This window comes from Bacillus basilensis, from assembly GCF_050630465.1.
Lineage (GTDB): Bacteria > Bacillota > Bacilli > Bacillales > Bacillaceae_G > Bacillus_A > Bacillus_A basilensis.
Window position 1 is genome coordinate 1 of sequence record NZ_JBNTQO010000011.1, and the last position, 115,343, is coordinate 115,343.

103 protein-coding genes and 3 pseudogenes (1 of these 106 running past the window's edge) are annotated in these 115,343 nt (G+C 36.3%); 95 read left to right on the plus strand and 11 right to left on the minus strand.

Features of this window, described 5'->3' with window-relative positions; all coding sequences use genetic code 11:
• Together ACQVV1_RS19335 and map are read right to left on the minus strand one after the other, a co-directional pair.
• On the minus strand, positions 1–8,990 hold an 8,990-nt coding region (locus ACQVV1_RS19335), incomplete at its 3' end, for a SpaA isopeptide-forming pilin-related protein (RefSeq protein WP_431169391.1).
• A gap of 726 nt (positions 8,991–9,716) precedes the next feature.
• A complete protein-coding gene (gene map, locus ACQVV1_RS19340) occupies positions 9,717–10,511 on the minus strand; it encodes a type I methionyl aminopeptidase (protein WP_309259557.1) in 795 nt (264 codons plus the stop codon).
• Between the two features lie 157 nt (positions 10,512–10,668).
• On the opposite strand from map, the gene ACQVV1_RS19345 reads away from it, so the two are divergent.
• Genes ACQVV1_RS19345 through ACQVV1_RS19360 form a run of 4 tightly spaced genes read left to right on the plus strand, consistent with a single transcriptional unit; the run spans position 10,669 to position 14,032 of the window.
• Positions 10,669–11,571 carry an ABC transporter ATP-binding protein gene (locus tag ACQVV1_RS19345; RefSeq protein WP_242254184.1) on the plus strand — a complete coding sequence of 301 codons (903 nt, stop codon included), beginning with the start codon at positions 10,669–10,671 and terminating at the stop codon, positions 11,569–11,571.
• Complete coding sequence (locus tag ACQVV1_RS19350) at positions 11,568–12,302, plus strand: ABC transporter permease (RefSeq protein ID WP_242254186.1); 735 nt, start codon at positions 11,568–11,570, stop codon at positions 12,300–12,302. Before ACQVV1_RS19345 ends, ACQVV1_RS19350 begins: the two co-directional genes overlap by 4 nt.
• Positions 12,303–13,433, plus strand: coding sequence for a sensor histidine kinase (locus ACQVV1_RS19355; protein WP_431169392.1), 1,131 nt, complete (start codon positions 12,303–12,305; stop codon positions 13,431–13,433).
• Positions 13,430–14,032 carry a response regulator transcription factor gene (locus ACQVV1_RS19360; protein WP_000619254.1) on the plus strand — a complete coding sequence of 201 codons (603 nt, stop codon included), beginning with the start codon at positions 13,430–13,432 and terminating at the stop codon, positions 14,030–14,032. The genes ACQVV1_RS19355 and ACQVV1_RS19360 overlap by 4 nt, the downstream gene beginning before the upstream one ends.
• 12 nt (positions 14,033–14,044) lie before the next feature.
• Here the strand turns inward: ACQVV1_RS19360 and ACQVV1_RS19365 are convergent, their stop codons facing one another.
• Positions 14,045–14,416: a bacillolysin gene (locus tag ACQVV1_RS19365; protein ID WP_313897241.1), complete on the minus strand. Its 372-nt coding sequence runs from the start codon at positions 14,414–14,416 to the stop codon at positions 14,045–14,047.
• 342 nt (positions 14,417–14,758) lie between these two features.
• Here ACQVV1_RS19365 and ACQVV1_RS19370 point away from each other — a divergent pair, with 342 nt between their 5' ends.
• Together ACQVV1_RS19370 and ACQVV1_RS19375 are read left to right on the plus strand one after the other, a co-directional pair.
• Complete coding sequence (locus tag ACQVV1_RS19370; RefSeq protein ID WP_063222538.1) at positions 14,759–15,622, plus strand: helix-turn-helix domain-containing protein; 864 nt, start codon at positions 14,759–14,761, stop codon at positions 15,620–15,622.
• An 83-nt stretch (positions 15,623–15,705) separates the two neighbouring features.
• Positions 15,706–15,843 carry a quorum-sensing peptide PapR gene (locus ACQVV1_RS19375; protein WP_063222537.1) on the plus strand — a complete coding sequence of 46 codons (138 nt, stop codon included), beginning with the start codon at positions 15,706–15,708 and terminating at the stop codon, positions 15,841–15,843.
• Between the two features lie 16 nt (positions 15,844–15,859).
• Here ACQVV1_RS19375 and ACQVV1_RS19380 read toward each other — a convergent pair whose 3' ends face one another.
• The 3 genes from ACQVV1_RS19380 to cls all read right to left on the minus strand — a co-directional run bounded on the left by ACQVV1_RS19380 (position 15,860) and on the right by cls (position 20,830).
• Positions 15,860–18,538: a DUF4084 domain-containing protein gene (locus ACQVV1_RS19380; protein ID WP_242254190.1), complete on the minus strand. Its 2,679-nt coding sequence runs from the start codon at positions 18,536–18,538 to the stop codon at positions 15,860–15,862.
• A 124-nt stretch (positions 18,539–18,662) separates the two neighbouring features.
• Entirely contained in the window at positions 18,663–19,616 is a 954-nt protein-coding gene (gene uvsE, locus ACQVV1_RS19385) for a UV DNA damage repair endonuclease UvsE (protein WP_242254192.1), read from the minus strand.
• A gap of 20 nt (positions 19,617–19,636) precedes the next feature.
• Positions 19,637–20,830, minus strand: coding sequence for a cardiolipin synthase (gene cls, locus ACQVV1_RS19390; RefSeq protein ID WP_063222534.1), 1,194 nt, complete (start codon positions 20,828–20,830; stop codon positions 19,637–19,639).
• Between the two features lie 307 nt (positions 20,831–21,137).
• On the opposite strand from cls, the gene ACQVV1_RS19395 reads away from it, so the two are divergent.
• The 8 genes and pseudogenes from ACQVV1_RS19395 (at position 21,138) to pyrG (ending at position 31,051) form a co-directional block, all read left to right on the plus strand.
• Positions 21,138–23,249: a (Fe-S)-binding protein gene (locus ACQVV1_RS19395; RefSeq protein ID WP_431169393.1), complete on the plus strand. Its 2,112-nt coding sequence runs from the start codon at positions 21,138–21,140 to the stop codon at positions 23,247–23,249.
• 9 nt (positions 23,250–23,258) lie between these two features.
• Positions 23,259–24,541, plus strand: a pseudogene (locus tag ACQVV1_RS19400) (acetyl-CoA C-acetyltransferase).
• Positions 24,542–24,590: 49 nt separating this feature from the next.
• Positions 24,591–25,442 carry a 3-hydroxybutyryl-CoA dehydrogenase gene (locus ACQVV1_RS19405; protein ID WP_275719173.1) on the plus strand — a complete coding sequence of 284 codons (852 nt, stop codon included), beginning with the start codon at positions 24,591–24,593 and terminating at the stop codon, positions 25,440–25,442.
• Positions 25,443–25,514: 72 nt separating this feature from the next.
• Positions 25,515–26,645, plus strand: a complete 1,131-nt coding sequence (locus ACQVV1_RS19410) for an acyl-CoA dehydrogenase (protein WP_242254199.1) — start codon at positions 25,515–25,517, stop codon at positions 26,643–26,645.
• Positions 26,646–26,666: 21 nt separating this feature from the next.
• The gene (acdA, locus tag ACQVV1_RS19415; RefSeq protein ID WP_199678081.1) at positions 26,667–27,806 is read left to right on the plus strand and encodes an acyl-CoA dehydrogenase AcdA; all 1,140 of its coding nucleotides are present in this window, start codon (positions 26,667–26,669) and stop codon (positions 27,804–27,806) included.
• A 66-nt stretch (positions 27,807–27,872) separates the two neighbouring features.
• On the plus strand, positions 27,873–28,502 hold the full coding sequence (locus ACQVV1_RS19420; protein WP_063222528.1) for a TetR/AcrR family transcriptional regulator: 630 nt from the start codon (positions 27,873–27,875) through the stop codon (positions 28,500–28,502).
• A 153-nt stretch (positions 28,503–28,655) separates the two neighbouring features.
• Positions 28,656–29,186, plus strand: coding sequence for a DNA-directed RNA polymerase subunit delta (rpoE, locus tag ACQVV1_RS19425; RefSeq protein ID WP_242254201.1), 531 nt, complete (start codon positions 28,656–28,658; stop codon positions 29,184–29,186).
• A 257-nt stretch (positions 29,187–29,443) separates the two neighbouring features.
• Positions 29,444–31,051 carry a CTP synthase gene (gene pyrG / locus ACQVV1_RS19430; RefSeq protein WP_060632967.1) on the plus strand — a complete coding sequence of 536 codons (1,608 nt, stop codon included), beginning with the start codon at positions 29,444–29,446 and terminating at the stop codon, positions 31,049–31,051.
• Positions 31,052–31,082: 31 nt separating this feature from the next.
• Here pyrG and ACQVV1_RS19435 read toward each other — a convergent pair whose 3' ends face one another.
• Entirely contained in the window at positions 31,083–31,607 is a 525-nt protein-coding gene (locus ACQVV1_RS19435) for a DUF2529 domain-containing protein (protein WP_063222526.1), read from the minus strand.
• A gap of 201 nt (positions 31,608–31,808) precedes the next feature.
• Between ACQVV1_RS19435 and spo0F the strand changes: the two genes are divergently transcribed.
• The 15 genes from spo0F (at position 31,809) to ACQVV1_RS19510 (ending at position 44,670) form a co-directional block, all read left to right on the plus strand.
• A complete protein-coding gene (gene spo0F / locus ACQVV1_RS19440) occupies positions 31,809–32,177 on the plus strand; it encodes a sporulation initiation phosphotransferase Spo0F (protein ID WP_000398594.1) in 369 nt (122 codons plus the stop codon).
• A gap of 210 nt (positions 32,178–32,387) precedes the next feature.
• Complete coding sequence (locus ACQVV1_RS19445; protein WP_001131847.1) at positions 32,388–33,245, plus strand: class II fructose-bisphosphate aldolase; 858 nt, start codon at positions 32,388–32,390, stop codon at positions 33,243–33,245.
• 329 nt (positions 33,246–33,574) lie between these two features.
• Positions 33,575–34,864 carry a UDP-N-acetylglucosamine 1-carboxyvinyltransferase gene (gene murA / locus ACQVV1_RS19450; RefSeq protein WP_000413263.1) on the plus strand — a complete coding sequence of 430 codons (1,290 nt, stop codon included), beginning with the start codon at positions 33,575–33,577 and terminating at the stop codon, positions 34,862–34,864.
• A 116-nt stretch (positions 34,865–34,980) separates the two neighbouring features.
• Positions 34,981–35,946 carry a class II fructose-bisphosphatase gene (glpX, locus tag ACQVV1_RS19455; protein ID WP_063222525.1) on the plus strand — a complete coding sequence of 322 codons (966 nt, stop codon included), beginning with the start codon at positions 34,981–34,983 and terminating at the stop codon, positions 35,944–35,946.
• Between the two features lie 281 nt (positions 35,947–36,227).
• Positions 36,228–37,499, plus strand: a complete 1,272-nt coding sequence (gene rho, locus ACQVV1_RS19460; RefSeq protein WP_001053903.1) for a transcription termination factor Rho — start codon at positions 36,228–36,230, stop codon at positions 37,497–37,499.
• A 398-nt stretch (positions 37,500–37,897) separates the two neighbouring features.
• Positions 37,898–38,143 carry a type B 50S ribosomal protein L31 gene (locus ACQVV1_RS19465; RefSeq protein ID WP_060632964.1) on the plus strand — a complete coding sequence of 82 codons (246 nt, stop codon included), beginning with the start codon at positions 37,898–37,900 and terminating at the stop codon, positions 38,141–38,143.
• A gap of 108 nt (positions 38,144–38,251) precedes the next feature.
• Positions 38,252–38,839, plus strand: a complete 588-nt coding sequence (locus ACQVV1_RS19470; protein ID WP_063222524.1) for a thymidine kinase — start codon at positions 38,252–38,254, stop codon at positions 38,837–38,839.
• A gap of 142 nt (positions 38,840–38,981) precedes the next feature.
• Positions 38,982–40,049 carry a peptide chain release factor 1 gene (prfA, locus tag ACQVV1_RS19475; protein ID WP_063222548.1) on the plus strand — a complete coding sequence of 356 codons (1,068 nt, stop codon included), beginning with the start codon at positions 38,982–38,984 and terminating at the stop codon, positions 40,047–40,049.
• On the plus strand, positions 40,049–40,900 hold the full coding sequence (gene prmC / locus ACQVV1_RS19480) for a peptide chain release factor N(5)-glutamine methyltransferase (protein WP_242254202.1): 852 nt from the start codon (positions 40,049–40,051) through the stop codon (positions 40,898–40,900). The genes prfA and prmC overlap by 1 nt, the downstream gene beginning before the upstream one ends.
• Before the next feature lie 112 nt (positions 40,901–41,012).
• Positions 41,013–41,876 carry a stage II sporulation protein R gene (gene spoIIR / locus ACQVV1_RS19485; protein WP_309259554.1) on the plus strand — a complete coding sequence of 288 codons (864 nt, stop codon included), beginning with the start codon at positions 41,013–41,015 and terminating at the stop codon, positions 41,874–41,876.
• Positions 41,877–41,925: 49 nt separating this feature from the next.
• The gene (locus ACQVV1_RS19490) at positions 41,926–42,384 is read left to right on the plus strand and encodes a GNAT family N-acetyltransferase (RefSeq protein ID WP_000758435.1); all 459 of its coding nucleotides are present in this window, start codon (positions 41,926–41,928) and stop codon (positions 42,382–42,384) included.
• Between the two features lie 108 nt (positions 42,385–42,492).
• Positions 42,493–43,536, plus strand: coding sequence for an L-threonylcarbamoyladenylate synthase (locus ACQVV1_RS19495; protein WP_242254204.1), 1,044 nt, complete (start codon positions 42,493–42,495; stop codon positions 43,534–43,536).
• A gap of 74 nt (positions 43,537–43,610) precedes the next feature.
• Positions 43,611–44,159 (plus strand): manganese efflux pump MntP, encoded by a 549-nt coding sequence (locus ACQVV1_RS19500; RefSeq protein ID WP_242254205.1) that lies wholly within the window; start codon positions 43,611–43,613, stop codon positions 44,157–44,159.
• Between the two features lie 19 nt (positions 44,160–44,178).
• Positions 44,179–44,307: a hypothetical protein gene (locus ACQVV1_RS19505; RefSeq protein WP_257148962.1), complete on the plus strand. Its 129-nt coding sequence runs from the start codon at positions 44,179–44,181 to the stop codon at positions 44,305–44,307.
• Between the two features lie 84 nt (positions 44,308–44,391).
• On the plus strand, positions 44,392–44,670 hold the full coding sequence (locus tag ACQVV1_RS19510; protein WP_063222519.1) for a DUF3935 domain-containing protein: 279 nt from the start codon (positions 44,392–44,394) through the stop codon (positions 44,668–44,670).
• A gap of 195 nt (positions 44,671–44,865) precedes the next feature.
• Here ACQVV1_RS19510 and ACQVV1_RS19515 read toward each other — a convergent pair whose 3' ends face one another.
• Both ACQVV1_RS19515 and ACQVV1_RS19520 read right to left on the minus strand, forming a co-directional pair.
• Positions 44,866–45,477 carry a flavin reductase family protein gene (locus tag ACQVV1_RS19515; protein ID WP_000949041.1) on the minus strand — a complete coding sequence of 204 codons (612 nt, stop codon included), beginning with the start codon at positions 45,475–45,477 and terminating at the stop codon, positions 44,866–44,868.
• A 159-nt stretch (positions 45,478–45,636) separates the two neighbouring features.
• Positions 45,637–46,023 carry a DoxX family protein gene (locus ACQVV1_RS19520; protein ID WP_000968618.1) on the minus strand — a complete coding sequence of 129 codons (387 nt, stop codon included), beginning with the start codon at positions 46,021–46,023 and terminating at the stop codon, positions 45,637–45,639.
• Between the two features lie 388 nt (positions 46,024–46,411).
• Here ACQVV1_RS19520 and ACQVV1_RS19525 point away from each other — a divergent pair, with 388 nt between their 5' ends.
• The 19 genes from ACQVV1_RS19525 to ACQVV1_RS19615 all read left to right on the plus strand — a co-directional run bounded on the left by ACQVV1_RS19525 (position 46,412) and on the right by ACQVV1_RS19615 (position 60,687).
• The gene (locus ACQVV1_RS19525) at positions 46,412–46,909 is read left to right on the plus strand and encodes a PTS sugar transporter subunit IIA (RefSeq protein ID WP_063222518.1); all 498 of its coding nucleotides are present in this window, start codon (positions 46,412–46,414) and stop codon (positions 46,907–46,909) included.
• A gap of 246 nt (positions 46,910–47,155) precedes the next feature.
• Positions 47,156–47,596 (plus strand): low molecular weight protein arginine phosphatase, encoded by a 441-nt coding sequence (locus ACQVV1_RS19530; RefSeq protein ID WP_242254206.1) that lies wholly within the window; start codon positions 47,156–47,158, stop codon positions 47,594–47,596.
• A 96-nt stretch (positions 47,597–47,692) separates the two neighbouring features.
• Entirely contained in the window at positions 47,693–48,136 is a 444-nt protein-coding gene (gene rpiB / locus ACQVV1_RS19535; RefSeq protein ID WP_242254214.1) for a ribose 5-phosphate isomerase B, read from the plus strand.
• A 21-nt stretch (positions 48,137–48,157) separates the two neighbouring features.
• Positions 48,158–48,775, plus strand: coding sequence for a TIGR01440 family protein (locus ACQVV1_RS19540; RefSeq protein ID WP_242254224.1), 618 nt, complete (start codon positions 48,158–48,160; stop codon positions 48,773–48,775).
• Between the two features lie 228 nt (positions 48,776–49,003).
• Complete coding sequence (gene glyA / locus ACQVV1_RS19545; protein ID WP_242254226.1) at positions 49,004–50,245, plus strand: serine hydroxymethyltransferase; 1,242 nt, start codon at positions 49,004–49,006, stop codon at positions 50,243–50,245.
• Between the two features lie 273 nt (positions 50,246–50,518).
• Positions 50,519–51,148: a uracil phosphoribosyltransferase gene (upp, locus tag ACQVV1_RS19550; RefSeq protein ID WP_000517539.1), complete on the plus strand. Its 630-nt coding sequence runs from the start codon at positions 50,519–50,521 to the stop codon at positions 51,146–51,148.
• A 372-nt stretch (positions 51,149–51,520) separates the two neighbouring features.
• Positions 51,521–51,634: a DUF4024 domain-containing protein gene (locus ACQVV1_RS19555; RefSeq protein WP_242254228.1), complete on the plus strand. Its 114-nt coding sequence runs from the start codon at positions 51,521–51,523 to the stop codon at positions 51,632–51,634.
• 26 nt (positions 51,635–51,660) lie between these two features.
• Entirely contained in the window at positions 51,661–51,885 is a 225-nt protein-coding gene (locus ACQVV1_RS19560; protein ID WP_001171223.1) for an AtpZ/AtpI family protein, read from the plus strand.
• Positions 51,885–52,277 (plus strand): ATP synthase subunit I, encoded by a 393-nt coding sequence (locus ACQVV1_RS19565; RefSeq protein ID WP_000567600.1) that lies wholly within the window; start codon positions 51,885–51,887, stop codon positions 52,275–52,277. Before ACQVV1_RS19560 ends, ACQVV1_RS19565 begins: the two co-directional genes overlap by 1 nt.
• Before the next feature lie 7 nt (positions 52,278–52,284).
• Complete coding sequence (atpB, locus tag ACQVV1_RS19570; RefSeq protein WP_060632954.1) at positions 52,285–53,004, plus strand: F0F1 ATP synthase subunit A; 720 nt, start codon at positions 52,285–52,287, stop codon at positions 53,002–53,004.
• A gap of 56 nt (positions 53,005–53,060) precedes the next feature.
• Positions 53,061–53,279, plus strand: a complete 219-nt coding sequence (gene atpE, locus ACQVV1_RS19575) for a F0F1 ATP synthase subunit C (RefSeq protein ID WP_000052064.1) — start codon at positions 53,061–53,063, stop codon at positions 53,277–53,279.
• 127 nt (positions 53,280–53,406) lie between these two features.
• Positions 53,407–53,913, plus strand: coding sequence for a F0F1 ATP synthase subunit B (atpF, locus tag ACQVV1_RS19580; RefSeq protein ID WP_001142618.1), 507 nt, complete (start codon positions 53,407–53,409; stop codon positions 53,911–53,913).
• Positions 53,910–54,452, plus strand: a complete 543-nt coding sequence (atpH, locus tag ACQVV1_RS19585) for a F0F1 ATP synthase subunit delta (RefSeq protein WP_000064683.1) — start codon at positions 53,910–53,912, stop codon at positions 54,450–54,452. Before atpF ends, atpH begins: the two co-directional genes overlap by 4 nt.
• An 11-nt stretch (positions 54,453–54,463) precedes the next feature.
• Positions 54,464–55,972: a F0F1 ATP synthase subunit alpha gene (atpA, locus tag ACQVV1_RS19590; protein ID WP_063222514.1), complete on the plus strand. Its 1,509-nt coding sequence runs from the start codon at positions 54,464–54,466 to the stop codon at positions 55,970–55,972.
• A 211-nt stretch (positions 55,973–56,183) separates the two neighbouring features.
• A complete protein-coding gene (gene atpG / locus ACQVV1_RS19595; RefSeq protein ID WP_063222513.1) occupies positions 56,184–57,044 on the plus strand; it encodes a F0F1 ATP synthase subunit gamma in 861 nt (286 codons plus the stop codon).
• A 187-nt stretch (positions 57,045–57,231) separates the two neighbouring features.
• Complete coding sequence (atpD, locus tag ACQVV1_RS19600; RefSeq protein ID WP_242254230.1) at positions 57,232–58,641, plus strand: F0F1 ATP synthase subunit beta; 1,410 nt, start codon at positions 57,232–57,234, stop codon at positions 58,639–58,641.
• A gap of 20 nt (positions 58,642–58,661) precedes the next feature.
• A complete protein-coding gene (gene atpC, locus ACQVV1_RS19605) occupies positions 58,662–59,063 on the plus strand; it encodes a F0F1 ATP synthase subunit epsilon (protein WP_060487972.1) in 402 nt (133 codons plus the stop codon).
• Between the two features lie 131 nt (positions 59,064–59,194).
• Positions 59,195–59,986 carry a DUF975 family protein gene (locus tag ACQVV1_RS19610; protein ID WP_242254232.1) on the plus strand — a complete coding sequence of 264 codons (792 nt, stop codon included), beginning with the start codon at positions 59,195–59,197 and terminating at the stop codon, positions 59,984–59,986.
• Between the two features lie 47 nt (positions 59,987–60,033).
• Positions 60,034–60,687, plus strand: a complete 654-nt coding sequence (locus ACQVV1_RS19615) for a DUF975 family protein (RefSeq protein ID WP_242254234.1) — start codon at positions 60,034–60,036, stop codon at positions 60,685–60,687.
• Positions 60,688–60,757: 70 nt separating this feature from the next.
• Here ACQVV1_RS19615 and ACQVV1_RS19620 read toward each other — a convergent pair whose 3' ends face one another.
• Positions 60,758–63,487 carry a putative bifunctional diguanylate cyclase/phosphodiesterase gene (locus tag ACQVV1_RS19620; protein ID WP_242254237.1) on the minus strand — a complete coding sequence of 910 codons (2,730 nt, stop codon included), beginning with the start codon at positions 63,485–63,487 and terminating at the stop codon, positions 60,758–60,760.
• A gap of 289 nt (positions 63,488–63,776) precedes the next feature.
• Here ACQVV1_RS19620 and nuoA point away from each other — a divergent pair, with 289 nt between their 5' ends.
• The 33 genes and pseudogenes from nuoA to ACQVV1_RS19785 form a co-directional block, all read left to right on the plus strand.
• Entirely contained in the window at positions 63,777–64,145 is a 369-nt protein-coding gene (nuoA, locus tag ACQVV1_RS19625; protein WP_000179273.1) for an NADH-quinone oxidoreductase subunit NuoA, read from the plus strand.
• Positions 64,136–64,654, plus strand: coding sequence for an NADH-quinone oxidoreductase subunit NuoB (gene nuoB / locus ACQVV1_RS19630; protein ID WP_431169396.1), 519 nt, complete (start codon positions 64,136–64,138; stop codon positions 64,652–64,654). The genes nuoA and nuoB overlap by 10 nt, the downstream gene beginning before the upstream one ends.
• Positions 64,651–65,808, plus strand: coding sequence for an NADH-quinone oxidoreductase subunit C (locus tag ACQVV1_RS19635; protein ID WP_431169397.1), 1,158 nt, complete (start codon positions 64,651–64,653; stop codon positions 65,806–65,808). The genes nuoB and ACQVV1_RS19635 overlap by 4 nt, the downstream gene beginning before the upstream one ends.
• Positions 65,809–65,812: 4 nt before the next feature.
• Complete coding sequence (nuoD, locus tag ACQVV1_RS19640) at positions 65,813–66,913, plus strand: NADH-quinone oxidoreductase subunit NuoD (RefSeq protein ID WP_431169399.1); 1,101 nt, start codon at positions 65,813–65,815, stop codon at positions 66,911–66,913.
• A complete protein-coding gene (gene nuoH / locus ACQVV1_RS19645) occupies positions 66,913–67,914 on the plus strand; it encodes an NADH-quinone oxidoreductase subunit NuoH (RefSeq protein WP_000573430.1) in 1,002 nt (333 codons plus the stop codon). The genes nuoD and nuoH overlap by 1 nt, the downstream gene beginning before the upstream one ends.
• Before the next feature lie 25 nt (positions 67,915–67,939).
• Positions 67,940–68,359 carry an NADH-quinone oxidoreductase subunit NuoI gene (gene nuoI / locus ACQVV1_RS19650; protein WP_000677191.1) on the plus strand — a complete coding sequence of 140 codons (420 nt, stop codon included), beginning with the start codon at positions 67,940–67,942 and terminating at the stop codon, positions 68,357–68,359.
• A complete protein-coding gene (locus ACQVV1_RS19655; RefSeq protein ID WP_063222506.1) occupies positions 68,356–68,880 on the plus strand; it encodes an NADH-quinone oxidoreductase subunit J in 525 nt (174 codons plus the stop codon). The genes nuoI and ACQVV1_RS19655 overlap by 4 nt, the downstream gene beginning before the upstream one ends.
• Positions 68,873–69,187, plus strand: a complete 315-nt coding sequence (gene nuoK / locus ACQVV1_RS19660; protein WP_000100078.1) for an NADH-quinone oxidoreductase subunit NuoK — start codon at positions 68,873–68,875, stop codon at positions 69,185–69,187. Before ACQVV1_RS19655 ends, nuoK begins: the two co-directional genes overlap by 8 nt.
• Positions 69,188–69,216: 29 nt before the next feature.
• Complete coding sequence (gene nuoL, locus ACQVV1_RS19665; protein ID WP_242254243.1) at positions 69,217–71,079, plus strand: NADH-quinone oxidoreductase subunit L; 1,863 nt, start codon at positions 69,217–69,219, stop codon at positions 71,077–71,079.
• Entirely contained in the window at positions 71,076–72,578 is a 1,503-nt protein-coding gene (locus ACQVV1_RS19670) for an NADH-quinone oxidoreductase subunit M (RefSeq protein ID WP_242254245.1), read from the plus strand. The genes nuoL and ACQVV1_RS19670 overlap by 4 nt, the downstream gene beginning before the upstream one ends.
• Before the next feature lie 7 nt (positions 72,579–72,585).
• Positions 72,586–74,100 (plus strand): NADH-quinone oxidoreductase subunit NuoN, encoded by a 1,515-nt coding sequence (nuoN, locus tag ACQVV1_RS19675; RefSeq protein ID WP_431169427.1) that lies wholly within the window; start codon positions 72,586–72,588, stop codon positions 74,098–74,100.
• 212 nt (positions 74,101–74,312) lie between these two features.
• The gene (locus ACQVV1_RS19680) at positions 74,313–74,549 is read left to right on the plus strand and encodes a DUF1146 family protein (protein WP_000940742.1); all 237 of its coding nucleotides are present in this window, start codon (positions 74,313–74,315) and stop codon (positions 74,547–74,549) included.
• A gap of 51 nt (positions 74,550–74,600) precedes the next feature.
• The gene (locus tag ACQVV1_RS19685) at positions 74,601–75,305 is read left to right on the plus strand and encodes a YwmB family TATA-box binding protein (RefSeq protein ID WP_375296224.1); all 705 of its coding nucleotides are present in this window, start codon (positions 74,601–74,603) and stop codon (positions 75,303–75,305) included.
• A 39-nt stretch (positions 75,306–75,344) separates the two neighbouring features.
• Entirely contained in the window at positions 75,345–76,649 is a 1,305-nt protein-coding gene (gene murA / locus ACQVV1_RS19690; protein WP_060632944.1) for a UDP-N-acetylglucosamine 1-carboxyvinyltransferase, read from the plus strand.
• Positions 76,650–76,856: 207 nt separating this feature from the next.
• Entirely contained in the window at positions 76,857–77,876 is a 1,020-nt protein-coding gene (spoIID, locus tag ACQVV1_RS19695) for a stage II sporulation protein D (protein WP_431169400.1), read from the plus strand.
• Between the two features lie 53 nt (positions 77,877–77,929).
• Positions 77,930–78,383 (plus strand): annotated as a pseudogene (locus tag ACQVV1_RS19700) (AMP-binding enzyme); the annotation flags it as partial.
• A 146-nt stretch (positions 78,384–78,529) separates the two neighbouring features.
• Positions 78,530–79,537, plus strand: coding sequence for a LytTR family transcriptional regulator DNA-binding domain-containing protein (locus ACQVV1_RS19705; protein WP_242254253.1), 1,008 nt, complete (start codon positions 78,530–78,532; stop codon positions 79,535–79,537).
• 180 nt (positions 79,538–79,717) lie between these two features.
• Positions 79,718–80,560 (plus strand): ABC transporter ATP-binding protein, encoded by an 843-nt coding sequence (locus tag ACQVV1_RS19710; RefSeq protein WP_431169401.1) that lies wholly within the window; start codon positions 79,718–79,720, stop codon positions 80,558–80,560.
• Complete coding sequence (locus ACQVV1_RS19715) at positions 80,560–81,264, plus strand: ABC transporter permease (protein ID WP_431169403.1); 705 nt, start codon at positions 80,560–80,562, stop codon at positions 81,262–81,264. The genes ACQVV1_RS19710 and ACQVV1_RS19715 overlap by 1 nt, the downstream gene beginning before the upstream one ends.
• Before the next feature lie 161 nt (positions 81,265–81,425).
• The gene (gene spoIIQ / locus ACQVV1_RS19720; RefSeq protein ID WP_088047747.1) at positions 81,426–82,331 is read left to right on the plus strand and encodes a stage II sporulation protein SpoIIQ; all 906 of its coding nucleotides are present in this window, start codon (positions 81,426–81,428) and stop codon (positions 82,329–82,331) included.
• A 141-nt stretch (positions 82,332–82,472) separates the two neighbouring features.
• Positions 82,473–82,607 carry a hypothetical protein gene (locus ACQVV1_RS19725; RefSeq protein ID WP_000008900.1) on the plus strand — a complete coding sequence of 45 codons (135 nt, stop codon included), beginning with the start codon at positions 82,473–82,475 and terminating at the stop codon, positions 82,605–82,607.
• Positions 82,608–82,773: 166 nt separating this feature from the next.
• Positions 82,774–83,622: a polysaccharide deacetylase family protein gene (locus ACQVV1_RS19730; RefSeq protein ID WP_431169406.1), complete on the plus strand. Its 849-nt coding sequence runs from the start codon at positions 82,774–82,776 to the stop codon at positions 83,620–83,622.
• A 311-nt stretch (positions 83,623–83,933) separates the two neighbouring features.
• Positions 83,934–84,206, plus strand: a complete 273-nt coding sequence (gene spoIIID / locus ACQVV1_RS19735) for a sporulation transcriptional regulator SpoIIID (protein ID WP_000544012.1) — start codon at positions 83,934–83,936, stop codon at positions 84,204–84,206.
• A gap of 161 nt (positions 84,207–84,367) precedes the next feature.
• The gene (locus ACQVV1_RS19740; protein ID WP_016085501.1) at positions 84,368–85,369 is read left to right on the plus strand and encodes a rod shape-determining protein; all 1,002 of its coding nucleotides are present in this window, start codon (positions 84,368–84,370) and stop codon (positions 85,367–85,369) included.
• A gap of 348 nt (positions 85,370–85,717) precedes the next feature.
• On the plus strand, positions 85,718–86,977 hold the full coding sequence (locus ACQVV1_RS19745) for a glycosyltransferase family 4 protein (protein WP_431169407.1): 1,260 nt from the start codon (positions 85,718–85,720) through the stop codon (positions 86,975–86,977).
• Positions 86,928–88,226, plus strand: coding sequence for a glycosyltransferase (locus ACQVV1_RS19750; protein ID WP_431169408.1), 1,299 nt, complete (start codon positions 86,928–86,930; stop codon positions 88,224–88,226). The genes ACQVV1_RS19745 and ACQVV1_RS19750 overlap by 50 nt, the downstream gene beginning before the upstream one ends.
• Before the next feature lie 65 nt (positions 88,227–88,291).
• Complete coding sequence (locus ACQVV1_RS19755; RefSeq protein WP_431169409.1) at positions 88,292–91,036, plus strand: bifunctional glycosyltransferase/CDP-glycerol:glycerophosphate glycerophosphotransferase; 2,745 nt, start codon at positions 88,292–88,294, stop codon at positions 91,034–91,036.
• A complete protein-coding gene (locus ACQVV1_RS19760; RefSeq protein ID WP_431169410.1) occupies positions 91,033–92,508 on the plus strand; it encodes a DUF6270 domain-containing protein in 1,476 nt (491 codons plus the stop codon). The genes ACQVV1_RS19755 and ACQVV1_RS19760 overlap by 4 nt, the downstream gene beginning before the upstream one ends.
• A 22-nt stretch (positions 92,509–92,530) precedes the next feature.
• Positions 92,531–96,061: a bifunctional glycosyltransferase/CDP-glycerol:glycerophosphate glycerophosphotransferase gene (locus ACQVV1_RS19765; protein ID WP_431169411.1), complete on the plus strand. Its 3,531-nt coding sequence runs from the start codon at positions 92,531–92,533 to the stop codon at positions 96,059–96,061.
• A 3-nt stretch (positions 96,062–96,064) separates the two neighbouring features.
• Positions 96,065–97,348 carry a nucleotide sugar dehydrogenase gene (locus ACQVV1_RS19770; protein WP_431169412.1) on the plus strand — a complete coding sequence of 428 codons (1,284 nt, stop codon included), beginning with the start codon at positions 96,065–96,067 and terminating at the stop codon, positions 97,346–97,348.
• A complete protein-coding gene (locus ACQVV1_RS19775) occupies positions 97,345–98,151 on the plus strand; it encodes an ABC transporter permease (RefSeq protein ID WP_000644297.1) in 807 nt (268 codons plus the stop codon). The genes ACQVV1_RS19770 and ACQVV1_RS19775 overlap by 4 nt, the downstream gene beginning before the upstream one ends.
• Before the next feature lie 15 nt (positions 98,152–98,166).
• The gene (tagH, locus tag ACQVV1_RS19780) at positions 98,167–99,804 is read left to right on the plus strand and encodes a teichoic acids export ABC transporter ATP-binding subunit TagH (protein ID WP_431169413.1); all 1,638 of its coding nucleotides are present in this window, start codon (positions 98,167–98,169) and stop codon (positions 99,802–99,804) included.
• A gap of 253 nt (positions 99,805–100,057) precedes the next feature.
• A pseudogene (locus ACQVV1_RS19785) lies at positions 100,058–100,825 on the plus strand (UTP--glucose-1-phosphate uridylyltransferase); the annotation flags it as partial.
• Between the two features lie 58 nt (positions 100,826–100,883).
• On the opposite strand, the gene ACQVV1_RS19790 reads toward ACQVV1_RS19785, so the two are convergent.
• The gene (locus ACQVV1_RS19790; protein WP_103102278.1) at positions 100,884–101,327 is read right to left on the minus strand and encodes an SRPBCC family protein; all 444 of its coding nucleotides are present in this window, start codon (positions 101,325–101,327) and stop codon (positions 100,884–100,886) included.
• 503 nt (positions 101,328–101,830) lie between these two features.
• Here ACQVV1_RS19790 and fabZ point away from each other — a divergent pair.
• The 14 genes from fabZ to ACQVV1_RS19860 form a co-directional block, all read left to right on the plus strand.
• The gene (gene fabZ / locus ACQVV1_RS19795; RefSeq protein WP_000884318.1) at positions 101,831–102,265 is read left to right on the plus strand and encodes a 3-hydroxyacyl-ACP dehydratase FabZ; all 435 of its coding nucleotides are present in this window, start codon (positions 101,831–101,833) and stop codon (positions 102,263–102,265) included.
• A 388-nt stretch (positions 102,266–102,653) separates the two neighbouring features.
• The gene (locus tag ACQVV1_RS19800; RefSeq protein WP_048566696.1) at positions 102,654–102,851 is read left to right on the plus strand and encodes a hypothetical protein; all 198 of its coding nucleotides are present in this window, start codon (positions 102,654–102,656) and stop codon (positions 102,849–102,851) included.
• A 379-nt stretch (positions 102,852–103,230) separates the two neighbouring features.
• Positions 103,231–104,142, plus strand: coding sequence for a polyisoprenyl-teichoic acid--peptidoglycan teichoic acid transferase TagU (tagU, locus tag ACQVV1_RS19805; protein ID WP_309259537.1), 912 nt, complete (start codon positions 103,231–103,233; stop codon positions 104,140–104,142).
• A 170-nt stretch (positions 104,143–104,312) separates the two neighbouring features.
• On the plus strand, positions 104,313–105,305 hold the full coding sequence (gene galE, locus ACQVV1_RS19810) for a UDP-glucose 4-epimerase GalE (protein ID WP_001084646.1): 993 nt from the start codon (positions 104,313–104,315) through the stop codon (positions 105,303–105,305).
• Between the two features lie 121 nt (positions 105,306–105,426).
• On the plus strand, positions 105,427–106,098 hold the full coding sequence (locus ACQVV1_RS19815; RefSeq protein ID WP_063221859.1) for a response regulator transcription factor: 672 nt from the start codon (positions 105,427–105,429) through the stop codon (positions 106,096–106,098).
• A gap of 11 nt (positions 106,099–106,109) precedes the next feature.
• On the plus strand, positions 106,110–107,540 hold the full coding sequence (locus tag ACQVV1_RS19820; RefSeq protein ID WP_242254278.1) for a HAMP domain-containing sensor histidine kinase: 1,431 nt from the start codon (positions 106,110–106,112) through the stop codon (positions 107,538–107,540).
• A gap of 66 nt (positions 107,541–107,606) precedes the next feature.
• Positions 107,607–108,389 (plus strand): DUF3919 family protein, encoded by a 783-nt coding sequence (locus ACQVV1_RS19825; RefSeq protein ID WP_242254279.1) that lies wholly within the window; start codon positions 107,607–107,609, stop codon positions 108,387–108,389.
• Positions 108,386–109,420, plus strand: coding sequence for an ABC transporter substrate-binding protein (locus tag ACQVV1_RS19830; protein ID WP_098557143.1), 1,035 nt, complete (start codon positions 108,386–108,388; stop codon positions 109,418–109,420). The genes ACQVV1_RS19825 and ACQVV1_RS19830 overlap by 4 nt, the downstream gene beginning before the upstream one ends.
• 19 nt (positions 109,421–109,439) lie before the next feature.
• On the plus strand, positions 109,440–110,774 hold the full coding sequence (locus tag ACQVV1_RS19835) for an MFS transporter (RefSeq protein ID WP_098557141.1): 1,335 nt from the start codon (positions 109,440–109,442) through the stop codon (positions 110,772–110,774).
• 239 nt (positions 110,775–111,013) lie between these two features.
• Entirely contained in the window at positions 111,014–112,207 is a 1,194-nt protein-coding gene (locus ACQVV1_RS19840) for an efflux RND transporter periplasmic adaptor subunit (protein ID WP_242254281.1), read from the plus strand.
• Positions 112,204–112,884, plus strand: coding sequence for an ABC transporter ATP-binding protein (locus ACQVV1_RS19845; RefSeq protein WP_063221853.1), 681 nt, complete (start codon positions 112,204–112,206; stop codon positions 112,882–112,884). The genes ACQVV1_RS19840 and ACQVV1_RS19845 overlap by 4 nt, the downstream gene beginning before the upstream one ends.
• Positions 112,881–114,080 (plus strand): ABC transporter permease, encoded by a 1,200-nt coding sequence (locus tag ACQVV1_RS19850; protein WP_242254283.1) that lies wholly within the window; start codon positions 112,881–112,883, stop codon positions 114,078–114,080. The genes ACQVV1_RS19845 and ACQVV1_RS19850 overlap by 4 nt, the downstream gene beginning before the upstream one ends.
• A 127-nt stretch (positions 114,081–114,207) precedes the next feature.
• Positions 114,208–114,909 carry a YknW family membrane protein gene (gene yknW / locus ACQVV1_RS19855; RefSeq protein WP_242254285.1) on the plus strand — a complete coding sequence of 234 codons (702 nt, stop codon included), beginning with the start codon at positions 114,208–114,210 and terminating at the stop codon, positions 114,907–114,909.
• 217 nt (positions 114,910–115,126) lie between these two features.
• Positions 115,127–115,343, plus strand: partial view of a sigma-70 family RNA polymerase sigma factor gene (locus ACQVV1_RS19860; RefSeq protein WP_431169416.1) — the 5' end (the start) only. It continues 254 nt past the right edge of the window; only the first 217 of its 471 coding nucleotides appear in the window; its start codon is at positions 115,127–115,129; its stop codon lies beyond the right edge, outside the window.

A 115,343-nucleotide genomic window follows, 5' to 3' on the forward strand; every position in this document is an offset into this window, starting at 1 on the left:
GAAACAGAAATTTTGCCATCTTTATCAGTAGTTAAATCAGAACGAACGTCGTTGCCGTTCATATCAACGATTTTAAAGATAGCCCCTTCAAGAGTAGAGCCGTCGATGTCGTCGACTTTAGTTAATTCAACAGCGCCTTTAGTCAAGCTATTCATAGCAGTAACAGAAGCTGTAGCCGTTTGACTCTTTTCAACGGTAAACTTGATAGGGTTTTGATTTAGATCGTAATGTTTCGGAGCCTTCGTTTCAATAAACTGATAGTCTCCCGGACGTAAATCAGAAACAGAAATTTTGCCATCTTTATCAGTAGTTAAATCAGAACGAACGTCGTTGCCGTTCATATCAACGATTTTAAATACAGCGTCTTTAAGAACAGAACCGTCGACATCGTCCACTTTAGAAAGTTCAACAGCGCCCGTTATTAAGCTATTTGTAGCAGTAACGGAAGCGATTTTTTCTTGTCCTTTTTTAACAGTGAATTTAATAGGTGTTTCGTTTAAGTCATAGTGATTAGGAGCTTTTGTTTCGATAAACTCATAGTCTCCTGGCGGTAATTCATCCACAACTAAACGGCCGTTTTTATCAGTAGTTAAATCAGTACGGACGTCGTGTCCATTCTTATTAACAATTTTAAATACCGCACCCTCAAGTGTTGTGTTTTCTTCAACATCATCAACTTTAATTAACTCCACACTACCTTTCGTTAAGCTGTTGGTAGCTGTAACGAAGACGTGTTTTGTTTGACTTCTTTCAATTGTGAACTTAATAGGATTTTCATTTAAGTCATAATGTTTCGGAGCTTTCGTTTCAATAAATTGATAGTCTCCAGGTTGTAAGTCTTTAGCGATGATTTTTCCGTCTTTATTGGTAACTAAATTTGTACGAATATCATTACCGTTCATATCAGTAATTTTAAATACAGCATCTTCTAGCGTTTCTTTCAAATCTAAAGAGTCAACTTTCGTTAATTCAACGCCACCCTTAGTTAAGCCATTTTTAGCAGTAACAGAAACGTGAGTTGGTTGGCTTTTCTCGATAGTGAAAGGAATCGGTGTTTTATTTAAATCATAATGTTTCGGAGCTTTCGTTTCAACGAATTGATAATCTCCTGGTCGTAAATTAGAAGCAGAAACTTTCCCGTCTTTATCAGTAGTTAAGTTCGTGCGAACAACTTTCCCTGTCGCATCAATGATGTTAAATACTGCATCAGAAAGTTTTGTATCTAGATTTATATCATCAACTTTAATTAATTCTACAGCACCTTCAATTAAGCTGTTCTTAGCAGTGACTTGTAACTTCTCTGCTTGGCTTTTCTCAATTGTAAATTTAATCGGTGTAGCATCTAGTTTATAGTGCTTAGGAGGTGTTGTTTCAATAAATTGATAGTCTCCAGGATGTAAATCAGGAATAGAAACTTTCCCTTTCGCATCTGTCGTAATGCCAATGCGAACGTCATTCCCGTTCATATCAACAATTTTAAATACAGCACCTTCAAGAGCTGTACCGTCGATATCATCCACTTTAGAAAGCTCTACAGCACCTTTTGTTAAACTATTTTTAGCAGTAACAGAAATCGGTTCAGCTTGTCCTTTTTCGATAGTGAAAGGAATTGGTTCTTTATTTAAATCGTAATGTTTTGGAGCCTTTGTCTCGATGAATTGATAATCACCCGGACGTAGGTCGTTAATTTCGATTTTTCCTTTACCATTTGTAACAAGGTCTTTATGAATTACAGTACCCTTCATATCAACAATGTTAAATACTGCGCCTTCAAGAGTAGTACCGTCGACGTCATCCACTTTAGAAAGTTCAACGCCACCTTTTGTTAAACTATTTTTCATAGTAACAGTAGCAATATCTTTTTGGCTTTTTTCAACTGTAACTATAATGGGCTTTTTGTCTAAATCATAATGTTTCGGAGCCGTTGTTTCGACAAATTGATACGTGCCAGGACGTAAATTTTCAACAACGATTTTTCCTTCATTATTTGTTTTTAAATCTGTTTTAAGCACTTTCCCGTTTTGGTCTAGTAAATTAAATACTGCATCAGAAAGTTTCATTTGATCGTTTAGATCATCTACTTTAATTAGTTCAATACTACCTTGTTGTAAGCTATTTTTAGCAGTTAAAGAAATAGCTTTCTTCTGTCCTTTTTCAATAGTGAAATCGATTGGTGTTTCATCTAAAACGTAATGCTTAGGAGCTTCTGTTTCGATGAATTGGTAATCACCAGGACGTAGGTCGTTAACTTCAATTTTCCCTTTACTATTTGTAACAAGGCCTTTATGAATTACAGTACCCTTCATATCAACGACGTTAAATACTGCGCCTTCAAGTTTAGTGCCATCGATGTCATCTACTTTAGAAAGTTCCACTGCACCTTTTGTTAGAGCGTTTTTAGCCGTAATATGAAGAGTTTCAGTTTGGCTTTTCTTAATTGTAAATTCAATCGGTTTTTTATTTAAATCGTAATGTTCAGGAGCAATTGTCTCAACGAATTGATACGTACCCGGACGTAGGTTTTCAACAACAATTTTTCCGTCATCATTTGTTTTTAAGCCTTCTTTAACTACCTCTCCGTCTGCATCTAATAAATCAAATACAGCATTAGCCAGCTTTGTATCAGTATCAATATCGTCAATTTTTGTTAATTCAACGCTACCTTTTTTCAAAGTATTTTTTCCTGTAACAGGAATCTTTTTCGTTTGGTTTCGTTCAATCTTAAATGGAATCGGATTCTCATCTAACACATAATGTTCAGGAGCAGCTGTTTCAATAAACTGATAGTCTCCTGGACGTAAATTAGAAACAGAAATTTCACCATTGTCATCTGTAATAAGGTTTGTGCGAACTTCTTTACCATCCATATCCACAATTTTAAATACTGCATTTTTCAGCATTGTACGATCGATGTCATCAATTTTTGTTAAAATGACGCCACCTTTCGTTAAGCTGTTAGTAGCGGTAACGTTAATATTTTCTTTTTGACTTTTTCCGATAGTGAACGGAATAGGATCTTTCCTTAAGTCATAGTATTTTGGGGCTTTTACTTCAATAAATTGATAGTCACCTGGACGTAAATCAGAAGCAGAAACTTTACCATGTTCATCGGTAGTTAATCCTTTACGAACTACCTTTGTCGTATCATGAGCATCAACAATTATAAATACTGCGCCTTCAAGAGTAACGTCATCAATGTCATCAACTTTTGTTAAAGTAACGCCACCTGTAAGTAAACTATTTGTTACAGTGACAGGGACTGGAAGATCATCCTTGCTACCTTTTTTAATTGTGAACTTAATAGGTGTTTGATCTAATTTATAATGTTCAGGAGCAGCTGTTTCAATAAATTGATAATCTCCTGGTGCTAAATCAGGAATAACTATTACTCCGTAATCATCTGTTTTTAAATCTTTCGCAATTTCTTTACCAGTTGCGTCTTGTAATGTGAACACTGCGCCGGCAAGAGCGATACTACTTTCCACATCATCTTCTTTAATAAGTTTAACTTTTCCTTTCGTTAAACTATTTTTAAATGTAAGTGGAAGAAGTTTTTGTTGTCCTTTTTCGATTGTAAATTCAATAGGTTCTACATTTACATCGTAATAAGTTGGAGCCTTTGTTTCGATAAGTTTATAGTTACCGGGACGTAAGTCGTCAACAACTAGCATTCCGTTACTATTCGTAACAAGTTCCGTACGAGCATCTTCATTCGTATCTCTATTAACGATTTTAAATACTGCACCTTCAAGTGTTTCCTTTTCATCTGCAGCATTCACTTTTGTTAATTCAATACCGCCTTTTGTTAAGCTATTTTTAGCCGTAACAGTAATTGGTGAAGTTCCTTGACTTTCTTTAATCGTGAACTCGATAGGCTGTGTATTTTTATCGTAATACTTCGGTGCTGTTACTTCGATAAATTTATAATTGCCAGGGCGTAAACCAGTAGCGATAGCCTTACCATCTGCACCAGTTTTTACATTTTCGCGAATGACTTTCTTTTCATCATTAGCATCAACAATTTTAAATACAGCACCTTCAAGAGCTGTACCATCGATATCATCAACTTTCGTTAATTCAACATCTCCTGGTTTTAAAGCATTTTCAGCTTTCACAAGTAGAGTTTCTTTTTGACTTCTATCGATTGTAAATTCAATAGGTTCTGCTCGTAAAACGTAATGTTCAGGAGCAGCTGTTTCAATAAATTTATACGTACCAGGACGTAAATTACTAACTTTAAATTTCCCTTTTTTATCGGTAGTTAAGTTAGTGTGAGGGGGAACTTCATTATTATTAGCATCGACAAGTTTGAATACAGCACCTTCTAGCGGCTTTTTCTCACCAAACTCATCAACTTTTAATAATTCCACTTCTCCGGTTTTTAAACTGTTTGTTGCTGTAACAGTAGCAAAAGACTGTTGGCTTTTATCGATTGTAAACTCGATAGGATTTGCATTTAACACATAATCCTTAGGAGATTCTGTTTCAATAAATTTATACGTGCCAGGCTCTAAGTCTTTAACAGTTACTTTACCATCCGCACCAGTTTTTACATTTTCGCGAATGACTTTCTTTTCATCATTAGCATCAACAATTTTAAATACAGCACCTTCAAGAGCTGTACCGTCGATATCATCAGTTTTTGTTAAAGTGACGCCACCTTTAATGAGGTGATTCGTCGCAGTAACAGTAACTGCTTTCTTTTGACTTTTTACAATTGTAAACTCAATTGGTTTTTTATCTATGTCGTAATCTTTAGGTGCTTTTTCTTCAACAAATCGATAGTCCCCAGGACGTAAATCTTTTGCTTCAATTTGTCCTTGATCATTTGTCGTTAATTTTTCATATCCACGAATTACATTGTTATATTGATCTCGTACACTGAACTCCGCACCTGCTAAAGTTTTTCCGTCTTTATCGACTTTTGTTAAAATGGCCGATCCTGGAATCAAGCTGTTTGTTGCAGTTCGGTTTATTACAGTCGTTTGATCTTCTTTGATTGTAAATTTAATAAGTGTACTGTCTAATTTATAATGCTCAGGAGCAGTTGTTTCTTGTAAATAGTAAGTTCCTGGCTTTAAATTATCTATAGTAATTTGTCCTTTGTTATTTGTTGTTAATTTTTCGTGTTCTGAAATTATTTTTTTGTCTTTATCAAGTAGTGTGAAAACGGCACCTTGCAGTGTTACGTTTTTATTCAGGTCATCAGACTTTGTTAAAACTACTTTACCGACAAATTTCTTATTTACAAGTTTATATGTTGTAGTCTCTTGTGAACCAAGTTCAACAATTTTTCCCTGTTTTAAATCCCAGCTAATTACATAGCCCTCAGGAGCTTTTGTTTCTTTTAATAAATATTTATCACGCTTTAAGTTATTAAACTTAGCAATACCATCTTTGTCTGTTGTTATTTCACGGATAACGGTTTTTCCTGTACGATCGTATAAAGTAAATTCTGCCCCGGACAATGGTACTTTCTTATTGTCGTTATCTACCTTTATAATTTCAAGGTTTCCGCGCCCTTTAGTAGCAGATCCTCCACCCGAACCGGAAGACATTCTCACCTCAATCGTTTCAACAGTTTCTGTATTTTTAACTGTTAACTGATTGCCAGCGATTTTTGCTTTATTACTCACTTTTTCTTTATCGTCTGCATTAATAAGTGAGCGATATTCTAAAATATAAGCTCGATCAATTTTCTTCAAGAAAGCAATTTCAAAATGTTGCTTTCCAGTATTATTGTCTGTTGTGATCGTTAACTTATAGTCTGTTCCTTGTTTTAATTCATTTGCTGTATCTTTTGTTAAATTTCCATATGGATCAACAGTTGTAGGGTATAAGTGGAATGAATCTGCCACAAGTACCTGATTGTCTGTTGGATCGTCTGTTACAACTGCGTCTGCAATGGTGGATTGGCTTTCGTTAATTGCAATACTCCAATTAATATAGTTGTCGTCTTGCACAGCTTTTTTAGTAACGAAGCTGCCACCTTTATTTACTTGAGCGTCACCTTTAAGAGTATTTACAATTTTAGAGCCATCTTTTAACTCTGCCTCGTTTTTGTAGGTGCCTTGGATAAGTTCACCATCGAGGCTTGTTTTAAAGATAATATAGTAAGGTGAATTAATTGATTGTTTGAAATGAACCTGTAGGGTGTTTTTATTTTTATCTGTAGGTTCTTCAAGCTCATACTGCTCAATTGGTACTGCATCACCAGGTCTTGCATTATCCGGGCTTCCATTTAAAATCATATGGCGCACTTCAATGGATCCTGGTACTAACTTTTGTTTATCTTGTATTACGTCTATAACATATGGATCTTTAATCTCAACATTATTATAATTAAAACCTATTATCCAAGTGATTTCTTTCGTTTGGGCGTTATAAGAACCATATTTATATCCATTCGCCTTTGTGAAAGTATCAGGATCAAAGTCCGCTTCAACTTTATTTGATTGTGGATTGGACCCTGCGTCTATCCAAGATAGATTACCTGTATTTTTAAATGAAGTTTCACCACTTTCTAATTTTGTATAGTCAAAGTCTGTCGTATATTTTACGACTAATGTCTTTGTCATATTAGACTGATATGTATCTATAAGGGTAATTGTGAAACCTTTATCTGTTACATCTAAAACATAATCAGTCCCAGCTTGAAGGGTATAATCTCCATCTTTAATTTCTAGTTTTTTATCTTTTAATTGTAATCCACCATGGTCAAAGGTATCCGTAATGATCGCGTTGTTTAATGGATAGTTGTTATTATTTACCGTAATTGTCCAGGTTGTTGTTTTGTCTTTATAATTTGTTTCAGCTTTATTATTAGATTTAATAATATTTTGCTGCTGGAAGCCAGCCTCATTTTCTTTACTTGAGCCATTATCAGCTGTAACTGTATTCTTTATTTTTCCATCTTTTATGACATTATTAGTTGGCTTTGTTTTATAGGTAATTACATAAGCACTATTAATATCTTCATTAAACTGTAAATCGAATCCATTCTTCTTGTTACTTACAGTGTAATTATTAACAGCATCTCCTGTTACAAGCCTTCCTTTATCATCGTATGAAGCGTTTTTCACAATGATAGAATTTACATCTAGTTCATGTGTATCGTCAAAAATATCTTTTAAAAGTGCATCTGTTTTTTTGATATTTCTTTGATCACCGTTGTAAGTAATTGTCCATTCAATTATTTGGGTCTTTGGATCATATTTACTTGTTTTGTTTAAATGTGTACCACGAGAGACTGTTACAGTAGAGCTTGCTTTTTGTTGCTCTTGATTATCACTCGTTATCGTAACGTTATTATGGAAGCTTTTTACGTTTTCATCAGTGATTTTTGTGACATATTCGATTTGATATGCTTCTTTAATAGAATCTTTAAAAGCAATCTCCAATTTTGAACCATCTGATGAAATAATTTTGTAATCTGCTGGATCAGCTTCTTTACCACGTGTTGCGTTCCCGTTAACATCAACTTCTAAATAATAAACTTTAATAGAATCCTTATTTAAACTTGTACCTTGTGGGATGTTATCTTTAAAAACAGCGTTTTTAAGAGTGTCTTTCGTTTTGTTCATCTCTACTGTCCAATTAATTTCATTTGTATTAATTGGTCTATCAGGTAACCCTTTTTTATTCGTAGTTGTTTGTACATTAGGCTTAAAGTCAACTGTAATAGAAACATCTTTATCTTTAATTGGGAAAGGAATTTCTTGTGTTGTTGTACCTTTAATTTCAGCTTTATTAAATTCTGTTTTTAATTGTAGGTTACCAACAACATCTGGATGTTCCTCAACATAATCGTTGAATGTCATCGTGACTTTTCCATCTTTTGTAACGGTGAAATTACCAATTGGATTGTTTTCACTATCGTATAAAGGACTGTTAATCGTATTGTAAATCTTAAAGTGTTTAGGAAGATCAAAAATATAGTAATCTCCGCTTTTCACATTCATTGATTTTAAAAGTTCCCATGTAAACTCAATATTGGCAGGGGAATCTGTACTTGGACGGTTATCCTTTGTAAATGGTTTTCCGTCTTTGTCCGTCAACTTTACACCCGTTAAAATGTTTGTTGTTATTTGCTTTGGACCTGAATTTGTATTCTCAGCAGGATCGCTTGCTAGCTTTTGTTCTGGATTGTCAGTAGCAGATTTAGTTGCTGGGTTTTGTTCTGGATCATCAGTAGCAGGTTTGGTTACTGAATCTTGCTTAGGATTATCAGTAACAGGTTTAGTTACTGGATTTTGTTCCGGATCGTCAGTAGCAAGTTTAGTTGCTGAATCTTGCTCAGAATTATCAGTAACAGGTTTAGTTACTGGATTTTGTTCCGGATCGTCAGTAGCAGGTTTAGTTGCTGAATCTTGCTCAGGATTATCGGTAACAGGTTTAGCTACTCGATCTTGCACTTGTTTATTAGAATCCTGTTTGGTGCCATCTTCTTTAGAATCTTCTACTTGAATAGGAACTGTTATAGGCTGAACCAGTGTTCCTAAAGGAAAAGCGATTTGAACTGATTTTTCTTCAGTTTTTAAAGTTGGGTTAAACACAGTATCAATTTTAATTTTTCCTTTAGTATCTTTAGAATTTTCTACTTGATCATTAAATATTAGTTTTAATTTATTATCTTTAGCTGTTATAAAATATTGACCAATATTTTTTTGATCTGTTACTAAATCTCCTTGCACATCTTTAGATACTTTTAATGCAAGTGGTATTTGAATTACTGCTGTATCGTTTGCATGTACAACTTGTTGATCCTTTATTGACCAAGCATATTCTACTTGAATAGTTGATCCTATCTTTATTAAGTTGTTAGGATTTTTTGCTTCGTCAATAATATGATCCGTTGCATCTTTCATTTCAACAGTGTCAAATAATGAATTCCCCGTTAAGGTTTCCGCTTTTACTTGATTGTATGGGAAACTAGCAAGCTGCGAAAATAGTACAAATACAATTAAACATATATTGAAAAGTTTTTTCATTGTGCCTCCTTTATGAATCCTTTTATTGCATAAAAATGCTTTGTGAAGGGATTGTTTGTCATGGATCAATGTGCTTTACGTAATGCCTCCTTTACTACGTATACTCTCTAGGAAAGGTGTTCATATTCGATGCTTTGTAACGTAAAATAAATGCATATTCTAATAATATAGGGAGTGAATATACAAATTTCGACAAAAAATGTCGAATGGAATACTGATAAGGAATGATATCAGACCTTTATAGGATGTGACTTGTTATGTGGTTCTTTATAAAATAGGTACATACAAAAAATATGCAGTAAATACTTAAACTATTTTATAATGATTTGTATTCTTGCAATGTGCAAAGAATCGTTATAAAGGATCGTTTTACGATACATGCTAACCAAAATAATGTATCCTGTTGTAAAAAATTCTTTCATATTGAGGTAGTAATAAAATGTAGCTTGAATTTGGTCAGGATGAAGAAAATATGTACTGCCTAAAAGAGTATACAATTCGTAGATTAAAGCGAAGATAGCGTTTTATGATAAATAGAACGCATTACTTTAATCGATGCTGTTAAATAAAAAAAGAAGGTACTCCCTTGATCATCTTTTATAAGAGATAATCATCAATAACCTTCGTTAAAAATTATATATGTAAATGTAAAAGAGTTCAACCGTATTGCTTCTTTTCGAAAAAGTATGTAAAAAGAACCGCTTCTTACTAAGAAGCGGTTCTTTTTTATATTTCTGTTAAAATAATCGGTTCGCCGCGAGTTACGACAACTGTATGTTCACATTGTGCAACAAGGCTTTTATCAGGTGTAACGAATGTCCAACCATCATCGCCACGTTCGATAATATGATCAGCTTTCATAGAAATGAATGGTTCTACAGCGATCACAAGACCGTCTTTTAGAAGCGCATTATCCATTGGATCAAAGTAGCTTAAAATGTGATTTGGTGCTTCATGTAAGCTCAGACCAATACCGTGACCAGTCAAGTTTTGAATCACATTGTATCCATTTTTATGTGCAAAGTTTGAAACAGCACGCCCAATTTGGTTTTGTTTTGAACCAGCTTTAACTTTTTTCATTGCTGCCCAAAATGCATCAACAGCTGCTTGGCAAAGCTTTTCTTTTGCTTCATCTTCTCCAAGTACAAATGAAATACCTGTATCTGCATAATAACCATCAAGTGCAGCAGATACGTCGACATTTACAAGGTCGCCTTCTTTTAATGCACGATCTCCGGGAATACCGTGAGCAACTTCTTCGTTTACACTGATGCAAGTTACGCCAGGGAAATCATATTCTTTTTCAGGTGCAGAAATAGCACCATGCTCATCTAATATTTTTTTACCAATCAAATCTAGCTCTTTCGTTGTCATGCCTGGCTTTGCTTGTTTTTTCATTTCTTCACGTGCAAGCGCAACGATGCGGCCGATTTTTCGTAAGCCTTCTAAATCTTGTTCATTACGAATAATCATGAAAACCACTGTCCTTCCTCGAATATATATCTTACCCGATTGTATCATGTTTATTTTCGTCCTGCTACTCGCTTGCAGTATGCGGGGGGATTCGTCTCATAAGGAATACATGACAATTGTCATATCGATGTTATGACGCATCATACTGTTTCCTAAGTTTTCCAAATAATACAATGTAAATATAAGAAACAGCGGGGGTGGAGAGATGGAAAAGATTATTGAAGTAAATAGTGTTTCTAAAACATTTAAACATAAAAACGCAGTAAATAACGTTTCATTTCATGTGAATAAAGGAGAGATCGTAGCACTGCTTGGACCGAATGGTGCAGGGAAAACGACGACGATGTCGATGATGCTTGGATTAAAGGATCCGACGGAAGGAACTGTTTCTATATTTGGAAAGAGTCCAAAACATAGAGATGTTCGTAATAGCCTCGGCGCGATGCTACAAGAAGTAAGTGTCATTGATAGCATTACAGTCGAAGAGGCAATTGAGTTATTCCGTAGCTATTATACGAATCCGGTAGCGAAAGAAACGTTACTACAGTTATCAAATTTAAAATCGGAGCGAAAGCAAAGATGTGAGAAATTATCAGGTGGGCAAAAAAGAAGATTGAACTTTGCGCTCGCACTTGCGGGAAATCCGGATTTACTATTTTTAGACGAACCGACAGTTGGAATGGATATTACGTCTCGAAGAACATTTTGGGAAACAATTCGAAAGTTAGCAAGTGAAGGGAAAACGATTATTTTAACGACGCACTATTTAGAAGAAGCGGATGCGTTGGCGAATCGTATTTTATTGTTTGCGAACGGAAAGATTATCGCAGATGGTACACCGGATGAGATGAAGGCGACGATTTCGCGAAAAACAATTACGTTTTATTCGAAGGAAAGTATTCCTACAAGATTGCTAAAGGAATTACCATATGTAACAGAAGTACAGTCAAACGAAGGGCACTTCACTTTAACAACTGAAGATACAGATGCAACTTTAAAGGCGATTTATCAAAAGAATTTACCTGTAACAGATGTTTCAGTTGAACGTGGAAGTCTTGATGAAGCATTTGAACAATTTGTCTCAAATCAGAAGGGGGAAATCGCATGAGAGCGTTTTTGATGCAATGTAAGATGGAGATATTACGTACGTTTCGCAATAAATTATTTATCTTTTTTTCATTATTAATGCCAGTTATGTTTTACTATATTTTCACAAATGTTGTTCAAGTGCCACAGAACGGGAATGAATGGAAAGCTCACTATTTAATTTCTATGACTTCATTCAGTATTATTGGAACGGCACTTTTTAGCTTCGGTGTTCGTCTTTCTGAGGAAAGACAAAAAGGGTGGGCACAACTGTTGAGAATCACACCTTTGCCAGAAGGGGCATATATTTCTGCAAAAATTGTTTCACAAACAGTAGTAAATGTATTTTCAATCGTAGTTATTTTTATAGCAGGTATTTTAATTAATGATGTTCAGTTAACGTTTGGTCAATGGATAGGCGCTGGTTTATGGCTATTACTAGGTGTAACACCATTTTTAGCGCTTGGATCGATAGTCGGTTCTATTAAAAAGGTTGATGCAGCAGCAGGATTAGCAAACATTTTAAATATGTGTTTAGCAATTCTTGGTGGTCTATGGATGCCGATTGAAGTATTCCCGAAAATATTAAGATCTATCGGTGAATGGACACCAACATACCACTTTGGAAGCGGTGCATGGGATATTGTAGCTGGAAAATCAGTTGGTTGGGAAAATATCGCGGTATTAGGAGGTTATTTCCTTATATTTGTTGTAATATCAATATATATAAGAAAAGGACAGGAAGCGGTATAAATGATAGAGAAGAAGAGGATTGAAATTTTTCCGAAACATATGGGTTTCTTCCCGTATATGTGGTTTGTTTATCTATTATTTCCAATTTACCATTTAGCGCAGGCATCAGGGTGGAAGCTTGTAATGGGAAGCGGTATGTTGATAGTTTTTATCATCACATACCGTCAGCTTTATTTTGTGCAGAGGACGTTTGTTTTTTGGGCATGTATCCAAATGATACTCATCTTTTTATTTGCTTTATTTTACAATCCTTTCATGATATTCTTTGGTTTTTTCACGGCAAGTGCGATGGGATTTACGCCAAATAAGAAAGTATTTCGAGTACTATTATGTTTGTTAGTTATAATGCTTGGGGCATTTTTATTTGTAAATATGAATCAACTAACGACTACAAGTTTAGTAAATATTGTTCCAATGTTTATTTTAATGCTTCTTACACCATTTGGTATGCGCAACTTTAATCAGAAAAGGATGTTAAGAAATCAATTAAATGAAGCGAATGAACAAATTAAAGACTTAGTAAAACGTGAAGAACGGCAGCGGATTGCAAGGGATCTTCATGATACGTTAGGGCACACGTTATCACTCATTACTTTAAAAAGTCAGCTTGTGGAGAAGTTAATTGTAAAAAATCCGGAGCGTGCAAGTGCGGAAGCGAAGGAAATTACACAAACATCTCGTACCGCTTTAAAGCAGCTAAGGGAATTAATTTCTGATATGCGCATGATTACAGTAGAAGAAGAGCTTGAGCAAATAAAAGCAATCTTACAAGCTGCTAATATTGGATTAGAGATCAAACAAGAAACGAGTGCGAGTTCGTTATCACCTATTGAACAAAATATTTTAGGAATGTGTTTACGTGAGGCTGTGACAAATGTTGTAAAGCATAGTAAGGCAACGCGTTGCACAGTTTCTGTACTAGAATTACAAGGCGAATTAATTTTGATAGTAGAAGATAACGGAATTGGCTTAGCAGATCAAAACCATGATGGAAATGGCATTCGTGGCATAAAAGAGCGAATCGCTCTTATTGATGGATTTGTTGAAATGGGTACGATTAATCCAGGGACACTATTAACAGTAAAAGTTCCAGTTGTTATTCGAACAGGAAAAGATGAGGTGAGGGTATGATTCGAATTATTATTGCAGAAGATCAACGGATGCTTCGTGGTGCATTAGGGGCCCTGCTTGATCTAGAAGATGATATTGAAGTAATTGGGCAAGCTGCGAACGGGGAAGAGGCGCTAAAACTAATTGAATCGTTAAAGCCTGATGTAAGCATTATGGATATTGAAATGCCAATTCAAAGTGGATTAGATGTTGCGGAAACATTAAAGAAAGAAAAATCAGCATGCAAAGTAATGATTTTAACAACATTTGCGCGCCCTGGATATTTTGAACGAGCAATGAAAGCTGGGGTGCACGGATATTTATTAAAAGATAGCCCAAGTGAAGATTTAGCCGCATCAATTCGCAATGTAATGAAAGGAAAACGGGAGATCTCTCAAGATTTAATGTTCGGCTTATGGCAGGAGCAAAATCCTTTATCGGATCGCGAAAAAGAAGTATTGTTACTTGCGAAAGAAGGAAAGACGGCAAATGAAATTGCGAAGGCACTTTATCTTTCACCTGGTACAGTACGTAATTATATTTCTGAAGTATTAACGAAGCTTGATGCGAAAAATAGAATTGAGGCAATTACAATTGCGGAAGAAAAGGGATGGATATGAAAAGAAGTTTACCTATGAGTGGTAAACTTCTTTTTCTTGTAATTCCGTCTCGGTTGCATCACCTAGAATTTGAACTATATCGCGTAATTTAGATTTCACTTCATTTTTCGACAAAAAATTTGTTATAGTAAGATTAGGTTGTTGATCTAAATTTTGAACAACTTTACCACTAACAGTTGTGATTACTCCATTTTTATCTACTTTTACAATGAGATTTTGGCCATATACTTTATAGTTTTTGTAAGTTTGTGCAGGGCGAACTTCGGTTTGATTTTCTTTTGTTTCTTTATTTGTAGGTTGGAAATCTACATTTTTTTCAGTAGTGACTTGTTCTTGTTGAGCTTTAGCCCCGTTTACCTCACCTTTTAAATACTTTTTCGCAATATTTTCTTTCGTATCATTTTGAGGTTCTGTTAATTTCCCAATTGTTAAACCAGGCTGAGCAATTTCAACTTTCACTTCATTTTTATTTAATTCTTGGGCATGAATAGCTTCTGCTGATAAAGGATAAAGAAGACCGAATGTAACGAAAGCACGGGCAAATTTTCTATAATTTATCTATAAAATTACTAGTCTATTATATTATGTGAGATGGATTGTATGAAAAATTTGCCGAATTTTATATATATTATGCATTATTTCATATCAAAAATTGTCGAATTCACATTATTGTAGTGGTATGACAACTCAAAAAATTAGATTGTTATAATGGGATGGTGAGTAAGTATGAACGCAGAAAAATTAGGAAATGAAATAAAGAAAATTAGGGTGATGAGAGGATTAACACAAAAACAGTTGTCTGATAACATATGTCATCAATCGGAAGTGAGCAGAATTGAAGCAGGCGCAGTATACCCAAGTATGGATATATTGCAAGGTATTGCAGCAAAATTACAAGTTCCCATTACTCATTTTTATGAGGTACTCATTTATTCTGATATTGAGAGGAAAAAGCAGTTTAAAGATCGAATTCAAGTATTGAGCAAGAAAAAAAAATATGATGAAATTTATAAAATTGTTTCAAATGAACTTAAGAAAGAAAAATCCCATCCAGAATTTAATCAGTTTCTTCTTTGGTACTATTACTTATCTGCATATGTTTTGAAGAAACTCGATTTTGAATATTGTATTTTAGAGTTAAAAAAAATTGTACATCAATCATATGGAGGGGTAGATGTATTTCAAGATTTATATATTGAAAATTCTATTGCAATCATTTATGCAGAAAACGATCAATTGGACAAAGCAATGACACTATTCCGAGAAATTTTAAAACAGTTAGAATCATTTAACAATAATCAAGTATTTATAGTTAAAGTTCGATATAACTATGCAAAAGCTTTATGTTTGAGTAATCATTTTGAAGATGCACTATATCAATTGAATGAAGCAATTGAGACTTCCTGTCATATAGGAAGTATGGAGTTAATTGGGCATTTATATTACCAAAAGGGTGAGTGTCTGGAGAAATTAGATTATGCATCAAATGAAATTAAAGAAGTTTATGAAAAAGCTTCTTTATTCTTTGATTTATTAGATTTGCATTCATATAAAGCGGCTGTATTAAAGAAAAAGAAATATTTAAATTAAGGTTGGTTCCGATATGCATATTTGCATATTTTACAAGTATATTTTTGTGATATATTTACAAGAAAAAACATAGGGTGATAAATATGAAGAAATTTCTTGTTTGTAGTTTAGTAGCCGTTGCAATGTTGTCTGGTATTGCCTTTGGAGTAAGTCAAGAGCAAGTGCTAATAAATCAGCAAGATCAAGTACAATTAGCTCGTGATATACCGTTTGAACATTAAAAAACAACCGTCTTACTTAGACGGTTGTTTTTTTGTGGAGTAACCTCCAAACATCTTTACTAGAAACAGGCTTGCTAATAAAGAACCCTTGAATGTTGTCACAGTTTTGCTCATATAAAAACTTCCATTGTTCCTCGGTCTCTACACCTTCCGCAATAACTTCTAAATGTAGTTCTTTTGATAGTGTAATAATAGAAGAAATAATCGCTTCCTCTAAAGGGCTAGTTGTAATGCCGCAAATAAATTCTCGAGCAATTTTTAATGTGTTAATTGGATATTTTGTTAAATAAGCTAAAGAACTATAACCAGTTCCAAAGTCGTCGATTGAAATTTGAATACCGAGATTTTGAAGCTGTTCTAACTTTGCAACTACAGATTGATTTTGATTAATTGCGATACTTTCCGTAATTTCAATATCTAATGCTTCTGGTTTTAGCTCTGTTTCTTCTAATACTTTTGAAATGGTTGGGATTAAATCTGCATGGTTAAATTGAACAACAGATAAATTCACACCAACTTTCAAGTGAGAAAAACCTTGATTATGCCACCTTTTTGCCTCTAAGCAGGCGGTACGTAAAATCCAATTTCCAAGCTCAATAATAAATCCGGTTTCCTCCGCTAGCGGAATGAACTGGGCAGGGGATACGATACCGAGTTTTGGATGTTTCCAACGAATTAATGCTTCAAAGCCGATAATTTGTTTTGTTTTTGTGCTTACTTGTGGCTGGTATTCAAGGAAAAATTCATTTTGTTGTAATGCTTTTGAAAGTTCCCCTTCTAAGAAGTTACTCTCATTTTGAGCAATACTCATTTCTTTTGAGAAGAAAACGAATCTGTTTTTTCCATTTGCTTTCGCGCGATACATAGCCATATCAGCATTTTTCATTAATTCTGTTACATCTGTTCCATAATCAGGGTACATTGCAATTCCGATACTTGGTGTAATAGACAATTCTTCATCTTTAATGAAGAATGGTTTGTTTAAAATGGTTAAAATCTGTTCAGCTATAAATATTGCACTCTTTTCTGAGTACATATCTGGTAATAAAATTGTAAACTCATCTCCGCCTTGGCGAGCAACGACATCCTTTGAACGCAAGCAACTGCGTAACCTTTTTGCTACTTCAATTAATAATAAATCTCCGACGTCGTGACCAAGTCTATCGTTAATTTTTTTGAATCGATCTAAATCAAGGAACATGATGGCAACATCATTTGCACTAGTTTGAGCTGTGTTTAAAATGTCTTTTAAATCCTTTTCAAACTTTCGACGATTTGGTAATCCAGTAAGTGCATCATGAAAGGCTAAATGTTCTACTTGTTTTTGTTTTTCATATAAAGTTGTAATATCACGTGCTATGCCGAACATCCCAACAACTTCTTTGTTTATGAAAATAGGGATGAGTGTAATGTGAAGATAATAGTAATAGCCTTCTTTTTCTTTTGTGCGAACTTCTAAGGTTTGTGGTCTACCTTCTTTTGTTATTTGTAAAGCTTTCTGTAGTAAATCATGGTCTTTTGGATCAATAAAGTGTAAAAGGGAGTAGCTTTCTACTTCACAATAGTAGGCAGTAAATAAGCTTTCACAAGCTGTATTAGATTGTTGGAAAATACCATTCATATTTAAAGAGAAAACAGCATCGGGATGATCTTCAAATAAAGATTTATAGCGTTGTTCACTTTTGGATAATGCAAATGCACCTTCTTCAACTTCATCTTCTAGTTGTGTAGTCAGCTGTTCATATGTATCGATTAATACTTTATTATCTTTCCACATGTAAAGTTGTCGTAGGAATAATAAGATGAGTGATAATACTAGACCGATTAACATGAACTTATCATCCCAAGGTTGAAAGAGAATAAAAGAAAAAGTAATGATTATACTAAAATAAGGTAATATAAAGCGCACATAATCAAATCGATAATATTTTGTTTTCGTTTCATGCTGTATTGGTTTATCTAAAATATATAGTATGGACGACAAACCAATTAATAAAATTGAAGCGGTATGTATTAAATAAGAGACTTCAGCAGAAGTTTGCATTCCTATGTTTAACTGGAACAACTGTATATATCCGTAAACGAGAATGATAGTAAAACCAATAATTAATGAAATTCTACTAGAAGAATATTGTTCTCTTCTATATAGGCTAATAACGGCGTAAATTACTAATGATTGTGCGATAAAGTATCCGATTAAAACCCACGTACCCTTTGTTAGCATATTGAAGCTTGAAAGGTCCAAAATAAAAGTTAAGGTAAAATAAATATTCATAATAACGATAAAGATACTATCGAATGAAAATTGGGCAAGGCCTCTAATAGAGTAATGTTTTATGAACTTTATAGCAAAGCCAGAAAAGAGTAAAATATATTGTATGATGAAAAAAGGTAGTGCCTCATATGAGAATATGACTTGATTACATATAGAAAGTGAATGAAGAAATAAAGTTATCTCCATAGCCAATCCACATAGGCAAGTGCATAATAATAACACCCAAAATAATTTATCACCGCGTTTCATCTTCTTAATTGCTTTATATGAGCAATAACAAGAAAAGATTGCAGCAAAACAAAATAAGAAAAGGATTCCAATTTCTTTTATATTCCACTCATTTGGAATAAAGAATATCCAAAGAGAAAATATACAAATATAAATTATGACAAATTGTACATATTTTTTTTGATTAATCATATTATGACTCCGTTTCAATAAAGTTGAATCTCAGGGGGAAAATGCTAATTTAAATAATAGCATATAAAATAGGAACATTTTTACTATAAGAATTACTTTTTAAAAAAAAGCACAACATTACAATTTACCATTGTAGCGTTGCGCTTTTTATTCTTTTTATCCCTCTTATAGAGGATAATTCATGTATGAATTGCAACATTGCTAAATCTTTCTGTTTACTTTCAATCATAATATCGAAATTATGATTGTTTTTTTTAGCAATGTGTAAGAAAGGCTTAATAAACTCTAAATCAATATATTCAGCGTGAGCCCTAAATTCTTTTTTGGATTTAGGGGAGGAAATGTGAACTTTAGGAGGGATATTTGTATGTGACCAAGTTTCAAAAATTGCAGGAAGTAACACTTCTAGCGGTTCCTCGCAAAGGTTTGCCATGTGATGATGATAATCAAATACGAAAGGGATCTTTTCTTTTTGGCAAATAGATAAAGTTTCAGCAGTTGTATATGTTTTATCATCGTTTTCAAGTGTCATTTGCTTTTTTATATGTGCAGGAAGTTTTTTTATGTTTTCATGGAAACGTCCAATTGCTTTTTCTTTATTTCCATAGGCACCACCTACATGGATGTTAATATAAGAAGTATCTGCAATTCCTATTGCATCTAATACCTTATAATGATAGGTCATATCTGTAATAGCGTTAGTTGTAATATGTGGCTTGTCGCTTGTGAATAGGGTAAATTGATTTGGATGAAAACTTACTCGTAAATTGTGTTCTTTAATTAATGCCCCGATTTTACGCCAAAGCGGTGTAAATGTCCCGATATAATCAAACTCGACTTCGGGATGTGTTGCAAGCGGGACAATGGAAGATGACATGCGATATAATGGGATTTCATGCGCTATATTGTAATGAAGAATACGTATTGTATGCTCAAGATTCTGCCTTGTAACATCGTATAATTTATCTTCTCGCTCTTGTTTACTGAGCTTTTGAAAGCTTGTAAATGTCATCGTTTTAGCCGGAGAACAGTTCCAGAGTGCCATTGCATGTGAGACATATCCGAACCGCATAATCATAATGAATACACCTCTTTTATTTATAGGAAGAAAGCAAGTATCGTTCCTATCCATTCTTTTCCTCTATCAATAAGAGAAAGTGGGCTAACATCTTCAAAGGAAAGTAATGACGCGTTTTCTAGATCTTCATGGAATTTGCTTTTTACTGCTTGTATAAAATGTTTATCATATAAAATGCAGTTGATTTCATGGTTAATATATAAACTTCTCATATCAAAGTTTGCAGTTCCGATATCACAAATATAATCATCCACTATAATAACTTTAGCGTGAAAAAAACCTTGTTGAAATGCGTAAATATTACACCCGGCTCGTATTAACTTTCGGCAATATGGGAACTTCGCTTCTCGAACAAGGGCGTGATCAGCTTTTTCTGGAACGAGAATCGTAATTTGAACCCCACGTTTGCGTGCTTTTAATAATGCATTCATAATTTTTTTTCCCGGAATGAAATAGGGTGTACCGATAAAGAGTTCCTTTTTTGCCCCTTCAATTAAATGTAAAAAAGTATGTTGTAAATACGCACCATCAGTCGGAATAAATTGATGTTGGATAGTGCCGGGTTGCTGTTTCGGAAAATAAAGAGAAGCATTCAATAAATTTTGGTTTGTATCATCAAACCAGTCATGTAAAAATTGTTTTTGTAAATCTTGTACTCCTTCGCCTGTAAGACGTAAATGATAGTCTCTCCATAATCCTAATCGTTCATTATGTCCCAAATACTCTTCACCAATATTAAATCCTCCGATATAACCAATTTTTCCGTCAATGACTGTAATTTTTCTATGGTTTCTTTGATTTGCAGAGAAGAAAGGGAAAGGAAACTTTACTTTGTGACAAAATGAAAAAGAGATACCATGTTTTTGCAGGGAGCGAATTGCCTCGTTTGATAAATAGTGGCTTCCCAATCGATCGAGTAAAAGTCTTACTTCAATTCCTTCCTTTGCCTTATCGATCAGTAACTTTAAAAATTCACGACTGATTTTATCGTTTTTTACAATGAAGAACAAAACGTGCACATGGCGTTTCGCCTGTTTTATATCAGTAAATAGGGCGTCATACAAATCTTTTCCGTATGTATAAAGGTGAAAATCACTTTGACGTAAAGGGAAAGAACGAGAATGTACACGCTTTAAATGAACAATTCTCCCATAAGAAAGGTCGATTACAATCCACAGAGCACTGCCTATTAACAAGAGAGATAAGAAGAACATGAGTAAATTCCCTCCTTCACGGTCTTTTCACCATCAGTTGTGTATAAATCATACTTACACTTTATCCCGTTATTTGCGGGCTAATAATGAGTAGGGAATGAATAGCTTCTTACTCATTAAAGTTTCACTTTATAGTTTCACCGAAATAAACAGCTTTATGAAAAAATATGTTGTTGTATAACAAAAAACTGTTGACTGAATGCTCACTCATTATATAATAAAGGTAGGGGAAAAATTCAGAAAATTATATGTTTTCGAAGATTCTAAAAAAAGAAAGAGGGCTTACAAAGAGAGGGGTAGCATAAAAATGAATAGCTTACTGATCATTAATTGGCTGGCTGCCATTGCTGTTATTGCTTATGCGGGATATTTGTTTGTATATCTTATACGAACGAGGATGGCCTACATACAGTTAGGAAAAAAGATTGAATTTGACCGTCGTTTTAAAGAGCGTTGGGGTCTTCTTAAGGTCAATGTTTTCGGTCAAAAAAAGCTGCTGAAAGATAAGAAGAGCGGCATTATTCACGTTATGTTCTTTTACGGATTTATTCTTGTCCAATTTGGAGCAATTGACTTCGTTTGGAAAGGACTCGCACCAGGATCACATCTTCCACTTGGACCACTATACCCTGCATTTACATTCTTCCAGGAAATTGTCACACTTGTTATTTTAATTGCAGTCTTTTGGGCTTTTCATAGACGTTATGTCGAGAAGCTAGTTCGTTTAAAACGTAATTTCAAATCAGGCCTTGTTCTTATCTTTATTGGTGGCTTAATGATTTCTGTGCTACTCGGTAATGGGATGGGAATTATATGGCACGGCGAGGAGCTTTCATGGAGTGAACCAATCGCTTCTGCAATCGCTTACGTTTTCTCAGGGATAAATGAAACCGTAGCCATTTCTGTGTTCTATTTCTCTTGGTGGGTGCATCTATTAATTTTGTTAACGTTTTTAGTGTACGTACCACAATCAAAACACGCGCATTTAATTGCAGGACCAGCTAACGTATTCTTCGGTCGTCTTTCAAATCCAGGGAAACTTGAAAAAATTGACTTTGAAGATGAAACACAAGAAACATTTGGTGTCGGTAAAATTGAAGACTTTAGACAAAATCAGCTTATTGATTTATACGCTTGCGTAGAGTGTGGTCGTTGTACAAATATGTGTCCGGCAACAGGAACAGGAAAAATGTTATCGCCGATGGATTTAATTTTAAAACTTCGCGATCATTTAACTGATAAAGGAGCGGCTATAACGTCAAAAGCACCGTGGGTTCCAGTAGTTGCTTTTAATAATACACAAGGAAATCAGTTAGCGATGATGGCAGCTGGGAAAGGGCAGCAAGAATCAGCAGCTACAGCACTCGCTTACGATCCGAGTTTAATCGGAGATGTTATTACAGAAGAAGAGATTTGGGCATGTACAACTTGCCGTAACTGTGAAGACCAGTGTCCGGTTATGAATGAGCATGTTGACAAAATTATTGATTTACGCCGCTATCTCGTTTTAACAGAAGGAAAGATGGACGCGGAAGCGCAGCGTGCGATGACGAACATCGAGCGTCAAGGGAATCCGTGGGGTCTAAACCGTAAAGAGCGTGAAACATGGCGCCAAGGTGACGATGAAGTAACAGTTCCAACTGTAAAAGAAAAATCGAAAGCTGGCGAGGAGTTTGAATATTTATTCTGGGTTGGTTCGATGGGATCATACGACAATCGTAGTCAAAAGATTGCGATATCGTTTGCAAAGTTAATGAACGAGGCAGGCATTTCATTCGCGATTCTCGGTAATAAAGAAAAGAACTCTGGAGATACACCGCGCCGCCTTGGAAATGAATTTGTATTCCAAGAGATGGCGACAAAGAATATTGAAGAATTTGAAAAAGCAGGAGTGAAGAAAATCGTTACGATTGACCCTCATGCTTATAACACATTTAAAAATGAGTATCCAGACTTTGGCTTGCAAGCAGAAGTCTATCATCATACAGAACTGTTAGCTCAGTGGGTGAAAGAAGGACGTTTAAAACCTGTTCACGCTATTGAGGAAACAGTTACGTACCATGATTCCTGTTATTTAGGAAGATACAACGAAGTATATGAAGCACCACGTGATATTTTGAAAGCGATTCCTGGCGTGAATCTTGTGGAAATGGCACGTAATCGTGAAACGGGAATGTGTTGTGGCGCAGGTGGTGGCTTAATGTGGATGGAGGAAACAGCAGGTTCTCGTATTAACGTTGCTCGTACAGAACAAGCATTAGCTGTGCAACCATCCATTATCGGTACAGGTTGTCCATATTGCTTAACGATGATTAGTGATGGGACGAAAGCGAAAGAGGTAGAAGAGAAGGTTCAAACTCTTGATGTAACAGAGATTTTAGAACGCTCTGTTATCGGACAGAAGAAAGAAGCAATGTAATCTGCAAGCATGTATACAAATTTAGAGAGAGGTGCAATGATTGCACCTCTTCTCAACGTAAGAATACCGAGCGAGCGCTCAGCGCTAATAAAAAAATGGGGGAAATAGACATGAGTAAAACAGTTATTTTAAGTGCTGCAAGAACACCGGTTGGGAAATTTGGAGGATCTTTAAAAGACGTAAAAGCAACAGAACTTGGAGGAATTGCGATTAAAGCGGCGCTTGAAAGAGCAAATGTTTCTGCTAGTGATGTTGAGGAGGTTATATTCGGAACGGTTATTCAAGGCGGACAGGGGCAAATTCCATCGCGTCAAGCTGCGAGAGCTGCTGGAATCCCTTGGGAAGTGCAGACGGAAACAGTGAATAAAGTTTGTGCTTCAGGGCTTCGTGCGGTTACGTTAGCGGATCAAATTATTCGTACTGGTGATCAATCACTGATTGTAGCTGGTGGAATGGAATCAATGAGTAACAGTCCTTACATTTTGCGTGGGGCAAGATGGGGATACAGAATGGGTAACAACGAAGTTATCGATTTAAACGTGGCAGACGGTTTAACATGCGCATTTTCAGGGATACACATGGGCGTTTATGGCGGAGAAGTTGCGAAGGAAGATGGGATCTCTCGCGAAGCGCAAGACGAATGGGCATATCGTAGCCATCAACGCGCGGTTTCAGCGCATAAAGAAGGACGTTTTGAAGAGGAAATTGTACCCGTAACAATTCCGCAAAGAAAAGGCGATCCTATTGTTGTTGCAAAGGATGAGGCACCGCGTGAAGATACAACGGTTGAAAAATTAGCGAAACTAAAACCTGTATTTGATAAGAAAGCGGCGGTGACGGCTGGTAATGCGCCAGGACTAAACGATGGTGGTGCTGCACTTGTACTAATGAGCGAAGACAGAGCGAAGCAAGAAGGAAGAAAGCCGTTAGCGACAATTTTGGCGCATACAGCAATTGCGGTGGAATCTAAAGATTTCCCAAGAACACCAGGTTATGCAATTAATGCATTGTTGAAAAAAACAGGCAAGACAATTGAAGACATTGATTTATTCGAGATTAATGAAGCATTTGCAGCGGTAGCGATTGCAAGTACAGAAATCGCAGGAATTGATCCGGAAAAACTGAATGTAAATGGCGGCGCAGTGGCAATGGGGCATCCGATTGGAGCAAGCGGTGCGCGCATTATCGTTACACTTATTCATGCACTGAAGCAGCGCGGCGGCGGAATTGGAATTGCTTCTATTTGTAGCGGTGGCGGTCAAGGCGATGCAGTGATGATTGAAGTTCACTAATTAAGATTAGAAGGTATATAGTTTATTAAAAATTAAGGGGGAAGAAGAAATGAGTGTACAAAAAATTGTTGTAATTGGTGCGGGACAAATGGGATCGGGAATCGCGCAAGTATGTGCAATGGCAGGATATGATGTGAAGGTACAAGATTTAAAACAAGAGCAATTAGATAGAGGATTGACTATCATTACGAAAAACTTAGCGCGCCAAGTAGAAAAGGGACGCATGAAGGAAGAAGAGAAGGAAGCGACATTAAATCGTCTTACAGTAACGCTTGATTTAGATTGTGTGAAGGAAGCGGATCTTATTATTGAAGCAGCTGTTGAGAAAATGGATATTAAAAAGAAAATCTTTGCGAATTTAGATGAAATTGCTCCAGAACACGCAATTTTAGCGACAAATACGTCATCTCTGCCAATTACAGAAATTGCAGCAGTAACGAAACGTCCGGAAAAGGTAATCGGTATGCACTTTATGAATCCTGTTCCAGTTATGAAGCTTGTTGAAATTATTCGTGGTTTGGCTACAGATGATGCCGTATATGAAACGATTGAAGATATTACGAAGAAAATTGGGAAAGTACCAGTTGAAGTAAATGATTTCCCAGGGTTTGTATCGAACCGTATTTTATTACCGATGATTAACGAAGCAATCTATACGCTATATGAAGGTGTAGCGACGAAAGAAGCGATTGATGAAGTGATGAAACTCGGTATGAATCACCCGATGGGTCCTTTAACGCTCGCTGATTTTATCGGTTTAGATACATGTTTATACATTATGGAAGTGTTGCATGAAGGCTTAGGTGATAGTAAATATCGCCCATGTCCATTACTACGTAAGTACGTAAACGCAGGATGGTTAGGACGTAAAACAGGTCGTGGTTTCTACGTTTACGAATAAATCCCCCTTTGTTACAAAATAGTGGTCTTACCAAATTATTTAAAGGATATATAGCAAATGGAGGCGGAATATATGAACTTTCGTTTTAATGAAGAACAGCAAATGATGAGGAAAATGGTTCGAGATTTTGCACAGAAGGAAATTGCACCTTTTGTTCCTAGTATGGAACAAGGGGTGTTCCCAAAAGAGATTTTGCAGAAGATGGGTGAGCTTGGATTAATGGGAATTCCAGCGCCTGCAAAATACGGCGGCGCAGAAATGGATTTTATTTCGTATATTTTAGCAATTGAAGAAATTTCAAAGGTAAGTGCAACGGTAGGTGTAATTTTAGCTGTACATACGTCAGTTGGAATGAATCCGATTTTATATTTTGGAACAGAAGAACAGAAGCAGAAATATGTTTCTAAGCTTGCGACTGGTGAATATTTAGGTGCATTTGCATTAACAGAACCAAATGCAGGATCAGATGCAGGAAGTTTGAAATCAAGAGCTGTAAAGAAAGGCGATCATTACATTATTAATGGATCGAAAGTGTTCATTACAAATGGCGGTGAAGCAAGTACATATATTGTATTTGCTTCTACAAATCCTGAGGCAGGAAAGAGTGGGATTTCTGCATTCATAGTAGAGAAAGATACACCAGGCTTAATTATCGGCAAAGATGAGCATAAAATGGGACTTTTCGGTTCTCGCACAGTACAGCTTACGTTCGAGGATATGATAGTGCCGGCTGAGAATTTACTTGGTGAAGAAGGACAAGGATTTAAGGTAGCGATGGCGAATTTAGATGTTGGACGAATTGGAATTGGTGCACAGGCTTTAGGAATCGCTGAAGCGGCGCTTGCATGTGCAATTGATTATGCAAAAGAACGTGAGCAATTCGGAAAGCCAATTGCGGCGCAGCAAGGAATCGGATTCAAACTTGCAGATATGGCAACTAGTGTAGAAGCATCGCGATTACTCGTATATAGAGCAGCATCGCTAAGAGCACAAGGATTGCCATGCGGTAAAGAAGCATCTATTGCGAAATTATTCGCTTCTAAAACAGCCGTTGAAGTTGCGATTGAAGCGGTGCAAGTATTTGGTGGTTACGGTTATACGAAAGATTACCCAGTAGAAAGATTTTTCCGTGATGCGAAAATCACGCAAATATATGAGGGAACGAGTGAGATACAAAAACTTGTTATTAGTCGAGCTTTATAGAAGAACGAGGGGGAGACGGGAATGCATTTTAAACTATCCGAAGAACATGAAATGATCCGAAAAATGGTTCGGGATTTTGCTAAGAACGAAGTAGCACCGACAGCAGCTGAGCGTGATGAAGAAGAGAGATTTGATCGAGCGTTATTTGATCAAATGGCAGAGCTTGGCTTGACGGGTATTCCGTGGCCTGAAGAGTATGGTGGAATTGGAAGCGATTACTTAGCGTACGTAATTGCTATTGAAGAATTATCTCGCGTTTGTGCTTCGACAGGTGTAACACTGTCTGCGCATACTTCACTTGCTGGATGGCCGATTTTTAAATTTGGAACGGAAGAGCAAAAGCAAAAGTTTTTGCGACCGATGGCTGAAGGGAAGAAAATTGGCGCATACGGCTTAACGGAACCAAGTTCTGGATCGGATGCTGGTGGGATGAAGACAACAGCAAAAAGAGATGGAGATCATTACATTTTAAATGGATCGAAAATATTTATTACAAATGGCGGCATTGCTGATATTTATGTTGTTTTTGCGTTAACTGATCCTGAATCGAAGCAGCGTGGCACGAGCGCGTTTATTGTGGAAAGTGATACACCAGGATTTTCAGTTGGGAAGAAGGAAAGTAAGTTAGGGATTCGCTCTTCACCAACAACTGAAATTATGTTCGAAGATTGCCGTATTCCTATAGAGAATTTACTAGGGGAAGAAGGACAAGGGTTTAAGATAGCGATGCAAACATTAGATGGTGGCCGTAACGGTATTGCAGCGCAAGCGGTTGGTATTGCACAAGGTGCTTTAGATGCTTCCGTAGAATATGCAAGAGAGCGTCATCAGTTTGGGAAACCAATTGCGGCGCAGCAAGGAATTGGCTTTAAACTTGCAGATATGGCAACGGATGTGGAGGCGGCGCGTCTTCTAACATACCAAGCAGCTTGGCTTGAGTCGGAAGGGCTTCCGTACGGGAAAGAGTCAGCGATGTCAAAAGTATTTGCAGGCGATGCAGCAATGAAGGTGACGACTGAAGCAGTGCAAGTATTTGGTGGTTACGGTTATACGAAAGATTATCCAGTAGAGCGTTATATGCGAGATGCAAAGATTACACAAATATATGAAGGAACACAAGAAATTCAAAGGCTCGTAATTTCTCGTATGTTAACGAAGTAGGAGCAAAGGCGTAGGTATTTTCCTACGCTTTTTCCTTCCAAAAAATAATAGAGAGAGGTGAAGGGGATGGTTAAACATAATGTACATGCGTCCGTGAAAGATGAGAAATTAGTCGCGTTAAGGCGTGAACAAATGATTAAAGGTGCGGTGCAATTGTTTAAGCAAAAGGGATTCCCGCGTACAACAACGAGAGAGATTGCAAAGGCAGCTGGGTTTAGTATCGGAACACTTTATGAGTACATTCGCACAAAAGATGATGTTTTGTATTTGGTTTGTGATAGCATTTATGAACATGTAAAAGAAAGGTTAGAGGAAGTAGTTTGTACAGAGAAAGGGAGTATAGAAAGTCTAAAGGTAGCAATAACGAATTACTTTAAAGTGATGGACGAATTGCAGGAAGAAGTATTAATAATGTATCAAGAGGTACGCTTTTTACCGAAAGAATCACTCCCGTACGTATTAGAAAAGGAGTTTCAAATGGTAGGAATGTTCGAGAATATTTTAGAACAGTGTACGGAAAATGGAACATTTACATTAGATGAAAAAGAAATACAGCTTCTTGCACATAATATTTTTATACAAGGACAGATGTGGGGATTTAGACGTTGGGCGCTGCAAAAACTATATACGCTCGAAGAATATACAGAAATGCAAATTAGGTATGTGCTGCAAGGGGCCCATATGCTTCCGAAATAAGGAATGGATAAATTATAATTTTATTGCTATATAAAGTTTCCCGTTTTTTTTGTAGCATATTTGTGCGACTTTTGTTTATAATGAATAGTATGGATTTTTTTAAGCAGACCGTTATATATAAGGTTATATTTGAAGAAAGGAAGTGCCGCATAAGTGAATTTTAAGCAATATTCACCAGAAGAGCTAAAAGAATGTTCAATGATTGAAGTTGTACATAGCGTTTTAGGGGATAAAAGACAAGCAACGACATTCAACGAGTTGGTTCAAGAAATCGCTCAAGTGCTGGGACTATCTCAAGAGCAAGTTAATGCGAAACTCGCACAATTTTATACAGACTTAAACATCGATGGACGTTTCATTAATTTAGGAGAAAATCGTTGGGGGCTACGCAGCTGGTACCCATATGAGCAAATTGATGAAGAAATCTTGCCTCAACCAAAACCGAAGAAGAAACGTAAAGTTGAAGAAGACGGTTTTGACGACTACATTGAAGAAGAAGACTTCGACGATGCAGACGGAAATGTAGACGAAGATGATGATGTAGAAGATTTGGACAAGGTTCTTGAAGAAGAAGACGGAGACGACGATGATCTTGATGATTTAGATGAAGATGATGACGAAGACTTCGCTGAAGAAGAACTTGAGTATGATGAAACTGAAGAAGAAGAAGAGGAAGAGCTGTAGTTCTTGACTTTTCATTATCGTCCATGTAGAATCATTTTTGGGCTCTTTAAAAAAGGACGATAATACTTTTAAAGTGTAAATATAAAAGAAAATTGCTCCCTACTTATTACTTTATGTGATGAGGGGAGCAATTTTCTTTTTTGTTTTTTGTTTAGAATATAAAAAGAGTCTAACAATAAGATGGATACAGTGTTATCTACATACGTTGCGCTTTGCAACGGTGATTATATAACAGCAAAATAGAAGGGAGCTTTTTCATGACTAAGTATATTTTTGTAACAGGCGGTGTAGTATCGTCTCTAGGAAAAGGTATTACAGCAGCATCTCTTGGAAGACTTTTAAAAAATCGTGGTTTAAACGTAACTATTCAAAAGTTTGATCCATACATTAACGTAGACCCAGGGACTATGAGCCCATACCAACACGGTGAGGTATTCGTAACAGATGATGGTGCAGAAACTGACTTAGACCTTGGTCACTATGAGCGTTTCATCGACATCAACTTAAACAAATACAGCAATGTAACAACAGGTAAAATTTACTCTTCAGTTCTTCAAAAAGAGCGTCGTGGTGAATACCTAGGAGGAACAGTTCAAGTTATTCCTCACATTACTAACGAAATTAAAGAACGCGTATACCGTTCTGGTCGCGAAACAAACGCGGATGTTGTTATTACAGAAATCGGTGGAACTGTTGGTGATATCGAGTCTCTACCATTCTTAGAAGCAATTCGTCAAATTAAGAGCGACATTGGTCGTGACAATGTAATGTACATTCACTGTACGTTAATCCCGTATTTAAAAGCAGCGGGTGAAATGAAAACAAAACCAACACAACATAGTGTTAAAGAACTTCGTAGCTTAGGTATTCAACCAAACATTATCGTTGTTCGTACAGAACTGCCTGTTTCTCAAGATATGAAAGACAAGCTTGCATTATTCTGTGACATCGATACAAAAGCAGTTATCGAAGCTCGCGATGCAGATACTTTATATGCGGTTCCATTATCTCTTCAAGAACAAAACATGGACCAAATCGTTTGCGATCACTTGAAATTAGACAATCCAGCTGCAGATATGACAGAGTGGACTGCGCTAGTTGATAAAGTACGTAACCTTTCTAAGAAAACAAAAATCGCTCTTGTTGGTAAATACGTAGAGCTTCAAGATGCATACATTTCTGTTGTAGAAGCACTTCGTCATGCAGGTTACTCTTTCGATACAGATGTAGAAGTGAAATGGGTAAACGCTGAGCACGTAACAGCAGAGAACGTACAAGAATTAGTAGGAGACACAGATGGTATCCTTGTACCAGGTGGCTTCGGAGATCGTGGTGTAGAAGGTAAAATCGTTGCAATTCAATATGCTCGTGAAAACAAAGTTCCATTCTTAGGAATTTGCTTAGGTATGCAACTTGCATCAATTGAATTCGCACGTAACGTATTAGGATTAGAAGGAGCTAACTCTTCTGAGATTAATCCTGATACTCCGTATGCAATCATCGACTTATTACCAGAACAAAAAGATGTAGAAGACTTAGGTGGTACACTTCGTCTTGGTCTATATCCATGTAAGCTTGCTGAAGAAACAAATGCATACAATGCTTACAATGAGCCGGTTGTATATGAGCGTCATCGTCATCGTTATGAGTTCAACAATCAATTCCGTCCGGATATGGAAAAAGAAGGATTTGTATTCTCTGGTACAAGCCCAGACGGTCGTCTAGTTGAAATCATTGAATTAAAAGATCACCCTTGGTTCGTGGCAGCACAGTTCCACCCAGAACTAGTTTCTCGTCCAAACCGTCCACAACCATTGTTCCATGACTTCGTAAGAGCTTCTATTACGAATAAAGAGAGCAAGTAATAAAAAAAGCGCCTGAAATAGGGCGCTTTTTTTAATATTCATTTAACATTTCATCAATTGTAAATTTGATTCCGTGATATGCAAATAAAGCTATCATTAAGCTTGGGAATCCGTAGCGATTACCTTCATCGTCTGGAATAAGACCTTTTAACAACTTTGTATCAATATGTACATCTGTATATTGCTCTAGCGATTCAGTACCTTCTTGAATAGCAGAGATGCCGACAATAGAGTGTCCATTGGCTTGAAGTTTTTTGGCTATTGCTACAACTTCTTCATCTGTTGAAAAACGGCTGATAAGAAGTACACGATCTGCAGAAGTTACTTCTACTTCTTTACCATCTTCATATAATCGTTTTGCTTGCTTCATTGGTTCAGCACCGAATAGTGCTTCAGCAACAACGCCCTCCATTTCATTTGTACCATGTAAATAAATGAAACCTTCGCCAACTAATGCTTGAGCAAGTAGACGGGCGCTATCCTCTATATTCATTTCCTCTTTTTGAGAAACTCTGGAGAAATAACCACTTAATTGGGTTGAAAAAATTTTTAACATAATGTTACTCCCTTCGTACGTGTTTACCGGCTTTCATTATAGTTTATTTTTTTAGAAAGGTGAAATCGAAGGGTGGCATAACAAAATAGGAAACGGTAAAATAAGAAAGAATAGGAAGGAATTTGCCAAAGAATAGCGAAAATTAATCGTTAAGATATAAGAAGCTTTAAATCTTGTATTTACACAGAAAGGTTGGGAGTTATGGAAGGGAAAATTTTAATCGTTGATGATCAATATGGCATTCGTGTGTTATTACATGAAGTGTTCCAAAAAGAAGGTTATCAGACATTCCAAGCAGCGAATGGATTTCAAGCTTTAGATATCGTGAAAAAAGATAATCCGGATTTAGTAGTGTTAGATATGAAAATTCCAGGTATGGATGGTATAGAGATTTTAAAGCATGTAAAAGAAATTGATGAAAGTATTAAAGTGATTTTAATGACTGCTTATGGAGAGCTTGATATGATCCAAGAAGCAAAAGATTTAGGTGCTTTAATGCATTTTGCTAAACCATTTGATATTGATGAAATTCGTCAAGCGGTGAGAAATGAGCTCGCTGTAGAGGCATAAAAATGAATTTTTTATAAAAAATATGGAAAAAAGCGTTTACATGGACTATTGTGCAGGTGAATACGGTTGAGTTTTTGAGTACAAGTTGTTATCCTATTGAGTGTAGAAAAAAGTCCGGTATGTAGATATACATATTTTACCTTATTCTGGTCATACTACCAGCGATAAGAACTTATCGGATACAAAAAACGTTTTTTAGGAGGATTCACCATGCCTTTAGTTTCTATGAAAGAAATGCTAAACAAAGCACTAGAAGGAAAATACGCAGTTGGTCAATTCAACATGAACAACTTAGAGTGGACTCAAGCTATCTTAGCTGCTGCGGAAGAAGAAAAATCTCCTGTAATCCTAGGTGTATCTGAGGGTGCAGCTCGTCATATGACTGGTTTCAAAACAGTTGTAGCTATGGTTAAAGCTTTAATCGAAGAAATGAACATCTCTGTTCCTGTAGCGATTCACCTTGACCATGGTTCAAGCTTCGAAAAATGTAAAGAAGCAATCGATGCAGGTTTCACATCTGTAATGATCGACGCTTCTCACCACCCATTCGAAGAAAACGTTGAAACTACTAAAAAAGTAGTAGAATACGCACACGCTCGTAACGTATCTGTTGAAGCTGAGCTTGGAACAGTTGGCGGACAAGAAGACGACGTAATCGCTGAAGGCGTAATTTACGCTGATCCTGCAGAGTGTAAGCACCTTGTTGAAGCAACAGGTATCGATTGCCTAGCTCCAGCTTTAGGTTCTGTACACGGTCCTTACAAAGGTGAGCCTAACTTAGGATTCGCTGAAATGGAACAAGTTCGTGACTTCACTGGCGTACCTTTAGTATTACACGGTGGTACTGGTATCCCAACTGCTGATATCGTAAAAGCTATCTCTTTAGGTACTTCAAAAATTAACGTAAACACTGAGAACCAAATCGAGTTTACAAAAGCTGTTCGTGAAGTATTAAACAAAGACCAAGAAGTTTACGATCCTCGTAAATTTATTGGACCTGGCCGCGACGCTATTAAAGCAACTGTTGCTGGTAAAATGCGTGAGTTCGGTTCTAACGGTAAAGCGTAAGAATAAAATTCCGTTTTGGAAACCGTCTAGTCTTTTAGACGGTTTCCTTTCGTTGTATAATGAAAGCGTGAACAAGTCTAAAGATTTTATCATTTTTTTTTGAAATAGAAAATAATGAGCATAGTCCTATTAATAAATGTGATAACGTATCTAAATTGATAAAGTGAATTCGATGAATAGTTAATCTTTATCTATTCGTACTACAGGAGAAATGAAGATAATGGTTTCCTATTTATTGAGTTTTGGGATGGAAAAGTAATTGAGATTCTTAAGGGGAGCTTTCTATAAAAATATAGAAAGTAAATACATTCACAAGAAGGGAGCTCAATATGGAAAAATTGCTAATTGAAGGCGGAAGAGCTTTAAATGGAACAATTCGCGTGAGTGGTGCAAAGAACAGCGCCGTTGCACTAATTCCAGCGACAATTTTAGCAGATACTCCAGTAACTATTGGTGGTGTTCCTAATATTTCGGACGTGAAAATGTTAGGAGACTTACTAGAGGAAATTGGAGGAAGAGTAACTTATGGACAGGAGGAAGAGATGGTAGTCGATCCTTCTAACATGGTTGCAATGCCTTTACCAAACGGAAAAGTGAAAAAATTGCGTGCTTCTTATTATTTAATGGGTGCGATGCTTGGCCGTTTTAAAAAAGCTGTTATTGGGCTTCCGGGTGGATGTCATTTAGGACCGAGGCCAATTGATCAGCACATTAAAGGGTTTGAAGCGTTAGGTGCACATGTTACAAACGAACAAGGTGCTATCTATTTAAGAGCAGATGAACTACGCGGTGCACGTATTTATTTAGATGTTGTTAGTGTAGGAGCTACGATTAATATTATGCTAGCAGCTGTGCGCGCGAAAGGTAGAACTGTTATTGAAAACGCAGCAAAAGAACCAGAAATTATTGATGTAGCTACATTGTTAACAAGTATGGGTGCACGTATTAAAGGTGCTGGTACAGATGTAATCCGAATTGATGGTGTGGATTCACTGCATGGTTGTCATCATACGATCATTCCAGATCGTATTGAAGCGGGTACGTATATGATTTTAGGTGCTGCGTCAGGAGGAGAAGTGACAGTTGATAATGTTATTCCTCAGCATTTAGAGTCAGTTACGGCAAAGTTAAGAGAAGCTGGTGTCCAGGTTGAAACGAACGATGACCAAATTACAGTGAACGGTAATAGAAGGTTAAAAGTAGTTGATATAAAAACGCTTGTATATCCAGGTTTCCCAACAGACTTACAACAACCATTTACAACACTTTTAACAAAGGCGCATGGAACGGGTGTTGTAACGGATACGATTTACGGCGCGCGCTTTAAACACATTGATGAATTACGTCGTATGAATGCACAAATTAAAGTAGAAGGTCGTTCGGCAATTGTAACTGGTCCTGTTTTATTGCAAGGTGCAAAAGTGAAAGCAAGTGATTTACGAGCTGGAGCGGCTCTTGTTATTGCAGGGTTAATGGCGGATGGAATTACAGAAGTAACCGGACTTGAGCATATCGATCGAGGCTATGAAAATATAGTAGACAAGCTTAAAGGGCTTGGCGCAAACATTTGGCGAGAACAAATGACAAAGCAAGAAATTGAAGAGATGAAGAACGCATAAGTGATACTTCCGCAAGGGGGAAGCGAAGCATCACTACTTGCGGAAGTACACTTTATAGAAAAACACGGTTCACAAAATACGGCATAAATATAAAGACTTAAAGGAGAGGGATTATTGTGGAAAGAAGTTTATCTATGGAGTTAGTACGTGTAACAGAGGCTGCAGCTTTATCATCAGCGCGTTGGATGGGACGCGGGAAAAAGGATGAAGCAGACGGTGCAGCAACATCAGCTATGCGTGATGTATTTGATACAATTCCGATGAAAGGTACAGTTGTAATTGGTGAAGGTGAAATGGATGAAGCACCAATGCTATATATCGGAGAAAAATTAGGTACAGGATATGGTCCACGTGTAGACGTTGCAGTTGATCCTTTAGAAGGGACAAATATTGTGGCAGCTGGTGGATGGAATGCTCTTGCTGTTATTGCAATTGCAGATCACGGTAATTTGTTACATGCTCCTGACATGTACATGGATAAAATCGCGGTTGGCCCAGAAGCGGTTGGAGCAGTCGATATTGATGCGCCTATTATTGATAACCTACGTGCAGTTGCGAAAGCGAAGAATAAAGATATTGAAGATGTTGTAGCGACAGTTTTAAACCGTCCACGTCATCAAGCGATTATTGAAGAAATTCGTAAAGCTGGTGCTCGTATTAAATTGATTAATGATGGAGACGTAGCAGGTGCAATTAATACTGCATTCGATCGTACAGGTGTAGATATTTTATTCGGTTCTGGTGGTGCGCCTGAGGGTGTATTAGCAGCAGTTGCATTAAAATGTTTAGGCGGCGAGATTCACGGAAAACTATTACCACAAAACGACGCTGAATTGGAGCGTTGCAAAAAGATGGGTATAGAAGACATCAACCGTATCCTTCGCATGGAGGACTTAGTAAAAGGTGACGATGCAATCTTTGCAGCAACAGGCGTAACAGACGGAGAACTATTACGCGGCGTTCAATTTAAAGGTAGCGTAGGAACAACACAATCTCTTGTTATGCGTGCAAAATCAGGCACAGTACGCTTCGTAGATGGACGTCATAGCTTGAATAAAAAACCGAACTTGGTTATTAAATAAAGGGTGGAAGCGGCTCGTTCATAATCATAAATGGCCTATTTATCGCCATTTAAAATAGGGTGAGTAGAAAAAAGTAAGAAATATAAAAAGCGAAGACAAACTTTCTTGTCTTCGCTTCTTGTATTTGTGTTCCAACGTATTGATTAAAACTAGATAAAAGGGTTACAATAGTGAATATTACCCTACTTGAACTTATTGCCTTTCATTATTAATTATTTGCCTTCCGTATTTTTTCCCTTTACCCATGTGAAAAGAGAATAACGTTAAAGTGTGGTGTCTGAATGAATTTGTCAATTGCAGCATTAGAAAACATGAAATTAAAAGAGTTATACGAGCTTGCGAAAGAATTTAAGATTTCGTATTATAGCAAATTAACGAAAAAAGAGTTAATTTTTTCTATTTTGAAAGCTCGAGCAGAAAAAGAAGGTTTCTTCTTTATGGAAGGCGTATTAGAAATTATTCAATCAGAAGGATTTGGATTCCTACGTCCTATCAACTATTCTCCAAGCTCAGAAGATATTTATATCTCAGCTTCGCAAATTCGTCGTTTCGATTTACGTAATGGAGACAAAGTTTCTGGTAAAGTACGACCTCCGAAAGAAAATGAACGCTATTTTGGGTTATTACAAGTTGAAGCTGTAAACGGAGATGATCCAGATTCAGCAAAAGAGCGTGTGCATTTCCCTGCATTAACACCATTATACCCAGATCGCCAAATGAAGTTGGAAACGGAACCGAAAAAGTTACCGACACGCATCATGGATTTAATCGCACCAGTTGGATTTGGACAACGTGGTTTAATTGTCGCGCCTCCAAAGGCTGGTAAAACAAGTCTATTAAAAGAAATCGCACACAGTGTTACAACAAATCATCCGGAAGCTGAATTAATTGTACTTTTAATTGATGAGCGTCCAGAGGAAGTAACAGACATTGAACGTTCTGTTAAAGGAGATGTTGTAAGTTCTACTTTTGATGAAGTACCAGAAAATCATATTAAAGTAGCGGAACTTGTGTTAGAACGTGCAATGCGTCTTGTAGAGCACAAAAAAGATGTTATCATTTTAATGGATAGTATTACCCGTTTAGCGCGAGCTTACAACCTTGTTATTCCGCCAAGTGGTAGAACATTATCGGGTGGTATCGACCCAGCTGCCTTCCATAGACCGAAGCGCTTCTTCGGAGCTGCGCGTAATATTGAAGAAGGCGGTAGCTTAACTATTTTAGCAACAGCGCTTGTTGATACAGGGTCTCGTATGGACGATGTAATTTACGAAGAATTTAAAGGAACTGGAAATATGGAACTTCACTTAGATCGTTCATTAGCTGAGCGTCGTATCTTCCCGGCAATTGATATTCGTCGTTCTGGTACACGTAAAGAAGATCTATTAATTCCGAAAGAACATTTAGACAAGCTGTGGGGTATTCGTAAAACAATGCGTGATACACCAGACTTTGTTGAAAGTTTCTTACGTAAACTTCGTCAAACAAAAACAAATGAAGAATTTTTACAAAACATTGTTGCAGATTCGAAAAGATATGTAACAACTAAGTAAAGGGAAAAGATTGGGACTCGCTTATTTTGTGATAAGCGAGTTTTTTATGTTTTTTAGGTGATGTTAAAGAGATATGAGTGGAAGAATATTAGTTGATTATCGCCGGATGAGCTGCCTCCACTTTAAGTTAATATCCAGCTCCAGCGGCTAGAATGGTCGGTGGCTTCGCGTCTTCCTATGAGGCAAAAAGCGCCTCTACGTCAGAAGCTCCATCCCCCTCCCATTCTGAACGAGCCGCTTGCGCTTTTAAAATTAAAAAGACAAAAACAGGTAGTTGCAAAATGAAGTTAGCCTTGTTATAATTTCATCATATGTGTTTCATCAATATAGTTGTGTATGCAGCTGAAGATGAAAAACTCTGTTTCGAAAATGATTCAGGGCGGAAGGAGATGAAAAGAATGAAAGCAGGAATTCACCCAGATTACAAGAAAGTTGTATTCATGGACACAAACACAGGCTTCAAATTCTTAAGCGGATCTACTAAAGGATCTAACGAGACTGTTGAGTGGGAAGATGGTAACACTTATCCATTACTAAAAGTTGAGATCAGTTCTGATTCTCACCCATTCTACACTGGACGTCAGAAATTTGCTACTGCAGATGGACGCGTTGACCGCTTCAATAAGAAATACGGTATTAAGTAATAAAAACATAAAACAGGCAAGTGTATGTATTCGCTTGTCTGTTTTTTTTGCGAAAATATTATACCTTTACCCTACTTTTAACTAAAAAGTAGATGAAAGGAGAGCTTCATGTACTTAATAAATCAAAATGGCTGGATTGAAGTGATTTGCGGTAGTATGTTTTCTGGCAAATCAGAAGAGCTAATCCGTCGTGTGCGCCGTACGCAATTTGCAAAACAACATGCAATTGTATTTAAACCATGTATTGATAATCGTTATAGTGAAGAAGATGTTGTATCACATAACGGATTAAAGGTAAGAGCAGTTCCTGTTTCAGCTTCAAAGGATATATTTGAACATATTACAGAAGAGCTGGATGTTATTGCAATCGATGAGGTGCAATTTTTTGATGGGGACATTGTGGAAGTGGTGCAAGTATTAGCAAATCGTGGCTATCGTGTCATTGTAGCTGGTTTAGACCAAGATTTCCGTGGTCTACCATTTGGACAAGTTCCTCAGCTGATGGCGATTGCTGAACATGTAACAAAACTACAAGCAGTATGTTCTGTATGTGGATCTCCAGCAAGTCGTACACAACGATTAATTGATGGAGAGCCAGCGGCATTCGATGATCCGATTATTTTAGTTGGGGCTTCAGAATCATATGAACCACGTTGTCGTCATTGTCATGCAGTTCCTGCAAACAAAGATAAGTAAAACTCGCTGTGTAGGGCGGGTTTTTTTCAAAATAGAGAGAATGAGTGGTCAAGCCGCTTGCGCTTTTAAATATAATTTGCGTTTTTTTGAGTAAGTACCATATACTATTTGTATTAGATACTAGGATGTAGAGGTGAATGATGTGTTAGATCGTTTGCAAGCTGTAGAAGATCGTTATGAGAAGTTAAATGAATTGTTAAGTGATCCAGAGATTATTAGCGATACAAATAAGCTTCGTGAGTATTCAAAGGAACAATCTGATATACAAGATACGGTAGAGGTGTATCGTGAGTATAAAGATGTTCGTGAGCAATTAAAAGATGCAAAAGCAATGTTAGAGGATAAGTTAGACGCAGAAATGCGTGACATGGTAAAAGAAGAGGTTTCTGAGTTAGAAGCACAAGAAAAAACATTATCAGAGCGTCTGAAAATTTTACTTGTTCCAAAAGACCCTAATGATGATAAAAACGTTATCGTTGAGGTTCGTGGAGCTGCTGGTGGCGACGAGGCCGCTTTATTTGCTGGTGACTTATACCGTATGTATAGCCGCTATGCTGAGGTGCAAGGTTGGAAAACGGAGATTATCGAGGCTAGCTATACAGAATTAGGTGGATATAAAGAGATTATCTTTATGATTAACGGTAAAGGTGCTTTCGCGAAGCTGAAATTCGAGAATGGTGCTCACCGTGTACAACGTGTTCCTGAAACGGAATCTGGTGGACGTATTCATACATCTACAGCAACTGTAGCTGTATTACCAGAGGCAGAAGAAGTAGAAATTGACATTCATGAGAAAGACGTTCGTGTTGATACATTCGCGTCTAGTGGACCTGGTGGACAGAGCGTTAATACAACGATGTCAGCGGTACGTTTAACGCATTTACCGACTGGTGTAGTTGTATCATGTCAGGATGAGAAATCACAGATTAAGAATAAAGAAAAAGCGATGAAAGTATTACGCGCACGTGTTTATGATAAGTTTAGACAAGAAGCACAAGCTGAGTATGATCAAAACCGTAAACAAGCTGTTGGTACGGGTGATCGTTCAGAGCGTATTCGTACGTATAACTTCCCGCAAAACCGTGTTACAGACCATCGAATCGGTTTAACGATTCAAAAGCTAGATCAAATCTTACAAGGTAAGTTAGATGATTTCATCAATGCCTTAGTGATGGAAGATCAGGCTCAAAAGATGGAGGCAGCTGAGTAATGCGTGTCTATGAAGCCCTGAAATGGGCTTCTTCTTTTTTACAGGAAAATGGACGAGATGAAAATGCGGGAGAAATTGTCCTTTGTCATGTATTAAAGGTGAACAGAACAGGATTATTGATGAATATGCGTGAAGAAATAACTGTGGAACAAGAAACGAGTTTTACAGAGTTTATCCACAAGCATGTAGAAGGTATTCCGATTCAATATATGATTGGTTATGAAATGTTTTATGGACGATCGTTCTTTGTGAATGAAGAAGTATTAATACCAAGACCGGAAACAGAAGAGCTTATAGTGGGAGTATTAGAAAGAATCGAGCGCCATTTTGGTGATGAGAAACTACATGTAGCAGATATCGGTACAGGTAGCGGAGCGATTTCGATTACACTTGCTTTAGAAAATAAAAATCTTCATGTGTATACGGTAGATATTGCGCAGGAGTCGATTGAAGTTGCAAAAGAAAATGCAAAAACTTTGGATGCAGAAGTAACGTTCTATCACGGTGATTTATTATCGCCGTTTTATAAAACAGGTCAAAAGTTAGATGTTGTCGTTTCAAATCCTCCATATATACCGGAAGAGGATTGGCGTGGTCTATCTCCTGTTGTGAAAGAGCATGAGCCAAAGAGAGCGCTTGTTGGCGGTGAAGATGGATTAGATTTTTATCGCCGTTTTATGGAAGAATTGCCGAATGTGCTGCAGAAGAAAGCAATTGTGGCGTTTGAAATCGGAATAGGGCAAGGGGAAGATGTAAAGGCATTGTTACAACAAGCTTTCCCACATGCTCGTGTTGAGGTTGTTTTTGATATTAATGGAAAAGACCGTATGGTATTTGCAGAGATGGAGTAAGGTTCACACCTTACTCTATTTTTTTGTGGAAAAATTCATATAGATTTTGAATTTAATAGTTTAGAAAGATGAAAGTCTGTCCACACTGTTTGTAGAAGGGACGGTGGAGGAAATGAAAAAACAAGTTATTGCTTATCTTCTTCTATTATTAATTGGTGCACAGTTGCTTGTGCAGTTTGGATATATGAAAGCTGATGCGAAAGGGCCTTCAGTTATTCCGAAAGAGGCCGTTCGATTACGAATTTTAGCAAATAGTGATTCAGATAAAGATCAGGCGTTAAAGCGCAAAGTGCGTGATGAAGTAAAAACGCAAATTGATGGTTGGGTAGCGGATTTAACTTCATTTGAAGAGGCGCGTAAAGTCATTCAAAGTCATATTCCAGAAATCGAAAAAACAGTGGCCAATACGTTGAAAAAAGAAGGAAGTAAAGATTCATTTCAAGTGAAATTCAGTAAGAATGTAAAGTTTCCTACAAAGGTATATGGGAATTTTATTTATCCAGCAGGGGAATATGAGGCGGTATTGATTACAATTGGAGAAGGTGAAGGGGCGAACTGGTGGTGTGTATTATTTCCGCCGATGTGTTTCTTAGATTTTTCAAGTGGTACAGCTGTAAGGAAAGAAGAACATGTTGTGAAGGCTGAATCTCCTGAAGAGGAGCAGGTAAAACAAATAGATGAGGAAGTAGTAGATACAGAAGAGAAAAAAGAGGATGAGGTGAAAGAAAAGAAAGTTGTAAAGCAGGAAGTCGCAAAAAAAGTAACAGCTTCTGAAAAGAAAGTAGTAAAAAATGAAACGAAAGTAGAAGAACAATCTGTAAGTAAAGAGGAAACAAAAACTGTGGAAAAAGTGGAGAAACCTGTGGAACAAAAACAAGATAAACAAAATGAGTATGTAAAAATAGAGGAGGAAGAAGAAAAGCCGGAAGTTAAGTTGTTTATTGTAGAGGCTTTTACATCTTTATTCTCTAAATAGTACTATTAGTAGATCCCTTCTCATATATAAAAAAGAGGAGGGATTTACTATGAAGAAGGTATATTTTGCTACGAAAGCAGATGTGGAAAGATTGCATTCTTTTTTCGGACAAGCTAATAAAAAAGATGATAAAATAAATGAGTTGTACGCGCAATTTATGATTTTGGAAGAGGCGGAAGAAATACGGGCTGTCATTGGATATGAACAAAGTGAAGAAAACGCACTTATTCGTTCTTGTTTATTCACACCTAATGTGGATAAACAGACTTTCTTATATTTTTTTGAAATGTTTTTGCAGTATATGAAAGAAAAAAACATTCGACAATTGTACTTATTAACAAATCATCCACAATCTATAACGATCTTTCAGTTTTTTGACTTTGTTACTATAGAGAAAGAAAACGTACCAGAGGGAATTCGACAGTTAGAACACTTTTGTAAAAATATAAAAGAGCCAAATGCAATAATACTAAATTGTCAGCTATTCACAAAGTTATCCACGGATTAATTAGGTTTATCCACATTTTGTGGATAAACCTTGTTTGTCTTTTGGATAAATCTCATAGTAAACTAAAAATAGACAAGTATTTCAGGGTAGAAAAGGACGTGGGAAAAAATGCATACAAATATGTGGGTTGTGGATAATGTTGTGGAAAGAAAAAAATATTATCCACAGTTACAAGAAGCAGCAAAATTATTAAGGGAAAACGAGGCAATTGCCTTCCCTACAGAAACGGTATATGGATTAGGCGCAAACGCGATGAATGATGAAGCAATCGCGAAAATTTTTGAAGCGAAAGGAAGACCGAGTGATAATCCACTGATTGTCCACATCGGTACAAAATCTCAGTTAGATGGGATTGTGAAGGAAATTCCGCCAGTTGCAGAGAAGTTAATGGAGCATTTTTGGCCAGGCCCGTTAACAATTATTTTGCCTAGAAAAGAAGGAATTTCAGAGAAAGTGACGGCAGGACTTAATACAGTTGGAGTAAGAATGCCTGATCATCCAGTAGCGCTTGCTCTCATTGAGGAGGCAAATGTACCTGTTGCAGCACCGAGTGCGAATCGCTCTGGGCGTCCAAGTCCGACGCTAGCGTCTCACGTATATGAAGATTTAAATGAAAAAATCGCAGGTATTGTAGATGGTGGTGCAACAGGAGTTGGCGTCGAATCGACTGTAATTGATTGTACAAGCACTATTCCGACGATATTACGCCCAGGTGGAATTACGAAAGAACAATTGGAAGCGGTGATCGGTACGGTTTCTTTAGATCCGGCTTTAAAGGACGAGAAAGAAAAACCGAAATCACCCGGAATGAAATATACACATTATGCACCGAAAGCGCCACTTAGTATTGTTGAAGGGTCACGTGAGTTTATTCAGCACCTTGTGGATGAGAAGAAGGAAGAAGGATTCAAGGTGGGCGTATTAACGACAGAAGAGTATCAGCATATATATAGCGCGGATGTTGTATTATCTTGTGGTGTTCGAAGCGATTTAGCTAGCGTTGCGACTAAATTATATGATGTACTTAGAACGTTTGATGCAAGTGATGTGGATGTTATTTTTAGTGAATCATTCCCGGATGAAGGAATAGGAAATGCGATTATGAATCGCTTAACAAAAGCGGCAGGACATCAGATTATTACTGAATCATAAGGTACGATTAGCAAACAGAATATTTCTCCTCGGATAAGCATATTTTGAAGTAGCACGTCCGAGGAGGGACATGAATGACGTTTGAACAGCTAATACCTTTAATAATTATGGCATTCGCCTTAGGAATGGATGCATTCTCGGTGAGTCTTGGTATGGGAATGATGACCTTAAAGGTAAGACAAATCCTGTATATCGGTATGACGATAGGGGTATTTCATATTATCATGCCATTTATAGGGATGGTATTAGGTCGTTTTTTATCAGAGAAGTATGGAGACATTGCACATTTTGCAGGTGCTATTTTATTAATTGGACTAGGATTTTATATTGTATATTCCTCTATATTGGAGAATGAAGAGACTAGAACGGCCCCTATTGGAATTAGCTTATTTGTATTTGCATTTGGCGTTAGTATAGATAGTTTTTCAGTAGGGCTTAGTCTTGGTATCTACGGAGCACAGACAATTATTACGATATTACTTTTTGGATTTGTTAGTATGTTATTAGCGTGGATTGGTTTATTCATTGGTAGGCATGCGAAAGATATGCTCGGTACATACGGTGAGATAGTAGGTGGTATCATTCTGGTTGGATTTGGATTATATCTCCTTTTTCCTATATAATTTTAAGGGGGAGGGCGCTATGAAAAAGTTATTGGAATGGTACATTCAATTTGTAACTTTTTTTCCTAGATGGTTACGACTGCTTATTATTTGGGGTGTTATTTTGCAAATTTCAATTTTAGGTTGGATTAAGTTAATTCGCGAATAGTAAAATAGTTCCTTTCTGTGCATAGTTTTGTTTGTACTATAATGATTGCGCTAAAAAATTACACATATAGAAAGGATGAGATGAATGACGAGATTGAAGCAAGTTTTTGGTATTATTATTAGTTTCTTTGTCTTTTGGTTTAGTATGCTCGGTGTACAAATGTTTGCTGAGTTTTTAGATATTGAGTCATTGAAGTTTGTGGCGGGAAAAACGGAGGCAGCGCGTGCTTTTTATTCTCCATACCCGTTTTTAATTGTTTTTCTGATTACATTGCTTGCCCTATATTTCTTAGTTATTAAGCTTGGGAAACCGAAAAAAGAGAAAGTGCCTACTTTAGAAGAGAAGAAGGAAGAATTACAATGAAAAAAATCCCCTGCTATTTAGCAGGGGATTTTTATGTTTAAGTGAAGGAAGTAATTGAGTTGTCTTCGCTTTTAGATATTATCCAGCTCCAGCGGCTAGAATCTCCGGTCATTTCGCTCTCTCGCTCGAAGTAAAAATCGCTTCAAGGTCGAGAGCTTAAAGTGCCCTGCGATTCTGAACGAGCCGCGTCCACTTTTAAACTGGCCTCACCAATTCAAATTGTTCGCCTAGTTTTGCGTAGTTGTGTCCTGCTAGGCGGCTTACTGGTTTTAGTCCTTCTGCATGAATGCGTCCATTTTCGTATAGGTGTTCTGCGACGTGGAAACGAACGACGCGTCCGATTAGTAGATCGCAAGCCGGTGAGTCTTCTGTTCCGCCAAGAGGAATTGCGCGTTCTAGTACGCATTCCATTCGAATATTTGCTTCTTTTACACCTGGAACGGAGATGACATCACTTTCAATTGGTGTTAGTTTTGCTAGTTCAATTTCACTTTCATTTGGCGGGAGATTAGCTGCTGTTTCGTTAATTGCCGCTACATATGATTCATCAGAGATATGTACGACAAATTCCCCTTTTTCAATTGCGTTTCGGGAAGTGTCCTTTCTTTCTCCAGCTTTTCGTTGTACAGAAACTGAGATAAGTGGTGGATTAGCAGCGACAATATTGAAATAACTATATGGTGCTCCGTTTAATACGCCGTCTTTTGTTACAGAAGTAACGAATGCGACAGGGCGTGGAATGATACTTCCCGTTAATAATTTGTAATTCTCTTTTTCCGATTGTTCATTTGGATTAATGGATAACATGCTTGAAATCCCCTTTCTAAATATGACGACTTATTGTTTGTTTACAAGATTTTAGTGGAAAACTCCTGCTGAAAATAATATTTTTATTACATAAAAAGAACTTACTTCAACCACAATGAAGTAAGTTCCGTCTAAATAATCTCGAGTTCAAGATAAAAATTATAATAAAACGTATGCACCAGGTCCGATTAAAGCTACCCCGATAGCAACGGCGATTAACATTAAGTTGTATTCATATCCGTTTTGGGTTACCCAGTAACCATTTTTTCCGTGAACAGTGAAGATTGCCATTAACATTGTTCCAACGATAAATAATGAACCAATTGCAGTGAAAATACCTGATGCGAATAAGAAACCACCTAATAATTCAGTTGCGCCAGCCATAAATGCCATGAATACACCAGGGCGTAAACCGATTGATTCCATCCAGCCGCCTGTTCCTTTTAAACCGTAACCGCCGAACCAACCAAATAATTTTTGAGCACCATGACCCATGAATGTAATACCTATAATAAGACGAATAATAAGAAGACCGAAATCCATCATTTTTGAAAACCTCCTAAAAGTTATTAACTTACCTTATGTAAGTAATAATAAAATAGTTACTTACTTTAGTCAAGTAGATTTCGAAAAAAGTTTGAAATTAATTTTACAAATTAACAACAAAAAACAAAATGTAGTAAAGACCTCTAGACAAGTTGGATAAAAAAAGAGAAAATATAAGTAGAAGTTAATTTTCTTATTGTTATTCAGACAATCAGAATTGACTGGAATTTTGCAAAGAGCTACAATAAGAGTCTATTAGTAATGACGTAATTTATTTCGAAAGCGTTTTTATAGTATAATATTCGAAGTATGAAGTCTTACATGTATCCCGATCTTTACTAGGGATTGCCCTATAAACTTTTAGGTAAATTATAAGGAGGACTATCCTATGTTTAAAAAATTATTCGGTCTTGGTTCAAAAACAAATGAAGAAACAATCGTAGCTCCATTAACTGGAGCAGTGAAAAATATTGAAGAAGTACCAGATCCAGTATTCGCAGGTCGTATGATGGGTGACGGTGTTGCAATCGATCCTACTGAAGGTGTAGTTGTATCTCCAGTTGATGGTGAAATCGTACAATTATTCCACACAAAACATGCTATCGGAATTAAAGCGAAAAACGGTACAGAAATTTTAATCCACGTTGGATTAGAAACTGTAAAAATGGAAGGCGAAGGTTTCGAAGCTCACGTTTCTGAAGGCCAAGCTGTAAAAGCTGGAGATAAATTAATCTCATTCGACTTAGAATTAATTCGTGAAAAAGCGAAAAGCACAATTACTCCAATCGTTATTACAAACACAGATGCAGCTGATTCTATTAAGACAACTGTAGGCGTAACAGCTACAAAAGGTTCAACAGAAGTAATGAAAGTTACAATGAAATAATTATTGTATAAGAGGGATCCGTTTCGTATGAAATGGATTCCTTATTTTATTTTGTAGTACGATTACTATGTATGTTAAAATACTCTAGGCACTTGGAAATAGGGTTTCACATATATGTGGATAAGGCGCATTTTTCTTAGAAAAAATATAAGAGAAATGCGCCTTTTGTATATTCACATTTCTTTTGTTCTATTCTTATGTACGTTATGATAAAAGGTAGGAAAAGAAGAAAAGGGGTGGGTTTGGATGAAACGAGTGTTATTTATTTGTACTGGAAATACATGCCGTAGCCCGATGGCTGAAGCGTTACTTCGTCATCATGGAGAAGGTAAGTTTGAAGTGCAATCTGCTGGTGTTTTCGCCTATCCTGGAAGTGATGCGTCGGTATATGCAAAGGAAGCTTTAGCTGAAAAGGGAATTGCAATCGATCATGCCGCGCAGCAAGTAAACGAAGCTTTGCTTGATTGGGCTGATATTGTAGTAACAATGACGGAAAATCATAGGCAAATTGTCCTTGGACATTATCCGAGCGTTGAAAAGAAAGTGGATACATTATATGGAGTAACTGAGGGGATAAGTAAAGATATTTCAGATCCATTTGGCGGTTCACTTTCTACTTATAAAGAAACGTTAGAAGAGATGGAAAAACTTGTACAAACTTTACTGAAAAAACATTCAGAAGGTTGATGTTTCGTGTATAATACGATATTGGAGATCACTTCGTACCCTTAAGGTATCGAGTGAGAAATGAAGATAATGGATTGAAACTTTGGAGGGGTAAAAATGAAAGTAGTAGTAGCATCTGATCACGGCGGTATGAATATCCGTAAAGAACTTGTAAGTTTATTAGAAGAGTTAAATGTTGAATATATTGATTTAGGTTGTGAATGTGAAGCTGGTTCTGTTGATTACCCTGATTTTGCGTTTCCAGCAGCGGAAATGGTAGCGAATGGCGAAGTAGATCGTGGTATTTTAGTTTGTGGGACAGGCATCGGTATGTCAATTGCTGCAAACAAAGTAAATGGTATTCGTTGTGCGTTAGTTCATGATACTTTCAGCGCGAGAGCAACGAGAGAGCATAATGACACTAACATGTTAGCAATGGGCGAGCGTGTAATTGGTGCTGGTCTAGCTCGTGATATCGCAAAAATTTGGTTAACAACTGACTATGAAGGTGGCCGTCACGAAAACCGCGTAGGAAAAATTAAAACATACGAAGCAAAGTAATAGATTCTAACTAGAAGTAGTATGAAATATAATTTGGTGAACCAACCTGTGAAAGGAAGAGGCGTAATGACAGAAATCGTAAAGGTAAGAGAACAGCTACAAATTTCGCTTTCTGATTTCCAAGAACAAGCTTCATTACAAAGTGGTCAAATTTTTGTAGTTGGGTGTAGTACGAGCGAAGTGCTAGGAGAGAGAATTGGAACATCAGGAACGATGGAAGTAGCAGAGGCGATTTTTTCTGAGTTAAAACAATTTCAAGAGCAAACAGGTATTGAGTTGGCGTTTCAATGTTGTGAGCATTTAAACCGTGCTTTAGTAGTTGAGAGAGAGTTGGCAATGAAATATCAATTTGAAATTGTAACAGTTACGCCTGTTAGATCAGCAGGTGGTGCATTAGCAACATATGCTTATCATAATTTGAAAGATCCGGTAGTAATTGAGTTTATTAAAGCGGATGCGGGAATGGATATTGGTGATACATTTATCGGTATGCATTTAAAGCATGTAGCTGTTCCGGTTCGTACAAGTGTGAAGGAAATTGGAAGTGCGCATGTAACGATGGCAACAACACGTGGAAAACTAATTGGTGGAGCACGTGCTGTTTATGCGACAGCTGAAGAGACTAGCATTTGCCGTTAAAGTTGCACTTTATCCTATGAACGAGGTATGTTGTCTGATTTTATCATAGAAGAAAGAAAAGACCGATTTTCGGTCTTTTTTTTCTTTTATGATATAGAAAGTCATGTTAGAATGTAGTTGAAAACATGAAGGTTCGAAAGAATTACAACCTGAATTTTCGTTTTTTCTGAATAAATGAGAAAAAACTATTGGGAATCGATGTAATTCGTTCAGAAAAGGGGGATTTTGGTGGATCATTTAAAACGTCAAGATGAAAAGGTATTTGCTGCAATTGAGGCAGAACTAGGAAGACAGCGTTCAAAGATTGAGTTAATTGCTTCGGAAAACTTCGTAAGTGAAGCAGTAATGGAGGCGCAAGGTTCTGTTTTAACGAATAAGTATGCTGAAGGATATCCTGGAAAACGTTACTATGGTGGCTGCGAGCACGTAGACATAGTAGAAGATATCGCACGTGATCGCGCGAAAGAAATTTTTGGTGCAGAGCATGTAAATGTTCAACCACATTCTGGTGCGCAAGCGAACATGGCAGTATACTTCACGATTTTAGAGCAAGGCGATACAGTACTTGGTATGAATTTATCTCATGGTGGTCACTTAACACACGGAAGCCCTGTTAACTTCAGTGGAGTACAATATAATTTCGTAGAATATGGCGTGGATGCTGAATCTCACCGTATTAATTACGATGATGTATTAGCAAAAGCGAAAGAACATAAACCAAAATTAATCGTTGCAGGTGCAAGTGCATATCCTCGTGTTATCGATTTCAAACGATTCCGTGAGATTGCAGATGAAGTGGGTGCATACTTTATGGTTGATATGGCACATATCGCTGGTTTAGTAGCTGCTGGTTTACATCCAAACCCAGTACCACATGCACATTTCGTTACAACGACAACACATAAAACATTACGTGGTCCACGTGGTGGTATGATTTTATGTGAAGAGCAATTTGCAAAACAAATTGATAAATCAATCTTCCCTGGTATTCAAGGTGGTCCACTTATGCATGTAATTGCCGCAAAAGCTGTTGCATTTGGTGAGACACTACAAGATGAGTTTAAAACATATGCACAAAATATCATTAATAATGCGAATCGCTTAGCTGAAGGCCTTCAAAAAGAAGGACTTACACTTGTTTCTGGAGGAACAGATAATCATTTAATTTTAATTGATGTTCGTAACTTAGAAATCACAGGTAAAGTAGCAGAGCACGTATTAGATGAAGTTGGTATTACAGTGAACAAAAATACAATTCCATTTGAAACAGCAAGCCCATTTGTAACAAGCGGTGTACGTATCGGTACGGCAGCTGTAACATCTCGTGGTTTCGGTTTAGAAGAAATGGATGAAATTGCGTCACTTATTGCTTATACATTAAAAAATCATGAAAATGAAGCTGCATTAGAAGAAGCACGTAAGCGTGTAGAAGCGCTAACGAGCAAATTCCCAATGTACACAGATCTATAATAGATTAAAGAAGACTGCTGAGACGTAATTGTTTTGGCAGTCTTTTTTTTTGGACATATATTGTTCTTTAAGTATGTATACAAATGATGAATAAATTTTGGCGATATAATGAAGGATACAGCTCCCATAATTGGTAAAGATACTAGATAGATTCATTGTAAAATCATGATTTTGCCAAATTTGCCCTTGAATATTAGTAGCGTTTTCTTTACAATCGTAAATAGTGTAAAAAAGCGTGCAAACGCATGAATATCATCTAAAGGAGAGATTCACATGGGAAAACTGTATGTATTTGATCACCCGTTAATTCAACATAAGATTACATATATTCGCGATAAGAATACAGGTACGAAAGATTTTCGTGAATTAGTGGACGAAGTAGCAAGCTTAATGGCTTTCGAAATTACTCGCGATCTTCCACTTAAAGACATTGAAATTGAAACACCTGTAAGCAAAGCGACAACAAAAGTGATCGCTGGTAAAAAACTTGGTTTAATTCCGATTTTACGTGCAGGTTTAGGCATGGTTGATGGAATTCTGAAATTAATTCCAGCAGCAAAAGTAGGACACGTTGGTTTATACCGTGACCCTAAAACATTGCAACCGGTAGAATACTATGTGAAACTTCCAACGGATGTAGAAGAGCGTGACTTTATCGTACTAGATCCGATGCTAGCAACAGGTGGTTCTGCGGCTGAAGCAATTAACTCTCTGAAAAAGCGCGGTGCAAAACAAATTAAATTAATGTGTATCGTTGCAGCTCCAGAAGGAGTAAAAGTAGTACAAGAAGAACATCCTGATGTTGATATTTATGTAGCAGCATTAGATGAGAAATTAAATGACCACGGATATGTAGTACCGGGTCTTGGTGATGCTGGTGACCGTTTATTCGGAACGAAGTAAGACAACTGACGAGAGGGGATTCCCCTCTCGTTTTTTTTGCGCCTCGCTGAGGTAGGGGAGGGGGATAAATATACATAGTATATACAACATAAGTTGCATACACATCACATATAATATAGAAGTCTTACGTCTAAAGAGCACTATATTATGGAAGAAAAGCGTTATATCTTAAAAATATAATAGTGACAAACTTGTGAACATTCCCTTCTATTATAAAGAGAAAACTGTTAGAAATTGCATATCTCTAACCAGTATTTAGAAGGGGAACGTTTTCATTTTTGGGAGGAAATGACTAATACTCAAATTTTTTGATTTTTTACGATTTCTCGTTGACACTGTTAATACCCTATTGTATGCTAACAACGGGGATAGATGGTAGGGCTTTCAGTGACAAAATTACATCCATTCCGTGACGAAAATGTAAACTTTTTATTTTGTATAGGATTTATGCAAAAAAATGAGTTATTATTAACACATCGTGAATGAGGGTTACATATTGGAGGGATGAATCCTTGCAAAAAAACGATCGCAGCCATATAAAAGCTTATGCTTTAATGTCAGGTATTCTTGCTCAGTTAGTCGGTTCTATTCTTGTTGGAATCTTTGGTGGGCAGTGGATTGATAATAAGGTTGGAACGTTTCCATTGTTTCTTATTATAGGGTTATTACTCGGGTTAGGAACAGGGGTATACGCAATGATTCGACTCATTCGACATTACTATTCGGGAGAGCAATGATGATAGACGTACATGGACTTGTCCAAAGACAAAAGAAATATATGTACTACTTGCTTGCGCTTCTAGTGCTAGGATGGGGATTCACCTCTTACAAGGATGTATTTCTTGGGCTGATTATCGGAACGATTTTCAGTTTTCTTAGTTTGCGCATCATTGCACGTAGAACAGACAAGCTATTAGATCGCGTGACAAATGGAGAAAACGTGAAGTTTAAAGCAACAGCGGTAAGTACATATTCAAGGTTCGCGACGATTGGATTATTAATTTTATTTGCAGCCAAATATCAAGAGTTAATTGCGATGTGGGGCCTAGGTGTAGGATTGCTGACAGGATACCTTGTCATGATCATAGATTTTCTTTATTTAGAGTATAAGAGCAGGGAAGAGAGGTGAATTACTAGTGGAACACGGTAAATTAGTTGAATTTCTAGGTTTAACGTTCGATTTGTCATCAGTGATGATGGTTACTGTAGCAGCAGTTATTGTTTTCGTAATCGCTGTTATTGGAACTCGCAGTTTAGCTCTTCGCCCAACAGGAATGCAAAATTTCATGGAATGGGTGTTTGACTTCGTGAAAGGGATTATCAATAGTACGATGGACTGGAAAACAGGTGGACGATTCTTAACGCTTGGCGTTACGCTTATCATGTTTATCATCGTATCGAACTTCCTTGGTTTACCATTCATGTATTCAACAGTTGAGGCTGGCGAACATATTGCATGGTGGAGATCACCAACGTCTGATCCAGCAGTTACATTAACATTAGCCGTGATGGTAGTTACCCTCACCCATTATTATGGAATTAAGATGAAGGGTACGAAAGAATACGTTAAAGGTTATTTCCAACCTATGAAATTCTTATTCCCATTAAAGGTTATTGAGGAGTTTGCTAACACATTAACGTTAGGTCTCCGTTTATTCGGTAACATTTATGCAGGTGAAATCTTATTAGGATTACTTGCTAAGTTAGGCGGGACGACAGTCCTTGGAGCATTAGGTGCGCTTGTACCGATGTTAGCATGGATGGGATTCAGCGTATTCGTTGGTTCAATCCAGTCGTTTATTTTCGTAATGTTAACGATGGTTTATATGGCCCATAAAGTAAGCCATGACCATTAATATAATTTAAGTAAGAAAAAATTTATTTTTTTATAATACAAAGGAGGACAAATTAAATGAGTTTAGGTGTAATCGCAGCTGCAATTGCAATTGGTTTATCAGCATTAGGTGCAGGTATTGGTAACGGTCTTATCGTATCACGTACAATCGAAGGTGTTGCTCGTCAACCAGAATTAAAAGGCGCACTTCAAACAATTATGTTCATCGGGGTTGCTTTAGTTGAGGCACTTCCAATCATCGGTGTAGTTATTGCTTTCATCGTAATGAACAAATAAGGGAGACTCCCCTTACATAGATGGCGAAGAGTGTTTTTTGAACTTTCTTCGCCATTGCTTTATGACGAAACGTATGTCTTTTTTTTTCATATGATCAATTTAGATATTTTGAAGGGAGTGAATCCTTGTGCCAACTTTATTATTAGGGGCTGCCATTCCATTTGGAACGATTGCTTATACATTGTTCATTTTCTTACTTCTATTAGTAATGCTACGCAAATTTGCGTGGGGTCCTTTAATGGGAATTATGAAAGAACGTGAAGAGCATGTTACTAATGAAATCGATGCTGCAGAAAGAAGTAACGCTGAAGCGAAGAAGTTAGTAGAAGAACAACGTGAAATGTTAAAACAATCACGTGTTGAAGCACAAGAGTTAATCGAAAGAGCGAAAAAACAAGCTGTAGATCAAAAAGATGTTATTGTTGCTGCTGCGAAAGAAGAAGCAGAATCAATTAAAGCATCTGCTGTACAAGAAATTCAACGCGAAAAAGAGCAAGCGATTGCTGCTTTACAAGAACAAGTTGCTTCTTTATCTGTTCAAATTGCTTCTAAAGTAATTGAAAAAGAATTAAAAGAAGAAGATCAAGTGAAGTTAATTCGCGATTATATTAAAGAAGTAGGAGAAGCGCGATGAGCAATGGGATTGTAGCAAAACGTTATGCTGTCGCTCTTTTTAAAATTGCTAAAGAAAAACACGTATTAGAAATGTTTGAAGAGGAATTACGCCTTGTACAAAACGTTTATGTAAAGAACGGAGAACTACATAGCTTTTTAACGCAACCGAACATTTCAAAAGAGCAGAAGAAAACGTTTCTTGCAAACGTATTCGGATCTGTTTCTGAATCTATTTTAAATACGTTATATATTTTAATTGATAACAAACGTATTGATATCTTACCTGAAATTGCAGATGAATATGTTGTTCTTGCTAATGAAGAACGTAACGTAGCGGACGCAACTGTATATTCTACTCGTCTTCTATCAGAAGAAGAGAAGCTTAACATTGCAGAAGCATTTGCAAAGAGAACGGGAAAAGATGCAATTCGCGTAAAAAATGTTGTAGATGAAGATTTACTAGGCGGGATTAAAGTACGTATTGGAAATCGCATTTATGATGGAAGTTTACAAGGAAAATTAGCACGTATTCAGCGTGAATTAATGAAGAATAGATAGGGGTGAAGCACATGAGCATCAGAGCTGAAGAAATTAGCGCACTGATAAAGCAACAAATCGAGAACTATCAGTCTGAAATCGAAGTTAGTGATGTTGGTACAGTTATCCAAGTTGGTGACGGTATCGCGCGTGCTCATGGTCTTGATAACGTTATGGCTGGTGAACTTGTAGAGTTCTCTAACGGCGTTATGGGGCTAGCACAAAACTTAGAGGAAAACAACGTAGGTATTATCATTTTAGGACCTTACACAGAAATCCGTGAAGGTGACGAAGTTCGTCGTACTGGTCGCATCATGCAAGTACCAGTAGGAAAAGAACTAATCGGTCGTGTTGTAAACCCATTAGGTCAACCAGTTGATGGTTTAGGCCCAATCAATACAACAAACACTCGTCCAATCGAAAGTCCAGCACCAGGTGTAATGGATCGTAAATCTGTTCATGAACCACTTCAAACAGGTATTAAAGCGATCGATGCTCTTGTACCAATTGGCCGTGGACAACGTGAGTTAATCATCGGTGACCGCCAAACAGGTAAAACAGCAGTTGCACTTGATACAATCATTAACCAAAAAGATGAAGATATGATTTGTATCTATGTAGCTATCGGACAAAAAGAATCAACTGTACGTAACGTAGTAGAAACACTACGTAAGCACGGTGCATTAGATTACACAATCGTTGTAACTGCATCTGCTTCTCAACCAGCTCCATTATTATACTTAGCTCCTTATGCTGGTGTAACAATGGGTGAAGAGTTCATGTACAATGGTAAACACGTATTAGTAGTATATGATGACTTATCAAAACAAGCAGCGGCTTACCGTGAGCTGTCATTACTATTACGTCGTCCTCCAGGTCGTGAAGCTTATCCAGGGGATGTATTCTACTTACATTCTCGCTTATTAGAGCGTGCAGCAAAATTAAGTGATGCAAGAGGCGGCGGTTCTTTAACTGCACTACCTTTCATCGAAACACAAGCAGGGGACGTTTCAGCATACATCCCAACAAACGTAATCTCTATTACGGATGGACAAATCTTCTTACAATCTGACCTATTCTTCTCTGGCGTACGTCCAGCAATCGATGCGGGTACTTCTGTATCTCGTGTAGGTGGATCTGCTCAGATTAAAGCAATGAGTAAAGTATCAGGTACACTTCGTCTTGACCTTGCATCTTACCGTGAGTTAGAAGCGTTCGCTCAGTTCGGTTCTGACCTTGATAAAGCAACTCAAGCGAAACTAAACCGTGGTGCTCGTACAGTTGAGGTATTAAAACAAGGATTACACAAACCGTTACGTGTAGAGAAACAAGTTATCATTCTTTACGCTTTAACACGTGGATTCCTAGATGATATCCCAGTAGTAGATATCACTCGTTTCGAAGAAGAATTCCATGCTTGGTTAGATTCTAATGCGACTGACTTATTAGAAGAAATCCGCACAACTAAGAAACTTGCGGATGACGACAAATTTGCAGCAGCAATTAACGGATTTAAAAAAGTATTCGTAGCTTCTGAATAATAAAAGCGTAAGCGGCTCGTACAAGCCGCCGAAGCTAGATAATATATAAAAGGCATCTCAGGCTTTGAGATTGCTGACGGTTATGTAAAGGAAAAGAGTAGGTGCACCTATTCTTTTCCTTCAATCATGAGCAAGAATATCTTGCAACGTAGATTAGGAAGAGGATTCTTACTAATCGTGCCAACTTCCGGAAAAAAGGTGGTGAAAACCTGTGGCATCTTTACGCGATATAAAAGCGAAGATTACCTCGACAAAGAAAACGAGTCAAATTACGAAAGCGATGGAGATGGTATCTGCATCTAAGTTAAACCGTGCAGAGCAAAATGCTAAATCTTTCGTTCCGTATATGGAAAAGATTCAAGAAGTAGTAGCGAGCATTGCGCAAGGAAGTAAAGGAATTAATCATCCAATGCTAAATGCGCGTCCTGTAAAGCGTACAGGATACATCGTTATTACATCTGATCGCGGACTAGCAGGTGGTTATAACAGTAACGTATTACGTACGGTAAGTAACGTAGTTCGTGAACGTCATAATATGGATTCAAACCAATATTCAATTATTGTGCTTGGACGACTAGGACGTGATTATTTAAAACGTCGCGGCTTTAACATCATTGATGAAGTAGTTGGATTATCTGACCACCCATCATTTACTGATATTAAAGATCTTGCTTCTCGAGCAATTGCGATGTTCGCAGATGGTGCTTATGATGAGCTGTACATTTACTACAACCATTACGTAAGTAAAATTTCACAAGAAGTAACGGAAAATAAAATTTTACCGCTTACTGATGTGGCGTCTGATAAACCGACGACAGCTTATGAATTCGAACCTTCTGAAGAAGAAATTTTAAAAGTACTATTGCCACAATACGCAGAAAGCTTAGTGTACGGTGCATTACTAGACGGTAAAGCAAGTGAGCACGCGGCGCGTATGACAGCAATGAAGAGTGCTACAGACAACGCAATGGAAGTTATCGATTCACTTACACTTTCATTCAACCGTGCACGTCAAGCAGCGATTACACAAGAAATTACGGAAATCGTTGGTGGAGCGGCAGCGTTAGAATAGTATTAAAAAGCGTAGGTGGCTTGCTCAGAAGGGTGAAATGACCGACCCTTCTAGCCACCGGAGCTAGATTCAATAAAAAGTGGAAGCGGCTCTGTCAAAAGAGTCGCATAAGCTAAACTAATAAAAAATTAAAAGCCGACTTCTCTTAGAAAGCTGGCTAATTAAAAGAAAGCTAGGAGGGAACCCGATGAATAAAGGGCGCGTTACGCAAATCATGGGTCCGGTTGTAGACGTTAAGTTTGATGGCGGAAAGCTACCAGAAATCTACAACGCCCTTACGGTAAAACAAAGCAACGAAAACGGAGCAAGCATTAACTTAACATTTGAAGTTGCACTTCATTTAGGTGATGACACAGTTCGTACAGTTGCGATGTCTTCCACAGATGGACTTGTTCGTGGCACAGAAGTAGAAGATACTGGTAAAGCAATCTCTGTACCAGTTGGTGATGCAACACTTGGTCGTGTATTCAACGTATTAGGTGATGCAATTGACTTAGATGGTGAACTTCCTGCGGATGTACACCGTGATCCAATTCACCGTCAAGCACCTGCATTCGAAGAATTATCTACTAAAGTAGAAATTCTTGAAACTGGTATTAAAGTAGTAGACTTACTTGCTCCTTACATTAAGGGTGGTAAAATCGGTCTATTCGGTGGTGCCGGTGTAGGTAAAACAGTATTAATTCAGGAATTAATTAACAACATCGCACAAGAGCACGGTGGTATCTCTGTATTCGCTGGTGTAGGTGAGCGTACTCGTGAGGGTAATGACTTATACCACGAAATGAGCGATTCTGGCGTAATCAAGAAAACTGCGATGGTATTCGGACAAATGAACGAGCCACCTGGAGCACGTCAACGTGTTGCATTAACAGGTTTAACAATGGCTGAGCATTTCCGTGATGAGCAAGGACAAGACGTACTATTGTTCATCGATAACATCTTCCGTTTCACGCAAGCGGGTTCTGAAGTATCTGCCCTTCTTGGTCGTATGCCATCTGCGGTAGGTTACCAACCAACACTTGCAACAGAAATGGGTCAATTACAAGAGCGTATTACATCTACAAATAAAGGGTCTATCACGTCTATCCAAGCGGTATATGTACCAGCCGATGACTATACTGACCCAGCACCAGCTACAACGTTCGCTCACTTAGATGCAACAACAAACTTAGAGCGTCGTTTAACACAAATGGGTATTTACCCAGCCGTAGATCCATTAGCATCTACATCTCGTGCACTTTCGCCAGAAATCGTAGGAGAAGAGCATTATGAAGTGGCTCGTCAAGTACAGCAAACTTTACAACGTTACAAAGAGCTTCAAGATATCATCGCTATCTTAGGTATGGATGAGTTATCTGAAGAAGATAAGTTAGTTGTACATCGTGCTCGTCGTATTCAATTCTTCTTATCTCAAAACTTCCACGTAGCTGAGCAGTTTACAGGTCAAAAGGGTTCTTATGTACCTGTAAAAAATACAGTTAGTGGTTTCAAAGAAATTCTAGAAGGAAAATATGATGACCTTCCAGAAGATGCATTCCGTTTAGTTGGTGGCATTGAAGAAGTTATTGAAAACGCGAAGAAAATGATGGCGTAAGGCCTTAGGAGGGACGAAGTATGAAGACATTTCCAGTCAGTATTGTAACTCCTGATGGACCGGTTTACGAAAAAGAAGTAGAAATGGTAAGTGTAAAAGCAGAGAGTGGGGAAATGGGGATCTTACCAGGTCACATTCCAACTGTTGCACCGTTAAAAATTAGTGCAGTTCGTCTGAAACATGGTGGACACACTGATTATGTAGCAGTAAGCGGTGGCTTTATCGAAGTTCGTCCAGATAAAGTAACTGTATTATCATCATCTGCTGAAGAAGCAAACCATATCGATATCCATCGTGCAAATGAAGCGAAGCGTCGCGCTGAGCAACGTATGCAAGATAAACAAGCACATGTTGACTTTAAACGTGCAGAAATGGCATTACAACGTGCCGTGAACCGTTTAAACGTTTCTGATATGAAATAAAAAAATCCGTAAAGGCTTTGCCTTTACGGATTTTTTTATGTAGTTTATGGATAATTTTACAAAAATGGTATAATTATATTGATGCTTGTATAAGTAGAGAATAGACAACAATTTATAAAGGGGATGAAGAAATGATCGGTGAAATGAAACGAGAAGCATTGCACTCTTTAAAAGGAAAATGGGGGCTAGGTGTTGGAACAACGATTTTATATCATATTTTAAGTTACGTCGTTTCAATGGCTGTAATGCTTATACTATTAATTCCAGGAGTTATAATATTTCTTTTAGCGTCTATTTCAACTGGTTCGATGGAAGAAGACGTGATGTCAATTGGAGCTGCTATTACGTTTGGGTTTTTTTACTGTCTTATGATAATTTTAAGTTATGCGGCTTATGGCATTACCACATATGGTTATACGAATGTGTTTCTACAAATAAGTAAACGGGAAGACGCTAGAGTGGATTATTTATTTGAAGGATTTCGTGGCTTTAAAAGAATGATGAAAACGATGTGGGCTATGCTCGCAATTTTATTATATACAGGTACATGGGTTCCGATGTTAGGAACGATTGTATTTGGGATATTAGGTTTTCTTGATGAGAATGCAAATCCATCATTTATAATTGTTTTCTTTATTTTATTAGCTATTTCGTTTGTTGTAATGGTCATTCTTTATTTTGCATATGCGATGACGTATTATGTAATGGTTGAAAATCCAGAGTATAGTGTGTCACAAGCGATGAAAGAAAGTAAGCATCTTATGAAGGGACATAAGTTAGATTTGTTTCTTTTATGGCTTAGTTTTATAGGATGGGGTATTTTAGCGATTTTAACTCTTGGAATAGGTTTTCTTTGGCTTAGCCCGTATGTGAGTACAACGACAGCGCATTTTTATCGCTATATTTCAAAAGATGAATTGTAGTAGGAACATGCTATACTAATAGAGTTATTACGTATAGGAGGAAAATTATGATTAGTGATTTAAAAGGAGAAGCACTAGATTCATTAGAAGGGAAATGGGGATTAGCTGTCGGGGCAACATTACTTATTTCGATTCTTATTTCAGCTTTTAGTTTTAGTATTGATTTCGTTTTCTCTCAGGTTTGGGATTGGAAAGAAGTAAATGGCTCACTTTCAGTAGACATTATTACAATATTGGTGGTAGGTCCATTAACGCTAGGTGGTTATTGTTTAGCACTGCATATCATTCGTGAAAAGGAAGCGCGTATTGGGCATATATTCAGATGGTTTACAGAAGGAAGTAAGTTTATAAAGTCATTTTTATTATATATAGTAGTAAACATTTATATTTTCTTATGGTTTTTACTATTTATTATTCCGGGCATTATTAAATCATTTTCTTATGCGATGACGTACTTTATTATAAATGATCATCCTGAGTATTCTATAAACCAAGCTATTACAGAAAGCCGTCGTATGATGGATGGACATAAGATGGAGTATTTCATTTTATGTTTAAGCTTTATTGGTTGGTTTATATTGAGTTGTATTACATTAGGGATTGGATTCCTATGGCTAATTCCATATTTTTATACGACGTCAGCAGCTTTTTATGAAGAAATTGCAGAGGAATATTACGAGAAAACAACTCCGACACTATAAAGTGGGGCATCTCACGTTGATGACTCGTTTTACTGTCAGCAAATAGCATGATAAAAACACCCAGTATGAGCTATTGGTTCATACTGGGTGTTTTTTGTAGAAATTTTATAAATTGATGGCTAGTAAGTGGTTTGCTGAAATAGTAACCTTGCATATATTTACAGTTGTTCTTTTGTAGAAACTTAAGTTGTTTTTCTGTTTCAATTCCTTCAGCAACGACAGAAAGGTTTAAAGTATTTGCAAGGGAAAGGATAGTGGAAACGATGGCTCTTTCCTCAGGCCGATGATCGGCTAGTTGTGTAAATTCTCTCGGTACTTTTAACGTATCAATAGGGAAAATTGATAAATAAGCGAGAGAAGAATAGCCGGTACCGAAGTCATCAATGGACGTTTGAATACCATATTCCTTTAATTGTTTTAGTCTTGATAATGTTTCTTTCTCATCAATCATTGCAATTCGTTCTGTTAACTCAAGTATTACATGCTTTGGATTGACTTTAATGTCTGTTATTATTTGTGAAATGTTATCGATTAAATTCTCTTGCTGGAACTCTTTTGCGGATAAGTTTACACTTATTTTTAAATCTGTGTAGCCGAAAGTATGCCATATTTTTAACTGGCGACAAGATTCTTTTAATACCCAATGACCGAGTGGAATGACTTGTGGAGTCTCTTCTACAATTGGGATGAACTCACATGGCGGAATGTCACCTAGGAGTGGGTGTTTCCAGCGTATTAATGCTTCAGCACCAATAATCTTTTTCGTCGTAATATCAATTTGTGGTTGATAGACCAGATAAAACTCTTCGTTTACTAAAGCGAGTGGTAAATCTTTTTCAATTCGAGCTTTTCGTTCCATTTTTTTATACAATTCTTTCGTGTACAGAGAGCTACCATTTTTTCCTTTATTTTTTGCTTCGTACATGGCCATATCAGCATGCTGCAAGATTGACAATGGATCTTCACCTGCTTCAGGATATATTGCAATCCCGATGCTCGGTGAGATTTGTAAATGTTGATTTTCAATTTCGAATGGTTCGTTCATAGCTGCTACAATCGTATCAGCTATTTTTTTTACATCCGGCCTTTTTTTATAATTCTCGATAAGGATTGTGAATTCATCCCCAGCTAGCCGGGCAAGCTTCATATTTGGTGTCGATATTCTTTCGAGTCTTTTTGCTACTGCAATTAATAGAAGGTCTCCTACCCTATGACCGAGGGTATCATTAATAACCTTAAAGCGGTCTAGGTCGAGAAACATAACAGCAAAAGGCCTTTTTGATATTTCGGATCGAGCAATTGCCTGTTCTACATATTGATGAAATGCACGGCGATTTGCAAGCTCTGTTAAAGTATCATGATATGCTAGGAAATTAATTTGTTCTTGTTGTTGTTTGCTTTCCGTAATATCTTTAATCATTAAATAAACCCCAGAAATATGATTCTTTAAAAAGATAGGAACAGCTGTAACGTGCAAGTAGTAAATATCTCTATTTTTATGATATGCCCGTATTTCTAAAGAAATAGATTTTCCCTTTTTTACGCGATGAAAGGCATTAATGATTTCTTCCAAATCTTCTTCATACATAAGTGAATAGTAAGGTTGATTTAATAATTCATTCGTTTGATAACCGAGTAAAGTAGTACCCGCGTTATTCACTTTGAGAAAATTACCGTACAAATCTAAGGTGAAGATTGGATCTGGATGGTGCTCATATAAAGATTTAAACATTTGTTGGTTATGGTATAGTTCATTTTTTTGTTCTACTAAATCTTCTGTACGTAGTTCAATTTGTTTTTCGAGTTCTGAGTTGAATTGCATTTGGGCTAGCAATAATATTTTATTTTGTTTTCGAACTAAACTGTGGCGTATGAGAACGAAGGAGAAAGTTATCATAAGTCCGATTACTACAATAGGTGCAAAAACGTATTCAACTAATATAAAAACAATAAGCATTACGACAGAAATATAAGGTAAGGACAATCTGATCGATTCACCAAGTTTAGGTGTTAATAGTACTTGCTCTTGTCTTTCAGGTTCTTTTGTATGCAGAATACAGGCGATAGCTACTAATACTAAAGTTACTTGATAGAGAGGAGTAACTGTAAACATGGAATACTCGGGTGTTAAGTATTTAATATAAGCATAAATCGCATCTGTAGTAGCATATAAAAGTAAAGCACTGCCAAGAAGCGCGCCAACTCTTTTGGATAATAAGGATAATGGCTTGAATAACAGATTGATTCCTATGAGAAAAAAGAGCAAATCGGCCATTGGATAGGTAAGTTGAACAAATATGTCGATATAGGATGTTGAAGAAACGTGAATGGTGCGTTCAATAAGTAAGTAGTAACTTAAAGTGAATTGTGCTGTAACAATAATACAAATATCGCATATCATAAAAAGCTTTTCTAATAAATCTCGGTTATAAATGATCTCATATAGAAAAGCCAACGCAAAGCTAATTAAAAAAAGTAGGTAAAAAAAGTCGGACAGATCAACGAATGTATAGTAGTCCTTTAAAATTAAACGTTGATAGGCAACAACAAGATCACCAATGAAATAAGAGAGGGTTCCAACAGATAAAATAGTCCAAAATAAACGAGGTAACCCTTCTTTCATGTTTGAAAAATAAAGTATATAACTACAAGCGATAATATCAATGAATAGGGTACTCATTCCAATCAATATTTGAAAAGGAAATGAGTATTCATATAGAAAAGGCATTGCCACGTAATGAATCGATATAGATAATAATATAATGCTTATAAGAATACTTACATGTGTTTGTTTTTTCATTTATCTCACCCACGGTATATACATATAAAGTCCTCTTTTTATTTTCTGTAGTTTCTTGAAATACATATATAATTTCTATACTTATTTTACACAGGTATAGCGAGTTATAAAAACAGATTTTAATAATTCTCGTTTCTGTCCTCAACATATCGACATAGGAATTTGAAGTTTGCTATAATGAATGAAATAGTTGCATTATTTAGAAAAATTTAAAAATAATAATTACTGCAACTAGGACATATTGTTTACTAAGTGAACTTGTTCTTAATTCAGGGGGGAGGGTTTCACAATGGCAAGTGTATATGAAAATAGTTATATGATCGTTTTGATTTTCTTGCTATTAGGCATATTGCTGCCGGTAGTGGCTCTTACATTAGGAAGAATGCTGCGTCCAAACAAACCAAGTGCAGCGAAAGCGACGACGTATGAGAGTGGGATTGAGCCTTTTCATGATGCAAATATTCGGTTTCATGCTCGTTATTATATTTTTGCTTTATTGTTTGTCATCTTTGATGTAGAAACTTTATTTTTATATCCATGGGCTGTTGCATATGACAAGCTCGGTTTATTTGCACTGATTGAAATGCTCATCTTTGTTGTAATGTTGCTAGTTGGATTAGCGTATGCTTGGAAAAAGAAGGTGTTACAATGGTTATAAATTTTGAGGAATTACATCCAAATGAGCGAGCGGAATTAGAACGAAATATCTTTTTTTCTACATTGGAAGAGTTGAAAGGATGGGCACGGAGCAATTCTTTATGGCCGATGACATTTGGACTGGCATGCTGTGCCATTGAAATGATGGGAGTAGGTTCATCACATTATGATTTAGACCGATTTGGGTCATTTTTTCGGACTTCACCAAGGCAATCGGACGTTATGATTGTATCGGGAACGGTAACGAAGAAGATGGCTCCTATTGTTCGGCGCTTATATGATCAAATGCCTGAACCAAAATGGGTTATTGCAATGGGATCTTGTGCGACTGCAGGTGGTCCATATGTAAATTCGTACGCTGTTGTGAAAGGTGTAGATCAAATTGTACCTGTTGACGTGTATATCCCTGGTTGCCCACCAAATCCTGCTGCTTTAATTTATGGGATTAATAAATTGAAGGAAAAAATTCGTTACGAGGCAAAGACAGGGAAGCAGGTGACGAATAAATGAGCAATCCAGATAAAGATTTAGAGGATTTAAAAAAAGAAGCGGCTAGACGGGCGAAGGAAGAAGCGAGAAAACGTCTTGTTGCGAAACATGATGCGGAAATAAGTAAACTTGAGGAAGAAAACCGCGAAAAAGAGAAAGCGCTACCAAAAAATAACGATATGACTGTAGAAGAAGCAAAACGACGTGCAGCAGCCGCCGCAAAAGCAAAAGCAGCAGTGCTAGCGAAGCAAAAAAGAGAAGGAACAGAAGAGGTGACGGAAGAAGAAAAGGCCAAAGCGAAGGCAGCAGCCGCCGCAAAAGCAAAAGCGGCAGCGCTAGCGAAGCAAAAAAGAGAAGGAACAGAGGAGGTAACGGAAGAAGAAAAGGCAAAAGCGAAGGCGAAGGCAGCAGCCGCAGCAAAGGCAAAAGCGGCAGCGTTAGCGAAGCAAAAAAGAGAAGGAACAGAGGAGGTGACGGAAGAAGAAAAGGCCAAAGCGAAGGCGAAGGCAGTAGCAGCCGCAAAAGCAAAAGCAGCGGCGTTAGCAAAGCAGAAAGCCTCGCAAGGTGATGGGGATTCGGGAGATGAAAAGGCGAAGGCAATTGCAGCAGCGAAGGCAAAAGCGGCTGCGGCTGCAAGGGCAAAGACAAAGGGTGCTGAAGGTAAGAAGGAAGAGGAGCCGAAGTCGGAAGAGCCATCTGTGAATCAACCGTATTTAAATCAGTATGTTGAAGTTATTGAAGGGAAAATAGGAGAGGATGCATTAGTAGATTCCTACATTAATAAGCTTTCAAAGGATGTGCCAACTCTTGTGGTGGATTCCGCGAAGTATTATGAAGTGATGGAATCATTGCGATTCCATGAGGGACTTGCTTTTGATTACATGTCAGAGCTACATGCGACGGATTTTGTGACACATATGGAAGTGTATGTTCATTTATTTTCATATGGAAAGAAACAGTCAGTAGCGGTGAAAGTAAAGCTGGATAGGGAAGCACCGCAAGTAGAATCGGTGACGGCGCTTTGGAAAGGAGCGGATTGGCCAGAGCGGGAAACGTATGATTTGCTTGGTATTGTATTTAAGGGGCATCCGAATTTATCACGTATTTTAATGCCTGATGATTGGATAGGGCACCCGCTTAGGAAAGATTATGAACCGTATGATGTGGAGGTGTAGCTAAATGATCCGTACGGAAGAAATGCTTTTGAATGTAGGTCCTCAGCATCCGAGTACGCATGGTGTGTTCAGGCTTGTTATTAAGATTGATGGGGAAATTATTAAAGAAGCTACACCGGTTATTGGATATTTGCATCGCGGGACCGAAAAGATTGCAGAGAGCTTACAGTATACGCAAATTATCCCTTATACAGATCGAATGGACTATTTATCGGCCATGACGAATAATTACGTCATTTGCCATGCTGTAGAGACGATGATGGGGCTTGAAATCCCGGAGCGGGCTGAATACTTGCGAGTGCTTGCGATGGAGCTTGGAAGGATTGCGAGCCACCTCGTTTGGTGGGGGACAAATCTTCTTGATATAGGAGCGGTCAGCCCGTTTTTGTACGCGTTTCGTGAGCGAGAGATGATTATTAATTTATTAAACGAATTATGCGGTGCACGGCTTACTTTTAACTATATGAGAGTCGGCGGTGTGAAATGGGATGCGCCGGACGGTTGGATTGAAAAAGTGGAAGAGTTTGTTCCGTATATGAGAGAGCAATTGGCAGGTTATCATGATCTTATTAGCGGTAATGAGATTTTCTTAAATCGTGTGAAAGGCGTTGGTACATATAGCGCGGAAGAAGCGATTTCGTATTCTTTAAGCGGAGCGAATTTGCGATGTACCGGAGTGAACTGGGATCTTCGCAAGGGTGAACCATACTCCATTTATAATCGCTTCGATTTTGATATTCCTGTTGGGAGCGTGGGGGATGCTTGGGATCGCTACGTTTGTCGAATGCAGGAAATTGAGGAGTCTTTAAAGATTGTTGAGCAAGCAGTCCAGCAGTTCCCAAAAGAAGGAGCTGTGCTGGCGAAAGTGCCGAAAATTATTAAGGCGCCTAAAGGAGAAGCGTTCGTCCGTATAGAATCGCCGCGCGGAGAGATTGGTTGCTATATTGCTAGTGACGGAAAGAAAGAGCCGTACCGTTTGAAGTTTCGCAGGCCGTCTTTTTACAATTTGCAAATTTTACCGAAGTTATTAAAGGGTGAAAACATCGCCAATTTAATTACGATTTTAGGTGGAGTTGATATTGTACTTGGGGAGGTTGATGGCTGATGATTGAAACACTCTTACAATCACCTTCAAGCTGGACGAATTTCTTCATTTTTTTCGGATTAGCGGTGCTCCTATTATTTGCAGTCCTTGGTTTCGTTACATATGGTATTTTGGCAGAACGGAAAGTGATGGGTTTTATGCAAGGGCGGATTGGGCCAAACCAAGTTGGAGGCCGGTTCGGTCTGCTGCAAACGGTAGCTGATGTTTTGAAACTACTACTAAAAGAAGATAGTATTCCGAAGGCGGCAGATAAACCGTTGTTTATATTAGCGCCTGTAATTGCATTCGCGCCAGCATTTATGGTGCTTGCAGTCATTCCGTTTACTGATAAATTTCAGTTCGCAGATATTGGCGTAGGCTTACTGTATTACATTGCTGTTTCTGGCATAACGACGATTGGCGTCGTAACCGGAGGATGGGCATCCAATAATAAATATTCCCTTTTAGGAGGGATGCGTGCGGCGGCGCAAATGATTTCTTATGAAATTCCGCTCGTAATGAGTGTAATTGGCATCGTTTTATTAGCTGGTAGCTTAAATTTAAATGAAATCGTAGCGGCGCAGGAGAATGTTTGGTACATTTTCGTGCAACCAATTGGTTTCGTCGTGTTCTTAATCGCGGCGGTAGCAGAGTTAAATAGGACGCCGTTTGATTTACCAGAAGCTGAGTCGGAGCTTGTTTCCGGATATCATACGGAATACTCAGGGTTTCGCTGGGCGTTTTTCATGCTTTCAGAGTACGTATATTTCTTCGGGATGGCATCTTTAATTACAGTTCTCTTTTTAGGTGGATGGAATCCAGTTATGTTCCTTGGATTTATCCCAGGAGCCGTATGGTTTGCTTTAAAGTTTAGCAGTGTAGTCTTTCTATTAATTTGGTTCCGCGTTACGTTTCCGCGTATAAGAGGTGACCAGTTAATGGAGTTTGGTTGGAAAGTATTATTGCCAATTGCACTTGCAAATATTTTCTTAACGGCATTGATTAAGGAGTTATTCTTCTAATCTATGAGGGGGGTGCCAGTAAGAGATGAAAGGTCTATTTAAAGGATTAAAATATACACTAAGCAATTTGAGCAAGAAGAAGGTGACTTATGATTATCCGAATCAACCGTTGCCGCTGCCAGACCGTTTTCGAGGGATTCAAAAGTTTTATCCAGAAAAGTGTATTGTTTGTAATCAGTGCTCCAATATTTGTCCGACAGACTGTATTCAATTAACGGGAAAGAAACATCCGGATCCTACGAAAAAAGGAAAAATTATCGACACGTACGATATTAATTTTGAAATTTGTATTCTTTGTGATTTATGTACAGAAGTTTGTCCGACAGAGGCAATTGTCATGACAAATAACTTTGAACTCGCAGAATATTCACGTGATGATTTATTTAAAAATTTGCAGTGGCTTGACGAAAACGATGAAAACGTCAGGAAGGAGAATAAAGCATGAATGGCGAGTTTGTAGCATTCTTTATCCTATCCTTGTCTGCAATTATCGGCGGCGTTCTTATGTTGAACTTAACGAAAGTCATGCATATGATGCTAGCTCTCGTTCTGACATTCCTTAGCATTGCAGGTTTGTACTTTCTTTTATCGGCCGAATTTATCGGCGTTGCACAAATTTTACTTTACTCTGGTGCGATCACAATTATTATGATTTTTGGCATTATGTTAACGAAACATAATGCGGAAAATGAGTCGCGTCTTACTCTTCGAAAATGGATTATCTTCTTTGCGGTTGTAGCATTTGGGGCAGTTATGTATTTTGCTGTTAACAATATTGATTTTGCAAATGAAAGCACACAAGGAAGTTTACCTCTCCATGAAAAAAACACACTTCAAATCGGTACACTTCTCTATTCAAAATATATTATTCCATTTGAATTAACTTCAGTTATTTTACTTGTGGCACTTGTTGGCGCGATTATACTTGCGAAGAAGGATGAGAAAGAGGAGGATTCCAATGAGTAGCGTCCCAGCTTCTGCGTATTTAACGCTTGCGATTATTTTGTTTTGCATTGGTTTGTTTGGCGCTTTAACGAAGCGAAACACAGTGATTGTATTAGTTTGTATTGAATTAATGCTTAACGCGGCCAATTTAAATTTAGTCGCGTTTAGTAAATTAGGTTTGTTCCCAAATTTAACAGGGCAAATTTTCTCTCTGTTTACGATGGCTGTAGCAGCAGCGGAGGCGGCGGTAGGGCTCGCCATTTTGATTGCTTTGTATCGTAATCGCACGACGGTTCATGTAGATGAAATGGATACGCTCAAAGGATAGCATTGTGACCGAAAAGGGGGAAGGAAACAATGATCGATTATGCATGGCTCATACCGCTTTTCCCGCTTGTTTCGTTTTTGTTATTAATTATATTCGGGAAGAAAATTAGAGAAGGAAGCAGTGTACTTAGTATTTTTTTCGTCTTTCTCTCCTTTATATTTGCGGTACTCGTATTAATAGAACGGTTTTCTAAAGTAGGAGTGAAGCATAAGTGGGGATGGCTTAGAGCTGGAGATATTGATATATCATTCGGTTTTGAAGTGACTGCATTAGGGGCTTTAATGTTGTTTATCGTCACACTTGTGAGTTTACTTGTACATGTGTATTCGAAAGGTTATATGAAAGGTGAGGAAAGACTACCAACCTTTTATGCCTATTTAGGTCTCTTTACATTTGCGATGCTCGGGCTCGTTATATCCCCGAATTTATTACAGCTTTATATATTTTGGGAGTTAGTGGGCCTCGGTTCATTTTTACTCATCGGTTTTTATTTCTTTAAAGAAGAAGCGAGGGCTGCTGCGAAAAAGGCTTTTATTATGACCCGTATTGGAGATGTTGGTTTATTTATTGGGATGATCTTAATTTTCTGGCATGCAGGTAGTTTTGAATATGAAGCAATTTTTAGAGCGATTCAAACGGGGGATCTTACCCCTACTATGATTACAATAACGGCGATATTAATTTTTATCGGGGCGATGGGGAAATCAGGTCAGTTCCCATTGCATACGTGGTTACCGGATGCAATGGAAGGGCCGACGCCTGTTTCGGCACTTATCCATGCGGCGACGATGGTCGCAGCTGGCGTATATTTAGTGGCGACGATGTTTCCGCTATTTTCAGCAAGTACGGTGGCGATGCAGACGGTGGCAATCGTGGGAGCCTTTACCGCAATCTTTGCGGCTTCTATCGGTCTTGTACAAACGGATATAAAGAGAGTGCTTGCTTATTCTACAGTTAGTCAGCTTGGGTATATGATGCTTGCGCTAGGGTCTGCCGGTTATGTAGCTGGTGTTTTCCACTTAACGACACACGCCTTCTTTAAAGCGCTACTATTTTTGGCAGCAGGAAGTGTCATTCACGCCATGCATACGCAAAACATTAATAAAATGGGCGGTTTACAGAAGAAAATGAAAGTAACGAGTGCACTATTTTTAATCGGTACCCTTGCAATTAGTGGTGTACCACTCCTTTCCGGTTTCTTTAGTAAAGATGAAATTTTAGCGGCGGCTTGGATGAACGGAAATTACATTTTATTCATATTAGCAGTAATTGCAGCATTTTTAACAGCGTTCTACATGTTCCGGCTATATTTCCTCGTCTTTACTGGGGAAGCGAAGACGAAGGAAGATGTGCAGGAATCGCCCCGCATTATGACATATCCGATGATTGTCCTTGGCGTCCTTGCAGTCGTAGCCGGTTATATAAATACACCGTGGTTTGGAACGTTTCTCGGGGATTGGCTTACGAAAGATGTAGCATTTAAAGTGGAAGAGGCACACGGACCAGTTTGGATTATGATTGTTGCGACGCTTGTTTCCTTGGCTGGGATTGCTCTTGCATATTTCATATATGGCAAGAAATCTATTTCTAGAGATTGGGCTAGGGATGAGGGAACACCCCTTTATAACCTTTTGAAAGAAAAATATTATGTGGATGAACTATACAATATAACGGTGATTCCTATTACGAAAGGAATCTCTCATGTACTTCGCTTATTTGAAGTTTATGTAGTTGAAGGAATTGCCGTTTTAATAGGGAGTCTAGTTAAAGGGATAAGCGGAATCGGGTCTAGACTTCAAAACGGAAATGTACAAGTGTACGGGACTGTAACAGCTGTTTCGCTTGCAGTGCTCGTTATTATTTTGCTCTATACAGGAGGGGATTTACGATGAATGATTTGTTATTAACGTTCTTCATTTTTTCCCCGCTTTTAGGAATTCTCTTACTTGTATTAACACCGAAAAAAGAGTCGCGTACAGTGCGAGCGCTTGGTTTATTTGGAACGGCGCTTCCATTTGGAATCGCTATCGTCCTCGCTTGTACATATGCTTCTGGAAAGAGTTTGTCGCTATTTGATGAAAAAGTGAAATGGATTAAATTTGGGGATGTTGCCGCGGTAGATAAAAGATGGTTTTCCATTTATTACGAGCTTGGAATTGATGGTTTATCGCTCGTTATGATGGTGCTAACGGCCCTTCTAGCGATGCTTGCAGCAATTGCAGCATTTACTATTAAAAGGAACTTGAAAGCCTTTTATATGCTGTTACTTATGTTAGAAATAGGGATGCTCGGCGTCTTTGCCGCTCAAAATTTAATGTTGTTCTTTATCTTCTTTGAAATTACATTGCCGCCAATGTTTTTATTAATTGGGAAGTGGGGGAAATTGTCGAGTGAAAAGGCTGCTTATAGTTATTTAATATATAACGGCATTGGCTCCGCTATTTTGCTCATCGTTTTCTCGGTTTTATTTGCGAAAACAGGCACGACAAATATTGCAGAACTGAAAGAGATATTAGCAGGAGTAAATGCGGGAGGAGGACAAATCATCCAGAGCAGCTTACAGCTTGGTATATTCATTGCTATAATGATTGCTTTTGCAATTAAACTCCCTGTTTTTCCATTACATCGCTGGATGGTTAATGTGCATATTGAAGCGCATCCGGCTGTAGTTATGCTTCATGCGGGCGTTTTACTGAAGATTGGAGCATACGGTATGATTCGCTTTGGAAAGGGGTTGTTCCCGGAATACTTTCGTGAGTTTGCAACGCTAATTGCGATTTTAGGTGTCATTAATTTATTGTACGGGGCCTTCTTAGCGCTCATCCAAACGGACTTTCGGAAGGTGCTTGCTTACTCTAGTATTTCGCATATGGGTATTGTATTAATGGGCCTTGCGGCATTAAATGCACCAGGTACACAAGGGGCACTATTCCAAGTTGTGTCGCACGGTTTAATTGCAGCCTTACTTTTCTTCTTGCTTGGCATTATTGAAGAGCGTTTTGGAACGTCGGATATTACAGCGCTTGGCGGACTCGCAAAAAGTGTTCCGGTACTTAGCGGATTCTTCTTAGCGGGAGGAATGGCATCGCTTGGATTGCCGGGGATGTCTGGATTTGTTAGCGAGTTTCTTGCCTTTCTCGGTTTATTCCAAGGAGAGCCAGTCATTGCTGCGGCCGGAGTACTTGGCATCATTTTAACCGCTGTATACGTATTAAGAGCAACACTTCAAGTAACATTCGGTAAGAAAGAGTGGGAAGCGAAAGCTGATATACACGGATGGGAGTATGTCCCTATCTTGTTACTTATCTTCTGCATTATTGCAATTGGAGTAATGCCAGAAATACTAGGGGATCCGCTGCAAAATACATTGAAAACATTGGGGGTGAAGTAGGATGGATATGAATACGCTGCTTAGCTTATCGTGGCATCTCATGGTGCCAGAATTCATTATTCTCGGAGCTGCCATCCTTCTTTCCATATGTGATTTGTTTTTTAAGCTGAACCATAGATATGTAGCGCTTAGTGCAATCGCAGCCGTCATATTAGCAATCGTGTCATTAATTACGCTATACGGTGAACCTGCGGGAGATATTTTGAACGGATCGTTTGTGTTAGATGGGTTTTCAAAAGGATTTAAAACGTTGTTATTAGGCGGAGTAGCCCTCATTTTATGTATCGCAATGAGCGATGATCAGAAGAATCCAATTGAGGATAAGGGAGAATATTATTACTTATTTTTAATGGCGCTTCTTGGGGCTATGTTTATGGCTTCTAGTGTCGACTTTATTACACTTTTCGTCGGTTTAGAGTTGCTTTCACTTTCTTCGTATATTTTAGTAGGAATACGAAAAAAGAACCGTGCATCAAATGAGGCAGCGATGAAATATGTCATTAATGGAGGAATCGGAACGGCAATCACACTCTTTGGAATGAGTTATTTATACGGCATTACGGGGTCGACCAATATCGTGGATATGCAAAAAGTATTTGCCGGGGAACTGGCTGGTGGTATCCAGTTATTGTTAGCTCTCGCATTTCTACTATTGCTCGTTGGGCTCTCATTCAAAATTGCAACGGTGCCGTTTCATATGTGGGCGCCTGATGTATATGAAGGGGCTGCTACACCTGTTACTGCTTTTCTTGGAACGATTTCTAAAATTGCGGGGTTCTTACTCATTATTCGTCTGTTTCTCATGGTTTTTGCAAGTGTATTGGTGCAAGGAGACATGCAGTCTTTATACGGACGTATGAGCATATACATCGCGGTGCTAGCTAGTATTACGATGATTATCGGAAACGTAGTCGCGTTAAAGCAATATAACGTAAAACGTCTATTCGCCTATTCAGGAATCGCGCATGCGGGGTATTTACTCGTTCCGCTCGTAGCGTTATCACCATTTACGATGGATAGCATGTGGTTCTACATGCTTGCATATATGCTTATGAATATAGGCGCGTTTGCAATTATCCACGGCTTAATCTTACAAAGCGACAAAGAAAATATCACCATTTTCACCGGATTATATAAAAGATCGCCATTTACAGCGATCGTGATGACGATTTTTATTTTATCGTTGGCAGGGATACCAGGAACAGCTGGTTTCATCGGGAAAATTAACATCTTTTTAGGTGCACTTCATGTAGAGCCAGCTCATTACGTACTAGCTTCTATCATGATGGGGACGACAGTCGTTTCATTCGTATATTATTTCCGTATTTTACAGCAAATGTTTTTCCGTACGGGAGAAGTAGAAGAGAAAATTCGTTTGCCACTAAATATAAAGGTTGTTATGAGCCTTTGTGCAATTTCGATTGTAATACTAGGGATTATGCCGATGATTGGATACAATTTCTTTTATGAATATTTTCCATTAATGAAGGATTTCTTCTTCCTAGGGAACGTGGTACAATAGTGAAAATAAAAGGTGTGGAGTCGTTACTCTGCGCTTTTTATTTTGTGTGAACTACAATTGAAAATGCATATAGGTATACGTTTTTAAAGAGAAATTTACAATTGAAAATGTAAGATGCTTATTTGTATTTGAAAAAGTGTGGCGCCTACTTATTATGGTATCGTTTTTATAGTATTTCGTAAGTAGTAGCTAGGTAAAAAGGGGTCGATTTTTTGGCACATCTTTTAGGGCAACAAGCACTGATTGCCATTGTTTCGCATTTATTGTTTATTACCATTACGTGGTGGGCCTTACAAGGTATTCACATTGAGCGTCTAATGAAGCCTGGAAAGGTGATGCAGACGCGAGTATTACTCATCCTGATTACAATTGCAATTGGGACATCCGTAAGTAACTTTTTCCTTGATTATTTAGGCTATTCAAAGAGTTTAACGTATTTAGTAAAGTAAGTGTATAGAACCTCATATCTCCGTTAACAATGGGGATAGGAGGGGATGAAATTGAAGATTAAAGCCATTCTTATTGTTGCACTTAGTGTTGTTTTATTTTTGGTTGGATATAGAGAGATGAAACCGATCAGCGATGAAAAGAAAATGGAGAGCATGATTGCAGCTTTAGAGAAAAATGATGCTAAAGTAGAGAAATGGTCATGGTTAGCGCGAGAAACAAAAACAATTTCTAATATACATACGTTTCAAAAATTGTTAAACGATGTGAAGGACAAGGCGAATATTCAAAAATGGGAATTAGAACAATCTCCAGATGGATATAAAGCTACATCCTATAAAAAGTTTTCGTCTTATGAAGAACGAGTAGTAGTAACTTGGAGTAAGGAAAATACTAAAGAAAACACTTTCATTATTTTTGAAGTAAGTGGGGCGAAATGGGACCCGAAGTATGTTAAGAACATGAATAAAATTTTTAGTAAAAAACCTATAATTTACACTTGTGTTCAAGGTGTACTGAATGATAAGATTGAAGGTGTTTTGCAAAATAAAACCAATCAGGTTTTGAAAGATCTTTCAGCAAGAGCGATCGAACAGATAGAAGAAAGAGCATTTGTGTCAGTCTCCGCATACAATAAAAAGTGGGATGACGCTCTTTCAACAAATAGAGAGAAAATAAATGTGCAAATAGCAATACGTTCTACAGACAACAAAGATACAATTGTGGTTGGCACACCGATCATAACTTCTGAGTATTGAGTGAATAGATACTGAAAAAAGGACACGGAGGGGAATAATTTGGAAAAGATCATCGTCCGTGGCGGAAAGCGGTTAAACGGCACAGTGCGTGTTGAGGGCGCAAAAAATGCTGTATTACCTATAATCGCTGCAGCCCTATTAGCGAGTGATGGAAAGAATGTACTATCTGAAGTACCAGTTTTGTCTGATGTATACACAATTAATGAGGTATTACGTCATTTAAATGCTGAAGTCGTATTTGAAAATAACCAAGTAACAATCGATGCTTCTAAAGAACTAAACATTGAAGCACCATTTGAATATGTACGTAAAATGCGTGCATCTGTTCAAGTAATGGGACCATTATTAGCACGTAACGGTCGTGCTCGTATTGCACTTCCTGGTGGATGTGCAATTGGTTCACGTCCAATTGACCAACATTTAAAAGGCTTCGAAGCAATGGGAGCAAAAGTACAGGTTGGTAACGGTTTTGTTGAGGCATACGTTGAGGGAGAACTAAAAGGAGCTAAAATTTATTTAGACTTCCCAAGCGTGGGCGCGACAGAAAACATTATGTCTGCAGCTACATTAGCAAAAGGGACAACAATCCTTGAAAACGCAGCGAAAGAACCAGAAATCGTTGACTTAGCTAACTTCTTAAATGCGATGGGAGCAAAAGTACGCGGAGCTGGAACTGGAACGATTCGTATCGAAGGCGTTGATAAATTATATGGTGCAAACCACTCTATTATTCCTGACCGTATTGAAGCGGGAACATTCATGGTTGCAGCGGCAATTACTGGTGGAGACATCTTAATTGAAAATGCTGTGCCTGAACATTTACGCTCAATTACAGCGAAAATGGAAGAAATGGGTGTTAAAGTTATTGAGGAAAATGAAGGTGTACGTGTTATCGGCCCAGATAAGTTAAAAGCGGTTGATATTAAAACTATGCCTCACCCAGGTTTCCCAACAGACATGCAATCACAAATGATGGCATTATTACTACAAGCTGATGGAACAAGTATGATTACAGAAACGGTATTCGAAAACCGCTTTATGCACGTTGAAGAATTCCGTCGTATGAATGCTGATATTAAAATCGAAGGTCGTTCTGTTATTATGAACGGTCCAAACAGCTTACAAGGTGCTGAAGTAGGCGCAACTGACTTACGTGCTGCTGCTGCATTAATCTTAGCTGGTTTAGTATCTGAAGGTTACACTCGTGTAACTGAGTTAAAGCATCTTGACCGTGGTTATGTAGATTTCCATAAGAAATTAGCTGCATTAGGTGCAACTATTGAACGTGTAAATGAAAAAGTAGAAGAAGTGAAAGAACAAGAAGTTTCTGATCTTCACGCTTAATTGAAATAGTCTCTATGTCTTTTGACGTAGGGACTATTTTTTTGGGTTATTACTGTTATAGTCAATAAATTCTATACTTATGCACGTACCAGTAAAAATATTTAGAAAATTTTCGTTTTAGCTGGTTCCCCTTAAGTATGTTCTAAAAGAAAGAGTTGTTCCATAAGAATGAATGGAGTAAAGCTTTTGGATATTGGGGGAAATAAGATGAAATTTTCAAAGCCACTTTTTATCACAGTAGCGCTTCTAATAGCGCTCGTTATCATTGTACCTGCTGCTCTTGTTATTCCGTTTGCGAAAGCAAAAGTAGGGGAAGAAGCAGCTTCTAAAACTCCTCCAGCGATAGAAAGTATACCAGCTCCAGGGAAAGTGGATACAGCGGTTCAAGTTTCTGTATATCGTGAGAAACAGAAAAAGGTAGATACATTACCTATGGAGGAGTATGTGACCGGTGTAGTAGCTTCTGAGATGAATGCCAGTTTTGAAATAGAGGCGCTAAAGGCGCAGGCATTAGCAGCGAGAACATTTGTGGTGCAGCGTATGCTAAGCGGAGGAAAGAAAAACAATGCGGACGTGACAGATACGGTGAAAGATCAAGTGTACAAAAGTAAAGAAGAATTGAAGAAACAATGGGGTAATAACTATGAAAATAATTTGAAGAAAATCGAAGAAGCCGTTTCGAAAACCGCAGGACAAGTTTTAACGTATGGTGGAAAACCAATCTCAGCATCCTTCTTCTCAACGAGTAATGGCCGGACAGAAAATGCGGCTGATTACTGGGGAAATGATTATCCGTACTTAAAGAGCGTAGATAGTCCGTGGGATCAAGCTTCTCCGAAATTTACGAGTGAGCAAACCTTTACCGTAGCCGACTTTCAAAAACGTCTCGGCGTGAAGGTGCTGGCAGATGGGAAGGTTGGAAATATTAAAGATCTTACGGAAGGAAAGCGAGTAAAAGACGTAGCATTTCAAGGGAAAACATTAACAGGAAAAGAAGTTCGCGAAAAGTTAGATTTACGCTCCTCTGACTTTACGTGGAAACAAGAGGGAGATAAAATCATAGTTACGACGAAAGGTTTTGGTCATGGCGTTGGTATGAGCCAATACGGAGCGAACGGCATGGCGGCGGAAGGTAAGAAATATACAGATATCGTCGCTCATTATTATAAAGGTATTGAAATAAAGACGATGAACGATTATGAAGGAAAGTTGATGGTGAAGAAGTAGTGTGCAAAAGGAGCTAATTTTAATTAGCTCCTTTTGTTGTTATTTGTAGAAAACAAATGAAAATGATCGGACAAGACGGTGAAATTAAGTGGAATGGAAAAGAGATGGGAGAACTCTGTTTAAGGGGTCCATGGATCGCTGGAAGCTATTATAAGGATGAACGTACAGAAGAATCAATGAAAGACGTTTGGCTCCATATAGGAGACATTGTCACGTTTGATTCGGAAGGATTTATTAAAATTGCTGGTTGGACGCAAGATTTAATTAAAAGCGGAGGCGAATGGATTTCTTCCGTAGATTTAGAAAATACTTTAATGTCACATGATAAAGTGCTAGAAGCATCTGTTGTGGCGGTGCCGCATGAAAAAATAGTAAGAACGTCCCGTTGCTTGTGTTGTATTAAAAGAGGGACAAACAGTAGAAAGAGAAGAGCTGTATGCTTTACTAAAAGCAGAATTTCCGAAAACATCTGTGGGGAAACTCTTAAAGAGAGCACTGCGTGATTAGCTCAAGACTTATATGGTAGAACAAAACTAGAGAAGAAGGCTATCCTGTTATTTGGAAAGCCTTCTTTTTATGGTGCTTCATAAAATATCAAAAATTTCCATTAATTGTTTGGTATAATGTGATAAAAAGCATTCGGGGGAGACGAAATGGCGTTATTGGAGTTGAAACAATTAGGGAAGACGAACCAGTTACCAGTAATTGAGCTAGAGGTTGAGAAAGGGCAATGTATTGTTTTGCAATGTAATAATCATACAGCTAAAGTGTTGCACCGCATCATTATTGGTGAGGAAGAAGCTTCAACTGGAAATGTGCTATTTGAAGGTGAAGCGATTGGAAAGAAACATTATTCCCACATCGGCTTTTGTTTCTTGAAAGATGAGGCATATGATCGTTTGAAGGTAAAGGAATACTTCAAGTTCTTAATAGGACTGTATGAATCAAATATGAGCACAGAAGAAGTAGTGCAATATGTCGGTCTCTTAGATAAGCTAAACGTTAAAATAGAAAAATTATCATTTTCAGAGAAACGCCGTCTTCATATCGGGCGTGTTATGATTCATAATCCAGATTTAGTTGTTTTGGAAGAGCCAGAGCAAAATGTAGATATAGAGAGTACGATTATTATTCGAAAAGCAATTATGAAAATGAAAGAGCAAGGAAAGGCAATCTTTATCACGTCATCATTTCTATCGGACGCCCTTTCATTAACAGAAGATGTATACATATTAAACAATAATGGTGTGAAAAAAGTAGAAATTGAACAAGAGGAAGCAGAAGAAGTCGATGAAGAGAAGGTCGTTCAAATGATTCCGCAAATGAAGTTAGAAAGAATACCAGCGAAAGTGAACGATAAAATCATTTTACTTGATCCAATGGAAATTCATTTCATTGAAACGCAAAATGGAGTGACACATATTCACGTTCGTGAAGGGGATTTCGTATGCGCATTAACATTAAGCGAACTAGAAGCAAGGTTAACAGGTTTTGGTTTCTTTAGATGTCATCGTTCTTACCTTGTGAATTTACAAAGGGTTCGAGAAGTGATTACTTGGACTCGTAATAGTTTTAGTTTAATTTTGGATGACGAAAGAAAAAGTTCAATCCCGCTATCGAAAGGACGAATGGATGAATTAAAAGGTGTGATTGGGCTATAAAAATTGCTCCAATAAGCTCAAAATATGATTCATTCACCGGTAAAAATACTCCTTTTACCGGTATTTTACTGCGTCTACCCTTTGTTTTTCATATGATTGAGTCAAGAAAAGCAAAACAAAAAACGAAAAGAGCTAAAGCGACTTTCATTTATAAAAGAGAAAAACAAAGGGGATGACGAGATGACATTGGCAATTGAAATGAAAGATGTAATGAAAAGCTTCAATGAAAAAACAGCACTTCGAAATGTAAATATTGAGGTAAAGCAAGGAGAGATTTTCGGATTCCTCGGACCGAGTGGATCTGGAAAAACAACAACAGTAAAGATTTTAACTTCTCAATTACTTCATAGCGTTGGAACGGTAAGAGTATTAGGGAAAGATATTACAGGGCCAAGCAACATCGATTACAAACGAATTGGTATTTTAACAGACAACAGTGGCTTATATGAAAGACTTAGCATTTATGATAACTTACTATTATTTTGTGACTTATACGATTGTAAAAAAGAACGAATCGATGAAGTGCTAGCGCAAGTGAATCTATTAGATGATAAAAAAACATTAGTAAAGAAATTATCAAAAGGAATGAAGCAGCGCGTCACATTAGCTAGAGCAATTCTTCATAAACCAGATATCCTCTTCTTAGACGAACCAACATCTGCACTTGATCCAGTAAACGTACAAAACATTCATAAAATCTTAAAAGACTTGAACAAAGAAGGAACGACAATTTTCTTAACGACTCACAACATGGACGAAGCAGAAACGCTTTGTAACCGCATTGCCTTTCTATGTGGCGGAGAAATTGTAGCACTTGATACGCCAGAGAACCTGCGCTTGCAATACGCTAAGGATCAAATACAAGTCGTATTAAAAGATAAACAAAAAGAAGTAGTGCAAAAAGACGAATTAGGCGCAAAACGTATTTCAGAATGGATGAAAAAGGGCGAATTACTATCTATTCATTCACACGAACCAACGCTAGGCGATATCTTTATTGAAGTTACTGGGAGGGGATTATAATGACATTTTCAATGAGACGTGTATCAGCTATTTTTAGAAAAGAAGTACAAGATTTTAAGACAAATTCACAAGTGTTGTTAATGGCATCTTTACCAATTATATTTGCATTTATATTTAGCCGATTTGGAGAAGGACAGGCAGGTGTTGGCATTATTACTTTAATGGCCTTTCTATTTGTTGCAGGATTTGTTCAATCAATGGTAATTGCAGAAGAGAAAGAAAAACATACGTTACGAGTATTAATGCTATCACCAGCTTCTTCTGTTGAAGTTCTTCTTGGGAAAAGTATATTAACAGCATGTTTAACGTTAGTTATTTCCATTGTAAACTTATTCATTTTAGATCAATTAAGTGGAAATTTCTTATTGCTAGCATTTGTTTTCTTATGTGGAACAATTCTATTTACTTTAATTGGAACAATGATTGGATTACTAGCTGAGTCTGTCCCACAAACATCACTAATTGGAATGCCGATATTAATGACGATGTATTTAGCTGTGCAATTTGAACCAATGGTTGAAAATAAAGTAATTAAGACAATGATTAGTTATCTTCCAACATCTCATCTTGAAAAAGCAATTAAAAGCTTAGTAGAGGGTGCTGGGTTTAGTAGTATTAGTGGGCATATGATAAATGTTGGAGCTTGGCTTATTATTTCACTTATTGCATGTTTAATCGTATATAAAAAGAAACAATTAGATTAAAAACTGAGCTAAAATGCTCAGTTTTTTCTTTTTTCTATCATTTCCTCGGAAATTTTACAATCCTCATACATATTTTTACAGATTTTGTCGAAAAGTAATTAGTTATACGTTGTATAGGATACGTGAATATTGTTCAAAATGATTGCTGAGGTGATGATGGAATGCGAGGAAGAAATAATAAAAAGTCGCAAAAGGTAGTACATTTATTTCAAAAAAGATGGGTATTTCCGGCACTATACATTGCTTGTGCAGCAGTAATCTTAATGGTTGCGCTATGGTTCCAAGGAGCTAATCCGAAGAAGACTCCGAACCAAGATCAAGCAACACCGTATACACAATCGGAAGATCCAGCGGTACCAGTAACGAAATCTTCAGAAGTAGTGAAAATGCCAGCTGCCGCTAATGCGGAAGTAGTCGTACAGAAGAAGTTCTATGAAGATGCAGCAACTGAGGCGGAACAAGAAAAAGCACTTGTCTTTTATAACAACACATATTCCCCAAACAAAGGAATCGACATTGCTGCGAAGAATGGAAAAGAATTCAATGTAGCTGCTGCTTTAAGCGGTACAGTAACGAAGGCTGAAAAAGATTCACTTCTTGGTTATGTTGTAACAGTTGATAGTGGAAATGGTGTAGCAGCTTCTTATCAAAGCTTAGGTAGTGTGAAAGTAGAAAAAGGTGCACGAGTTGTACAAGGTGAAGTATTAGGAACATCCGGTCTAAGTGCAATGAATAAAGAAGCAGGTTCTCACGTTCACTTTGAAGTACGTAAAGACAATGTGGCTGTGAACCCTGAGCGCTACTTAAATAAATCAGTAGCAGAAATTAAAGCCGATGCAGGTGCTGCAAAGGCAACGAATGCTTCTGGTAAAAAAGCTGATGACAAATCTCAAAAAGAAGAAAAGTCAACAAGCACGAAACCAGAAAGTAAAACAGAAGACAAGTCTCAAAAAGAAGAGAAATCAACTAGCGGTTCGACTAGTGACAAAAAAGAAGAACCGAAGAAAGAAGAAAAATCAACAAATGGTTCTACAGAATCATCTAATAGTTCTTCTTCACAAGAATAAGAAAGTAAAAAAATCAGCTCTCACTAGGAGAGTTGATTTTTTCATTTTCATATAAAAATACTCAATTTCGAGAAAAAAGTTGCAATAACAAGGAAAAATGACGAGATTCTCGAATATATATTACAAAAGGGAGGGGATACTGTGTCATTTTTGTTTGTTCTGTCGACTGCTATTATTTTATTGTTTGTTTTATTCACCTTATATTATTATATTGCCGGTAAGAAAGAGGTTCCCCACCATCAATTGTTAGAAGAAGATTTGGAAAGAGAAGAATGACACTCTAAGAAAGAGTGTCTTTTTCTTTTTGTACACCTATTGGAATTTTTAAAGCTAGGCCGTATAATACTAATTGTGATTTTTTTACATAGGAAAACGATATTTGAATACAGTAGGAATCTAAAATACTGTGTTTTTTTGTTGTGGTTGAGGGGGAAGTTTTAAATTGGAAGCAAGAGAAAGCAAAAGTTCGAAAAAATTATTTATTTTAATAGCGATTGTAGTGGCATTAATCGCTGGGATTGGATTTTTCATTTATAATAAAATGAATGCTGAAAGTAACCAGAAGAAGGTACCTGTTTTGCAGTATTACTATTTAGCTAAAGATAAAGATAAGCAGAGTAATCCAGAATTTAAGGATAAGAAAAATATTTTATCTGTAAGTGAATTTGAAAAACAAATTAAATATTTATCAGACAATAAGTATCATGCGTTAACGTTAAAGGAATTTGAGGGTTATATAAAGGATAAGAAGTCACTTCCTGAAAAAAGTGTACTAATTACATTTGATAATTCTTCAAAATCAAATTATGTCTATGCATACCCAATTCTAAAAAAATATAAAATGCATGCCGTTTCATTTGCAGTATCATCTAAACTGACTGAAAAAGTTCAAAAATTTGATTCTAAGAATATTCAAACGTTGAGTAAAATTGAGTTAGAAAAAATGAAAGATGTATTTGAATTTGGAAGTCATACACACGATCTTAATAAAGTAATAGATAATAAACCGGCATTAATTAAAGCAGCTAAAGATGATGTTAAGAAAGACATTTTGCAAAGTAATAAATTGTTGCAAACAAACTACTTCTCTTATCCATTTGGAAAATATAATAATGCTTCGTTAGAAGCATTAAATGAATTGGGAGTAGGATTAGCTTTTACTAGTTCGGCAGGGTATGCTACAGAGAACAGTAAACCGCTAGAGATTAAACGTTGGTTTATTTCAGCGGATACTAAAATGGATACCTTTGAGAACATAGTTTCAGGTAAATATGAGATTTCAAGTAAGTAAAGTTCAAGCCTATTAGAATTGTATTTAAATTCTAATAGGCTTTTTTGTTTTAACCTGTATTTTTTCTGAAGTTAAAATATTTTTGTACTTAGTCCGCAAAAATAGTGAACATGTAGCATATATCAGTAGTGCGGGCAATACAATGGTATAAACCAAAGCAAAGAGAGTGTTTGAGGTGAGAAATCGTGAATCATTTCATTATAAATCCAAGAATCTTTAACGCTTACAAACAGCACTCACACTTACTTCTTAGTCGTATGCAGCGAGGCTCATTTCACACTTCTCACATCCAATTTAGGGAGGCGAGTGGTGTGCACGATTACATCAAAGAGAGAACTATCAAGATTGGTAAGTATATCGTGGAGACAAGAAAGACAGTGCGTGTCATTGCAAAGGAATTTGGGGTATCAAAGAGTACAGTCCATAAAGATTTAACGGAACGTCTACCAGAAATTAATCCAGAGCTCGCAAATGAAGTGAAAGAAATTCTTGATTATCATAAGTCTATTCGTCATTTAAGAGGCGGAGAAGCAACAAAACAAAAGTATAGAAAAGAAGATGTAGAAAAGCCGGTACGTCAATAAAGGTACAATCGTGAACATTCCGTTTCAATTCGGTAATATTTTTCAGAAGAATTCTTTTTGCGAATATTACGTTTCTGTTAAATTTATGATAAAATCAGAAATTAGGTGTAAAAGAATTCGGGTGTAACCTGATTTTGAATATCGAGGAGGAAAAAACGGGAATGTTTGCGCGAGATATCGGAATTGACCTAGGTACGGCTAACGTATTAATCCATGTTAAAGGTAAGGGTATTGTATTAAATGAGCCATCTGTTGTTGCTATTGATCGTAACACAGGTAAAGTATTAGCAGTAGGTGAAGAAGCAAGAAGTATGGTGGGACGTACGCCTGGTAATATTGTAGCCATTCGTCCACTAAAAGATGGTGTAATCGCAGATTTCGAAATTACAGAAGCAATGTTAAAGTATTTCATCAACAAATTGGACGTAAAGAGCTTCTTTTCAAAACCTCGCATTTTAATTTGTTGTCCAACAAATATCACATCAGTAGAACAAAAAGCAATTCGTGAGGCTGCTGAACGTTCAGGTGGTAAAACAGTATTTTTAGAAGAAGAACCAAAAGTAGCCGCAGTTGGTGCTGGTATGGAAATCTTCCAACCAAGCGGTAATATGGTTGTTGATATTGGTGGAGGTACAACGGATATCGCTGTACTATCTATGGGTGATATTGTTACCTCTTCCTCTATCAAAATGGCTGGCGATAAGTTTGATATGGAGATCTTAAACTACGTTAAACGTAAGTATAAGCTATTAATTGGAGAACGTACTTCAGAAAATATTAAAATTAAAGTTGGTACAGTATTCCCAGGTGCACGCAGTGAAGAGCTTGAAATTCGTGGACGTGACATGGTAACTGGTTTACCACGTACAATTACAGTATGCTCTGAAGAAATTACAGAAGCACTAAAAGAAGACGCAGCTGTCATTGTACAAGCTGCAAAAGGCGTACTAGAGCGCACACCACCAGAATTATCGGCGGACATCATCGACCGCGGTGTTATTCTAACAGGCGGTGGAGCTTTACTACACGGTATCGACATGCTTCTAGCAGAAGAACTAAAAGTACCAGTATTAATTGCTGAAAACCCAATGCACTGCGTTGCGGTTGGTACAGGTATTATGTTAGAGAATATTGATAAATTACCACGTCGTGCTTTGCGATAAATATTAAATTAATATGTTTTGAAATACTGTAAACCTTGAACAGTTGGCTTTATTATCTACTGTTTAAGGTTTATTTGTATTGGATCAATTAGTAGTAAATATTGATGAATTTACGTACTCTTATTATATTTATATATTCCACTGTATTTATATGAGCGGTGAAAAGTTAAATTATCAATTAGAAAGGTTCAATTTTGTCAGATTTAGTGATATCCTTGTATTTGTAAATTTAAAGCGAACTTTGTAAATCTAAAGTGAACTTTGTTAAAAAATAGTAAAAACAGGCAGTTATTAGGTGAAATAGAATGGGGTATTATTTGATATGGGAGGAAGAAGGGACATAGAGAAATGAAGAAGGTGTTAGTAATAGCACAAAATTTTTATCCGGAAATTGGAAGCGCAGCAAATAGAATAAAGAATATTTATTTGGAATTAAGTGAAAGAGGATACGATGTTACAATCTTGACTACTGATCCAAGATATCCAAATGAGAATTTATATAAGAAACAGGAATTTTGGGATGAAGAATCGATAAATAGCGAAGATGTTATAAGAGTAAAACCAAGAGTAAAAAAATACACAAATAATATGCTAAGGAGATTATTTTTGTATTTAGAAATCACAATGCTTTTTATTATGGCTATATTTCGTATGGATAAAAAGTATGATTATGTATTCGTTTCAACTCCGCCTATTTTTATTGGTATAGCAGGTTTTTTTGCTAAGAAAAAATTGAAAGCTGAATTATTATTAGATGTCCGAGATTTATGGCCAGAATCATTGTTGGGAGTTGGAGTTTTTGCAAATCGGTTTGTATTATCGATAGCATATGCTTTAGAAAAGATGTTATATCGTGTGGCTGATCAAATTATTGTAAATAGCGCAGGGTTTATTCCATACCTGGAGTTAAAAGGGGTCAGACGTGAAAAAGTATCATTTATGCCAAACTCTTTAACAGAAGAAGAATTACATATGCTAGAAACTAAAAAAGCTATAACTGATTCGAGTACTAAAACAGTTGAAGTAATTTATACAGGAAATATTGGGTTAGCTCAAGATGTACTAAAGTTGATTGAGGTGGCTGAATATCTACGAGAACAGGAAAATATTAAATTTAAAATAATTGGCTATGGGTTTAAAAGTTATCAGGTGGCTGAAGTTATTAAAGAAAAAAAACTTTCTAATATAGAAATTATTAAAGCGAAAAGTCGTAATAAAACCTTAAGAGAAGTTGCAAAGGCACATATTGCATATGTTAGTTTAGTAGATGAAAAAGTATTTCAAACTGTTTTGCCGGGAAAGGTTATTGATTATATGTGTATGAAAAAGCCTATTATTGGTGATGTGTCTGGATATGCCGAAAAAGTTATTAATGAAGCTCAATGTGGTTTGATTTCAAATGATCGAACAGCTAAAGAATTAGGAGAACACATTATCAAACTAGCTGAAAATGAGATATTACGTAGGAAAATGGGAAACAATGGGCATGAATTTGCTTTCCAATATTTGAGATGGAAAAATAATATTAAAGTATTAACAAGTTTAATGGAGGAAAATGATGCCACAGAAGAAAGTATGTATGTTCGTATGGAACCACTTCACAAATGATGCTCGTGTATTAAGGGAATGCACGGCTTTAGCTGAAGAGGATTATGAAGTAGACCTGATATGTATTCATGATTGGAAACAAAATGATTTACCTAAGTGGGAGATGCGAAAAGAAGGATTTACAGTAACACGTGTAAATAACCGACTATCTCTTTTACAAAAAGGATTGGGTGCAGCAAAAAGGGTAAAGCAGTTGATAACGAAAAATATAGTTACAATGTTTTTATTTGGAGTAATTGCAGCACTTTGTTTGTGGAAATTCCCAATGATAACATGTTTGATATTTTTATTTGGTGCATTATTTTCTATGGGAAAGCTACGGACATTAATTGTACGCTCTTACATACTGATTCAAATGGTTAAGGTTGGTTTGAAGAAGGAATATGATTTCTATCATTCCAATGATTTAAATACACTACCACAAGGATGGCTTTGTGCGAAAGTATTTAGAAAAAAGAAATTAATCTATGATTCACATGAGGTACAGACCAGCCGTACCGGATACAATAGTAAAATTTATGGAATTATGGAGAAATTCTTTCTAAAATATACAGATGTGATGATTATGGAAAATCATACTCGTGCAAAATATGCGGAAGATTTATATGGCTTCTACCCTAAGGTCATTCATAATTATCCTTTTGTAACACAACCAGAGGACAGTAATTCGATTAATTTGCATGAAGTGTTAGGGATTCCGCAGGAAGAGCCTATCTTATTGTATCAAGGCGGAATTCAAGTGGGCAGAGGCCTAGAAAAGCTAGTACAAGCAGTTCCAATGTTTAAAAAGGGCATACTTGTATTTATTGGCGATGGACGTATTAAACCTGAGTTACAGAAGATGGTATTGGATTTAGGTTTGGAAAATAAAGTGAAATTCATTCCGAAAGTACCTGTAAATGAATTATTACACTATACGAAGAACGCTTATTTAGGTTTTCAAGTTTTAAATAACGTTTGTTTTAATCATTATTCAGCTTCATCTAATAAACTATTTGAATATATGATGAGCGGGGTTCCAGTTGTTGCTTGTAGTTTTCCAGAGATACAACGTGTGGTGGAAAATGAATATGTTGGGGTTTGTATAGATTCTCACAATCCTGCTTCCATTGCTGAAGGAGTAAACTACATACTAGAACATCCAGAAGAAAGAGAAAAAATGAGAGAAAATAGCTTCATTGCCCGTAATAATTATAATTGGGAAAATGAAAAAGAACTCTTTATAAATATATATAAGGATTTGGAATGATATAGGAGAAAAGATTTTTGATTTCTACGTTACCATAGGAACTAAAAGATGGGAATGAGGGTTTCTTGAAGAAAGTAAAGCTAAGTGTAGTAATTACAAATTATAATAAAGAACAATATTTAGCTCAGTGTTTACAATCTGTTGTTGAACAGACATTAAAGGGGATTGAAATTATTGTTGTTGATGATGGCTCAACAGATAATAGTATGACAGTATTGAGGCAGTATGAAAAACAACATAATAATTTGAAAGTTTATAGACAACAGAATTCGGGTGTGAGTGCTGCTCGTAATGCCGGATTACAAAAAGCAAACGGGGAATATGTTACATTTTTAGATGCGGATGATTATGTACATTTAGCTGGATACGAGAAAATGTATGAGGTTGCGAGTGGAAATAATGCAGATATGGTTATTGCCAATATTATTTGTTTTAATGAATATAAAAATTGGCCACTTTCATATATGAAAAAATTATTTAATAAGAAATTCCCACTAATTAGAAACGTTGCGGAAAACTTAGAATTACATTTCACTCCATCCACGAGCAATAAGATATTTAAAAGAGAAATGTGCGTCCTTAATGGGATTCATTTTGATGAAGATCTTTGGGTAGGAGAAGACTTGCTATTTACCCAACAATGTTTGTTGGTTTCAGCAAGGGTAATCGTACGCGAGATACCCTTGCTCTATTATAGAATAGTAGATAACGGTAATAATAACCTATCTAAAAATACAACGATTACATTTTTTAATCAGTTAGTTATATTACAAATGAAATTAACGGCCATGTATAGAGAGAGAAAAAGGCTTGCATTAATTCATACTATAGAGTCAAGACAGTGGAAATTCTTTGTGGATTCCATTGTTTTAAAGGGAAAAGATTTTTCAAATGAAAAGCTCTTAGAAGTCATTCAATTAGGAAATAAGTTTCTATCAAGTCTAATTAGTTTTAAACATGTAGAAGATTGTAATGTGCGGGATCAATTAATAACTGAAATGATAAAAGAAAATGATTATATAGGTTTAGAGAAATTACTAAATATCTTTCAGGATGAATTAATTACAAAAGAACATGTATATGATAATGAGAAATATTATTATTTTTATTATCGATTTTTCCCTCGATATAAAGAATTATTACAAGTTAATAATTTAGCCCTAGTTCATAAAATTGAAGGGATAAAACTTCGTAAAGAGATTCTTACAATTAGTGGATATGCATTCGTTGAAAATTTATCAACTAAAAAAATAAAAAAAGAAGTAGTATTTTATAAAGATGGAACCACTAAAACAATTCAACTAAAAAACTCCTTACGTACGGATATATCATACTTATTTTCTAACAATACCATTGACTATAATGATGCGGGATTTGAAACAATAGAAGTCAATGTAAGAGATTTGTTAGAAGAGGGAGAATGGAAAATATCAATACGCCTCAGCATAGGGAAAACTGTTATTGAAGAACCGCTAAGGGTTCTGTTAGCACAGTTACGCAATAATACAAAGTATCAAAATGAAAATTCATTGGATATTAAGGTACTATATGAAAATAGTGAAGCTACAATTCAAATTCGTAAGTCTAACTATATGAAGAGAATGATGAATACATATAGTGAAGTTAAGCGAGCAATTCGCTATGATTTAGGGTTATTTAAAAGAAAAAATTATAAAGCATTACTTGCAATTATATTCTATAAATTATTTGGATCATATTTTCGTAGAAAGAATATATGGTTAATTGGTGAAAGAGAAGATACAGCACAAGATAATTCCTATCACTTATTTACGTATATTCGGAAGAAACATCCTGATGTTCCAGCTTTTTATATTATTAATAAGGAAAGTAATGATTATAAAAATATCGAAGGATTAGGTAATATAATCCAATACGGTAGTTTTAAACATACATTTTATTTATTAATTTGTAATAAAACCATTAATAGTTATTCAGAAACAGCCAATATGTATACAGATGACTATAAACACATTTTAAAGTACTATCCCGAATGGCAGCAAAATAAGAAAATTTTTATTCAACATGGTGTTATAGGGGTAAGTCGTGTAAATCATGTGTTAAATAAAAATCGAATGGGCTATTCTCTATTTGTTGTGTCTTCACAGTTTGAGAAGGAACATATCGTCAAGGAATTTGGATATGACGAAGAAGAAGTAATTGTAACGGGGCTTGCACGTTGGGATGCCTTAAAGGATGAGAGTAAAGGAAATGAAATTTTACTCATGCCAACTTGGAGAAGTTGGATTAAAACGAAAGACCAATTAATGAAATCTAAGTACTGGCAGACCTATATGTCATTTTTAAAAAGTAAAGAGCTTCATCGGATGTTAGAAGAGAAAGACATGACATTGACTTTCTTTCCTCATTATCAGACTCAAAAATTAGGTGCTGAAACGCCTGTATTTCATGAACGAATCAAGGTCTTAAAACAGGGTGAAGAAACAGTGCAAAGTCTACTAAAACGACATCGTTTACTAATTACAGATTATTCTACAGTTTCATTTGATTTTGCTTATATGAATAAGCCTGTTATTTTTTTTCAGTTTGATTATGATGAATTTTATTCTAGACATTATAACGAGGGGCCAATTAACCATAAGGAAGATTTATTTGGTCCTGTGGTAACGGATTTAGATGCAATTCTTCAAAGTATATTGTATTGCTTTAAAGGAAGCAGATTGTTTTACAATTTTCAAGGTAAAGAGAAAAAATTTTTAGTGAGGGGTAAAACCTTACATTGCGAGGCAATATTTAAAAAAATATCTAGATTAGAGGAAAAAAAGATATGAAAGTCATCACTATTGGAACAGGAAGCAGGTTGTTGTTCGATCTATATAAAAAACCAGGTATATCTTTAATTGATAGCATATGTAAAACAAATATAATGAGTTTAATGTCTAAACCCATTAAAGGATTAGAGCAACAAGATACAATAAATTTAAATCATTATACCTTAGAACAATTAAAAAAAGGTTATTTAAAACGCTTATCTGAGAAGGCGAAAGAGAGTGAATATATTATTATAGACTTTTTGGATGAAACGTATAGTTCAGTAAAAAAAGATAGTAGTTTTATTACTCTAAATTATGATGTTCAAGGTAGTTCATTAATGAATCTTTTAAAGAATAATGAAGTTTATCAAAACGAACTTAATGAAACATGGTATAGCGCATGCTTATTACTGATAGATAGATTAAAAAAGTTAATTTCTAATGAAAAGGTTATTCTTCATGAACTGTATTTGGCGGAAAAATATATAAAGGATGGGGAATTATTAGAGTTTTCTAATTCGGACGAGATTAAAAAAATTAATGAGGTTTTAAAGGGCAAGTATGAATTTTTTAAAAGGAATTTTGAAGGGATTAATATTATAAAAATAGATCAGAACTATGCGGATGCTAATCATAAGTATTTATTAAGACCACATTTATTAAGTGTCAGTTATTATGAGTGTCTGTATGGGGCTTTATGGAATGAATTTGCTATAAAACAACCGGAATATAGAACTGAAAGTTTAAAAAATAAAATATTGATATTTGGTAGCTGTGATTCCAGGGATATTTTTAGAGTATATGAAGAGCATAATGGTCACCTGAAATATGAAATAATGGATTACTATGCTCGGAGTAGTTTGGCTAGTGTAACAGCAAAACCAATATCATATAATGAGGACCAAATATCTTTGGTTAGTGCTTTTAGAAGAAAAGCATTACATAGGGACATAGACAAAACTTTTATAAAAAATTTAAAAGATATCGCTAAGAAGACAGATTATTTGGTAATAGACTTTATGGAAGAACGTTTTGATATTTTAAAGTATCAAAATACATATTTTACAAGAAGTTGGGAATATAGAGAATCAAATTTACAAAAGGAATTTAATGTGACTATATTAGATAGATTTGAAGCGGAGGTAACAAAGATTTGGGAAGAAAACTGTTTCAATTTTATTGAGGAATTGAAAAAATACTTCCGTCCAGAGCAAATTATTTTAAATGAAGTACAAATGGTGAATTCCTATTTAAAAGATAATCAGATGTATTTATTTGAAAACCAGGATTATATTTGTAAATTCAATAAGCTATTAGCCCACTATTATCAATATTTCAAAGAAAATTTTGAGGGGATAAATGTAATTAAGCCGAGGGAAGAGAACTATTTCTACTGCGACTCAAAACATTTATGGGGATGTTTCCCATATCACTTTAATGATAAATATTACTTAGAGTTAGAAAGACAAATAGGGAAAATTACAGATTAGAAACGGTTGGAAGGTGAGCAGAATGAATATTATTTCTCTTGGTTATGAAACAGGAACAATATTAAGTATGGTATCAAATGAAAAGTTATATGTTGATATTGATTATACACTAGGTTCTATTATAGATATAATGTCTCCATCGTTAAACATTGATTCTAAAAAAATACAACCAGCAGTGTATAACAAACAAGTTATTCTAGCTAATGAACTTAATAAGAAGATTGTAGAGGATATAGAACAGTTAGGCAGAAAAAACGATTATATTGTTATTGACTTATTAGATGAGCGATATAATTTACTGAAATATAAAGATACTATGATTGTGGATAGTTGGTTATTAAGAGACAGCAATTTATATTCGAAAATACAACCAGCTTCTAGTGTGGTTTCAAATGTTGAGTTTAGTATTTGGAAAAAATATTGTGATAAATTTGTAAAGCTTTTAAATAGTCATTTTACTAATAAGGTAATTATTCATGAAATGTATCTATCAGAACGGTATTTAAAGGATGGAGAATTTAAGGAATTTAAAAATATCAATGACATTAGAGCGTGGAATGAGAAACTAAAGGGGTATTACAAATATTTAAAAGAAAATATTCATAATGCTAAAGTAATTAGTATTAAAGAAGAAAATTATTCTGACATGTCTTTAATCAAGGTTTTAAATCCTGCAAAAAAAAATGAGAAGTATATTCAAAGGCTTGTAAAAGAAATTCAATGTTTATACCAAGAAAGAGAGTATAAATATAATGCTGCGGTTGTTATCGCTAGTTATAATGTTGAAAATTATATTGGGCAAGCTATTCAATCCGTACTAAAACAGACACTTGAAAATGTACAGGTTGTGGTAGTTGATGATGGATCAACAGATAACACACAGGATATCATTAGAGATTTGGCAAATAAACATAAAAATATCAAGTGGTATTTTTTGGATAATACGGGGAGTCCATCAGAACCAAGAAATATAGGTATTAGTTTAGCTGAGGCAAAATATATTACATTTTTAGATGGGGATGATTATTTAGCAAAGGATGCTTGTGAGAAAATGTACTCATATGCTGAAGAACAAAAAGCAGATTTAGTGGTGGGTAAAATGATGTCCTTTGTAGGTGAGTCATTCTTTGAATCTTCCAAAGTGAATCCAAGATTTGCCGAGAGATATAAATATGAAAATAGTATTGAAGGATATAAAGAAACACATATTAAGCATAATCCAATTCTATATTTATTCCCAAGTTCATGTGCTAAATTTTATAGAGCAGAATTAATCCAAAGAACTAAATTTAATAAACACATTAGATATGGAGAAGATTTCCTATTTGCTATTGAAAGCTTTTTTGATTCTAGAAAAACTATTTTAATTGAGGATTTTGTATATTATTATCGTGGTAGGCGTGAAACTGATAATGAATCTACTACACAACAGAAGACAATAAAAAACCTACTAGATCTACAAATAGCTTTAACAACTGTCGATTCGATTATCGATAAGAATCGTTTTTCTATTGCTAGGTTAGGGAGATTTCATGATGATATTCAATACTATAGAATGTTGGAAGCGAATCAACATATTGCTAATATTCTAGATTATCCTGAAAATGAACAAATTCAAGCACTAAAGATAATAAAGAATACTTTATTTAGCAAGAACTTTGATCAAGAAAGAATAAAAATCTTTTCTATTATAAATTATGTGAAATTATCGCTTCTGATAAATGAAAAGTATGGGGAGTTAATAACTTTATCACAATTACTTAATAAGGTTATGATGTATGACTATATAGATCAATTTCCTTTTAAGACCTTAAAACGTAACAATAATGTATATTTTTCCTTTATGTATAAAAAGAAAGAAATTTTAATTGATATTACACATCTCTTTGAGTCTACTAAGTTAGTGAATCGATTAATTGATATTAAATTTGTCGATAATAAATTGGTTTTAAAAGGATTAGCATATCTTAAAAATATTTCAATCACAAATAAAAAAGATATTAAACACACTATTCTGATGAAGCATAGAGAGAGTAAGAGGGAATATCGCTTTACACCAACTTATTCATATAATAATAAATTTTCTTCAGCACGTTTTAAATACGGTCATAGTGGTTATGAAGTTATAATTAAATTTGATGAAAGTATCGAACCAGGTGGATATGATTTCTTTATTGAGACTGAATTTCTGGGGGAGTTAAAAAGCGCCGCACTTGGAGGAATGAATAATAATTTTATTTATAAGGCAAATAATCATTTTGTAGAAAATGAAAAGAATAGATTTGAAATTATTCCTATTGTGAAAACTAGGAGTAAGCTGGCTTTAAATTACAAGAAATTTAATAGTAAGTGGGAGTACTTAAAAAGGAAATTGGCGTCTAATATAAGGAAAAAACAATATTCAATAAAGCAAATTAAAAATAATAATTATATTAGTAAGTCTAAGAAATTAAAATTGCTATTAGGAGTAATAACGGAGGATCTTTCAAATTTATTGCTTCATAAAAAAGAAATTTGGTTAGTTGGCGAAAAACTGGGTAATTCTGCGAATGACACTGGATATTGGTTCTTTAAACATTGTAGAGAAAAATACCCTAATAAGGATGTATATTATTTAATTGATAAAAAATCTCCTGACTATGATAAAGTTAAAAGACTTGGGCATGTTATCCCATTCTATAGTCTAAAGCATATTATCTATTCAATGAATGCTAAGTATATATTTAGTAGTGATAATGTAAATATATTGTTACCATCAAATATTAAGCATTTAAGGAAAGCCAAACGTGTATTTATTCAACATGGTATTATTCTCCCTGGACGGGTGGAGAATGTATATCATTCTAATAAAGACTTAGCGGACTATATCTTGACAAGTAGTAATTTAGAGGAACAAATTATTAAGAATCATTTTGGTTACAATAACGAGGAAATTTTGAATTATGGGCTTCCTAGATTTGATACGTTAAAAAATAAAGAAAAAGAAAAACGTATTATGATGACATTTACTTGGCGTAAAAACATACAAAACTTAGATCAATTAATGGAAAGTAAATATTTCAAGACCATCCAATCTTTATTGAATAATAATAAATTTATAGAGGTCCTGGAAAGAAACAATATCATACTAGATGTATGTTTACATCCAAGAACATGCCAACTTTTAGAAAAAGACACCTCAGGTATAGTAGAGAAGTTAAAATCCTCACCAAATGTTGAAATCCATGACTTCAATAAGGTGAATGTAAGACAATTAATTGAGAGAAGTTCTATGATGCTTACAGACTATTCAAGTATTTCCTTTGACTTTGTATATTTAGAGAAACCAATCATTAATTATTTGTTTCAAAATAACACACCAATCTCTCAAGAAAATATTGAGAAATTATTACCAGGGTATGTATCTTATTCAGAAGACGATGTAATTTATGCCGTGGAATCATATCTGGTTAAACAGAGGAAACTCAAGAGAATCAATAAGAAGAAATATATTAAATATGATGATGGACGTAACTGTGATAGACTTGTGAATTTTGTTAGTGGGAGTCGATAATTTGTGAAGATTTGTGTAATAGGATTAGGGTATATCGGTCTCCCTACTTCCGCCATGTTTGCGAAACATGGCGTTGAAGTAGTGGGGGTTGATATTAATTCAGATGTTGTAGATAAATTAAATCGAGGAGAAGTCCATATTGAAGAGCCAGAACTCGAGAAGGTTGTAAAAGAGGCGGTAAATACAGAGATGTTGCGTGCCTCCCCTACACCGGAAGTAGCAGATGTTTTTATTGTTGCTGTCCCAACGCCTAATCAAAGAGATGAACATAAATCATGTGATTTGACGGGGGTTTTAACGGCAGTAAAAAAAATTATTCCTTATATTAAAAAAGGGAATATATTAATTGTGGAGTCAACAATTGCCCCGCGTAGTATGGATGATTATGTAAAACCTTTGGTTGAAGAAGCTGGATTTGAAGTAGGTAAAGATATCTTTTTAGTACATTGTCCAGAGCGTGTGTTACCAGGGAAAATTATGCATGAAATTGTTTATAATAATAGAATTGTAGGCGGAGTAACCCCAGCTTGTGCTAAGAGAGCTGCTCAAGTATACGGTATATTTGTAAAAGGAGAAATAGTAGAGACAGATGCAAAAACAGCAGAGATGTCTAAGTTAATGGAAAATACATTCCGTGATGTTAATATTGCATTGTCAAATGAGTTGGCCAAGGTATGTAATAATTTAGAGATAAATGTATTAGATGTTATTGAAATGGCGAATAAGCATCCACGTGTAAATTTACATCGACCAGGTCCTGGAGTAGGAGGACATTGTTTAGCTATTGATCCATATTTTATTGTAGCAAAAGCACCAGAACTGACAAATATTATTCGAATGTCCCGAGATACAAATATTTCTATGCCTTCATATGTTATGGAGAATGTTAGGAAATTACTTAAAGGAATTGAAAAACCAAAAGTTGCCGTATTTGGCGTAACTTATAAGGGAAATACAGATGATATGAGGGAGAGTCCGGCACTAGAAGTTATAAACTTGCTTCATGAACAAGGATACGAAGTTACAATTCATGACCCATACATTCAAACAAATTTCTTTAAAACACTATCAGCAGAAGAGGCCTTGGAGGAAGCGGATTTACTTCTTGTATTAGCTGATCATAGTGAGTTTAGTAGTATGGACTATAATAAATTAGCTTCCAAAATGAGACAACCACTTCTGTTTGATACTCGTAACTTTATAGTAGAAAATCCTGATAGTAATATGGAGATTATTAACTTTGGTAATATATATAAGGTGTTACAGGAAAATGAGGTTGTTGTATGAAAGCAATAAAAAGTGTTATTCGTGAACAATTAGATAGCATCTATTTGATGGGAAGGCTTTCTTTGTATGAACTCAAGCAACAATATGCAGCAAGTACGTTAGGAGTTATATGGGTATTTTTAAATCCATTAACACAAATTTTAGTTTATTGGTTAGTCTTTGGTCTAGGCATAAGGGGCGGGGCACCTGTAGAAGGGGTTCCTTTCTTTGTTTGGATGATATGTGGTATTATTCCATGGTTCTTTATTAACAGTTCAATCATTCAGGGCTCTAATTCTATTTACGCTAAGCTTAATGCAGTGTCTAAAATGAATTTTCCGCTGAGTGTTATTCCAACATATGTTATATTATCGCAATTATATACACACATGATTTTGCTGGGTGTGCTATTAATTATTATAGTATGTATTAAAGGGGTAAGTTTTCTTAGTATAATTGGCTTGATATATTGCATATTTTCTACTTTTTGTTTCTTAATTGCGTTAGCTTTTATTACTTCTACAATCTCTACCATTTCAAGAGATATACATTTGTTTATTCAATCAATTACAAGAATGTTATTTTATTTAACACCAGTATTGTGGAAACCAAGTGAACATATGAGTGGTGCTTTTGCGTTTTTAATGAAAGCAAACCCATTTTATTATGTGATAGAAGGTTATAGACTTTCATTATTACATGGTGATATTAGTTTTATATGGTCATTATATACATTATATTTCTGGGGAATCGCAATTATTTTGTTTGTGATTGGATCAATGTTTCATATAAGGTTCCGCAAGCAGTTTGTTGACTACTTATAAAAGGTGAATGATTCAATGAATTATAAAGTGAAATTCGAACATGTAACAAAAAGGTATAAAATGTATAAAAAACCCTCTGATAAGTTAAAAGATTTATTTTTTAAAAGTGAAGATGGTGAGTACCATTACGCTTTAAATAATGTATCCTTTGAAGTACCAGAAGGGGAGATAGTTGGTATTGTTGGGCTAAACGGTTCGGGGAAAAGTACCCTATCTAATTTAATTGCTGGGGTGACAATCCCTAATAAAGGGAAAGTCACTATTAAAGGATCAGCAACATTAATTGCAATATCTTCAGGATTAAATGGACAGTTAACGGGGCTTGAGAATATTGAGCTAAAAGCCTTAATGATGGGGCTTACGAAAGAACAAATTAAAGAAATTACACCAAAAGTTATTGAGTTTGCTGATATAGGAAAATTTATGTATCAACCAGTGAAGACTTATTCAAGTGGGATGAAGTCTAGAATTGGATTTGCGATTTCAGTTCATATTAATCCCGATATTTTGGTAATTGATGAGGCTTTATCTGTTGGAGATCAAACGTTTACTAAAAAATGTTTAGATAAAATGAATGAATTTAAGGAACAAGGGAAAACTATCTTTTTTATTAGTCATTCACTTTCTCAAGTGAAAAACTTCTGTACAAAAGCGCTTTGGCTACATTATGGTCAATTTAAAGAGTATGGGGATGTACATGAAGTAGTTGGGAATTACGAAGGATTTTTAAAGAGATATAATCAAATGACAGTAGAAGAACGAGAAAAACAAAAAGAAGAAGAGTTATCGAATTGTCAACACGGATTATTACAAGCAAATTCTAAAAGTATTAAAAGAAAGCCTTACCGCAAAGTCAAAGTAAAGAGAAAAAAATTTGTTATACCTGCTATTGTTTTAACGATGATAGTAGCAGGAATTACTGCAGGAATTTATTATAAGGATATGTTGTTAGTTTCTAATAAGGCAGAAACAAATACAGAAAAAATTGTTTCAAGTAAGACTGCATCTGAAAATAAGATAAGCGAAAAAGAAAAGGTACAGAAGTACGTTGTAATGAGTAATGGGATTAGTATCCGTAAAGAAGCGAAGATAAATAGTGATAAAATAGGTATAGCAAATTTTGGTGAGATTTTTAGTGTAGATAATAAGGATAAGAGCATAGAAAAAAATGAAGAATGGTTAGAAGTTAAGCTATTAAATGGTGAAAGTGGATGGATCAATACAAAGTATATGGAACCATTTAAATTAGGAAATGAAATAGCTGAAGATATAAAGTTAACAAATTTAACCGATTTATTGAAGCGTGTATACGGTGCGAATGTTGCAATTGCTCCAGGATATTTAGGGAAAGCAATTGATGAACTAAAAGTAGAATACCCTAGCCCTTTAATTACATTGCCGAATCAAGTTGGGAAAAAAATTATTAAAGATGGAAATATTCAATTTGTTATTTCACAAGATAAGGTTGTTGAAGTTGTTCTTCAAGATATTTCAATGTCATTTGCAAAATTACATGAAGTATTAGGTACCGAAATGATGAACAATGATAATGAAAAAAATTATTTCTATGAAACTAAAAGTTATTATATTTCCGCACGTTCCGATGAAACACATAAAGAGGTTCAGTCAATATCAATAGTAAAAAAGCAATAGTAACAGGCTTTGTTGGAGAGTTATCTTTTTATAAAGATAACTCTTATTTTGAATGGTTAAGTAGCTGATAAAAACTAAGGAACTTAAAATGTTGAATACATATTGAGATTTTTTGTTTAAATATTTAATTTTTAACATAGAATAGTTGAAATATAGATTATAACTTGCAGTAATATGATTAAAACTACGTGTTATTAACTACGAATGGAGTAGGAATGAAAACAGTAAAAAGTAATTTTACCAGCAACTAAAGCAATACATTGTAGAAGAAGCGATTCAATCTGAAATTGAAGATATTATTATTGTAACCGGAAAAGGAAAGCGTGCTATCGAAGATCACTTTGATCATTCTTTTGAATTGGAACAGAACTTACTAGAAAAGGGTAAGCATGAAATCCTTAAGAAGGTGCAAGAGTCTTCTAAAATTAATATCCACTATATTCGTCAAAAAGAACCGAAAGGTTTAGGGCATGCTGTATGGTGTGCTCGTAAGTTTATTGGTAATGAGCCATTTGCTGTTTTACTTGATGATGATATTGTACAATCTGAAACACCATGCTTACGTCAATTAATGGATCAATATGAGGCAACACAATCATCGGTAATTGGTGTTCAAACTGTTCCAGAGAAGGAAACGCATCGCTATGGTATTATTGATCCACTAGTACAAAATGGTCGCAGTTATCAAGTTAGTAAGTTTGTAGAGAAACCAGATCAAGGAACAGCACCATCTAACTTAGCAATTATGGGGCGTTATGTATTAACACCTGAGATTTTCACGTTCTTAGAGAATCAACAAACAGGAGCAGGTGGCGAGATTCAGTTGACGGATGCTATTCAACGTTTAAATGAGATACAAAGGGTATTTGCTTATGATTTCGAAGGAAAGCGATACGACGTTGGAGAGAAGCTTGGATTCATTCAAACAACAATTGAAATGGCATTACAGCATGATGAGTTAAAGAATGAATTATTAAGCTATATGGAGAAACTATTAAAAAAAGAAATGGTTAATAATTAATTTTCATAAAAAAACCATCCCGGAAATTTATTGTAAAATAAATTTCTGAGATGGTTTTTTATAACTGTTTCATTAATTTATCTGCCACTTTTTTAGAAAGTTGCTTTGTCATTTTAGGAACAAATGGTTTTATTGCACTGTTAAAGACAAAAGATACTTTGCCAGTTGTTCGCAATTCTAACTGACTTGTTACTTTTGTGGTAGAAGGAGAGATTGATTCAGCATGAAAAGAGCCGCTACCAATTAATTTTTTTGTTGGAGAAGCCATTGTAAAGCTAATTTTATTAGGCATTTGCCATTCAATAATTTCAACATTTAGACTAACGTCTCGTTTAATAAATCCTAAATCACCGTGCAAACGCCAAGTCGAATGTTTGTCATCAATAACTTTATGTTTAACATAGCCTGTGACTAGTGGAGCCCAATTGTTTATATCACTAATAAATTTCCAAATTTGATCTGGTGAAGTATTTAACTCTATAGTATGTATACCTTTTGCCATTTTTTGATCCCTTTCTAAAAATAAAGGTATTTGAATAATTAGGTTAAAATCCTATATTCATTTTATTATAATATAAGTATGTAAATTCTATTACAAGCGTTTTTTGCTTTTATTTTAATAATTTTTTATTAAAATTCATATTTCTAAATATCACATTTAAGAGAATGTAAGAAAAATAGAGAAATAATGAGTAATATTAGGGAATTAATACGAAAAAGGTCGAAAATTGGGTTTTAATTTCTTATTTTTGTCATATATAATGAATCTTGAATACGACATTAAGGCTTAATATATTTGATATAATTTGCCTTTCCCTAACTTGGGTATACACTCTTTTCAACCTCCGTGTCAGTGATAATACATATTGAAAAGAGTGTATACATTTTTTTATTTAGAAGAGAAATCTTGAAATCCTTTTTTATAATGACAAATGAGATTTAAAATGGGATAATGATAGTATAACTTCTGGTGGTATGACCAATCTTGTTTAAGGAGAGAAGTGTATGCTAGATATTCAACAAATTAAAGAAATAATTCCTCATCGCTATCCATTCCTACTAGTGGATAAAGTTTTAGAAGTAGAAGAAGGAAAGCGTGCTATTGGGATAAAGAACGTTACAGCTAATGAAGAATTTTTTAATGGACATTTTCCGGATTATCCTGTAATGCCGGGTGTTTTAATTGTGGAGGCTTTAGCACAAGTTGGAGCAGTTGCTATGTTAAAGAAAGAAGAGAATCGTGGTCGCTTAGCATTCTTCGCAGGCATCGATAATTGCCGTTTTAAAAGACAAGTCCGTCCAGGTGACCAACTTCGTTTAGAAGTTGAAATGACGCGTGTACGTGGAGCAATTGGAAAAGGAAAAGCAATTGCTACTGTAGATGGTGAAATTGCTTGTGAGACAGAAATAACGTTCGCTCTTGGAGATAAAAAAGAATAGTAAACGTAAAATGTTTTTTATACAGATAGGTGGATACCGGGCTGAGTTTGTAGCCTTGTGTCCACCTATTTTATTTGTAAGTAGTAATATGTGATTTGTTTAGCAAAGAAGTTTAGTAGTAGGAATACTCTAGAGAGTTAATAAGAGTTTTGAACAAGTAAGTTGGAGAGAAATTTGGAATAATAAGAAGAAAATTTATATAAATTTAAAGGTATTTATAGTGTGCAGAAAGAATAAATTAAAGGTCCGGAACTTATACATTAAATGGTTAATTATATAGGAGCAGAACTTTTGAAAAATTATAAAGGTTCACAGTGATTTCATAAGAAAAACACAACTTTTTAGTAAAAGAAATATAAAATGAGTTTATCAAAATAGAGAAAAAGAGATGATGAATGTGAAGCTATACGAGGTTTTACATGATTATGAGAATGGGAAGTTTAAAGATGGCGATATGTTTTTATATCAAAATAATCCAAGGATGATTGCAATTTTTAAATCGGGTAATTTTGTTTGGAGCGATGACTGTATAGCTGTTAGCTGCAAAGATATTTCAAAAGATATTTGGTATATCAGAGAAAAGTAGTGAAGGTTTAAAGCTACTATGCATAGGATTCATTCGGATTTATTATCTGAATATTTAGTTTTTGTTTAGTGTGCATGGAACAAGGAATTTCTATAAATATACAAGAAATCCATCTTAATGCGAGAGGATGGCTAAACTGAAAAATAATTAGAAATAAGAAGTGTAAATCTTATTGTTTTATGGGGAAATTACACTTATATGAATATAGAAGATAATAAAAAACTTCATCATTTAATTGATGGAGTTTTTCTTGTTTTGATGGCAAATACTAATTGCTCTTTTTAATTTATCTTTTATTTTTAATCAAGAATAATGTAATATAGTGGGGAGTATAAAAATAGATATATTATTTTTAAATTTTGATAAAGAGGGTAAAGGTATGAAAAAGAAAATTTTATTTTGGGTACTTGGTATTCTTGGGGTACTAATCATAGGTGGAGGAATTTATGCCTATAATGTATATTCTTCTGTATCTAATACATTAAAGGAAGTTCATCAACCTTTAAAACGTGATCAAAACAACAATAAAGTTGGAGAAAAAGTTAGCAAGAGTGAACCAGTTTCAATTTTACTACTAGGAGCAGATGAGCGCGGTGATGATAAAGGGCGTTCAGATTCTTTAATGGTGATTACATTAAATCCTAAAAATAACTCTATGAAAACAGTAAGTATTCCTCGTGATACTTATACAGAAATTGTTGGAAAAGGCAAAAGTGATAAAATCAATCATGCTTATGCATTCGGCGGAGTAGACATGTCTGTAGCGACCGTAGAAAACTTCTTGAATGTTCCTATTAATTATTATATTGAAGTGAACATGGAAGGCTTTAAAGATATCGTTGATGCAGTCGGTGGAGTAGATGTAACTAATGATTTAGAATTTACGCAGGATGGAAATCATTTTGCGAAAGGAAATATTCATTTAACAGGTGATCAAGCTCTAGCATTCACACGTATGCGTAAACAAGACCCACGTGGTGACTTTGGTCGTCAAATGCGCCAACGTCAAGTGATGCAAGGTGTTATCAAAAAAGGTGCAAGCTTCTCTTCTTTAACAGGTTATGGAGATGTATTAGCAGCAATTCAAAAAAATGTGAAGACAAACTTAACGCAAGATCAAATGTTTGATATGCAAAAGAACTATAAAGATTGCTTGAAAAATAGTGAGGATATCCAAATCCCAGGTGACGGTCACAAGGCTGCTAATGGCATTTGGTACTACTATGTTCCAGATGCAGCAAAACAAGATTTAACGAATAAATTAAGAGCGCATCTTGAAGTGACTAAGTAATGATTCAACTTCTTTAGACAAAGTGCTAAAGGCCACGAAGTTTGGGCACAATATGTAACGGATTATTTCGTTGCTAAGTAATAAAGGTACACAAAAGGTATACGAGCAATCGTATACCTTTTATAATAAGAGAGTGAATAAGAAATCCTAATATATGTAGGAGGAAGACTATGAATTCAATTCTAATCTGCGGCGGAGCTGGTTATATCGGTTCTCACGCTGTGAAAAAATTAGTAGATGAAGGTTTATCTGTAGTAGTAGTAGATAACTTACAAACGGGTCATGAGGATGCAATTACGGAAGGTGCGAAATTTTATAATGGCGACCTTCGTGATAAAGCATTTTTAAGAGATGTTTTTACACAAGAAAATATTGAGGCTGTTATGCATTTCGCAGCTGATTCTTTAGTTGGGGTTAGTATGGAGAAGCCTCTTCAATATTATAATAACAATGTGTATGGTGCACTTTGCTTATTAGAGGTAATGGATGAGTTTAAGGTAGATAAGTTCATTTTCTCTTCTACTGCGGCGACGTATGGTGAGGTAGATGTAGACCTTATTACTGAGGAAACAATGACAAATCCAACGAATACGTATGGAGAAACGAAGTTAGCAATCGAGAAGATGCTTCATTGGTATAGCCAAGCTTCTAATTTACGTTATAAGATTTTCAGATACTTTAACGTGGCTGGTGCAACTCCAAATGGTATTATTGGAGAAGATCACCGTCCAGAGACGCATTTAATTCCTCTTGTATTGCAAGTGGCGTTAGGTCAACGTGAGAAGATTATGATGTTTGGTGATGATTATAATACACCAGATGGTACTTGTATCCGTGATTATATTCATGTTGAAGATTTAGTGGCAGCTCACTTCTTAGGACTTAAGGACCTACAGAACGGCGGAGAGAGTGATTTTTATAACTTAGGAAATGGTAATGGTTTCAGTGTAAAAGAAATCGTTGATGCGGTTCGTGAAGTTACAAATCATGAAATTCCAGCTGAGGTAGCACCACGCCGTGCGGGAGATCCAGCACGTTTAGTTGCTTCTTCTCAGAAAGCGAAAGAGAAGTTAGGTTGGGATCCTCAGTATGTAAATGTGAAGACAATCATTGAGCATGCTTGGAATTGGCATCAGAAGAAACCTAATGGGTATGATAAATAGATATAATAATTGAAAGAGAGAGTATTGTCGTTCAACATATGTTCGACAATACCCTCTCTTTTTTTATAAGATTTTTGCTATACTAAACTGTACTATAATACAGGATGGAAGGAGGAAAATAATGAAAATACTTGTAGTGGATGATGAATCGAGTATTCGTAATTTGATTCGGATGCAGCTTGAGATGGAAGGATACGAGGTGTTGACTGCGGCTGACGGGAGAGAAGCTTTAGAGAGATGGAAGGAAGGGCCGGATGTATTGATTTTGGATGTTATGCTTCCAGATACAGATGGGTATGAGTTACTTCGTCTGTTCCGTGAGAAGGATAGGGATATTCCAGTACTCATGTTAACTGCGAAGAGTCAGATGAATGATAAATTGCTTGGCTTGCAGCTTGGGGCGGATGATTATGTGACGAAGCCCTTCAATTATGCGGAGCTTATTCTTCGGGTCAAGAATATGGCGCGACGTGTGAAGAAGAAAGAGGTAACGGTAAGTCATGAGGTAATCGAGGCGGGAGAGATAACGATCTGTCCTAAGGAAAGAAAAGTGCATGTTAGTGGACAAGAAATTCAGTTAACGTACCGAGAGTTTAATTTATGTCAGTTGTTTGTTTCCAATCCGCAGCGTGTATTTATGAGGGATGAGTTGCTTGAGAAAGTATGGGGGTTTGAGTATATCGGAAATACGAGAGCGGTTGATATTATGGTGCAAAGACTGCGGAAGAAGCTAGGGAATAGCGGGGAATATATTAAGACAATTTATGGCGTTGGCTATAAACTAGATTGTTAAGTGGTGATGGTATGTCTTTAAAAAGAAATATGGTGTTTGGAATAGTTGGACTGTTAATCCCAATTTTTGTTCTTTTGTACGGAGTTGTTTATATTACGTTAGAAAAGAATATGTATCATAACGCGGCAAATTCTTTAGAAAAGTTAAGTGTAGAAGCACAAATTTATACGATGAATTATTTAGAGAAGGAAGCAGAGGTGGAGACGCTCGGTCCGAATTCACTTTTAATTGCTTCGTATTTAGCAAAGCGCATGGATGTCCGTGTACAGATGATTGGGAAGAATGGAGATGTTGTTGCGGATACGCAAAAAGGAGCACTTCTCCATCGGAATATTGATATTGAGAGCTCTTTGAAGGGGAAGAAATCTTATGTTTTTGAAGAGGGAGACCCAGCTCCAATTCTTTTGTTTTCAAGCCCAGTTTATTATGGGAACGATGTCATTGGAAGTGTTCGTTTTATAAATGAGTTAACGGGTGAGAAGGAAGTTTTAACAAATGTCGGTTGGACGTTCTTAATGACGTCTCTTTGTCTCGTAGCTGCGGGTATTTTCTTTGCAATTCGTTTGGCGAAGTCTCTCCATAAGCCGATTGATCAGTTAAGACAAATGGCGCATCGGCTTGCGAATGGTGATTATAAAAGTAAGATTGAGTTAAATGAATATGTGGAAATTGCTCAGCTTTCCGCATCTTTTAATGCGATGGCTGATGGAATTGAGCTGCATATTAAGCAATTGAAAGAGGAGAAAGAGAAACAGAAAGATTTCTTAGACCGCATTACGCATGAGCTGAAAACACCGCTAACGGCGATTATTGGCTATGTGGATTTAATTCCGAAGTTAAAGGCGAAGGAAGATGTACAGGAGAGCTTGCGTTATGTGGCTGTAGAAAGTGAGCGTTTATTATCACTTGTAGAGGAATTACTTAAGTCTTCAAAGTACGGAACGAGTACGTTTGAAGTGTCACCTACAGTTGTGAATATAAAAGAATTAGCCGAAGAAGCAGTTTCAATTGTGAAACCTCGTCTGCAGAAATTTGAGATTGAAGTTATCAATGAGTTAACAGATGTACATGTTGTTGCGGATTTCGATAAGACGAAACAGATCTTCTTAAACGTGCTTGATAATGCGATAAAATATAGCGATGCTACGCACATTCGTATGAATGTAATTGTAAATGAACGTGAGGCAAAGGTTTTTGTTCATGATGATGGCATTGGTATAGATGAAGGTGTGCTTGCAGAGTGGAATGAATCGCCAGAAGGGAAGGTACTTCCTTCTAGTTACGGGAATGGTTACGGTTTGTATATTTGTCAGGAGATTATGGATAAGCAGGGCGGAAGTATGCGGATTGAGAGTAGTGAAGAAATAGGCACTACAATATTTATTACATTCTTGCTTCCGAGACGGATGGAAGACATAAAAAACTTGAAAGCGGTTAAATGATACATTTATGAAACAATTATGCGGTATTTTCGAAACAACGTTTTTTTATCTTGGAGGTAGGCAGAAATGAAAAGGCTATCATTTCAAATCCTTATGTTTGTCCTTTGTATAATCGTTTCTCTTATTTTGTTTTATGTGATGGAGAAGCAAATATATAATCGAATCACAATAGTGAATGACAAACAAACTGTTTTACAAAGAGTGAATGAATCCCTGCCTACTGAAATGAAGGTTAGGCATGAAAAGTGGGGAGAAATTGTTATAACGGATGAAGTTCGTTTGCATACGATTGTTTCATTCTTTGACCAAATTCAAATAAACCCGAGAGAAGCTAAGATTCAAGAACAAGTATTTACTGGAGAAGTAACGTACTTGAACGGACATAAACGTACTTTTGCAGTAGGTGACTTGTTCCAGTACGGGGCTGATATGTACGGAAAGAATGGTACGGATCCAATGATTTCAGCATTTCAAACGTATTTGTTAAGCCTGTATTACACACCAGAGCGTATTAGTGACTTTTTTGCGTCAGCACAGGATGTCATAGTACGCCAAGGTGATGTAGAACGTGCGATGAATCTTACGCACATACTTGATTCGATTCGGTACGCAAAGCAAATTACAGATTACGGAGAAATACAGAAATTATTACAATCACAGAATGAACCGATTGCTTATATTACCGCTTATAAAATAGGTAAGCGTATAAAGAATGAACGTGAAGACATTCTTACTATTTCTGTGTATCCGTCTTATTTTGTTGTGCAATATCTCGGTGATAATAATGGGAATGTCATGTATATGAAAAGCTCCCTCGCAAATTTATTTGTAAAGGAGAATGTGTCATGAGAAAGATAGCCTTTTTCTTCTTTTTGCTAGTAATTGGAGGAGCGATGTCTAGTTGCTCTCGAGATACAACCTCTATTAAATATAATAAAAGTGGTCTCCCTATTTTGGATGATCGTCATCTCGTTGCGTATGTAGCAGCCCGTGAGGAAGTTGGGGAAGCCTTGCTTTCATCATTTTGTAAACCGCGCGGCTGTACGTATGAATTTATTCGTCTTTCGACAGAGGAGCTTCTTCGGAGGGTAGAAGAGGAAGCTGGAAATCCGAAAGCCGATATTATTATTGGCGGTACGGTAGACGCGCATCAAATGATGAAGCAAAAAAATCTATCTATTCCTGTTACGAGTCAGCATGCGAATCGTATTTCAAAAACTGTTAAAGATAAAGACGGTTATTGGTACGGTTATGAGGTGGAGAAGCTGGCAATTGCTCTTAATAAAGAGCGGTGGAATGAAGAAATAGCGCCGCTCGGACTTCCCTATCCATCAAGGTGGAAAGACTTGTTAAATCCAGTATATAAGGGAAAGATTGTTATGCCGGATCCAAATGTTTCAGGTACAGCATATACGTTTTTTCAATCACTTATTGATACTTTAGGTGAAGGGGAAGCGAAGGAATATGTTAAGAACCTTGCAGGACAAGTTGGAGAAGTAACGGTGAATGGTTACATACCAGCAGAACTTGTTGCGAGTGGTGAATATATGATAGGCATCAATTTCATGGGAGATCAGAGAATGCTTCAAAAACAAGGCTTTCCTATTTTAAGTAACGAACCTGAGCAAACAGGATTATCTGTTAATGCGATTTCGAAACTAAAACGTGCACCGAATGGTATTATTGCGGATTTATTTATTGATTATTGTTTATCAGAAGAAGCGGGTCACATTTTAGAAAAAGTTTCGTTTGGCGTACCAACGATGTTTGCGAAGAATGAGAAAGAAATAGAAGGGCAGCCGGTTAGAAGAACGAACCAAAATATATCAAATAGCGGAATAATCGAGATCTGGAATAGACAGCGTCTCTCTCAGAAGTGAGAAAAGGAGACGAAAGAATATGTTTAAATGGCTCAAGCCAGCACCTGCAATTGAGAGATTGCCAGCGGATATGATCGACCGTGTATACCGATTACTACGTATTCGTGTGTTAATCGGAATTTCAGTTGGGTACGCTGCTTATTATTTAGTTCGTAGTAACTTTACGTTATCAAGTACGTATTTAGTACAAGAATATGGTTTTAGTACAGCTGAAATTGGTCTACTAGGCTCAGTAATGGCAATTGTTTATGGGTTTAGTAAGTTCTTTATGGGGAATTTGTCAGATAAAGCTTTCGCCCAGCGCTTTATCGCAGTCGGTTTATTCCTATCAGGGCTTGTAAATATTTGTTTCGGTTTTGCTTCATCCTTTGGGATGATTGTTACATTACTTGTTCTTAACGGTATTGTACAAGGTATGGGAGCACCACCTTGTAGTATCGTTATGACGAAATGGTTCTCAAAGAAAGAACGCGGTACGAAAACAGGCCTTTGGAATATTTCACATAACGTTGGTGGAATGCTTGTGCCACCATTAGTTGGAATTGGTGTTGGTATTTTTGGTGAAAATCATTGGCAAGGCGGCGTGTTTATTTTCCCTGCAATTATCGCAATGGTAATTTCAGTTCTTGTTTGGATTAATGCGAAGGATACACCAGAATCAGAAGGTCTTCCTCCAATTGATGAGTATCGTAATGATTATGAAAACCTTGAAAAAGCAGATAATGCTAACAAGATGTCACCAAAAGAAATTTTAATGAAATATGTAGTGAAAAATAAATTTGTATGGTTCTTATGTATTGCAAATGCATTTGTTTATTTAATTCGTTTCGGTGTTATTAACTGGGTTCCACTTTATTTAACGACAGTTAAAGGTTTCTCGAAAAATGAAGCACACGCGGCGTACGCAATCTTTGAAGGTATGGCAATTCCAAGTTCATTAATCGTTGGTTTTTTAAGTGATAAATTATTTAAAGGAAAACGTATGCCATTATGTATCATTAGTATGGTTGGAGTTGTTATTGGTACGTTTATATATTGGCAAGCAACTAGCGTACTTGTTGTAAGTATTGCAGTTTCTATTATCGGTTGTTTAATTTATGTACCACAGTTCTTAATCGGTTTAAGTGCGATGGAATTAGTACCGAAATTTGCAGTAGGTACGACAGTTGGTATGTGTGGTCTGTTCGGTTATGTAGGCGGAAGTCTTGTAGCAAACGCAGCAATCGGTGTTATTGTTGATCGTTCTGGCTGGGATGGCTGCTTTATCTTACTATTAACAGGTGCCATTTTATCAACGATCTTCTTGTTCATCGTTCAACGTGGACACGAGAGCAAAGCTCCTAAAGCGGCGTAATATTTTGTTTGAAAAGCTATCCAATTATCATTTTGGATGGCTTTTTCTATATAATATAATCTTTCCTTAAATCTAGCTTAAAAGACAATATGTCATATTTCTAATCATTGGAATTTTTGTTACAATATAAATGGATGTGTAAAACTTTGTAAAAATAATGTAATAATATGTAATTCATTTTCAGAAAGTTTTATACAATTTTTATATTAAACTATTAAGTTATAAAAAGGAGAGAGACTATGGTACCAAATACGGTTCGTACTCCAAACAAGAAGAAGAAATGGATTATTATCGGGGTTATTGCACTAATTGTTATTGTAGCAGCAGTTAATATTTTTATTATGCAAGGCAAGAAAAAGGGAGCATCAACATCTGCTGATGCTGTAAGTTTTGAGAAAGTAACAGAGCGAAAGCTGAATAATACGAAGTTAATTTCTGGTCAGGTGAAACCTGGGAATATCGAAAGTTTTTATGCGGATCCGACTAAAGGAAAAGTGAAAGATATTGAGGTAAAAGAAGGACAAGAGGTAGAGAAAGGTACGAAGTTATTCTCTTATGATAATGAAGAGATTAATCTTCAAATGAAGCAAGCTGAGCTTGATCAGAAGATGGCAGATATGCGTTATGATCAAGGGAAGAAGAAGATTGATTCGTTGAAGAAAGAAATTAAGAAGGCGAAAGATGGCGGAGCTGGGAAAGAAGTAACAGATCCGATGGAAGAGCAAGTAAGTGAATTAGAGATGGCGCAAAAGACAACTGATCTGGAGAAAGAAAAAGGGAAGTTGCAGAAAGAAGAGTTAAGTAAAAAGCAGAAAGAGCTTACGATTTATAGTAATTTTGCTGGTGTTGTTCAAAAGTTAGATAAAGATGCGGCGCAAAGTTCATCTCAAGCGTTAGGTGGTCAAGGGAAAGCCTTCTTACAAGTGGCTTCTAAAGATCCGTTCCAAGTTCAAGGAACGTTAACCGAACTTCAAAAGTCACAAATTCAAAAGGATCAAACATTTACTGTAACTGCGAAAGCAAATAATAAGAAGAAGTGGACAGGTAAGATTACAGAGGTAAGTGAATTCCCAACGAGTGCAGAGATGGCTCAAGCTGGTGGTATGGGTGAATCGACTCAAAATATGTCTCAATATACATATAAAGCAAGCCTTGATAGTCAAGATGGTTTATCTCCAGGTTATCACGTTTCTCTGCAAGTAAATTTAGAGAATAAGACGATGGTTGCCGTTCCGACTAAGAGCATTGTAGAAAAAGATGATGATGCATTTGTTTATGTTGAGGATAAAGGAAAGCTTCGTAAACAAAATGTGAAAAAAGGTTCTACTGATGGAGACTGGACAGAGGTTGTAGAAGGCGTAACAGTGGGGCAAAAGGTGGTTAAAAATCCTTCCGACGATGTGTATGACGGAATGGAAGTGAAAGAGAAATGATCACGTTAAATCATATTGCTAAAACGTATTATCAAGGAAAATTGGCAGTGCCGATTTTGCACGGTATTAGTTTAACGATTCAAGGCGGCGAGTTCGTTTCGATTATGGGACCATCTGGTTCTGGTAAATCAACGCTTATGAATATTATCGGTTGTTTAGATCGTCCAACAGAAGGCGAATATATGCTGAATGATGTGAATATCTTAACAGCAGACGAGTCAAAGCTTGCTTTAATTCGTAATGAATATATCGGTTTTGTGTTTCAGCATTTTAACTTGCTTCCGCGTCTTTCGGCAGTAGAAAATGTTGAACTTCCGCTCGTATACGGCGGCGTGAAGAAGGCAGAGCGTCGCAAGCGTGCTTTAGAGGCGTTAGGTAAAGTCGGATTAGCGGACCGTGTGCATCATTTGCCAAACGAATTATCAGGTGGACAGAAGCAGCGTGTTGCGATTGCAAGGGCGATTGCGAATAATCCAACGTTCATTATGGCCGATGAGCCGACTGGTGCGCTTGATACGAAGTCTGGTGAGCAAGTTATGGATATTTTCACGAAGCTTAATGCAGAAGGTACGACGATTGTTATGGTTACGCATGAAGAGGAAGTAGCAGCGTATTCTTCCCGCCGCATTGTACTACGAGACGGGAAAATTACAGAAGATAGAAGGTGTGCGGTATGAGTTTACTAGATAGTATGAAAATTGCCTTATCGTCTATTTTAGCTCATAAACTGCGCTCGGCTTTGACGATGCTTGGGATTATTATCGGTGTAGGCTCTATTATTACCGTCGTTGCGATTGGGCAAGGCGGGGAAGCTGCACTGAAATCTCAATTTGTTGGGTCAGGTAATCAAACGGTTCCAATTCATTATAGTGCTGATATGAATGATCCTTTTGGCATGGGGATGGTAGAAGCACCGAAAATAACTGAAGAAGATATTTTTGAAATTAAAAAAATTCCAGAAATCTCACATGTTGTAACAACAAATTCAAGTATGGAACCACTTGATATTGAAGATAAAATAGAAATGGTGAGTATTACTGGATTAGACAATGAGTATTTTTCAGTAAATAAGGTAAAGTTGTTAAGGGGACGTTCTTTACAAGAATCAGATGTGGATCAAGGTAATAACGTTGTCATGATTAGTAAACAAATGGAAGAAAAGGTATTTAAGGATGCTAATCCAGTCGGTAAAATTATTGAAATGAAGGGTCAACCGATGCAAATTATCGGTGTCTACAAATCAGATAACGAGTTTATGGGAATGGGACCATCAGAAGCATTAATTCCAATTTCATTATGGCCGACACTGTATGGAAAAGATGAAATTCAAAATATTTCTGTTCAAGCAAAAAATGTAGATAACTTAGAAAACGCAGGTAAAAAAGCTGCAGATGTCTTAAACAGCCGTAAACCAAGTGATGCAACTGGTAAGTACGAAGTTATGAATTTAAAAGAACTTCAAGAAGGTATTTCAAAGATGACAGGTATTATGACAATGATCATTGGTGGCATTGCTGGTATTTCACTAGTCGTTGGTGGTATTGGTGTTATGAACATTATGCTCGTATCTGTAACAGAACGTACGCGTGAAATTGGAGTACGTAAAGCGCTTGGAGCAACGCGTAGTAAAATTTTATTACAGTTTTTAATTGAAGCAGTTATGTTAACGCTTCTAGGTGGTTTAATTGGAATTGGTCTTGGATATGGCGGGGCATATATCGTTTCCACATTCGCAAAATGGCCACCACTCGTTTCATGGGAAGTTGTCGTTGGAGGCGTACTGTTCTCTATGACACTTGGTATTATTTTCGGATTAATTCCAGCAAACAAAGCTGCGAAATTAGATCCAATTGAAGCGTTACGTTATGAGTAAGTAGTAGTGTAGTAGAGAGGGGGGCTCTCGACTGCAAATTACCGTTCTAGTGGGCGGTTCGTAGCCTCTATGTGAGGAAGTGAACCGCCCGTTAGAACGGGTTATATAAATAGAAGGAGGCGTTATAATGGAAGCAAATGTGAATACACAAAAAGCTGGCGGAGAGAAGCCATCGTTGTTTGGAATGATTACTTCTCCTGGTTTACAGTTTGAGAGAATGAAGACGACTGAGAAAGTTTGGGGTATGTTCTTCATAGTGGCGCTATTACAAGGACTTGTAGGTGGTTTAAATTCGTATATTACGTATACATCACCTGAGATGATTGAAATGCAAAAGAAATTAGGTGGTGCACTTGCAGAGCAGGGTTCGCTTGTATCAGATGTAATTTCTAGTACGATATGGGGAATAGTAGGTGTTATGATTGCGACATTAGTTGTTGCAGCTATTTATAAAGTGTTTATGATGTTTTACGGGAATGATACTTCTTATAAAAAAATAGTAATGATTATTGTATACGCGGATATTATTGTTATTATTGGTGGACTCATTAATGGTATTATAGCTTTAATTTTAGGTGCTGCACCAACTGCGTATACAAGTTTAGGTCCGTTATTTGAGAAAGGCTCACTTGCATATGGAATCGCTAATTCAATTGAAGTGTTCTATTTATGGAATTTAGTTTTAATTTGGTTAGGATTACAAGTTATAGCAGGATTAAGTAAAGTGAAAGCAGCTATTCCAATTATCGTTTTATTCATTATTAAGGCAGTATTCTTAGCTGCGATTGTTGTATTGATGGCAAAGTTTTTACCAGGTTTGCCGGTATAATATGATTGGACTAAAAGGTGGCTCTCCTCAGAGTCACCTTTTTTATTTTTACCCTTATTTCAAATACCACCAGCAGAATTTCAAATTCTACTTCATGTAATTTCAAATTTCAGCGGTAGTATTTGAAATTACTCACAGTGAAATCCTTTCTTTATTTTTATATTGTGAAGGTACCGCGGAATACTAGAAAGGTATACCTTTTAGAAACGGGTACTGTGTGAAGCCAGCGACTTTTACAGAGACAGTTGTTTTGTATGAAGGTATGATTGTGAATCAAATAAAGAAGCTAGGTATTTATCAAGATTATGAAGAGTATTATCAATGTGGGTTAATCGGTCTTTGGCATGCGTATGAAAAGTTTGATGCGGAGAAAGGGAGCTTTCCTGCATATGCAGTTGTAACGGTACGTGGTTATATATTGGAGAGGTTGAAAA

Excerpts from the sequence above, each read along its gene's own strand:
- ACQVV1_RS19750 (WP_431169408.1), top strand. The coding sequence starts at position 86,928 with ATGCCACAGAAGAAAGTATGTATGTTCGTATGGAACCACTTCACAAAT.
- galE (WP_001084646.1), top strand. The coding sequence starts at position 104,313 with ATGAATTCAATTCTAATCTGCGGCGGAGCTGGTTATATCGGTTCTCAC.
- nuoK (WP_000100078.1), top strand. The coding sequence starts at position 68,873 with ATGAGTAGCGTCCCAGCTTCTGCGTATTTAACGCTTGCGATTATTTTG.
- ACQVV1_RS19375 (WP_063222537.1), top strand. The coding sequence starts at position 15,706 with ATGAAGAAATTTCTTGTTTGTAGTTTAGTAGCCGTTGCAATGTTGTCT.
- atpH (WP_000064683.1), top strand. The coding sequence starts at position 53,910 with ATGAGCAATGGGATTGTAGCAAAACGTTATGCTGTCGCTCTTTTTAAA.
- nuoL (WP_242254243.1), top strand. The coding sequence starts at position 69,217 with ATGATCGATTATGCATGGCTCATACCGCTTTTCCCGCTTGTTTCGTTT.
- ACQVV1_RS19825 (WP_242254279.1), top strand. The coding sequence starts at position 107,607 with ATGAAAAGGCTATCATTTCAAATCCTTATGTTTGTCCTTTGTATAATC.
- ACQVV1_RS19520 (WP_000968618.1), bottom strand. The coding sequence starts at position 46,023 with ATGATGGATTTCGGTCTTCTTATTATTCGTCTTATTATAGGTATTACA.
- ACQVV1_RS19800 (WP_048566696.1), top strand. The coding sequence starts at position 102,654 with ATGATGAATGTGAAGCTATACGAGGTTTTACATGATTATGAGAATGGG.
- rho (WP_001053903.1), top strand. The coding sequence starts at position 36,228 with ATGAATTTGTCAATTGCAGCATTAGAAAACATGAAATTAAAAGAGTTA.
- prmC (WP_242254202.1), top strand. The coding sequence starts at position 40,049 with ATGCGTGTCTATGAAGCCCTGAAATGGGCTTCTTCTTTTTTACAGGAA.
- ACQVV1_RS19775 (WP_000644297.1), top strand. The coding sequence starts at position 97,345 with ATGAAAGCAATAAAAAGTGTTATTCGTGAACAATTAGATAGCATCTAT.
- ACQVV1_RS19715 (WP_431169403.1), top strand. The coding sequence starts at position 80,560 with ATGACATTTTCAATGAGACGTGTATCAGCTATTTTTAGAAAAGAAGTA.
- nuoB (WP_431169396.1), top strand. The coding sequence starts at position 64,136 with ATGGTTATAAATTTTGAGGAATTACATCCAAATGAGCGAGCGGAATTA.
- tagU (WP_309259537.1), top strand. The coding sequence starts at position 103,231 with ATGAAAAAGAAAATTTTATTTTGGGTACTTGGTATTCTTGGGGTACTA.
- ACQVV1_RS19850 (WP_242254283.1), top strand. The coding sequence starts at position 112,881 with ATGAGTTTACTAGATAGTATGAAAATTGCCTTATCGTCTATTTTAGCT.
- fabZ (WP_000884318.1), top strand. The coding sequence starts at position 101,831 with ATGCTAGATATTCAACAAATTAAAGAAATAATTCCTCATCGCTATCCA.
- uvsE (WP_242254192.1), bottom strand. The coding sequence starts at position 19,616 with ATGATTATGCGGTTCGGATATGTCTCACATGCAATGGCACTCTGGAAC.
- ACQVV1_RS19410 (WP_242254199.1), top strand. The coding sequence starts at position 25,515 with ATGAACTTTCGTTTTAATGAAGAACAGCAAATGATGAGGAAAATGGTT.
- ACQVV1_RS19765 (WP_431169411.1), top strand. The coding sequence starts at position 92,531 with ATGAATATTATTTCTCTTGGTTATGAAACAGGAACAATATTAAGTATG.
- upp (WP_000517539.1), top strand. The coding sequence starts at position 50,519 with ATGGGAAAACTGTATGTATTTGATCACCCGTTAATTCAACATAAGATT.
- nuoN (WP_431169427.1), top strand. The coding sequence starts at position 72,586 with ATGAATACGCTGCTTAGCTTATCGTGGCATCTCATGGTGCCAGAATTC.
- ACQVV1_RS19840 (WP_242254281.1), top strand. The coding sequence starts at position 111,014 with ATGGTACCAAATACGGTTCGTACTCCAAACAAGAAGAAGAAATGGATT.
- ACQVV1_RS19530 (WP_242254206.1), top strand. The coding sequence starts at position 47,156 with ATGAAACGAGTGTTATTTATTTGTACTGGAAATACATGCCGTAGCCCG.
- nuoD (WP_431169399.1), top strand. The coding sequence starts at position 65,813 with ATGATCCGTACGGAAGAAATGCTTTTGAATGTAGGTCCTCAGCATCCG.
- ACQVV1_RS19615 (WP_242254234.1), top strand. The coding sequence starts at position 60,034 with ATGATTAGTGATTTAAAAGGAGAAGCACTAGATTCATTAGAAGGGAAA.
- ACQVV1_RS19835 (WP_098557141.1), top strand. The coding sequence starts at position 109,440 with ATGTTTAAATGGCTCAAGCCAGCACCTGCAATTGAGAGATTGCCAGCG.
- ACQVV1_RS19820 (WP_242254278.1), top strand. The coding sequence starts at position 106,110 with ATGTCTTTAAAAAGAAATATGGTGTTTGGAATAGTTGGACTGTTAATC.
- ACQVV1_RS19405 (WP_275719173.1), top strand. The coding sequence starts at position 24,591 with ATGAGTGTACAAAAAATTGTTGTAATTGGTGCGGGACAAATGGGATCG.
- pyrG (WP_060632967.1), top strand. The coding sequence starts at position 29,444 with ATGACTAAGTATATTTTTGTAACAGGCGGTGTAGTATCGTCTCTAGGA.
- tagH (WP_431169413.1), top strand. The coding sequence starts at position 98,167 with ATGAATTATAAAGTGAAATTCGAACATGTAACAAAAAGGTATAAAATG.
- ACQVV1_RS19830 (WP_098557143.1), top strand. The coding sequence starts at position 108,386 with ATGAGAAAGATAGCCTTTTTCTTCTTTTTGCTAGTAATTGGAGGAGCG.
- map (WP_309259557.1), bottom strand. The coding sequence starts at position 10,511 with ATGATACAATCGGGTAAGATATATATTCGAGGAAGGACAGTGGTTTTC.
- atpE (WP_000052064.1), top strand. The coding sequence starts at position 53,061 with ATGAGTTTAGGTGTAATCGCAGCTGCAATTGCAATTGGTTTATCAGCA.
- nuoI (WP_000677191.1), top strand. The coding sequence starts at position 67,940 with ATGAAAGGTCTATTTAAAGGATTAAAATATACACTAAGCAATTTGAGC.
- ACQVV1_RS19565 (WP_000567600.1), top strand. The coding sequence starts at position 51,885 with ATGATAGACGTACATGGACTTGTCCAAAGACAAAAGAAATATATGTAC.
- ACQVV1_RS19370 (WP_063222538.1), top strand. The coding sequence starts at position 14,759 with ATGAACGCAGAAAAATTAGGAAATGAAATAAAGAAAATTAGGGTGATG.
- ACQVV1_RS19760 (WP_431169410.1), top strand. The coding sequence starts at position 91,033 with ATGAAAGTCATCACTATTGGAACAGGAAGCAGGTTGTTGTTCGATCTA.
- ACQVV1_RS19345 (WP_242254184.1), top strand. The coding sequence starts at position 10,669 with ATGGAAAAGATTATTGAAGTAAATAGTGTTTCTAAAACATTTAAACAT.
- atpC (WP_060487972.1), top strand. The coding sequence starts at position 58,662 with ATGAAGACATTTCCAGTCAGTATTGTAACTCCTGATGGACCGGTTTAC.
- ACQVV1_RS19505 (WP_257148962.1), top strand. The coding sequence starts at position 44,179 with ATGAAAAAGTTATTGGAATGGTACATTCAATTTGTAACTTTTTTTCCT.
- spoIID (WP_431169400.1), top strand. The coding sequence starts at position 76,857 with ATGAAATTTTCAAAGCCACTTTTTATCACAGTAGCGCTTCTAATAGCG.
- spoIIQ (WP_088047747.1), top strand. The coding sequence starts at position 81,426 with ATGCGAGGAAGAAATAATAAAAAGTCGCAAAAGGTAGTACATTTATTT.
- ACQVV1_RS19350 (WP_242254186.1), top strand. The coding sequence starts at position 11,568 with ATGAGAGCGTTTTTGATGCAATGTAAGATGGAGATATTACGTACGTTT.
- ACQVV1_RS19435 (WP_063222526.1), bottom strand. The coding sequence starts at position 31,607 with ATGTTAAAAATTTTTTCAACCCAATTAAGTGGTTATTTCTCCAGAGTT.
- yknW (WP_242254285.1), top strand. The coding sequence starts at position 114,208 with ATGGAAGCAAATGTGAATACACAAAAAGCTGGCGGAGAGAAGCCATCG.
- atpA (WP_063222514.1), top strand. The coding sequence starts at position 54,464 with ATGAGCATCAGAGCTGAAGAAATTAGCGCACTGATAAAGCAACAAATC.
- ACQVV1_RS19355 (WP_431169392.1), top strand. The coding sequence starts at position 12,303 with ATGATAGAGAAGAAGAGGATTGAAATTTTTCCGAAACATATGGGTTTC.
- ACQVV1_RS19540 (WP_242254224.1), top strand. The coding sequence starts at position 48,158 with ATGAAATATAATTTGGTGAACCAACCTGTGAAAGGAAGAGGCGTAATG.
- ACQVV1_RS19790 (WP_103102278.1), bottom strand. The coding sequence starts at position 101,327 with ATGGCAAAAGGTATACATACTATAGAGTTAAATACTTCACCAGATCAA.
- ACQVV1_RS19525 (WP_063222518.1), top strand. The coding sequence starts at position 46,412 with ATGTTTAAAAAATTATTCGGTCTTGGTTCAAAAACAAATGAAGAAACA.
- ACQVV1_RS19360 (WP_000619254.1), top strand. The coding sequence starts at position 13,430 with ATGATTCGAATTATTATTGCAGAAGATCAACGGATGCTTCGTGGTGCA.
- ACQVV1_RS19635 (WP_431169397.1), top strand. The coding sequence starts at position 64,651 with ATGAGCAATCCAGATAAAGATTTAGAGGATTTAAAAAAAGAAGCGGCT.
- ACQVV1_RS19495 (WP_242254204.1), top strand. The coding sequence starts at position 42,493 with ATGCATACAAATATGTGGGTTGTGGATAATGTTGTGGAAAGAAAAAAA.
- ACQVV1_RS19670 (WP_242254245.1), top strand. The coding sequence starts at position 71,076 with ATGAATGATTTGTTATTAACGTTCTTCATTTTTTCCCCGCTTTTAGGA.
- ACQVV1_RS19745 (WP_431169407.1), top strand. The coding sequence starts at position 85,718 with ATGAAGAAGGTGTTAGTAATAGCACAAAATTTTTATCCGGAAATTGGA.
- cls (WP_063222534.1), bottom strand. The coding sequence starts at position 20,830 with ATGTTCTTCTTATCTCTCTTGTTAATAGGCAGTGCTCTGTGGATTGTA.
- spo0F (WP_000398594.1), top strand. The coding sequence starts at position 31,809 with ATGGAAGGGAAAATTTTAATCGTTGATGATCAATATGGCATTCGTGTG.
- ACQVV1_RS19465 (WP_060632964.1), top strand. The coding sequence starts at position 37,898 with ATGAAAGCAGGAATTCACCCAGATTACAAGAAAGTTGTATTCATGGAC.
- ACQVV1_RS19490 (WP_000758435.1), top strand. The coding sequence starts at position 41,926 with ATGAAGAAGGTATATTTTGCTACGAAAGCAGATGTGGAAAGATTGCAT.
- ACQVV1_RS19515 (WP_000949041.1), bottom strand. The coding sequence starts at position 45,477 with ATGTTATCCATTAATCCAAATGAACAATCGGAAAAAGAGAATTACAAA.
- ACQVV1_RS19510 (WP_063222519.1), top strand. The coding sequence starts at position 44,392 with ATGACGAGATTGAAGCAAGTTTTTGGTATTATTATTAGTTTCTTTGTC.
- acdA (WP_199678081.1), top strand. The coding sequence starts at position 26,667 with ATGCATTTTAAACTATCCGAAGAACATGAAATGATCCGAAAAATGGTT.
- ACQVV1_RS19655 (WP_063222506.1), top strand. The coding sequence starts at position 68,356 with ATGAATGGCGAGTTTGTAGCATTCTTTATCCTATCCTTGTCTGCAATT.
- ACQVV1_RS19420 (WP_063222528.1), top strand. The coding sequence starts at position 27,873 with ATGGTTAAACATAATGTACATGCGTCCGTGAAAGATGAGAAATTAGTC.
- rpiB (WP_242254214.1), top strand. The coding sequence starts at position 47,693 with ATGAAAGTAGTAGTAGCATCTGATCACGGCGGTATGAATATCCGTAAA.
- ACQVV1_RS19380 (WP_242254190.1), bottom strand. The coding sequence starts at position 18,538 with ATGATTAATCAAAAAAAATATGTACAATTTGTCATAATTTATATTTGT.
- ACQVV1_RS19845 (WP_063221853.1), top strand. The coding sequence starts at position 112,204 with ATGATCACGTTAAATCATATTGCTAAAACGTATTATCAAGGAAAATTG.
- atpD (WP_242254230.1), top strand. The coding sequence starts at position 57,232 with ATGAATAAAGGGCGCGTTACGCAAATCATGGGTCCGGTTGTAGACGTT.
- ACQVV1_RS19705 (WP_242254253.1), top strand. The coding sequence starts at position 78,530 with ATGGCGTTATTGGAGTTGAAACAATTAGGGAAGACGAACCAGTTACCA.
- nuoA (WP_000179273.1), top strand. The coding sequence starts at position 63,777 with ATGGCAAGTGTATATGAAAATAGTTATATGATCGTTTTGATTTTCTTG.
- ACQVV1_RS19500 (WP_242254205.1), top strand. The coding sequence starts at position 43,611 with ATGACGTTTGAACAGCTAATACCTTTAATAATTATGGCATTCGCCTTA.
- nuoH (WP_000573430.1), top strand. The coding sequence starts at position 66,913 with ATGATTGAAACACTCTTACAATCACCTTCAAGCTGGACGAATTTCTTC.
- ACQVV1_RS19470 (WP_063222524.1), top strand. The coding sequence starts at position 38,252 with ATGTACTTAATAAATCAAAATGGCTGGATTGAAGTGATTTGCGGTAGT.
- ACQVV1_RS19395 (WP_431169393.1), top strand. The coding sequence starts at position 21,138 with ATGAATAGCTTACTGATCATTAATTGGCTGGCTGCCATTGCTGTTATT.
- ACQVV1_RS19620 (WP_242254237.1), bottom strand. The coding sequence starts at position 63,487 with ATGAAAAAACAAACACATGTAAGTATTCTTATAAGCATTATATTATTA.
- ACQVV1_RS19610 (WP_242254232.1), top strand. The coding sequence starts at position 59,195 with ATGATCGGTGAAATGAAACGAGAAGCATTGCACTCTTTAAAAGGAAAA.
- spoIIR (WP_309259554.1), top strand. The coding sequence starts at position 41,013 with ATGAAAAAACAAGTTATTGCTTATCTTCTTCTATTATTAATTGGTGCA.
- ACQVV1_RS19740 (WP_016085501.1), top strand. The coding sequence starts at position 84,368 with ATGTTTGCGCGAGATATCGGAATTGACCTAGGTACGGCTAACGTATTA.
- ACQVV1_RS19815 (WP_063221859.1), top strand. The coding sequence starts at position 105,427 with ATGAAAATACTTGTAGTGGATGATGAATCGAGTATTCGTAATTTGATT.
- ACQVV1_RS19710 (WP_431169401.1), top strand. The coding sequence starts at position 79,718 with ATGACATTGGCAATTGAAATGAAAGATGTAATGAAAAGCTTCAATGAA.
- ACQVV1_RS19555 (WP_242254228.1), top strand. The coding sequence starts at position 51,521 with ATGGTAGGGCTTTCAGTGACAAAATTACATCCATTCCGTGACGAAAAT.
- murA (WP_000413263.1), top strand. The coding sequence starts at position 33,575 with ATGGAAAAATTGCTAATTGAAGGCGGAAGAGCTTTAAATGGAACAATT.
- ACQVV1_RS19445 (WP_001131847.1), top strand. The coding sequence starts at position 32,388 with ATGCCTTTAGTTTCTATGAAAGAAATGCTAAACAAAGCACTAGAAGGA.